Source organism: Streptomyces sp. NPDC012474 (assembly GCF_042955185.1).
Taxonomy (GTDB): domain Bacteria; phylum Actinomycetota; class Actinomycetes; order Streptomycetales; family Streptomycetaceae; genus Streptomyces; species Streptomyces cahuitamycinicus.
On sequence record NZ_JBIBEP010000004.1, the window covers coordinates 1 to 115,343 of the forward strand.

Here is a 115,343-nt window from a genome sequence, read left to right on the forward strand (position 1 = left end):
GCGGGAACCAGGCAACTACCTGGCCTTTCTCGGGCTGGCATCCGCCCTCTGCTGCTACAAGCGGTTCCTCAAACTGACCATGTAGGACACGGTCTTAGCACTGCCCCCTCGATTTCGATCACATATCGGCTCGGCCGACAGCGGCATACGCATGGAACCCGGAGATCTCGAGTGCGTCACGGAGGTCCCGAGGCCCGTGATGCCCAGCGACCCTTTCAGTGAAGAGCCAAGCTCTTTACCAAAAGCCGACGAGAAAGCGTTGACAGGCGACGCACCCGGCCCCATAGTCGACACAACTGAGATTCGCTTCGCACTTCAGAGTGAGCCGCTCGGTTCGAGCGCAAGCACTCCGAGCCTCGGACGCTGCTCTGCGGGCCGACGCATCTCGTAGGCCAGACGGGCCAACAAGGGCTGGCGCACACCTCAAGTGAAACCCCAATCGCAAGCCGTTCGGCAGTGTTCGTAGGGATGAGTCCCCGATGACGGGAAGCTCTCAACGACTCCGTGCGCGACACGCCGCTCGCAGATCAACCGGCAGGCTCCGCTAGGCGGACGGCCGACGGAAGGAGTTCCCATGGCTTCACGGTGGGCAAGGGAGGCTGGGGTCATGTTGGCCGTTGCCTCGCTCGTCACGCTCAGCGCCTGTAGCGGTTCCGCCGACTCGGGCGGTTCGAGTTCCGGCGGCAAGCCGGTGACGGTGGAGTTCTGGGGGGCGGCGGTCGGCCTCGACAAGTCCGTGACGCTGTTCAACAAGACGCACAAGGACATCAAGGTCAAGTACAGCCAGATCCCGGCGGGCAGCATCGGCGGCTACGCCAAGATGCAGAACGCGGTGAAGGCCGGCAACGCGCCCTGTCTCGGTCAGGTGGGCTACGACACCCTGTCGAACTTCATCGCCACCGGCGCGCTGGAGGACATCCACGAGTACGCCGATGCCAGCAAGGACAAGTTCGTGCCGTGGACCTGGCAGATGTCCAGCATCGGCGACCAGGTGTTCGGCATCCCGGTCGACACCGGGCCCATGGCGATGTACTACCGCACCGACCTGTTCAAGAAGTACAAGATCTCGCCACCGAAGACCTGGGACGATTTCGCCGCGGCCGCGCGGAAGGTGCACAGCGCCAACCCCTCGGCCTACCTGACGACCACGCCGCAGGACGCCTATGACCTGGGGGCGCTGACCTGGCAGGCCGGAGGCAAGTGGTTCGGTACCGCGAACGACCGGTGGCAGGTGACCATCGACAACCCGCAGACGAAGAAGGTGTCGCAGTACTGGCAGGGCCTGCTGGACAAGAAGCTGGTCACCAGTGACCCGATGCTGGACACGGCCTGGTTCAAGAAGGTGCAGGACGGGCAGTTGCTGTCGCTCGTCAGCGCCGTGTGGGCGGCTCCGCTGATCTCCAAGAACCTGCCCGAGCTGTCCGGCAAGTGGGCCGTGGCGCCCATGCCCCAGTGGTCCGCCGGGCAGAAGGCGGCCGGTAACCGCGGAGGCTCGGCGACCGTGGTGCTCAAGGGCTGCGAGCACCCGAAGGAAGCCACGGAGTTCGCGACCTGGATGAGCACCAACAGCGACAGTGTCACCAATCTGATCAAGAACACGGGCATCTACCCGGCCGCGACGAGCGGACAGCAGCTGCCTGCCGTGGACCAGCCGTCGAAGTACTTCGGCGGACAGAACATCTACGACGTGTTCAAGACGGCGGCCGCGAACACGAGCACGGGCTGGATGTGGGGCCCGACGATGAGCCAGGTTCAGTCCGACATGAAGGACGGGCTCAAGAAGGCCGGAGCCGGGCAGGGCACCATCCCGAAGACCGTGACCTCCGTCCAGGACAGCACCGTCGACGCCATGAAGAGCCAGGGGCTGAGCGTCGGGAAGTGACGCGCGCGGAGAAGGACGGCGGGCGCCCGGCGGCCTTCCTGACCTGCCGGGCGCCGGCGCCGCGGCTTCACGCCCTCGGTCTCGACATGCGGGTGACCGTCCTCGCCTGTGCCACCACCGCCCCCGCCCCCGCAGGGTGACGACCAGCCCGACCAGCATCAATGACCAGCCGGTCCCTCACTTCACGGGACCACTTCAGCAAGGAGCAGGCATGGCGACAAGAACGCCTGGCGACGCTCTCGCCCACCCCATCGCCGGCTCGGCAGCGAAGCGTATCCCCGGCCGTGGCCACACTCGTTCCGCGGTCCTCTTCCTGGCACCGTTCGGGCTGCTGTTCACGGCGATGATGCTCGCACCGATCGTCTACGCGGTGTACCAGAGCTTCTTCAAAACGAACCGCAGCGGCCTCGGACTGGGACCGTCGACGACTGTCTTCGCCGGGATCGACAACTACGTGACGGCTCTGCACGACAGCCGGTTCATGGCGTCGTTCCTGCGGGTGTTCACACTCGGCATCGTGCAGGTGCCGGTGATGCTGGGCCTGGCGCTCCTTCTGGCGCTGCTGCTGGACTCGCGTGGCGCCGTGTTCAAGAAGGTCTTCCGGCAGATCTACTTCCTGCCCTACGCGCTGCCGGGCGTGATCGCCGCGATCATGTGGTCGTTCCTGTACGCACCGAGCGTCAGCCCGTTCACCGCTGCCCTGCGGCACGTCGGGCTCGATGTGAACTTCCTGTCCGACGACCTCGTGCTCGCCTCGATCGGCAACATGATGACGTGGGCCTGGACCGGCTTCAACATGCTGATCATCTACTCGGCCTTGCAGGCGATCCCCGGTGAACTCACCGAAGCCGCTGTGATGGACGGCTGTTCCGGGTGGCGGGTCGCCTGGCACGTGAAGATTCCCGCGGTACGGCCGGCGCTGATCCTCACCACGGTGTTCTCCATCATCGGCACCGCCCAGCTGTTCAACGAGCCCGCAGTGCTGAGTCAGGTCGCCCCGACCGTCTCCCCGACCTACACGCCGATCCTGGCCACACAGCAGTCGGCGGACATCAACAACTACAACTACGCCGCCACCCAGTCGGTCATCCTCGCCCTGCTGACCTTCGTGCTGTCGTTCGGCTTCCTCAAGTTCACCCAGCGGAAGGGCACCTTCGCATGACGACCGTCACTCCCGCAGCAACACGTGCCGCCGGGCCTCCCGGGCGACTGCGTACGTCATCGCTGACCGGCCGGGCGGGCGTGTTCGCGGTCATGGCGCTCTTCGCCCTGTACACGCTCATCCCGGTCTGGTGGCTGCTCGTCACCGCGACGAAGAACAAGGGCTACCTGTTCACCACGAACGGGCTGTGGTTCTCCCACTTCGACCTGTGGACCAACATCCGTGACGTCTTCCAGGAACAGGACGGCATCTTCGCCCGGTGGCTGCTGAACAGCGCCCTCTACAGCATCGGCGGCGCGGCGGTGAGCACGACGCTGTCGGCCATGGCCGGGTACGCGCTGGCCAAGTACGCCTTCCGCGGTCGCGACCTGACCTTCAACGTCATCCTCGGTGCCGTCCTCATCCCGGACGTCATGTTCGCGCTGCCCCTGTACCTGATGTTCAGCCAGGTCCACCTCGTCAACACCTACTGGGCCGTCTTCCTGCCCAGCGTCGTCAGCCCGTTCGGGGTCTACCTGTCGCGCATCTACGCCGGAGCCTCGGTACCGGATGAACTGATCGAAGCCGCACGACTCGACGGTGCCGGCGAGGCCCGGATCTTCTGGCGGGTCGCCATGCCGATCATGTCCCCCGCGCTGGTCACCATTTTCCTGTTCCAGTTCGTCAGCATCTGGAACAACTACCTGCTGCCCCTGCTCATGCTCAACAGCGACGAACTCCAGCCGGTCACCGTCGGGCTGGCCAACTGGAGGGAAGGGGTGAACCAAGGCATCCCCTACAACATCACCATCACCGGCGCGTTCCTCTCGGTGATCCCGTTGATCGTCGCGTTTCTCGTCCTGCAGAGGTTCTGGCGGTCCGGACTGGCCGCCGGGAGCGTGAAGTAGGCCTGCCGCCCGGCATTCCGGCCGGCCACGCGGCTGACCGGACCTCCCCCGCCGCCTCCCGCCTGCGCGCGCTGCACCCGATTCCCCCGCACCCCTGGAGACCTGACCCTGATGGCCCTGCATCCCAGCATCTCCGCCCGGCTCAGCCTGATCGAGGACCTCCCGTCCTGGCGCGAGGCACTCAACGATCCGGCTGTGCAACTGCGCCTGCGGGAATACCGGACCTGGAAGGCGGCACCGGCACTGCCCTCCGTCGAAACCAGCGACGAGAGCATCCCCGGCCCGCACGGCCCGATAGCCGTCCGCGTCTACCGGCCGCCGTCAGCACCGCAGCGGCCTCGCCCCGGCCTGGTCTGGGTGCACGGCGGCGGATGGGTCTTCGGCGATCTCGACATGCACGAGGCCGACTGGACCGCCCGCGAGGTGTGCGTCAGGGCCGACGCCGTGGTCGTGAGCGTGGATTACCGGCTCGCGGTCGACGGCGTGACGTATCCGGTGCCGCACGACGATGTCGTGGCGGCCGTCCGATGGGTGCGCGAGAACGCCGCGGTGCTCGGCATCGAACCGGCGCGGATCACCGTTGGTGGCGCGAGCGCGGGGGCGAACCTCGCCGCAGGAGCCGTACTTCGCCTGCGGGACGACGACAACTGGCTGCCCGCCACACTGGTGCTGGCCTATGCGACCATGCACCCCGTCTCCCCGCCCCTCGCGCCGGCACTGGCCGAAGCATTCGCGCCGTTGCCGCGCATGGTCCGGATCCTGCCGGAGGACGTGGCCGAGATGACGGCCAACTACCTCGGCGGCACGCCGGACCCGCACGGCTACGCCTTCCCTGCGGGCGCCGTCCTGGACGGGCTCTGTCCCACCCTGGTGCTCGACGCCGAGTACGACGATCTGCGCGCCAGCAGCGAGGCATTCGCGGCCGCACTCGTGAAGTCGGGCGTACCCGTGCGGCATGTCACGGTGCCCGGCGTACTGCACGGCTTCCTCAACCTGCCCTCTTCGGTTGAACCGGTGGACCACGCGCTCGCTGTCCTGGCCGAGACGGTGACAACGGCTCATGCGGGAGAACTCGTGCCGGACCAGGGAGAAGGCGAATGACGGAGCGCCTGTACTCAGTGCAGCTCTATACGCTGCGCAACGCCATCGAGACCGATCTCCCGGGGACACTCGCGCGTGTTGCCGCGATGGGATTCGAGAACGTGGAGCTGTGGAGGTTCGAGCAGTACCGCGACGCGTACCGGCGTGCGCTGGCCGAGACACCGCTGCGCCCGCTCAGCGCACACGCGAGCCTTGTCGATGGAAACGCTTCCGCGGCCGTCCGCATGGCAGCAGAGCTCGGAGTCGGCACGCTCATCGAACCGCACATCATCGCTCAGCGCTGGACCACGCGGGCGGACATCGAAGCGGCGGCTGCGAGTCTGAACGGCGTCGCGAGGCTCGCCCGGGACGCAGGCGTCACCATCGGGTACCACAACCACGACCACGAGGTCCGTCAGGGCTTCGGCGGCAGGACCGGCCTCGAAGTCTTCGCGGAGGCGCTGGACGAGGACGTCGTCCTGGAACTCGACACCTTCTGGGCCGAGGTCGGTGGCGCTTCCGCCGTGGAGTTGATCTCCCGGCTCGGGGCGCGCGTCAGGTTCCTGCATCTCAAGGACGGCCCGTACACCACAACCCTCCTGGAGCAGCAGCCGGTCGGCCAGGGGGCGATGCCGGTGGCGAACATCCTGAAGGCCGCACCGGACGCGGTCCGCGTCGTGGAACTGGACGACTACGCGGGCGACCCGTTCGAAGCCGTGCAGCAGAGCCTGCGTCACCTGGTGGAGGTCGACCGGTGAACTCCAAGCGAGTGGGTGTCGGCGTCATCGGCGCCGGCGTCATCAGCAGCCACTACCTCGAGAACCTGACGCGGTTCCCTGATCTGAACGTGGTCGCGATAGCGGACCTCGACCAGGAGCGCGCCCGTGCTCGCGCGCGGGAGTTCGGGTTGCGGCACCTGCTCGTCCACGAGCTCCTGACCCACGACGACATCGAGATCGTGCTGAACCTCACCGTCCCCGCCGCCCACTTCGACGTGTCGGCCCGGATCCTCGCGAGCGGCAAGCACGTCTGGAGTGAGAAGCCCCTCGCCACCAGCCGCCGCGACGCACGACTGCTGCTGGACAAGGCCGGCCGGAGAGGACTTCGCATGGCCTGCGCGCCCGACACGTTCCTCGGTGGTGCCCTGCAGACGGCACAGCGAGCGGTCCTCGCGGGCCGCATCGGCGAACCGAGGAGCGCGCTGGCGATCATGCAGTCCCCGGGACCGGAAGGCACCCACCCGAATCCCGCCTTCTACTACGACCAGGGAGCCGGCCCGCTGCTGGACATGGGGCCGTACCACGTCACCGCGCTCGTGCAGACCTTGGGTGCCGTCCGGCGCGTGAGCTCGGTTTCCTCAACCGCACGGGCCGTCAGGCGCGTTCTCGTCGGCGCGGACGCCGGGACCGAGTTCGACGTGCGCGTACCGAGTCAGCACATGGCTCTGCTCGAGTTCGCCTCCGGCGCTCGGGCGACTCTTGTCACGAGCTTCGATTCGGGCATCCGCCGCGACCTCCTCGAACTGCACGGCACCGAAGCCTCACTAGAGGTTCCGAACCCCAACCGCTTCGCTGGAACAGGCAGGTTCGTCCCTCTCCACGCGGAACCGGAAGACGTACCCGCTGTCGGGTCCACGTTGGGCCGGGGAGTGGGGGTGCTGGAGCTCGCTCGCTCGATACGCGACGACGTACCGGAACGCGCCTCCGGCGCTCTCGCCTGCCACGTTCTCGACGTGCTCCTCGCCATCGAGGAGGCGGCACGGGCCGGGATACCGCTGACCCTCGAATCCACCGTGGCATCACCGGCCCCGCTGGACGAGGACTGGGACCCCACGGCCGCGACCCTCTAGAACGATCGAGCAAGGAAGTTCAATGATCCGCATCCCGTTCAACGACGCGTGGCGCGTCGGCCCTCTCGTGTCCGTTCACGAGGCGATCGTGGTCGCCGGTGCCGGCGATGAAGAAGTCACCCTGCCGCACGACGCCATGCTGGGGGGAGGGCGGTCGGCGGAGGACTCCGGTGGACCGCAGACGGGCTACTTCCGCGACGGAAAGTGGACCTACGAGAAGCAGTTCGACGTGTTGGAGGAATGGGCGACGAAGCGAGTCTGCTTCGAGTTCGAAGGTGTCTACCGCGACGCGATGGTCTACATCAACGGTGCTCTCGCCGGACAGTGGGCAGGCGGATACTCCCGCTTCCATGTCAGCGCGGACCCGTTCTTGAAGTACGGCCAGGCCAACACCGTCCGAGTGGACGCACAGGCACACCAGGACTCCCGCTGGTACTCGGGGGGCGGCCTCCACCGTCCCGTCAGCCTCCTCGTCGGCAACCTCGTCCACGTCACTCCGACCGGCCTGCGACTCACCACGCCGGACATCGACGCTGATCTCGCCACCGTGGTGGCGGCGACCAAGCTCGTCAACGAGGACATCTCCACTCGCGTCGTCGAAGTGCTTCTCGAGATCCTGGACGCCGGGGGTGAGGTGGTGGCGTCCGACCGGGCCCGGGTCACGCTCCTGGCGGGCGAAGGGATCACCACCCATCAGCGGACCTACGTCCAGCGGCCGTCGCTGTGGAGCATCGACTCGCCCCACCTCTACCACGCGTCCGTGCGCCTCTTTGACGACAGCGGCCCGCTCGACGAGGCTTCCACGCACTTCGGTATCCGCACCGTCACCGCCGACCCGATCCGCGGCCTGCGGGTCAACGGCGAGACCGTCAAGCTCCGCGGCGGTGCGATCCACCACGACAACGGCATCCTCGGCGCGGCCGACTTCGCCGACGCCGCCGAGCGGCGGGTGCGGATGCTGAAGGCCGCGGGCTTCAACGCCGTACGCTCCGCGCACAACCCGATGAGCGTCGCCCTGCTCGACGCGTGCGACCGTCTCGGCATGCTCGTCATGGACGAGTTGTTCGACGTGTGGACGGTCGCGAAGTCCGGTGACGACTACTCGCGCAGATTCCCGCAGTGGTGGGAACGCGACGTCGACTCACTCGTGGCGAAGGACTTCAACCACCCCAGCGTGATCATGTACTCGATCGGCAACGAGATCATCGAGTCCGGAACCCCGCACGGCACGCGCCTGGGACGCCGCATCGCCGACCGAGTACGCGCGCAGGACCCCACCCGTCTGATCACCCACGCCCTCCAGGGCATGTACATCGCCCGAGACAAGATCCCCGCGCTGAAGGCGGAACTGGGGCAGGACGCCGCACCTGTCCGCGGTCTGAACGACTACCTGGGCCAGGTGACGCATCTGATCGACGCCCTGATGGCCTCGCCGGTCGTCGGTGAGCGGCTCGCCGAACCCGCCTCCGTACTCGACGTCGTGGGGCTCAACTACGGCGAGAGCCGGTACGTACTGGACAAGGAGGCCCACCCCAACCGTGTGGTCGTGGGCTCGGAGACGTTCCCGACGAAGATCGACCGGCTGTGGCAGCTCGTCACCGAGAACCCCCACGTCATCGGCGACTTCACCTGGACCGCATGGGACTTCCTCGGTGAGGTGGGAACCGGCCGGCATGTCTATCCCGAGGACCAGCAGGTGCACCGCGCCCCCTACCCGTGGCTCACCGCCGAGTGCGGAGACATCGACATCATCGGACAGCGTCACCCCATCTCCTACTACCGCGAGATCGTCTACGGGCTCACACAGACGCCCTACCTCGCCGTGCGACGCCCCCGCGAGGACGGCTACGTCATCAAGCCCAGGGCATGGACCTGGACCGATGTCTTCCCCAGCTGGACCTTCGACGTTCCTGTCGGCTCGCCGCTCCACGTCGAGGCCTACGCGGCGGCCGAGGAGGTCGAGTTCCGGCTCAACGGCACCACCGTCGCGGTCGTTCCCGTCGGCACCGAGCGGAACTTCGTCGCCGGAGCCGACGTGCCCTACGAGCCCGGTCTCCTGGAGGTCGTGGCGTACCGCGACGGAGCGGAGGTGGGACGCTCGGCGCTGCGCACCGCCGGCGAACCCACGCACCTGAGCCTGGAGACGGACCGCACCGAACTCGGCGCCGATCCGCAGCGGTTGGCCCACATCGACCTCACCCTGATCGACGCCAACGGTGTGCTCAACCCGAACCGGGACACAAAGATCACGATCCAGATCGACGGTCCCGGTGTCCTCCAAGGATTCGGTACGGGAGCGCCGTCCACCGAGGAGAGCTTCCTCGACGATTCCGCCACTTCGTTCAAGGGACGTGCCCTGGCGATCGTCCGGGCCACCGGGGAAACGGGACGGATCACCGTCACAGCCCGGGCGCACGGACTCCCGGACGCCTCCATCGAGATCGACGTCGTCCAGGCACCCATTCATCACGTGACAGGGGAAGGACAGAAATGACCTACGCGCCGACATCGGCCGGCTCGCCCAACATCGAGGTCGGCCCGAAGTGGCAGCGTCCTGACGGGGAGTTGCTCGCACAGTTCCAGCGGCATTCGGTCGCGAACATCGGAGACGCGCTCGGGCGCCTCGGCATGCCCGACGGTGGCATCACACCCCTCTGGGACGGCTGCCGTGCCGTGGGCAGCGCCCTGACGGTCCTGACGGTCGCCGGAGACGATCTGGCCGTAATCGACGCCGTCGCCCACATCGAACCCGACGACTTCCTCGTCATCAACGGATTCGGTTACCCGGGCCGGGCCGTGATGGGCGACATCCTCACCCAGTACTTCTCCTCGCGGGGTGCCGTGGGAGCGATCGTCGACGGAGCGGTCAGGGACCGCGACGAGATCCGGCACCAGCAGTTCCCCGTATGGTCGCGTTCGGTCACGCCGGCAGGGCCGTGGAAACATGGCCCGGGAGCCGTCGGGACGCCCGTCGCCATCGGCGGTGTCGTCATCAATGCCGGTGACGTGGTCGTCGCCGACGCCGACGGCATCGTCGCAGTGCCCCTGAAGAAGGCGCACGACATCGCCGCCGAGCTGGCGCAGATCGCGGAGTCCGAGCAGGGCATGCGCACGCAGGCCAAGCAAGCGCCCACGAAATGAGCCGCGTACATGAAGAGGACGCGCATGCGGAGGGATCAGCGGTTGAACAACGCCAAGCTGATCCAGGCCGCCGCAGAGCTTTTCGAGCGGTGCGAGCAGCCGATCAGCCTCGCCGACATCGCTCGGCAGGCGGATGTGTCGGTCGCGACGGCTTACCGGCACTTCGAGTCCGCGGACGACGCCCTCAGTGCCTATCGACGGGACATCGTGAGCAAGTTCCGCGATCACAGTCTCGAGCAGCCGAGCAACGGTCTGGCCCTGCTCGAGAGTGTCTGCGGCTTCTGGGTGGACCTCATCCTCGCCGAAGGCGCGGCGCTGGTGCACCGCCGGTCGTCGGAAGGGTTTCTCGCGCGGTACAAAGCCGATGAGCCGTACCTGGGAGGCCAGGCGGAGGCCCTCGCCCGTCCCATCCGTGAACTCGTGGCGATTCTCGGGGTGGGCGAGCTCGTCGGCGTCGAGGACGAAGCCGCCTTCCTGTGGAACGTCCTCTTCGACCCCCGGGAGATCTTCGATCTCCGTGACACGCTCGCGCTGTCGCCCGCGCAGATCACGCACCGACTGGTGTCGGCGTTCCGCGGCGCGCTGCTCGGCTGGGCGACCGCGCGGCTGACCGAACCGGTGCCGCGGTGAGGAACTCCGTCGCGGATCCCAGCCCTGCCCTGCCCGGAGGCAGCCGGCGAAGTTCGCCGTCCAACGGCCATCCGAGGGGCAGCGGCCCCGAACCATTGTCAGGGAGAGGACGATGACCGCATCCATCACCGAGGCGCAGCAGCCGGGCGGCCGACGCTTCCGCCTGGAAGACCGCTACCTGCGTGAAGAAGGCGTCCTGCACCTCTCCGGGATCCAGGCTCTCGTCCGCGTCCTCCTGGATCGATCCAGGCGTGACCGTCTGAACGGACTGCACACCGCGACGTTCGTATCCGGGTACGAGGGATCACCACTCGCCGGGTACGACATCGAGTTGGCACGGCGCGAGGCGTTGCTGCACGAGCACGACGTCGTCCACCGACCGGGGCTCAACGAGGAACTCGCCGCGACCGCCGTCATGGGCAGCCAGTTGGCCGGCCAGATCGGAACCTCACGGTGCGACGGCGTGGTGGGCATCTGGTACGGCAAGTCCCCCGGCCTCGACCGCGCCTCCGATGCCCTGCGCCACGCGAACCTGGTGGGCACGGGCCCCTCAGGCGGCGCTGTCGCGCTGGTCGGCGACGATCCGGGAGCCAAGTCGTCCAGCGTGCCATGTGCCAGCGAGGCGACGCTCGCGGACCTGGCGATCCCGACGCTGTACCCGGCCGATGCGCAGGACGTCCTCGACTTCGGGATACACGCGCAGTTCCTCTCCCGATTCAGCGGCGTGTGGTCCGGCCTGAAGGTCACCACCGCGGTCGCGGACGCGGCGTCCACGGCCGTCGTGGCGCGCGATCGCATCTCGGTCGTGGAGGGCGACACGGGCGCCGGCCCGCACAAGCCGAGCTCGATGCTCCTCGGCGCACAGCTCATGGCGCTCGAGCGCAGCCTGCACGAAGTCCGGCTCCCCCGCGCGGTGGCGTACGCCCGGCTCAACGGCCTCAACCGCGTGGTGCAGCGCGGGCCGTCGGACAGGATCGGCATCCTGACGTCCGGCAAAACTTATCTCGACGTCCGCGAGGCCCTGCGCATCATCGGTCTCACCGACGAGGACCTCGCACGGTACGGGATCAGGATCCTCAAACTCGGCATGATCTTCCCCCTCGAACGTGACGCCGTCATCGAGTTCGCGGACGGTCTCGACCAGGTGGTGGTCGTCGAGGAGAAGCGGCCGTTCCTGGAAGCCGCCGTCAAGGCGACCCTCTTCGGCCGCCCCGATGCCCCGTTCGTCCACGGCAAGCAGGACCAGGACGGGCGGTCGCTGTTCAGCCGCTCAGGAGAGCTCGACGCGGACGGCATCGCCACCGGACTGTCCAGGGTGCTCGCGCGGCTCGGCATCGATGCCGCCCGCGCATGGCGTCAGCGGCCCAGGGCCCGTACCGCGTCGGCGCTGCCGCTCCTGGCCCGCAGCCCGTACTACTGCTCGGGGTGTCCGCACAACACCTCGACCACCGCCGGCGGGGACTCGCCGGTCGGCGCGGGCATCGGCTGCCACTCCATGGTCGTGTTCATGGATCCCGAACAGGTCGGCCCGGTCGTCGGCATGACCCAGATGGGCGGGGAAGGGGCTCAGTGGATCGGGATGGAGCCGTTCGTCGACGCCGACCACTTCGTGCAGAACATCGGGGACGGCACTTTCATGCATTCGGGCAGTCTGGCCGTCCGGGCGGCGATCGCCGCGGGGGTGAACGTCACGTTCAAGCTGCTCTACAACGGGACGGTCGCCATGACCGGCGGCCAGGACGCCGTCGGCGCCCTGCCGGTCGACCGGCTCGCAGCCACGCTCGTCGACGAAGGCGTCACCAAGGTGATCATCACGACCGAGGACAGGGCACGCATCCCGCGGGCCCGGCTTCCGAAGTCGGTGAAGGTCCTCGACCGGGCCGTGATCGAGGACGCACTGGCGGAGCTCAAGGCCACCGCCGGTGTCACGGTCCTCATCCACGACCAGGAATGCGCCGCCGAGAAACGGCGTGCCCGCCGGCGCGGCAAGGCCCAGGCACCGACGACGCGAGTCTGGATCAACGAGCGCATCTGCGAGGGCTGCGGTGACTGCGGCCGCAAGTCGAACTGCCTGTCGGTGCACCCGGTCCCGACCGAGTTCGGCCGCAAGACCAGGATCGACCAGTCCTCGTGCAACCTGGACTACTCGTGCCTCGACGGCGACTGCCCGGCGTTCATGACCATCGAGCCTGCCGGCAAGCCGCAGCGCGCGGAACTCCCCACCCTGGCGGCCACCGACGTCGCCGAGCCGGCCCGCACGGCCGGTGCGGGCTCCTTCGGCATGCGGATCACCGGGATCGGGGGCACGGGCATCGTCACCGTCTCCCAGGTGCTGGCAACCGCGGCCGTGATCGACGGCCGTCACGCGCGCAGCCTCGACCAGACCGGACTCGCCCAGAAGGGCGGCGCCGTCGTCTCCGACATCAAGATCACAGAGGGTGTCGTGGAACAAGGGGCCAAGATCGGCGAGGGGCAGTGCAACCTGTACCTCGCATGCGACCCGCTGGTTGCGACCGATCCGAAGTACCTGTCCGTCGCCTCCCCGGACCGCACTGTCGCCGTCATGACCACGACCGAGATACCCACCGGGGAGATGGTGGTCGACACGGCAGTCAGCTTTCCGGCTCCCGATGCCGTGCGCCACGCCGTCGGCGGTGCGACGCGCCAGCTCGTGGCTCTGGACTCCGGCTCACTGGCCACGCAGCTCTTCGACGACGAGCAGTACGCCAACATGCTGCTGGTGGGAGCCGCGTACCAGACCGGGCTGCTGCCGATGCCGGCTTCGACCATCGAAGAGGCCATCGCCCTGAACGGCGTCGCCGTCGACCGCAACGTGCAGGCCTTCCGGCGCGGCCGCCAGGCGGTCGCCGACCCGGAGGCGCTGCGTGCCGCGCTGACGGGCTCGGCATTCCCGGAGGCGGGGCCGCGGCTCGCCGCCGGAGCCACCGAGCTCGTGACCTCGGTCACCGATGGCGAGGAGTCGGAGCTGCATCGTCTCCTCACCGTGCGCGTGGCCGACCTCATCGACTACCAGGACAGGCGCTACGCCCGCACGTACGTCGACTTCGTCAAGGCGGTGGCGGTCGCGGAACACGCTGCCGTCGGTGGTTCCACCGAGTTGACAGAGGCGGTCGCCCGTCATCTCCACAAGCTCATGGCGTACAAGGACGAGTACGAGGTGGCACGGCTCGCCCTCGATCCCGTCGTGGACGACCACATCACCGCAACATTCGGAAGCGCGAGCCGACGCTCCTACCGGCTGCATCCGCCTGTTCTGCGCGCTGCGGGCATGAAGAGGAAAGTCGCTCTGGGGAGCTGGTTCCGTCCGATCCTCGGCCTGCTGCGAGCACTGCGGCGCGTTCGAGGGACCCGCCTCGATGTGTTCGGACTTCAGCACATGCGACGGATCGAGCGTCAGCTCGTCGACGAGTACCGCGAGTCGATCAACGCCGCGCTCGGGCTCTTGAACGAGGAGAACCTGGCCGAGGTCCGCCGGCTCGCGGAGCTGCCGGATGCCGTTCGCGGATACGAAGGCGTCAAACTCGCGAACGTCGAGCGCTACCGGGCCGACAAGGCCGGCATACTTCGTGAGCTGCAGGAGAGCGCGGACCCAGAGTCGACGGGCGCCGGACAGGGCCGTTGAACTCCGTCGCGTAGCGAGTGCGGTGCCAGGCGTATCTCCGACGCAAGGTCTCCCGCGCACGCCCTTGCGCGGGACGTCGGCGTGGGAGAGCGTCGGCATCTGCGCTGCGCCTGGCCGTCGCGGCAGGCACTCACTCCTTGAGGACACGGGATTACGGTCGTGAGGCGTGTGAGTGTCAGCTGTGCCGGGGCGGAGCGTGCTGGACGGGGGAATGGCCCCTGTGGACCAGATGGCACCGCCGGTGAACAACGATGCCCTCTGTTCGAGCGAGAGGGCGTCCAGGTCGACTCCAGCCATACGCTGCCCAGAGACCGCTTACGGCTTCAGCAGGGTTGGTTGTTCGGGCTGGAGTGGGCCGATGTTTCGTGGGCGGGCGGTGGGCTGCTCGCTGACGCCTACATCACGGAACAAACGGATATCCCCAGGTACCGAAGGACGGGCGAGCCGTTGCAGCGTGGAACGCAGGCGACGTCCCTGACAGTTGCTCCTCCAGGAAACGCCCGACCACGTTCGGGGTGACTGAGTTCCCGGCGGACCTCGGCAACGGACGAGGCCAGCTTCTTTTTCTCCGCGCAGATCTGCGTCAGGCGCTCGATCGCATCGTCCTGCGTGCCGAAACCAGCCTCCTCACGCTCTTTACCGGGAGCATCCCTGAACCGAATCGTGTACGGGTGCGGGCATACGTGGGCTTGGAACAACCGCACTCCTTGAAGAACGACCCCATCCCACGGGCAAGCTGTCGAGCCACGCAGCAAGGCTTCCGAGTGAAGCGCCGGGCGAGGCAGCAGGCTCTGTGCCTCGGTGCAGGTCAGCAGGCCGGACACCGTCCGACCCGATGCTGACCATTTGCTGACCCGAAGGCGGTGATCAGGTCTCTGACCTGCGGAAACACCAAACCATTAGATCTTGGACTTGAACAGCTGGGTGCGAATCGGCTTCAGTCCCGCCCTTGACCCGCAGCGCTTGGTGACGTCGCAGAGCCACCACCCGGAGCCGTTCCCTCAGCTCATCCTGGTCTGCGCCACGGAGTGTCCGTGGGAGTCCGGCCCGGTCGAGGATCCTCCAGGTAGCGATGCGTGAACGTGGCCGTCGGCGGGTGGCTCTGTGACAGCGCCCTGATGCTCACCGCCCCGCCGACTGAAGGACTGCTGGACAATCATCGGGAGGATTTCTAGACTTATTATCTAGACATGGAATGAGAATCTAGTTCAGGTTGAGGATGGGGGCCTTGTGGCACGCGTTGTCGATGGTGTGGAGAGGGACGAACGCGAGGACATCGTCACCTCGGCCTCGGCTGAGGCGGACGAGCACCTCATCCGTGAGGCCGAGACGATCGCTGTTGCGCTGGGCCGCATGTTCCCGGGCCTGTGCGAGGTCGTTCTGCACGACCTGCGGGATCCGCAGCACGCGATCCGAGTGATCGAGAACAACCTCTCGGGCCGCGAGGTCGGGGACTCCGTCACCGAGCTGGGCCTGGCCCGTATCGAGGACTCCGGCTACCCCAGCGTGATCCAGAACTACCCCAACCAGTTCCCCGACGGCCGTCCGGTGAAGAGCACGTCCATCGGGATCAAGAACTCCGCCGGCGAGTACATCGCGGCTCTCTGCCTGAACCTCGACGTGTCGGTGCTGTCGCCGGTGACGCTCGCGTTGTCGAACCTCGTGGCCACGGACACCGAGCACCGCGAGCAGCCGCTGGAGACCCTGCGGGACCGCAACGCGCGCGAGCTGCGCCAGGCGATGGAGGAACTGGCCGCGGAGCGCGGAGCGACTCCCCGGTCGCTGGGGCGGGAGGACAAGAAGGCACTGGTGCGGCAGCTGCACCAGGACGGCTATTTCGACTCGCGTGATGCCGCACAGGCCATCGCGGACCTGCTCGGCGTGTCCCGGGCGACCGTCTACAACTACGCCAAGTGAAGGGGCATTTCGTGAACGCCGCAGGATCGACCACTGGCCCCGTGCCCGCTTCCTCGACCGGCTCCGGCCCGTCACCGGCCGCGCACCTTCTGCTGCACATCACCGAGGAGCGGACCGCCGCGCTCGTGGACGAGGATCTGGCCTTGGAAGCAGCCCGCGCCGCCTTCGTCGCGACGGTGGACGGCCCGGTCTTTCCCAGTCTCGCCGTGCACGGGTCCGACCCACGCAACCAGTTCACCCTCAAGCCGTCCGCGTCCGCGACCCACGCCGGGGTGAAGAGCGGTACCTACTGGCCGGGCAACACGGAGCACGGGCTGCCGCGCCACCACTCCACCCTGCTGCTGTTGGACCAGACGATCGGCAGGATCGCGGCCGTCCTGGAGGTCGGCACCGCGAACGCCTACCGGACCGCCGCGGCCGACGCCCTCGCCGTCGACCTGCTGGCCCGCGCCGGCACCACCACACTGGCCGTCTTCGGCACCGGCCACCAGGCCGCCTACGAGGTGGCGGCCGTCAGCCGCGTCCGGCCCGTCGGTGAGGTCCTGGTTGTGGGACGCACCGCCGAGCGTGCCGAGCGGATGGCCGCGGCACTGGCAGCCCAGGGGCATACCGCCCGGAGCGTGGGCGCCGAGGAAGCCTGTGCCCGGGCCGATGTGATCGTCACCGCCACGACCGCCCGGGCCGACACTCCGCCGCTGTTCGAGGCTGCGTGGGTCCGCCCCGGTACGCACGTCTCCTGCATGGGCGCCGACGCCCCCGGCAAGCGGGAACTCCCGCCCGAACTGTTCGCCCGCGCCCGTGTCTTCTGTGACCTGCCCGAGCAGGCCCGCCGTATGGGCGAAAGCCAGCACGCCCCGGCCCAGACGGTCCTCATCCCGCTCGGCGAGGTCCTCACCCAACGCGCCACGGGACGCACCGACGACAGCGACATCACGGTCTTCGACAGCTCCGGAATCGGCGCGCAGGACCTGTATCTGGGCCTGGCCCTCCTGAAGAAGATGGACATCTCCCTGTGAACAACCCCGCACCCGCCACCAGCCCCAGCGCCGCCCGGACACTTGCCGATCCCGACACCCCGTTCGCCGTCGTCGACGTCCACAAGATGCGGCGCAACATCGAACGACTGGCAACCAGGGCCGACCGGCTCGGGGTCGCCCTGCGCCCTCACGTGAAGACGGCCAAGAGCCTCGACGTCGCCGCCCTCCTGCACCGCGGCACTCCCTGTCCCGTCACCGTCTCCACCCTCGCCGAGGCCGAGGCGTTCGCCGACGGCGGCTACACCGACATCACCTACGCCGTCGGCATCGACCCCCACAAACTCCCGCGCGTCCTCAAGCTGCTGCGCCGCGGCGTCACCCTGCGCATCCTGCTGGACAGCACCGAGCAGGCGGAGTTCGTCGCCCAAGCCTCCCGCGAGGCCGGCCTTCCCGTCCCCGCCCAGATCGAGATCGACTGCGACGGCCACCGCGGCGGCCTCAAGCCCGACGTACCCAAGCTCGTCGAGATCGGCCACATCCTGCATGACGCGGGCTGTCTGGACGGCGTGCTGACCCATGCGGGCGAGTCGTACTTCGCCTACACCGGCGAGGAACAGCGCCTGGCAGCGAAGAACGAACGCGACACCGCCGTCGTCGCGGCAGAGCGGCTGCGCGCTGCCGGTCTGCCCGTGACCACCGTCAGCGTCGGCTCCACCCCCACCGCCCACGCGGCCGAGGAGCTCACCGGCGTCACCGAACTGCGTGCCGGCAACTACGTCTTCTTCGACCTGGTGATGGCCGGCATCGGCGTCTGCCGCATCGAGGACATCGCCCTCGCGGTCGTCGTCACCGTCATCGGCCACCGCCCCGAATACGGCTGGATCGTCACCGACGGCGGCTGGATGGCCATGTCCCGCGACCGCGGCACCGCCGTCCAGGCGCAGGACCAGGGCTATGGCCTGGTCACCGACCTGGACGGCACTCTCATCCCGGACCTGGTCATGACAGCCGCAAGCCAGGAACACGGCACCCTCACCACCCGCGACGGCGCCCGCCTTCCCGACCTGCCCGTCGGCACCCGCCTGCGCATCCTGCCCAACCACGCCTGCGCCACCGCCGCCCAGCACCAGGGCTACCACGTCATCGACAGCACCCGAACCACGAACACCACACCGGCCATCCAGGACATCTGGCAGCGCGTCACCGGCTGGTGACCAGCAAGTACACCGGACCAGCCGCCCCGTCAGCGGATGTGGAGCAGGGCCTTGTCCGGATGTGCGGCGTGCACGTACTTCAGCACATCCAGCACTCCTACGAGGGCAAGCTCAAGGCGTGGGAGGCCGTCGGCCCGAACCTGCCCACCCGCCTGGCCGACCTCACCCCGCTGACCGGCGATCTCACCCTCCAAGGCCACCGCTTCGAGCTCAAGGGCGGCCCGGCGGGCCTGCCCGACCGCCACTACCTGTGGCAGGCCGAGCACCGCGCCCTCCTCGGCGGCGTCCTGCTCTTCCAGCAGGAGCACGTCTGGGTCGCGGACACCCCCACCCCGGAGATCCGTACTGCCTGGATCAAGCTGCTTGACGAGATGGCCGCCCTCAACCCGAAGCTGGTCGTGCCCGGTCACCGCCTGCCCAACACTCCCGCGGACTCCTCCGCCATCACCGCCACCCGCGAGTACCTGCTCACTTTCGGGGAGGAACTGGCCAAGGCCGCGGACGCCGCCGCGCTGAGGCCACCCGGCGTCTCGACTGTACGCTGCCCGGTGAAAGGGGCGCCTGACAGGCATCATCCCAGTTCAGGCGCCCGACTCGGGATGCCGGAACAACCCGGCTCCTATGCCTGCGTCGCTTCCGGCGCTTCCGTTGCCGCCGTCCTCGCGGCGAGCCGGCTCCTGCCCCCGCTCAACGCGAAGTAGAGCACACCGGCCACGGCGACGCCGATGAACCGGGAGTACGGACCCAGCTTCGCCCCGTACCCGGACGGGCCATAAACGGGAAGGATGCTGGAGAAGACGGAGCCCACCGCGATGGCCGCGAACGCCCGGATGTTCCAGCCGCCCTTGAATCGGAACTCCCCGTGCTCGTCGTACAGCGCGGACACGTTCAGCTGTGTCTTCCTGATGAGGTAGTAGTCGACGACGATCACGCCTACCGACGTCGCGCTGGCGCGTGGGGTCTGGTGATGGCACGTCGCACGTACTCGACTGATCTCACTGACGCCCTGCTCGTGGGTTGCCCTCGGTGAGCCATCCGGCGACGCTGCCGAGGGCGTAGTGGTAGTGGGACATACTGGCCCGGTCCTTACCGTCGTGGCCGTCACAGGTCTCCCACACGGTCGTCGCTCCGTGCTCGGCGCTGTCCTGCCCGACTCCTGATCCGACGAAGCGAGTCTCGTCGGCGCCGCGCGAGGGGCGGGCCGATGGGAATGGTTGGCGGACGTACCTGCTCGCGGTTGTTCCGCCGTCCTTCGCGCAGGCCGGTGTCCGGGTCCCTGTCGTCGTAGGAGAGGCGCAGGGTCATGTGGCCGTGCGTGCCGCCCTCGGCGACGCAGCGGTCCTGGTCGTCGTACTCGTACGTGTAGCCGCGGTTGTTCGTGTCCGTCCAGGAGGTGATGCGGCCGCACTCGTCGTAGGCGAAACGGATAGGTCGGCCTGAGGAGTTGATGACTCGGTGAGGTGACCGTCCGTGTAGGCGTAACCCTTCAGCTCCTCGCCCGTGGCCGCGAGCTGGAGGGCCGTCACGCGGCTCGCCTCCGTGGTGACACGGACGTGGTAGCCGCCGCTGGAGATCACGGCCAGCGGGGTGCCCTCGGCGTCGTACTCGAACGTGATCCAGTTGCCGTTGCGGTCGTCGATCTGTTCCAGGACCGCCAGGTCGTCGGTGCGGTCGGCGAAATGCCGGACGCGGTGGGTGGTGGGGTCGGTGACCGTGTAGCCGCCCTCCTCGCGCTCCAGGGGCCGGCGCGGGCCGTGCGTGGGGGGGTGGGCAAGCCCGGTGCCGGGTGCGGGTAGACGAGGAGTACGCCGTCCTCGGTGACGAGGACGACGCCCTCGGAGTCGATTTCCAGACGCTGGTCGAGCGTGGAAGACCAGGTTCAAGTCGTCGAGTCCGCCCAGGCCGCTGGCGCGCGATCACCGGCGCCCACCTGGTGCCCCTTGTCCGTGCGGAAGCCGAATTCGAAAGCGGTGTGCTGGTCGAACGTGGCACGGTGGCGGCATGAACCCGCCGCCCCTGTCTCGGACGTCCCCTCACCGCGGACAAGTAATTGTCCTGACCGGGCCCCCCGGAGCAGGAAAGAGCACCGTGGCGCGACTGCTGGCAGATCACCTGACTCCCAGCGTCCACCTGCACAGCGACGATTTTTGGCGCTATATCAAGCAGGGCTGGATCGCGCCCTACCTGCCCGAAGCACACGAGCAGAACCAAGTAGTCCTGCAGGTATTGGTCTCAGCAGCGTTCGGCTACACCGAGGGCGGATACCACGTGATCTGCGACGGCATCGTCGGGCCCTGGTTCATCGACCTCTTCCGCGTGACGGCACGGGAGCGGGCCCTGCCGCTGAGCTACGTCATCCTTCGGCCGGACCAACACACCACACTGGAACGGGCAACGAGCCGGGCCGACGACGCTCTGACCGACCCCGAGCCGATTCGCTCACTGCACGGCCAGTTCAGCAACCTGGGTCTCTATGAGGCCCACGTCCTGGATTCCACCGCCCTGACCGCTGAGGCAACCGCCGACAGCATCCTGCAAGGCGTCGAGAGGGGCTCCTACCTCCTCAACCCGAGCGACAGCACCACCGATGCGAACGACTCGATCCACAACTCTTGACAATGGCTCCGTTGATCGCCTGCCCATCGTTCCGGAAGCAACTCGACGTAGTCCTCACCGCTCAACGGAGAAGGAACGTGGCCGCACGACTCCAGCAGCATCGCGTACCTCTCATTCGGTGAGAAGGCCCGCTCCGGCGCGTCGGGATCTCGCGGGCGTCATGGGGCAGGATCGGCCGCTGCCGCCCGGTGCTGGACGAGTGCGATCCGCATCAGACCGTCCCCACGTCTTCCCCCACCGCCCGTGTGAAGTCCTCGTGCCCGGCCGGGGCCCCGGAGGGCACTCTCGCCTCGTCCGTGTGCGTGGAACCTTCCAGCGCCGTCCAGCGCACTGTCGCCCAGACGGATAGCCACTCGATGCCCGTGTGGGCGACCGGTCCTCCGCGTCCTCGACGAGTACGGCCGAGAATTCACGTCTGCTCTGCCCGCTGCCGCCCGGCGGACTCTCCTATGGCATCCGCCGCTGCCGGGCCCGCGAGCAGGCCCCCCGGCCGGTGCGACCACCCGCGAGGCGCGCAACACCCACGCTTCGACGATGTCACTGCGCCGCCGCAGCGGATTCCGCCGCCACCGCCACCACCGCACCCTTCCACTGTGACGCTCCCATCGACCGACACCCCAACCCCTGCGGACCGTTACCCACTTTCCGTGCCGCGGAGCGCCCGGCGCCGGACGATCCGGGAGATGTCGTCCGCAGTGATGATGCCCGCCAGGTTCTGCCCCTCGATGACGAGGATGGGCAGGGCGCGGCCCGGGGAAAGCTTTTCGAGCACGTCGTGCAGCAGGTCGTCCGGCGCACAGGTTGTACAGCGTGTCCAGGGAGTCGCCACGTCGCGCACACGGAGCGTCTCCCGTTGTGCCGCGGGAATCCTCGCGAGCCTCGGGAGGTGGACCAGACCGCTGGGGCGCCCTTCGAAGTCGATCAGGGCCAGTGCGGAGTGGCGGGTCCGCACGGCCACGTCATCGACGCAGCGTTGCACGGTCAGCCAGTCCTGGCACGTCTCGACGGGACTTGTCATGGCATCCGCCGCTCGCATGTCGCGCAGGGCAGGAGCGAGCCTCGCACGCTGGTGTTCCGCGCCGGCGACGATCACGATGAAGAAGCCGATGACCGTCAGCCACAGCCCACTCAGGGCGCCACGCAGGACGACGATCCACCCGAGGCCGATCAGCCCGACGCCGAGGACCTGACCGGCTCGTGCGGCCGCTCTCTCGGCCCGGTCCTGGTCCCCGGTACGCCACCACGTCAGCGCCTGCACCACCCGTCCTCCGTCGAGCGGGGCGGCGGGCAGCAGGTTGAACACGGCGAGGACGAGGTTCACCCAGCCGAGCCAGAGCAGGACGGCTGCGGGCACGGCTGTCCCGGACAAGGTCTCCAGACCGATGCCCGACCCGAGCGCCAGCGCACCGGCGAGCAGGCTGGTGAGCGGCCCGCTGACGGCTATCCAGAAAGTCGAGCCGGCCGAGTGGGGCCTGCCCATCTGGGTCATGCCGCCCAGGGCCCACAGGGTGATGCTCTGGACGGGGATGCCTTTCTTACGGGCCGTGATCGCGTGGGCGGCCTCATGGGCCAGCAGGCTCACAAGGAGCAGCAGGGCCCCGGCCAGGCCCGCGACGGTGTAGGTGGCGTTCGACTGGTCCGGAATCATGGCCGGGAGGGTCTGGCTGCCCAGGCTGTAACCGAAAAGCACCACGAGCAGGGGCACTGTCCAGTGGATGCGCAGTGGCACCCCGAGAACGCGGCCCATCCGTACCGAGTTGTTCATGACCTTCTCCTGCGGACCGGGGCAGGCGGCCCTACGCCGGAACCGATGCGCCGCGGTGTCCACGGGTCGGCACCTGCACGGTTTCCGTCTGCTGCCGGTGTCATTCGAGGGGGTGGATGCCGGTGGGAGTCGCTCTCCTGGTCATGGGCGGATCGCTTTCGCTGGGGAGGTGTCCTCGACCGGCCCCGTAGCCCTCTGCCATGCGTGTGAACGGCTACGGCCGAAGCACGGCTGTTCAGTGGTCCCTGATCGTCGTCGGTCGAGACTGACCGGTTGAAGACCGCCGTGAGGATCAGACCCGCCACCAGCACGACGGCGAACACCACGATGGCCTTCCAGCGCCAGTCGAGGCGTAGGTCGTCGACTTCATGGGCGTCTGCCTCGTCGTGGGCGTCTGCGTCCTCAAGGGCGTCCCTAGGGGTCTGGGCGTCGGGAAACTGATGGTTCAGCGCGTCCATCAGCCCGACCAGCTCGGGGTCGTCCTGGGAGAGGCGGCGCTCCATCTCTGCCAGGATGCGCCGGTCGTCCATCGAGGGGTTCATACCGATCACCTGTGTTCGGGGGACGTTGACCCGGTCGCGGAGTGGGTTGCCGCTCTGGCCCTGAGGTACGGGCACCGCTCGGCGCGGCCTCGGAGCTCCGGAGCATGTCGATCGCGGGCAGAATTTCCATGGGCAGGGAGTAGGTGAGGGCGGAATTTCGCTCGGTGGGGATTTCGGCCATGGTCGACAGGACCCGCAGGTGCGTGGCGGCGGCGTGGCCCTCGGTCCGTTCCGCGACGTCCGCCAGGGTCCGGGCAGCCTCGAACTCGCCCTTGGCTGGATGAGCTTGGCCCGTCGGTCATGCTCCGGTGCAGGGCAGCCCGACGCCGCCAGGAGGATCTGGGTGATCCTCCTGGCCGACGAGAGGAGGCTGCTTGGGTACACAGCGCGATACCCCCGGTCGCAGGGTTCTCCACCGGCGCGTCACTCACGGATTACCCGGGCGGATCGGCTGGACGCCTGCCGAGCAGGCACAAAGATGGCCGTCTCGACGCCTCACTCTTTGCCGGCCTTCGGCAAAATGGGAGCATGCCGACCGGAAAGCGTCTCCAAGCCCCGGGTCCGGTGGCACCGTCTGCCACGGTTCCCGTCCGGGGTGCCGCGGCCGTCGAGGGAAGGGAACTCGCGGCGGCGGCGATGGAACGCCACCTGAACCAGCTCGTGGGCGCCTCCCTCGACAGACGGCGACTGCCCCACGAGGACCTTGAGCAGCTACGGCAGCTCGCCGCCACGGCGGCCGGCCGCGGAACAGCCCTGCGCTTGCTGGTCGCTGAGTACCTCACCTCCACCCACCAGGTCTGGACGGACCTGTCAGGCACGGGGCGAGCTCTGGAGCTCGAAGAGCTGAGGGAGGTCGGTTCGGCTCTGATCAGGGCGATCGGCGAGGCGACCGTGGCACTGACCGAGGGCTACGAAACCGCGCATCGTGCGGCCATCCGAGGAGAGGAGGCGATGCGGCGGGAGTTCGTCGACGACCTCCTCGACGGCCGAACCGACCTGGGCCGCCTCGCCGAGCGGGCCGAGCGCTTCGGGCTTCGGCTGGTCGGGCCGCACAGCGTGGCCGTCGCCCGGGCGGGCAAGCCGTTCGGTGCGGGAGACGACACCACGCGCTACGTCGAGGGGGCCCTGGCTGCCCGGTTCACCATGCAGGACGTGCTGATCACCACCAAAGACAGTCTGCTCGTGTGCGTATCGCCCGGCGCGGTGCAGGAGGTTCCTGACTTCTTCGCCACCGCGGTGCGCAGTACTGTCGACGAGCCCTGCCGCATCGCCGTCAGCCGCCCGCGGCCCGGTCCCAGTGGCATCGTCCGCTCGTACCAGGAGGCGCGCAGCACCCTCGACCTCGCCGCCCAGCTCGGTCTGGCCGCCCCGCGTGTGGACGCCTCTGACCTGCTGGTTTTCCAGGTTCTCGGCAGGGACCGCGCTGCCATCACCGACCTGGTGGCCACCGTCCTCGGCGGCCTGGAGGAGGCACGAGGCGGGCCCCGGGCACTCCTGGAAACCCTGGACGCGTATTTCGCCAGTGGCTGCCTGAACACGACCACGGCACGCCGGCTGGGTGTGAGCGTGCGCACCGTCACCTACCGGCTCACCCGTATCCGGCAACTCACGGGCCACGACCCCACCGACCCCGGCCAGCGATACATCCTGCAGACCGCCGCGCTCGGCGCCCACCTCCTGGACTGGCCCTTCCGCCCACTGCAACCCTCGGAGTGATCCGGCCCGCCTTCGATGGGTACTGGGTAACGCATGAACGAGTGGTCGCCGGCACCGTCGGCGGACTACCTGCCGATCAAGGACCACGGCCTGATCGGCGACGGCCGCGCGTGCGCCTTGGTGGGCCGCGACGGCACCGTCAGTTTCATGTGCCTGCCCCGCTTCGACGCTCCGCCCCTGTTCTGCTCGCTGCTCGACCGCCGCCGTGGCGGGTCCTTCCTGCTGGCGCCGGACGGGCTACGGCTCAGCCGCCAGCACTACGTGGAGGACACCGGCGTCCTCGTGACAGAGCTGAGGGCGGACACCGGCATCGTCGAGGTCACCGACGCGTTCCTCCTCCAGCCAGGTGCCCGGCTCGAGGTAAGCACCCCGGTCGGCGCAGGGGAACTGCTCCGGCACGCGCGTGTCACGCAGGGCTCTGTCGATCTGAGGATGGCGTTGCGGCCACGCGGCGAAACCCGGGCCGAGCGCCAGGCAGCCGGTTGGCAACTGACCTGCCCCCAGCAGTCCGTGAAGCTCCACCTGACCACGTCCCGGCCCCTGCCCGGCCCCGAATGCACACTGCACCTCAGCCAGGGCGAAGACCTCTGGGTCCGCCTGCGTTGGAGCGAACCACAGGCTGCCGGCTCCGGACGATCAGTCTCCCAGTGTCTTGACGACACCGTACGAGCGTGGCGCCGCTGGTCGGCCTTCGTGGTGGCCGACACTCCCCGCCCGGACCTGGTGCGCCGCTCAGCCATCACCCTCAAGCTTCTGGACTACGCCGAGAACGGCGCCATCGTCGCCGCCGCGACCTCTTCACTGCCCGAGCACATCGGAGGGGACCGGAACTGGGACTACCGCTACGTGTGGATCCGCGACGCGGCCTACACCGTATTCGCCCTGCGCCGAATCGGCCTGCCCGACGAAGCCGGCGGATTTCTCCACTGGGCGCTGACCGCCGCCTGGCGCGACGGACGGCCGCACGTGCTGTACGACGTGGACGGCCGACCTCCGCATCCGGAGGTGATCGACGCGGAACTGGAGGGTTACCACCGCTCCGCACCCGTACGGTGGGGAAACGCCGCCGCTGAACAGATCCAGCACGACGTCTACGGAGAGCTCCTCGACTGCGCCTTCCAGTGGGCGGCCACCGGCCGGCCTTTGAGCGCCGACTTGTGGTACCGCCTGTCCGGCCTTGCCGAGCATGCCCGCACCGCATGGCGGACACCAGATCACGGCATTTGGGAAGTACGTACCCGGGCGCGCCCCTTCACGTATTCCGCTGCGATGTGCCAGGTCGCCCTGGACCGGGCCGCCCGCCTTGCCACCCGCCTGCACTTGCCGGGCAATGCCGCCACGTGGGCTGCGGAGGCCGATCGCCTCGCCGGGCGGATCATCCACGACGCCTGGGACGAGCGCGCGCAAGCCTTCACCGAGCACCTCGGTGCGACAGGTGCGCTGGACGCCTCGCTCCTCGCCCTCCCGCTCCGACGCGTCCTTCCCGCCGATCACCCCCGCATGATCGCCACAACGCAGGCGACCGCCCAACGCCTCGGTGCGGGTGACGGCCTGCTCTACCGCTACCTGCCGCAGGAGTCCCCCGACGGACTGGACCAGCCGGAGGGCGCTTTCCTGCTGTGCAGCTTCTGGCTCGTGGACAATCTCGCAGGCCAAGGCCGCACAGACGAAGCCGCGGAACTGTTCGAGAAGCTGTGCTCCTACGCCAGCCCGCTCGGCCTGCTCGCCGAGCAGATCGACCCCCGCGACCACTCCTTCCGCGGCAACTTCCCCCAAGCACTCAGCCACGTCGGGCTGCTGTCCAGCGCCGTCGTCCTCGCCCGCGCAGAGCGCGGTATGCGCCCGGAGCTCTCCACGCACGCATGGTTTCGGTGAACGCGGCACGAGCGGCCACCGCTGGTGGCCTCCTGAGCAGGCCCGTGGTGGTCAGCGCAGAGCCGTTCCACTCATCGCCCGTGCGCCCGCACCGGGGAGACAGCCCTCGTCGCATGGCCCAGACTCGTAAGAAGACTGCCGGTCAATGACGCTGGAGAGGTCGGAACCGTGCATGACGTGCCGCTGTGGATGTGGGTGGCGTTCGCCGTCACCGTGCTGGTGTCGTTGGCGGTCGATCTCCTCGCGCACCGGCGGGAACACGTCATCGGTTTCCGCGAGGCCGCCGCCTGGAGCGGTGTCTGGGTGGGCTTGGCGATCGTCTTCGGTGGTGTGGTGTTCGCGGTCGTCGGCACGAGCGCCGGAGTCGAGTACACGACCGCATGGCTCCTGGAGAAGAGCCTGTCGGTCGACAACCTCTTCGTCTTCGCCTTGATCTTCGGTTACTTCAAGGTGCCGCGCGCCTACCAGCACCGCGTGCTGTTTCTCGGTGTCCTGGGCGCGCTGGTCTTCCGAGGCATCTTCCTCGCCGCCGGTGTGGCGGTGGTCAGCCGCTTCACCGCCGTCCTGTTCCTCTTCGCCGCGATCCTCTTCTACAGCACATACAAGATCTACAAAGAGGAGGACGACAGCTTCGACCCCGGCAAGAGCATCGCCGTGAAGCTGCTTCGCAGGGTCATCCCGGTACGGGACGAGTACGCGGGGGCTCACTTCTTCGTCAAGGAGGCCGGGAAACGGGTCGCTACGCCGCTGCTCGCCGTCGTGGCCGCGATCGAAGCCGCCGACCTCGTCTTCGCCGTCGACAGCGTGCCCGCCGTCCTGGCCGTCAGCAGTGACGCCTTCATCGTCTACACCAGTAACGCCTTCGCCATCCTCGGACTGCGCGCACTGTACTTCATGCTCGCCGGGCTGCTCGACCGCTTCCACTACCTCAGCAAGGGCCTGGCGCTCATCCTCGCCTTCATCGGGATCAAGCTCATCCTCCAGGCGTCCCACGAAACGATCAGTACCGCCGTGCCGGAGATTCCCTCACTCGTCAGCCTCGCCGTCATCGTCGCCGTTCTCGCCGCTTCCGTCGGGCTGAGCATGGCTCGGCCCTTGCCGTCCAGCCCCACTGACGCCATGCCGGCCTCCGCTCCCGCCGAGGAGGCCTCTCGTGCAGCCGACCGGGATCCATCGGGCAATCACCACGGTGCTGCCGAGCCACCCGACAACTGAGAGCCAAAGCAACCACCAAGAGATGGCAAATATGACGTAAAGTTGGGTTATGGGTATAAGCGAGCAGAGGAAGACAACCGCGTCGTCCGGGTATGTCTGCCGGTCGTGCAAAGAGCCCGTAGTCGCCGTTGTCAAACGTCACAAGACCATGGGCGTCTTCGTTCCCGTGTGGACCGCAGGCCCGTGCCGCAACCCACTGTGTGTGGAGTACGTGCCCGAGCCGGAGTTGATCAACTCAGCACGCAGGGCACCCGGTTCCAGCTGACAGGCCGGGACGGGCGACAGCGTGCGTCCTGACGGGCGGGGAACATACGCGCAGCTGTCTCAGCACGTCAGCCGGACCCGGCGAGGACGGTGGCAACGTGGACAGGCCGGGGGTGCCTGAGCTGACGCCGAGCGCATACGGGCTGCGTGAAGGATCCGGCCACGCTCCACGGCGACCAACCTCGGCTTGAGTGCCGGCGAATCCGCTGTCCGGCCATAAGCGAGACCGGCCCGCTCACCGCCGGCGACCCTGCGGGTCTGTAATCGTTGAAATGCCTGATGGCGTTACATCAGTCTGGTCGGCATGAACGGTACGACGCTCAGCCCACGGATCTCTCAACCACCCTGCCCGACCAGCAATGAAGCAATGTCCCATCAGCAGCACCCCAGCGCCGGTCGTCCTGCGACGCCGACCGGTGCCACGGGAGACGTTCGGTCGGCCGAGCCGGAGCCGTCGTCGGCCCGGGCGCGTGCACGCAACTCGCCGCGAGCCGTCGGCCGGTCGTGGGTGAGGGGGCTGACCGTTGTCTAGTGCCCCCATCTCGCCTGCCGGTTCGCCGATCCTGGAAATGGCCCGCCGGGCAGCCGAATACCGTGCCACCGGCCGTCGCATCATCGAGCTCACGCTCGGTGAGCCTGACTTCGCCCCACCCGTGCACGCCGTTGGGGTGCCCTTGATCGTTCCCTGCTCGACCGAGTCAGGGTTCAGGCTCTCCCCTGGCGTGCCGGCAGCGGCCATGACCGATCGCACCCGCTGGGTCGTGCACAACGCTCCTGGAAATACGTCGGGCGCCACCTGCGGCCACGATCTCGAAGAGGGCTGCCGCATCATCGTCGCCACGCTGGACGGACTCTCAGCGTGATCGCACTGACGGTGAAAGCGCTCGTGCCGATCGTCCTGCTCATCGCCCTGGGGTACGCGCTCAGGCGATCAATGATCACAGACGAAGGTTTCTGGTCCGCGGCCGAGCGCCTCGGCTACCGCGTCCTGCTGCCGGCCCTGTTTCTGCACAGTCTCGCGACCGCTGACACCGACGATCTGCCGGCCGGGGCTCTGGCAGGAACTCTGATCGTCGCCACGGTGGCAGTGGCCGCGCTGGTCATCGCCTGCAAGCCACTGATGCGGCTGGACGGAGACGCCTTCACCTCGGTCTTTCAAGGCAGCATTCGGTTCAACAACTACATCGGCGTGACCATCGCCGCCGGCCTGTTCGGCGCGAAGGGCGTCGCCTTTGCCGCGGTCTGCAACGCAGTGATCGTGCCCACCGTCAATGTGCTGTGCGTACTGGTCTTCGCCCGGTTCGGGACCGCGCGCCTGCACTTCGCGGGCATCGTCAAACAGCTCGCGACCAACCCGCTCATCCTCGCCTGCGCGGGAGGCGTTCTGCTGCACACACTCGGTCTGAGGCTGCCGCCGGGCATCGAACCGGCACTCCAGGCATTGGGAGCCGCATCGATGCCTCTGGGGCTCCTCTGCATCGGCGCCGCTCTGCGCTTCGGTACGGCACGGTCGTGGGCGGCACCGATCCTCACCTCCTCGTCCGCCAAGTTCGCCCTCATGCCGGCCGCGACGTACCTGGCGGCGCAGCTCTTCGGCCTCGGCTCCCACGCGCTGATCGTCGCAGTACTCTTCCAGGCCCTCCCCACGGCGTCGTCGTCGTACATCATGGCCAGGCAACTCGGGGGCGACGCGCCTCTGATGGCCGGGATCACGGCAACGCAAACACTCCTGGGGACAGCCGCTGTCCCGGTGGCCGTGGCGCTCGTCCAGGCGTAGCGTCATGATCAAAAGTCCTGGCGCCGCTTGTTCCGGTGGCGACGGACCGCATCAGTGTTGGCACAGCGGGAAGAACAGTAGGCACGGCGGCCGTTGCGGCTGGTGTCGACGAATGCGGTCCGGCAAGTGCCCAGCGCGCATACGCCCAGTCGTGCCCCTTCGGCTTCCAGGGCGAAAATGGCCAGACCACCGGCAGTCACGGCCTTCACGCGGCTTGGAAGGTCCTGGGTATCCGGAGCAAAGTGCAAGTGTGGTCGCAGGTCGTCGTGCGTGGTGAGATACACGCTTCCGGCACCGCCTGCGAGCAGGGCGTTGATGTTCTGGCAGCGTTCGGCCTGTGAGGACGCCTCGAAGACCAGCCTCATCAGCTGCGACCAGGCTCTGATGTCCTCGGATGTGGAGCCAGTGACGTGCGGACGACGAATCTGGTGCGCCCGCAGCGTCTCTTCCAGTGTCTCAGGCACCCATGAACCACTCGAATCGAGGTTCACCAGCGCCACGGCCAAATGCACCCCGACCATATTGTCATGCTCAAACTGCACTTGACCATTGCATCACAGAGCCTCCGGAAAGAGCCAGGCGCGCCGGCGCCAGGCACCGTCATCTTCTTCGCGGCCCTGCGGGAGGACCGCCGGCCCCGGGCCTGGCATGGCATGGCATGGCTGTCAGTCATGCGTCCAGTTCGGTGGATGCCTGCCCCCCGTTCGAGGAAAGGGCGGTCCGCAACGAGCTCAGCGTCGCGGCGAACTGCGCCAGCGACTGTTCGGCGACCGCCGAACCGATCTGTCTGTCCGGCTCCGCTTCGAAGACCGTGGCGGCCCTGCTCACCAAGTCCTCTCCGTCGGGAGTCAGTTCGACGATCGCGGAACGCCGGTCGTGCGGGTGGGGACGACGTCGGCAGAACCCGCCCGCCTCGATGCGGTCGACCACCTTGCTGGTGCCGCCGACCGTGATGGCGAACTCCTGCGAGATGTCCTGGATCCGGCACCCAGGGTGGCGAGTGAGGAACCGCATGACCATGAACGAGGTGACGGGAAGGCCGCACTCCGCGCGCAGCCGGGCGTCCAGGATGTTCCAAAGTTCGGTCTCGACCCGCACCAGGTCCTGATGCAGCCGTCCGAGGTCAACCACGGGCACCTTCCGCGGGAGAGCCACTGGAGTGCTTGGACGGCGGCCACACGGTCGAGCCGCTCGTTCATGAGCGCGTTGAACATCTGGGCTTGTTCGATCTGGAGGTTCAGGTCCAGTCAGCCCACCCTTCGGCAAGGCCGGTCTCCATTCGTGTGGCGTGAGCTCAGGACTGTCGCGCGGTCGGCTGAGCCTGTGGTCCGTGGATGTTCTGCCCGGGTTCGGTGAAGTCGTCGTGGTGGACGACCTCGTCGAAACGCAGCCGCAGTCCGTGCTTGTCGAGCAGCGGCGCCACGATCGCGTCCAGCCGCTCGCGGTGGTCCTTGGTCCGAGCCTGGACGTAGGCCTCCTGCACCTCTTCCGGCTCGCGGGCCAGAACCTCGTCCATGCGCTCACGGATGTAGCTCTTGGTCAGGATGCGGACGGTGCCCGGGCAACCCGAACTGCCGGCCGGCGAAGCTCGCGTAGCAGCAGGCGCAGCCCAGCACACAGCCCGTGCAGGGGTTGATGACGTAACCGATCGACGGGATCTTCGACCGCTGGATCAGCGTCTTCGCCTCGATCTCCACTGGCTCCATGAGCTGGCGCTCCTCCCTCCGGCCACCCACTACGGATCGACACGGAACATTCATCCACGGAAGTTGCTTCCATGGAATGTATAGTCTGAGCGCGGCAACTCCGACAGGTGCCCGCCACCCCCCGGCCCGCCCTATACGGAAATTGCTGACATGTCCCGTTTGGCAGCAAAGGAGAGTTCCATGCCCGGTCCTGCATTCAACTCCGTCGCCTGGTTCGAGATCGGCACCGGCCAGCCCGAGGAGGTCAAGGAGTTCTACGGCCAGCTGTTCGACTGGAACTTCCAGCTCAACACCAACACCCCCGGCGTGAACTACCACGCCGTCGTCACGCCGGGCGCGCAGCAGCCCTCCGGTGGCGTGTGGGAGTCGGAGGGGAAGTTCCCCGATTACGCCGTCTTCTACGTCCTCGTCCAGGAGGTCGCCGCCACCGTCCAGCGCGCCGAGGAACTGGGCGGCAAGGTACTCATGCCGCCGGTCACCGACGCCGCGGGCCTCACCTTCGCCCGCCTGGAGGACAGCACGGGACACCACTTCGGTGTCTTCTCCGCACCCGCCCCGTGACACACCCCACGCGCAGCGGGCAACCCCGCCGTGCGTCCTCCCCCGGCGGACCGGCCGTGTGACGACTCCGGGCCGGTCCGCCCCGCGCTCCGGCCCCGGCCGGAAACCCACGCTCCAGCAACCGGAAGGTCCCCATGACCAGCACCAACGGCACAAGCGAGAAGGTCGACGTCCGCGTCTACGGCGGCCCCACCACCGTCATCGAGTACGGCGGCCTCCGGTTCGTCACCGACCCGACGTTCGACCCGCCCGGCGAGTACCCCATGCCCCTGCCCGGCGACCACAAGCTCGTCAAGACCAACCCGTCGCCCGTCACCGCCGCCGACCTCGGCCCCGTCGACGCCGTCCTGCTCTCCCACGACACACACGAGGACAACCTCGACAACGCCGGACGCGCCCTCCTTTCCGAGGTCCCCGTCGTCTTCACGACGGAAAGCGGTGCCGGCCGCCTGGGCGGCACCGCCCACGGCCTCGCCTTCTGGCAGACCGCCGAGCTCAAGCGCCCTGACGGAGGCACCGTCACCCTCACCGGCCTGCCCGCCCGGCACGGCCCCGAGGGATGCGAACCGATCTCCGGCGACGTCATCGGCTTCATGCTCACCTCCGACGACCTGCCCTCGGTCTACGTCAGCGGCGACAACGCCAATCTGGAACACGTCAAGGAGATCGCCGAGAGGTTCGCACCCGTCGACACCGCGATCCTCTTCCTCGGCGGCGCCCGCATGGACTTCGCCTTCGAAGGCGCCCTCCTCACCCTCGACAGCGCCCTGGGCGCCGAGGCCGCCAGGATCCTCGGCGCGCGCCGAGTCGTCCCCGCCCACTACGACAGCTGGGCCCACTTCCAGGAAGGCCGAAGCGAGATCGAGGCCGCCTTCACCAAGGCCGGCCTGACCGACCGCCTCGACTTCGCACGGTAGGCGAAGGACGCACTCATGCAGAAGATGACCGAGACCCAGTGGCGGGCCTTCGTCACGCACGGCACCCGCACCGGCAAGCTGTCGACCGTCCGGGCCAACGGCAGCCCGCACGTCACACCGGTCTGGTTCCTGCTCGACGGAGACGACGTGGTGTTCAACACCGAGAAGGACGGAGTCAAGGGCCGCAACCTGGCCCGAGACGGACGGTTCGGGCTCTGCGTGGACGAGGACCAGCCTCCCTATGCCTTCGTCCTGCTCCAGGGCCGCACCGAGATCTCCGAGGACCCCGACGAGATGCTGCAGTGGGCCGGACGCATCGGCGCCCGCTACATGGGCGAAGAGCGCGCCGAGGGCTACGGCGCCCGGAACGGCGGTCCCGGAAACCTCCTCGTTCGCGCCCGCATCGAGAAGGTCATCGCATTCTCGGGCATCGCGGACTGACCGTCACACCATTCGCCGACGTGACGCTGCCCCATCGGGCCGTAGCGCGATGGGGCAGCTGTGGCGCGGTGGTGAAACGCCACCGGCTACCGAGGTGCGCTCGCCGAACGCCCGGCCGCCCGGAGCACGCTCAGCGTTGCGGCGAACTTCTCCAGGTCCTGTTCAGGGACAACTGAGCCGATCCATCTCTCCAGTTCCACCTCGAAGACCGTCAGGGCCCTGTCCACCAGATGCCGGCCCGTCGGCGTGAGTTCGACGAGCGAAGAGCGCCGGTCCTGCGGATTGGCACGCCGTCGGCAGTAACCGGCAGCCTCGATGCGGTCGACCACCTTGCTCGTCCCACCGACGGTGATCCCGAACTCCGCGGCCATGTCCTGGACCCGGCACTCGGACCGCTGCGCGAGCAGCCTCATCACCTCGAACCACGTGAGTTGGAGGTCGCATTCGGTGCGCAGCCGTGCGTCAACCGCGTTCCACAGCTCGATCTGGAACCGGACCAGGTCCTGGAACACCAGCTTCAGGTCTGCCACAATTCATCTTCCATAGAACATTCTTCCATCGACTAGTTCATGATATCCGTACTCCGGAAGCGTGCGCTCAGGGCGACAGGTCAGTCGCCGCGCCGATCGTCCGTTCCTGCCCATCCTCATGATCTCGGTCTACGCCGGTCCGCCGGGCCCGAGGGCGACCGGATACAGTGCGCGAGACGGCAGCCTGGTCAGGGAGGGGAACCGTGACCGACACCAGCAACACCCGACCCGCCGACAGCGAAGCGCAAGTGCCGCGGCAGAGCCGACTGCACCGCCTGATGCGCTACCTCCCCCTGATCGCCCCCGTCCTGCTGTGGACCGTGCCCTGCTGGGTGCTCCTGCACACCGGCCAGCACTGGCCGCTGCCCGTCACCCTGGCCGGTACCGCCCTGTTCGCCCTCGGCCTCGTCGGTATGCCGCTCGCGATGGCGCGCGGCCACGGACGGCGCCAGCAGGACCGGGCGGCGATCGTCGGTGACACCCTGCTGGGCACCAGCTGGATCCTGTTCACCTGGTCCGTTCTGCTCGGCGTCCTCTTGCGGCTCGCCCTGACCGTGTCCGGCGTCGGCGAGAGCCAGGACCGGGCCCGGATCGTCACTTGGGCCGTCCTCGGCACAACGGCCGTACTGCTCGCCTGGGGATACGCCGAAGCCCGCCGCGTGCCGCGCGTGCGCCGACTGGACGTTCACCTCCCACGGCTGGGTGCCGGGTTGGACGGCACCCGCGTCGTCCTCATCACCGACACCCACTACGGCCCCGTCGACCGCGCCCGCTGGTCGGCACGGGTCTGCGAGACGGTGAACACTCTGGAAGCCGACCTGGTCTGCCACACCGGCGACATCGCGGACGGCACGGCCGAACGCCGCCGCGCCCAGGCCGCCCCCCTCGGTACGGTGCGGGCCACCCGGGCCCGTGTCTACGTCACCGGCAACCACGAGTACTACAGCGAGGCCCAGGGCTGGGTCGACCTGATGGGCGAGCTGGGCTGGGAGCCCCTGCGCAACCGCCACCTGCTGCTCGAACGCGGCGGCGACACCCTCGTGGTCGCCGGCGTGGATGACGTCACCGCCGAGTCCTCCGGCCTGGCAGGCCACCGCGCCCACCTCTCCGGAGCCTTGGAGGGCGCCGACCCCGACCTGCCCGTGCTGCTCCTGGCACACCAGCCCAAGTTCGTCGACCGTGCGGCAGCCGCCGGCATCGACCTCCAGCTCTCCGGCCACACCCACGGCGGCCAGATCTGGCCCTTCCACCACCTGGTCGGCATCGACCAGCCCGCCCTCGCCGGCCTCAGCCACCACGGCCCCCGCACCCTCCTCTACACCAGCCGTGGCACCGGCTTCTGGGGCCCGCCGTTCCGCGTCTTCGCCCCCAGCGAGATCACGCTGCTCGTGCTCCGCAGCCCGCGCCTGGCCGCATCGCCCTAGCACGGGACGGGCCAGTACATCCGCTTGCAGGTGTTCGAGACCGGCGCCCGCAGGTCCCGTCGTCGGCGCTCCTCGAATACTTCGCGGCCGACCGTCGCGTCGAGCGGCTCACCGGGTACCGACCTCCGCCGGGAAAGAGAGCCGACACCTGCTCACCCCGGACGAGGAGCTGTCCACGCATAGGCCACGGGGACCCGGTGCGCCACGGCGCTGGAAGCCGTGATGCGATCCCGCGACCTGTACCGGGAGGCGGCGGAGTCGGCGTCGGCTGCCCTCGCCGAGCGACCGGCGGTGACGGCACGCACCGTCCGCCCGTGCCGGGGCCGGCCGAGGGAGACGTCTCGCCGCTGGGAGCCTTCACGACGGCGTTCGGTCGCTTCCGGGAGCCAGGCATGCGCTGACGGGGCTCTCGTACCGGAAAATGTGCGGCTCAAGTTCGCTCTCGCAGACAATTTTGCGGTGATCCATTGACCGGGGCCAAGGCGCCCGGATAGAAAGATCACGACCAGGACCGCGATCCGAGTCCGGTCCAACAGCTCTGCCCCGGGGGATTTCGCTTTGCCGCACACAGATGCACTTCGTCCTGCCCGCGTCCTCGTGGTCGAACCCGCCTCCTCCGGAGGCGCCACCCTGATCGGGGTCGCGGCCGAGATGGGACTGCGGGTCGTCGTCGCCACCGCCGACTCCGGCGACCGCCGGCTCTCCGACGCCGTGCGCGCGGCGGCCGACTCGGTGCTGACGGTGGAGACCAACGACCAGGCCGCCCTCGAAACGGCCGCGCTCGAACTGCACCGGGCCGAGCCGTTCGAGGCGGTACTGCCGGGCTCCGACATCTATGTGACGGCGACCGCGCGCGTCGCCGCGGCACTCGACCTGCCCGGCCTGCCCGTGGCGACCGTCGAGCGGGTCCGGGACAAGAGCGTCATGCGCGCCGCCGTGGCGGAGGCCGGGCTGCGCACCCCGCGCTTCGCCCAGGCGACCACCGACGCCGAACTGCGCGCCGCGGCCGAACGGGTCGGCTTCCCCTGCGTGCTGAAGCCGGTCGCCTGCTCGGGCAGCATCCACGTCAGCCGCGCCGACGACCTCGTCCAGCTCACCGCCGCGTTCCAGCGTCTCGTGACCGACCCGGAGCCCGACATGGGCAAGCTGCACGAGCACCGGGTGCTCGTCGAAGAGTACGTGCAGGGCCCCGAGTTCAGCGCCGACGGCTATGTCCTGGAGAGCGGCGAGGTCACCGTCGTCGCCCTCAGCCGCACGCTGCTCGGCCCCGAGCCCGACTTCGTGGAGCTGGGCCACCTCACCCCGGCGCTCGTCGACGACGCCACCCGGAAGAACGTGGAGGCGTACGTCGGCGACGTCGTCCGCGCCGTCGGCATCACCAGCGGCCCCTTCCACTGCGAACTGCGTCTGACCGCCGACGGTCCGGTGCTCATCGAGATCGGCGCCCGGCTGCCGGGCGACCGGATCGTGGAGCTGCTGCGGCTCGTGACCGGCGTCAGCCTGCCCAGGGTGACCGTCGCCCTCGCGCTCGGCGTCGGCCTGGAGGCGGCCGGCGCCTTCGCGCGGCCGCAGGCCGAGAGCGCCGGCATCCGCTTCTTCTCCGCCGCGGGCCGCTCCTCGTACCGGGAACTCACCGGGTGGCCGGAGCTTCAGGCACTGCCGGAAGTCACCGAGACCGCCGTGTACTTCGCACCGGGCGAGACCGTCCCAGGCGTCGAGGACTGCCGCTCGCGCCTCGGCCACGCCCTGTTCACCGCGGACTCGCCGCAGGGCGCCCTGGACCGCTGGCAGGCGCTCGGCGACCTCGTCGTCCCGGCCTGACCCGGCGGTTGGCCACCATGAACGCACGCATACTCGACTACGCGGCCGTCGGCATCGGCCCCGCGAACATGAGCCTCGCCGCCCTCGCGCATCCCGTCGAAGGGCTGCGCGGCGCCCACCTGGAACGCCGCGAGAGTTTCTCCTGGCACCCCGGACTGCTGCTGCCCGAGGCCACCCTCCAGGTCTCGCTGCTCAAGGACCTGGTGACGCTGGTCGATCCGACCAGTCCCTTCTCCTTCCTGTCGTTCCTCGCGAGTGAGGGCCGGCTCTACCGGTTCCTGGCCGCGGACTTCCCGGCCGTCCTGCGCGCCGAGTTCAACCAGTACCTCCAGTGGGTCGCCGGGCGGCTGCCGAGCCTGACGTTCGGAGTGGACATTCACGGCGTGGACTTCCACGACGGGGCCTTCCACCTCCGCACGGCCGGCCGCGAAGTGCCGGCACGTCACCTCGTGCTCGGCACGGGGCTCACCCCGTCCGTTCCCGAGCCGTTCCGCCCCTTTCTCGGCCCCACCGTCTTCCACTCCGGGGAGTTCCTGCTGCGGGCCCCCGAGGTGGCCGGACGGCAGGTCGTCGTGATCGGCGGCGGCCAGAGCGGCGCGGAGATCGTGCGCCACCTGGCGGCCGGCGCGGCCCCCGAGAGCATCACCTGGGTCAGCCGGCGCTCGTCGTTCCTGCCGATGGACGACTCGCCGTTCGCCAACGACCTCTACACGCCCGACTACGCACGCCGCTTCCACGCGCTGCCCGCCGACCACAAGATCCGGCTCCTGGAGCGGCAGAAGTACACCAGCGACGGCATCGACCTCCAAGTCCTCCAGGACATCTACCGGTTGAGCTACCGCGACGAGTTCATCGAGAACAACCCCGGCAGGCTGCGCTTCCTGGCGGACTGCGCGGTCACCGCGATCGAGGGTGACCCCGACGGATGGAAGCTCGTCGTCGACTCCTCGGGCCCGGACGCACCCGCCGTGCTCGCCGCCGACATCGTGATCCTGAGCACCGGATACGCCTATGCGCTGCCGGACTTCATGGCTCCGCTGGACGCGCGGCTGCGGCGGGACAGCGGGATGCTCGTCGTCGGCGACGACTTCTCGGTCGCATGGGACGGGCCTGCGGAGAACCGGATCTACCTCCAGAACGGCGCCCGGCACTCCTGGGGCGTCGCCGATCCCAATCTCAGCCTGCTCGCCTGGCGCAGCGCGGTCATCCTCAACAGCATGCTCGGTGAGACGAGGTATCCGGTATGACCGCTCATCAGGTCCCGCAGTTCCAGGCCGAGGCGGTCGGCGTCCTGGTCCCCTTCGCTCCGACCGAGGTGGAACCCGACGGAGTGACCGTCGCCGAGGCGGACTTCGCCCGTTCGGTGTTCTCCCGCGTGCCGTTCGAGGCGGCCCGCTTCACCGTGCCTCCGGGCGGGACCAGCTCGCCCGACCAGCACGCGGTCCAGGAGATCTGGGTGGTCCACGCCGGATCCGGCACCCTGGAGGTGGACGGTGAACGGTCGCTCGTCGGGCCCGGGTCCCTGGTGGGCTTCGCATCGCACGCCGTCCACGAGATCTTCGCCGATCAGGGCGAGGAACTGGTCATCTACTCCTTCTGGTGGTCGGCGCCCGATGAGTGAGCGCACCACCGGGACCGGTGAGGCGCTCCACTACGACCTCGCCGTCGTCGGCGCGGGCGCGGTCGGCGCCCTCGCCGCGTACTACGCCGTGCGCCGGGACCCGGGCCGCCGCGTCGCCGTGATCACGCACGCCGGACGGGGGACGGGCGCGACCCGTTACTCGGCCGGGTTCGACACACCCACGGGGCACAGCCCGGCCCAGCGCGACCTGGCCGCCCGCAGCACCGCGCTCTTCGACGAGCTCGCCGCCGGACTCGGCGACGCCGGACGGGCGCCGGTCGACGTCCGCTGGCTGGTGGCGCGCGAGAACAGGGCCGCGCTCGACGCGACCATGGCCGACGGCGGCCGCACCCGCCTGCTCACCGGGGAGCAGCGGGCCCTGCTCGACCGGACGTTCCCCGGACTCGCCCACGACGACGAGCAAGTCCTGCTCGCTACCGCGCCCATGACGGCAGGTCAACCGCAGTGGCTCACCGACCGGCTTCTCGACGAGGTCCTCGGCCGCCAGGACAACACCCTCCTGGAGGGCTTCCGGGTCACCGAAGTACACCGTACGGGCAGGCACGTCGAACTGGTCGCCGCCGACGGCAGCCGGATCACCGCCGCCAAGGCGGTCCTCGCGCCCGGCCCCTGGGTCTTCGACGGCCCGGTGGCGTCGGCGGCCCGCGAGCGCGGCGCCCGGGTCAAGAAGGTGGTGGCGTTCCACATCATGACGCCGCCCCCGCCGGGCGCCCCGGCACTCGTCCTGGAGGACGCCGACGCCTTCCTGCTGCCCCACCGCCCCGGTGGCCACTGGATCTTCAGCATCACCTCGCCCGACTGGGACCGCGGCCCCGACGAACCGCTCGCCGTCGACGCCCGCGACCGGGAACTCGCCCGGGCCCTGCTCGGCGGGCACGTACCGGGATTCCTGCCGCACCTGCTCGGCGGCCGGGTCTTCAGCGACTGCTTCACCGCCGGCCATCTGCCGGTCGTGGACACGGTCGGCGGCGACGACGTGGTCATGGCCATCGGCGGCTCCGGCTCCGGCTACCGACTCGCCCCGGCCATGGCCGAGGACGCACTGAACCTGCTCGACGGGAGACCGCGGACATGAGCCTGCTGACCGGGGACACGCACACCCCCCGGCACTACCTCCTGGTGCCGCCCGAGGCCACGCCCAACGGGCCTCTGCACCTCGGCCACATCGGCGGCCCCTTCCTGTGGTCGGACATGATCGCGCGGCATCTGCGGGTTCGGGGCGACCTGCCGTTGGTGATCACCGGCAGCGATGTGTACGAGTCGTACGTGACGCTCAAGGCACACGCCGAGGACTCCACGCCCGGTGAGGTCGCCGCCCGCTACGGACAGCGCATCCAGGACGACCTGGCCGCGATGCGCATCGGCGTGGACGCGTTCATCGTCCCCGATCAGCAGCCCTGGCGAGGGCAGTTCGAACAGGAGGTCGCCGCCTCGATCGAGCGGCTGACGGCCCGGGGCGCGGTGCTGACGCGCACGGAGCGCGTGCCCCACTGCACGGCGTCGGACCGCTGGGTGGTGGGCGGCTGGCTCCAGGGCCGCTGCCCCGAGTGCGGTGCGGGCATCGCCAGTTACTTCTGCGAGGAGTGCAGTGCGCACTTCCTGCCCGAGTCGGTCGTGGAGCCGCGCCCCCTGCTCGACGAGGGGCCGCTGACCTGGCGGGAGATCTCCAGCCTGTTCCTGCGGCTGCCCGACCACGCCCTCCTGGACACCACGCTCGGGGACCTGGGCGTCGCCGACCGCTACCGGGCGACCGTGGCGCGCTTCCTGGAGCGCGACGGCCTGACCGTACGGCTGAGCGCCCCGCAGACGTGGGGGGTTCCGCTGCCCGGACCCGAGCCGGACGTGCCGCGCGTCCTCTTCCCGTACGCCGGGATCTTCATGTTCGCCCGCCTCGCCGGCGCCGTCCACGGCCGGCTCTCGGGCACCGGCGTGAACGCCTTCGACCCGGACTCCGGGGTCACCACCATCACCACCCTGGGGATCGACAACGTGATCCCCACCCTGGTCTCGATCGTCGGCACCAGCCTGCTGCACGGCGACATGAAGCCGTACGACCGGTGCCTGATCAACAACTTCTACCGGCTGGCCGGGCGGAAGTTCTCCACCAGCGCCCGGCACGCCGTCTGGGCGGCGGACATCGCCGCGTCGCCCGCCATCGGCGTGGACACCGTCCGGTACCACCTCGCCGGGGCCGATCTGGAGTCCGGGGCGGCGAGCTTCGAGACGGCGGACTTCCTTCGGACCGCGAACGCCACGCTCGCCGACGGCCTCGGCAAGCGGATCGACGCCGCCTGGAGCCGACTGCCCGGGGGGCCGCCGCAGGCCCCCGCCCCGGCCGCCGCGGACCTCCTGGAATCCCTGCTCGCCGAGCAGTCCGCGGCGCTCGACGGTGCCCGTGTCTCGACCCGTCGCGCGGTCGCGGCGCTCGACCGCTGGTGCGCCGACGACGCGGTCGCCCACGCGGCCGAGGACGGCGCCTACTGGTGGCTCAAGGGCCTGTCCCTGCTGGCGTTCCCGGTGATGCCGGACCTCGCCGAGCTCGTCTGGCAGCGCCTCGGCGGCGCCGGAGAGCCGCGCGCGGCGGCCTTCCTCGCCAGGACCCCGGCCCGGAGGGGCCGGGCCGCGCCCGGTTTCGGCCGGGTGAGCGCCGCCGATCTGGACGCCTGCCTGCCCGACACCCTGCGACCTGGAGCGGACGCGTGACCGACCGGACCACCCCGCTGTACGTCGTCCTCAACCGCTCCGGCGACGAGTTCGGCGAATACCACCGTTTCCTCGACGGCCATCCCTGCCGGACGGTGTACCTCACCACGCCCGGCGGGCTGCCCGCGCTCGACCAGGACGGGGCGACCGAGGTCCATGTGCGCGACAGCCTCGCCTTCGACGACCTGTTGCCCCTCGTACGGGAGATCGCGGACCGGCACGGCACGCCCGAGGCCGTCTTCGGCCAGTCCGAGTACGACATCCTGACGGCCGCCCGGCTCTCGGCCGCACTCGACGTCCCCGGCGGCTACGGTCTCGACCTCGCCGAGCGGTTCAAGGACAAGCCCGCCATGAAGAGCGCGGTGGGCGCGGCCGGACTGCGGGTTCCCCGGTTCCGGCGCCTCGACGACGAGCCCACCGCGGAGACGGTCGTAGAGGCCCTCGGTGGTCTGCCCCTGGTCCTCAAGCCGCGCGCCGCGGCGGGCTCCCAGGGAGTCACGGTCGTCCACAGCACCGACGAACTGCGCGACGCGCTCGCGGGCGTGGACCCCGGGGCGTACGAGTGCGAGGAGTACGTCGACGGGGACATTTTCCACGTCGACGGCATCCGTCGCTCCGGCCGCCTCCACTTCGTCACCGCTTCCCAGTACGTGCACACCTGCCTGGACTACGCGCACGGCCGCCCGCTCGGCTCGGTCCTGCTCGACCCGGGCCCCGAGCGCGACGAGCTCACCACCTTCGCCGACCGCTGTCTCGGGGCCCTCGGGCTGCGCGACGGCGCGTTCCACCTGGAGGCGATCCGACGTCCGGGGGGCGAGCTGGTGTTCCTGGAGGTCGGGCTGCGGCCGGGCGGCGCGCAGGTGCCGTTCCTGCACGTGGACCTCTACGGCATCGACCTGTTCGCCGAGGCGTTCCGAGCGGCCCTGGGTCTGCCCCCGCTGTGGCAGCCGTCCGAACCGGTCGGGCCCCGGGCCGGCGGCTGGCTCATCTACCCCGCTCCGCGCGAGCTGCCCGGACGGGTCGTCGCGCGCACCTCCCCCGGGTCGGCCGTCCCCGAGGTCTACCACGAGGAACTGCCCGCGATCGGCCAGGTCATGACCGGGCCCGGCAGTTACGACGAGGGCTGCGGGATCTTCCGGTTCCGGGGGCGGAGCGCCGCCACGGTGCGCGCCGCCGTGCACACCGCGATGGAGGTGTACGGGCTGCGGACCGAGCGGGCCGAAGGAACCGAGGAAGCCGGGGGAGCTGAGCCGCATGGCTGAGGCTCGCCGGTACGCCGCCGTGCTGCGCGCCTGGTTCCGCGAGACCGTTCCGGCCGCCGGGAACGCGCGCAGACTCGGCGTCCTCACGCTCATCCAGTCCCTGGGGCTCGGGGTGTTCCTCACCTCCAGCGCCGTGTTCTTCACCCGGACCCTCGGCATCCCCGCCCAGCGCGTGGGCCTCGCCCTGTCGGTCGCCGGGCTCTGCGGTCTGGTCTGCACCGTGCCCATCGGCCGACTCGCGGACCGGCTCGGCGCGGGCCGGGTACTCGCCGTCAACTTCCTGCTCGCGGCCGTCGGCTTCACCGCATATTGCCTGGTGGACGGCTTCGCCGCGTTCCTCGCGGTCGCCTGCGCCATCGCGGTCCTGGAGACCTCGGCGGGCGCGCTCCTCGCGTCACTCACCGACGCACTGGTGGGCGAGGCGGAGCGGGTCAGGGTGAGCGCGCAGATGCGCAGCCTGTTCAACCTGGGCTTCCTCGGCGGTGCCGCGCTGGCCGGAGCGGCCATCGCGGCCGGCACCTCCACCGCCCTGTACTCCGCGGTCCTGGCCAACGCCGCCCTCCAGTTGGTCTCCGTCGCCGTGCTGTTCGGGATGCGGCTGCCCGCGGGCGCCGGGCCCCGGGCCACCGCCGCCGAGGCGCCGGGCGGGGTGCTGCGCAGCGCCGCGCTGCGGGACGTGCGCTACGTGGCGGTCGCGCTGGTGTGCGGCGCCCTGGAGCTGTACCACCCGCTGCTGACGGTCGGTCTGCCGCTGTGGATCGTCACCGGCACCGACGCGCCCGCGCTGCTGGTGTCGGGACTGCTGATCCTGGACACCGTCCTGGTGCTGCTGTTCCAGGTCGCGGTCAGCAAGGGCGCGCGTACCCCGGCGGGAGCGGCACGTATGCTGCGCTGGGCCGGGTGGGCGCTGGGGGCGTCCTGCCTGGTCTTCGCGGTGAGCGGGGGGCACGGCGCGCTCCTGGACAGCGCGGCCCTGCTGGGCGGCGCGCTGGTGCTCGTCCTCGGCGAGCTGTACCAGGCGTCGGCGAGCTGGGGCCTGTCCTTCGGGCTCGCCCCGGAGGGCCGGCAGGGCGAGTACCAGGCGGTGTTCTCCCTGGGCCGCGGGCTCCAGCAGTTCGCCGGGCCGTGGCTGATGACCTCCCTGGTCGTCGGCGCGGCGGGAACCGGCTGGCTGGTCCTCGCCGCTCTCTTCGCCCTGCTCGGGCTCGCCGCGCCGACGTTGGTGCGCGGCCTGGAGAAGGCCCGTGCGCGGACGGAGCCGGCGCCGGCCTGAGCGGACCGGCCGGCGCCCCTCCGGACCACATCTGTCACACCCGTCCGACCGATACAAGTAGGCGAGCACCATGACCGTACAGCGACGACACGACCCGGACGAGCGAGGCTTCGCCAGCGACAACTACGCGGGTGTGCATCCCGAGATCCTTGCGGCGATCGCCCTGGCCAACGGCGGCCACCAGGTCAGCTACGGCGCCGACGTGTACACCGAGCGCCTCCAGGAAGTGGTGCGCGGCCACTTCGGCCCCACCGCGCAGACGTACCCGGTCTTCAACGGCACCGGCGCGAACGTGGTCGCGCTGCAGACCATGCTGGACCGCTGGGACGCGGTGGTCTGCGCCGAGTCGGCCCACATCAACGTCGACGAGGGCGGGGCCCCCGAGAAGGTCGCCGGGATCAAACTCCTGACGGTGCCCGCCTGGGACGGCAAACTCACCCCCGAGCTGATCGACCGTCAGGCATGGGGCTTCGAGGACGAGCACCGGGCCCGGCCCAAGGTCGTCTCGATCGCCCAGTCCACCGAGCTCGGCACCTGCTACACGCCGGACGAGATCCGTGCGATCTGCGACCACGCGCACGACCGCGGCATGCTCGTCTACCTGGACGGCGCCCGGCTCGCCAACGCCGCCGCCACCCTCGGCGTGTCCCTCCGGGAGATGACCACCGACGCAGGCGTGGACGTCCTCTCGCTCGGCGGCACCAAGAACGGGCTGCTCTTCGGCGAGACGGTGATCGTGCTCAACGAGGACGCCGTGCGCGGCATGGCCCATCTGCGCAAGACGAGCATGCAGCTGGGCTCCAAGATGCGTTTCCTGTCGGTGCAGTTCGAGGCGCTGCTCGGCGGCGACCTGTGGCTGCGCTCGGCGGCCCGCTCCAACGCGATGACCCAGCGGCTGTACGAGGCGGTGCGCGACCTGCCGGACCTGGAGATCGCCCGCCCGGTGCAGGCCAACCAGATCTTCGCCGTCCTGCCGCCGGCCGTCACCGAGCGTCTCCAGAAGCGCTTCCGCTTCTACACCTGGGACGAACAGGCCGGCGAGGTCCGCTGGATGACCTCCTTCGACACCACCGAGGGCGACGTGGACGCGTTCGCGGCGGCGATCGCGGAGGAACTGGCGGCGGAGCGAGGCCGGGGTCCGGCGGGCGCGCTGTCCGTGGCCGAGCGCGAGGAATTGGTGCAACTGCGCCGGAAGGTCCGCGAGATGGAGGAGACGATCGAAGCGCTGGGGACAGAGCCCGACTTCTCCGCGAACCGCAAGACGAGCCGTAGGTGAAGTCAGCGAGCCGGACACCGCCCGGCCTGCTGCTGGCCGCCGGAGAGCTCCACCGCGAGCATGGTTCCTTGCTCAGCCGGGAGCTTGATGTGGCGGGAAAGGCCTGAGTATGCCGAGGCGCTGCAGTTCGACGATGTGCTCTGCCGTGCGCCGCGGTGCTTCACCGCCTGTCACCAGCACACCCGCCTCGATGTTGCGCCGAGCAGCGGACTCGGTCAGATTGGCGCTGCCGAGCAGGAGAGTACGACGGTCGGCGACCGCCAGCTTGGCGTGCTGGCGTGAGCGGCCACTCTCGGCCGGATCCCGTGCCCAGACCCACAGCAGCAGGCCGGGCACGGACGCGAACGCTTCGGCCGGTTCCCTCCCCGAGAGCAGGCCACCTGCGCCGGCCAGGGTCTCGACCACGACGTGCGTCCGTACGCCCCTGCCCGCAGCCTCTGTCAGGGCACGCGTCAGGGCGGGATACGGACGAGCGGCGTACGTCATTGCCAGCAGTTCGTGCTGCGCCTCGTTGATGACCTCTACCAGCACCTGTGCGGTGGCGCGCACCGGTACCGCCGGTGTCGAAGGACCGCTCCACACGGTGCGAACCTGCACCGTGTCCCGGGCCTGCCGCCGGGCGGCGACATAGCCGCGCACATAGGCAGCCGCCTCGGAGGCAGACACCGACTCCGACTCCATGGCGTCGTAGAGCGTCGCGACAGCCGCGCTGACTCTCGGTGTCGCGAGCTCGGTGAGTATCCGTTCCCTGGTGCGTCCCTGGGCGAGCAGGCCGGCGAGGTCCTTGCTGCGCGAGAGTCCGAGGGCCGCGATAGCGGCCTCGGCAGCGCCCTCGAACGCGGGTCGGCTCACGGCAGCAGGCCCACCGGCGTCAGCACCGGGTCCTGGTCCCCGGTCAGCGGAACGATGAATCGACGGTCCAGGAACCGGTTGCCGCGTTCACACGTGGTTTCCGACACGAACAGGCAGACATGGCAAGCGGCTCCGTGGAGGAAGTCGGCCGGGTCCTGCGGCAGGCGCTCGGCGCACAGCGGGTCGGCCGAGCAGTGGCGGGCGTCGGACAGTGCCCGGCGCACGATCCGGTCGAACTCCCGCTCTTCAGCCAGGGACACCAGACCTCCCAGGGTGCCCTCGGAGTCCGGGACCGCGGTGTAGATGAGGATGCCCGTCCTCGGGTTCTGTTCGTCCCCCGCGTAGATCCGTTCGGCGAGCGAGGCGGAGTTGTAGCCGCACTCCAGGGCGATGGTGCGGATCAGCAGGTGGGAGAGGGTGTGCAGGGCGATGTACCGCGCTCCGGGCCAGCCGTAGTAGGGGTCGAAGTCACTGGTCTTGCGGTCCGACTTCCGGTTGGCGCGGAACCGTGCGTACGCCTTTCTGTGCGCCTCCATCTGCGGTGACTTCTCCATACGAGCGACCCACTCGGCCATCAGACCGTCCCGCACGCGCAGGAAGACGCCCTCGCCGCGCACCTCACTGGCCGGTACCCAGTTCCGGATCCCGCGGGACAGCTCGACGCGCGTGGCGATCTCCGGTGATTCGGGGTCGGGCGCGTCGAGCCGGGTGAACCCGATCAGCGCCCGCGCCTCACGCAGCCGCTCGACCTGTCTGATGTCGGCGAAGAACTCGCTCAGACGGGCCGGCACGGGCATCTGCCGGAGTGCGAAGTCGTCGCTGGGGGTGGGAACGGGGCCGGAGAGCGCGTCCCATTCAGGTCCGAAGAGGTCGGCCTGGACGTCGGGGGCGGAGGGGGCAGGCCCGGCGGATCCCTGTTTGCGGGCCGTGATCGCCGCGACCACCGCGTCGGCGTCGAACTCCTTGAGGAAGGTGAACTTGGGCATGCGCGCCATGAAGTCGAACTGCCCTCGGTCCTCGATCAGTTCGAGGTCGGGCCAGTGGTCGTCCAGGAGCTTGCCGATGTCTCCGCCCTGCGCCTTGGGAAGGGCCAGGGCGCTGAGGGTGAGCGGGAACCACTGGTTGGACGCGCCCGCCACCATCAGGACCGGCTCCTGGTCGCAGCCGTTCGTCTCATAGGTGCCGAGATGCGGATGCCTTCCACGGCACCGGGGCAGGTTGCGCCGGCCTCGTTCGCCCATGGCTTCCCGGATGTTGCGCTTCACACCGCAGGCGACGCATTCGATGGTGACGTTGGCGGCCTGGTTGCCGCCATGGTCCTTCATGCGCAGCTTCGGGCGCGGTGTCTTGCCGCAGGCCTGCCCACGGTGCACGTACGGGGTGTACGGGAACTCGTCGAGATGGCCGGCGGTGCACACGAGGGTGAAACGGGCCGCCACGGCAAGCGGCTTGCCCCGCTTGCAGTCGTGGACGAACTTCGCCTCGTGCGGTGTCCGTGGGTTGGTGTTGACGAAGGCGAACTCGCCCGAGTCGATCGCGGCCAGCACATTGCACGCGGTGCAGCGCAGCCACTGCGGGAACGGCGTGACGGGCACTCCGACCCCTTGTGCCGCCCAGCCTTTCGGGTCCGCGTCGGCGCCCTCCAGCCAGGGAGCGGCACGCAACTGTTCAACCTGGCCGCGTCCATAGCGCTGGAGCGACCGGTTGACGGCGGCGCGCAGCCGGGGTTCGTCGATGTCGTAGTCGGTGACACCGGAGTGACTCCAGGAGTCGATTCCCCGGATCAGGACGGAGAAGTTGGGCAGGTCGACGAGGGCCCCGACCCCGGCGGTGAACATGAGGTGGCTGGGCCGTACGGCGCCGACCCTGCGGTTGCTGCCCTGACTGCTCATCGCTGTGCCTTCCTGACCGTGTCGGCCGTGACGGGCCCGTACTCATCGCTGTCCACGGTGCTCGCCGTGTCCGGGTCGGTGCCGGAGTCGGTCCCTGAGGCGCCGAACGTCCAGTCGGGTCCGTCGCCCGAGGGTTCCTCCAGGAAGGCGCCGCCGCCGGGGAGAAGCAGGTTGATCTCGTTCTCCGTCTCGCGCATCGACATGCCGACGGTCAGTTCGGTCCACCGGGATCCGTCCGCCCGTCGCAGCAGGCCGTTCACGACGGTCGTCTTGTGCTTCTCCTTGCGGTAGGCGAGGGCCGAACTGCTCTCGTCGCGTTTGCGGCGCCATTCGTCCTTGAGCCGGTCCAGACGTTCGCTCAGGTACTGGCGGGGCCGGTCACCTCCCACCCGTTCGGCGCGTTCGAGGAGCCGCCGTTCGACGTCCTGGGCGAGCGGTCCGTCGAGGTCGACGTGATGGGCGTCGAGGTTGCGGGAGGAGTCGTAGGTCGCGTGGCGCAGCGCGGCGACATAGGTGGCGGCGACACCGCGGTCGAGCGCGCGGCGCGTGTACGGGGTGACGGACAGGGCTTCCACCTGGCGGTAGAACGTCGCGTGATAGTGCTCGAAGTCCTCGTAGTGGGCGAGGTCGCGAGGGCGTGACCAGTTGTAGAGGGTCACCACCAGGCCCGGACGGGCGGCGTCGCGGCCGACCCGCGAGGACGCCTGGATGTACTCGGCGGTGTTCTTGGGCTGGCCCACGACAAGCATGAGGCCGAAGCGGGAGACGTCGACGCCGACCTGCAGCATGGAGGTCGCGAGGACGACGTCGACGGCCTGTCGGACGAACGGCGTCATGGACGCTCGGGGTTCGCGCTTGTCTTTCATGGCGGCGGCGTACTCACGCAGGAATGCACGCCTGCGCACTGAAGTGTCCCGCTCGGGGTCGAACTCGATCTCCAGCCGCTTCAGGGCCGCGCCGATGTCCGAGGAAGAGATGCGTGAGGTCAGTTCCTGAATACTGAGCATCCCGGCTCGGCTCACAATGCGGTCCGACAGCGTGTCCTGACCCTTGCGGCTGCCGTTGGACCGCACCCGGGTGGTGATGTCGTCGTCCATGTACCGCCGCATGCCGGCGAGTTCACGGGTCGCGTTGAAGTAGCCGACGAGAGTCATGTACGGGTCCGCCGGACTGCCGTAGTCGTCGAAGAGCTGCTGCGCCGCGAGCAACAGGATCTCCGCGACGCGGATCTCGGCGGCCTTGAGGCGAGTTCCGTGCGCACATACGCCGAGGTAGCGGCGGCCGGGATTCTCCCGGCTCAGTTCCACCTGCCGGGAGAAGAACGTGTCGCCGACGTCCAGCACCTGGGGCGGGAAGACGGCGACCTTGCGGCCGAAGACCCCGAGCACCTGGTCGGCGGCCCGCTTGGTGGTCGCGGTGGAAGCGACGATCTTGGGGCCGACTTCGTGACGTCCTCCGTGAGCGTCGGTGAAGCTCCACGTGCACAACTGGTCGACGGCCGCCTCGAAGAGGCCCACAGTGGTGCCGAGGGCTCCGGAGATCAGGTGAAGCTCGTCCTGGATGATCAGGTCCGGAGGTCGCAGGCGGGTGACGGGCTGGGCCGTGACTCCGGGCAGGTCGCCCCTGGCGTTGTGGCGGCCACCGCAGCCGGTCTTGGAGTCCAGGTCGTCGTGGCGGTAGCCGTGGCGGGGGCACAGCTCGGTGACCCTGCCGAACAGCAGGCCGGAGTAGCCGTTCCAGGGGAGCTGGGCGAACTTGTCGACCGTGGCGATCAGCAGCGAGGGCGCCAGCCGGTAGATCTCTTCGTCGACGGTGAGCACGGGGATGCCTTCGCCGAGCGCTTCGCGACGGGAGAAGGGGCAGCGGTCCTCCCCCTCGCCGCGAGGGCAGTACAACAGGACTCTGCGGCGGCCTTCGTCGTACTCCATGTTCGAGCGGGCCGTCAGCCCGCTGCCGCACCAGGGGCAGGTGAGGACCTGCAGGACGCGGGCGTGCTTGTCGCTGGCGTTCTCCTTGGCTTCGGCGATCTGTTCCTTGGCCTCGTCGAACCAGTTCGGTGAGACGGAGGTGCCCACCCAGAGCCCGATCCGGAACGGGGTGGGTCCCCAGCGCCGGTCCCGCGTGAACTCCTCGCGGCGCAGGACTTCGCAGGCGCTCACCAGAGCGGCGGCACGCTGGAACTGCTGGGCGGTCAGCAGCCTCAGGGTGTAGCGCATGAGCACGCCTACGCCCGCCTCGCCGCTGCGGGCCTCCGCACCCGAGCCGATGGTGCCCTGGAGGCGCCTCAAGGCGAAGGTGTAGGCGGCGAGTCCGAGATATGCCTCGGTCTTGCCGCCACCGGTCGGGAAGAACAGCAGATCGACGAGGGCTTCACGGCCGGTACCACGGTGCGGGTGTCCGGGCTGGGTGAGCGAGTCGATGTTCAGCAGGACGAAGGCGAGCTGGAACGGACGCCAGCTGGCCGCCGCCTTGCCCTTGCCATGTACTTCGTCGTGGGCCTCCTGGTAGGACCGGGAATCGTTCTCGCGGCCGGCACGGGCGGCCGCGATGGCTGTGTTGCGGCGCTGCAGGGCCATGGCCCTGTTGGCGAACCGGAAGGCCAGCAGGGCCGTCTCGTCGGCCACGAGCCGGTCGATGCCGAGGGTGACGCGGTCGCAGACCTCAAGTGCCTGTTCGATCGCGGTCATGGCCGCTTCTCGCAGGTCCTCGGGGAGTGAGGCGGCACTGCTGCGCTGCTGCTCCAGCCACGTGCCGTACCCGTCGGCCAACGGGGCGAGAGCGGCGCTGAGTTCGGCCCGGCGGTCGGGCACGGCGAGTGCCGCCAGCTCGTCCATGCCCAGCTCCAGCCCCTGGAGGAGGTCCTGCTCCTCGAGTGCCGGCGCGGTGGTCGCCCTGACGTCGTACTCGGGAAGCCAGACGGTGGTCAGGCGGTGCGCGTTGCGCTCCCCCTCGCGGACGTGCGCGTGCACCGCGACGTTGCGGCCCTTGGCGTGGCTGAGGCTGTCCCGGTAGAGGAGGCGCAGTCGCCGTTCCTCGGCGTCCTCGGGCGCGTTGTCGTGGCTCGCCGGGTCGAGGGGGTCGTCGACCGGCAGGAAAACGGCCGCCTGGTCGTCGGGAAAGGCGGTGACGTCGATCTCGGTCTGGAAGAGCCAGTGCGCGTCGCGCGCGTCCGCGCTGTCCGGCTGCCGGTTCACCAGGGCCAGCTCGACTATGCGCAGATCCTCGGCGCCCGTTCGGCCGGTGTGCCGGCGTACCTGCACGTCGAGGACGACGGCATCGCCGTCGAGTTGAACGGTACGGTCGGCCCCGTCGGTCACGTCGATGTCCACCAGGCGCTCGACGGGCTCACGTGACCAGACCCTGCGCGTCGTCCCTCGCTCGGTGGCCTCGTCCGACTGGGTGTAGCGACCCCAGCGGACGGTGGCGCTGAGCGTGCCGACCGAAGCCGGCGCGGTGAAGGACAGCCCCATGGAGGATGCCCAGATGTGTCCGGCGGCCTGGGGACTCAACCGGTCCTGCAGGTCGCTGTCGTCACCTTCCTGCTCGTCACCCGACTCCCCGTCCGCGCCTTGGGCGGCCGCACGGGCGATGCGGTCGGCGGTGACGGCCTGGGGGCGCGGACCGAGCATGCCGACCAGGTACCGGTCACGGGGGCCGGAGGAGGCGCTCGGCAGCGTTTCCGTCTCACCGTCCCAGGGGCCCAGCAGATCCCGGCGGATGTAGTGCACGAGTGCGTCGCGCACCGCGTAGGAGTCTCCGGCACGGAACGTCTGGGGAACTTCGTCGAGCGGGTGCGGAACAGCGGCCTGGGCAGGCTGGGCCGGCATGCGGTGGGTCCCTTCGGACAGGGCCGTTGGAGCACGGATGTGCACCGGTGGTGTGACAGCACGAGAAATATAGACTCGTTGACTCAGTTCACACAACGAATACGGGGGGTTCGTCGCTCTGCGTTCCGTCAGTCTCTAGGCTGGTGCCCGCCACCGCCCGTCCGCGACCCGAGGACTCCCATGCCCCGTCTCGCCCTCTCCGACGACTTCGTCGCGGATCTGATCTCCCTGCAGAGACCTGTCCAGAAGGAGGTCAACGACGCAATCCAGATGTTCCGGAGCCTGACCGTGCCTCAGCTCCATGCCAGCAAGGGAATGCATCTGGAGAAGCTCGAGCGGGCGCGCGACCCCCGGATCCGTACGATCCGGGTCACCAGGTTCTACCGGGGCGTTCTCCTCGCCCCGGACGACGGCAGCGAGTTGTTCACCCTCCTCAGAGTGGCACCCCACGACGAGGCGATCAACTGGGCCTGCAAGCGCACCTATTCGGTCAACGGCGCCACCGGCGGGCTGGAGGTACGCAATGTCGAGGCACTCGAGCAGATGGAGACCTACTTCGAGACGAAGGCGGTCCAGACCCCGGCCCGGCTTTTCGCGCACCACTCCGACACCGTGCTGCGTGACCTCGGCATCGACGAGCAGGTCCTGCGACTGGCGCGCGTGTGCGTCACGGCCGACGACCTGACGGTCATGGCACCGCCCATGATGCCTGCCGATCAGTACGAGGTACTGGAATACCTGGCGGCCGACTACTCGCCCCAGGACGTCTGGGAGCAACTGATCGCCTCGCGCGGGCAAACGGTGCGCACGGCGGAGGACCGGCCGGCCGTCACGCTCAGCGAGGCGATCCTCAACACGCCCAACCGCATCGTGGAGGTCACCGGCCCCGGTGAGCTGGAGCGGATCCTCACCGAGGACTTCATCCGCTGGCGCGTCTTCCTGCACCCCGCCCAGCGCCGGCACGCCTACCACGCGGGCTTCAACGGGCCTGCCCAGGTGACGGGCGGCCCCGGCACCGGCAAGACGGTCGTCGCCCTGCACCGGGTACGGCACCTGCTGCGCACCGGACGCGAGGGCGACCGGATTCTGCTCACCACCTTCACCAACGCCATGGCGGCCGCTCTGCGGGACAGCCTGGCCCTCCTGCTCGGCGATGCAGACGCGCATCTGCTCGAGCGTGTCGACGTCACGACGGTGGACTCGCTGGCCGCCAGGGTCATCCGGGAAGCCAGGGGCAGCTCGCCGAAACCGCTGTCGGCGGCAGCGGAGAAGAGCGCGTGGGTCCGTGCCGCCGCGCGCGAGGACCTTCCCTGGTCGGAACGCTTCCTGTCCCAGGAGTTCCGGGGCGTCGTCCTGGCTCAGGGGCTCCGGACGCCTGAGGAGTACCTGAGATGTGTGCGCAGAGGGCGCGGCACACAGGTGGGGCGAGTGCAACGGGCCCGGCTGTGGCGGGTCATGGAGCGATTCACGGCAGACCTGAGCTCCCGCGACTCCGCGACGTACACCATGGTGTGCGACCAGGCCGCCCGGATTCTGGCCGAGCAGGGGCCGCGCTACCGTCACGTCGTGGTGGACGAGGCCCAGGATTTGCATCCGGCCCAGTGGCGGGTGCTGCGTGCCTGCGTGGCCGAGCAGGCGGATGACCTTTTCCTGGTCGGCGATCCGCACCAGCGCATCTACGACTCCCGGGTGTCGCTGCGATCCCTGGGCGTCAACGTGCGTGGACGGACGTCCCGGCTGCGCATCAACTACCGCAGCACGGAGGAGATCCTGCGCTGGTCCGCGTCCCTCCTGGACGGTCAGCCGGTGGGCCGACTCGGTGAGGACGACGAGGACGGCGGCGGCCGGGACTCGCTGCGCGGCTACCGTTCCGAGCTGCACGGCCGCGTCCCGGTGGCTCGTGGTCATGGCAACCAGGACGACGAGCTGCGCGCGCTGGTGGAGCAGATCCGCACATGGATCGACCAGGACGGTGTGAAGCCGTCCGAAGTGGCGGTGTGCGCCCGATTCAACACACTGGTCGACGCGGTCATCGCCCGCCTGCGCCGGGAGGGGGTCCCCGCCGTCGCGGTCAAGGACGACCCGGGTCCGACGGTGTCGGGTGTGCGCGTGGCGACCATGCACGCCATGAAGGGGCTGGAGTTCCGCTGTGTGGTCGTCGTCGGCGTGACGTCCAACGTGCTGCCCTTCGCGCCGCAGGTGACGCCGGCCGACGAGGACGCCGTGCAGCACCGTTCGGATCTTCTGGCCGAGCACTGTCTGCTCTTCGTTGCCTGTACGCGTGCGCGCGACGCCCTGGCGATCTCCTGGAGCGGTGAGCGGAGCCGCATGCTGGACCCCGTCAGCGGCTGAGCCGCATAGGGCCCTGTCCCGCAGCCCGAGGGGTGGGTCCGCGGGGCAGGGCCCGATCTGTCGCAGTGCCGTGGCCGCGATCAGACGCGGATCTCCCGCACGACGACCGTGCGCGGCCTGCCCTGGGATGCGTCGTACGCGATCTCGCGTCCTGTCGGCTGCCAGGTCAGCGCGTGGCCGAGGGGGGAGGACGGAGAGACGATGTCCGCCTCCTCGGTGGGCAGTTCGGCGATCGTGTACAGCGTGTCCTCATCCAGCTGACCGTCGAACTCCAGGCGGAGCAGCGCTCCCGGAATCACGATGCCCGGGACGGCTCCTTCCCGCCCGACGCCGACGGAGTCGAGGAAGGCCCGCAGGAAGGCGAGGCGCTTGGTTCGCCGGTCGCGCTGCTCGGCCTGGGTCTTCCTGAGGAAGACAAGCTGGGCCGCGTCCGCTCCTTCGGGGGTCTCGTGGGGAGCGTCGACCGCCGCCTGGAGTTGCTGCAGCTCACGCACCAGCCGCTGGAAGGCCGCAGCGGGGATCTCCCGGACGGGCAGAGGACTCGGCGCGGCCGGGGTGGGCACCGCCGACCGGGCCGGGCCGGTCGGTCGTACGGCAGACGCTGCCTGAGGAACCGTCGCCCCGGCCGCCCGTGTGGGAGCGGCCCCGTTGTCGGCGGTCCTGGCATGCGGCCTCGTCGGAGCAGACGTCGCCCGGCGGGCCTGGCCACGAAGGGACTCGCGTGGGTCCGTGGCCCTGGGCGCGGGCACCGCCCCGAGGGCGGCCGCCGTTCCCGTCGGCGCTTGTGCTCGCGCCGTGTCCCGACCCCCCGCTTCATGACTCGACGCGCCCCGCGGCTCGGACGGCCTGCCGTCACCGACCACGGCAGCATCACCGGCCCCTGCCCAGGCCACATCAGCAGTCTCGGCCACGTCACGGTCGGCCGCCGCCTCACCGCCGGTCGCCGTCTCCACGGTCGGCTCCGCCCTGTCGGTCGCGGCGGTATCTGCGGCGCCGGATTCTTCCGGCTCCGGCCCGACCGGTTCGATGCCCAGCCGTTCCAGCTCGGCCCACAGCGGGGCCAGCGCCTGCTCGCGGTCCAGGTGGAAACGACTGCCCCGGATCCGGACGAACGTCCAGTCGACGCGTTCCAGGTCGCGCTGTCTGGCGGCCGCGGTGGAGGCGTCCTCGCCCTCGGCGAAGGCGTCACCGTCGCAGGCGACCGCGAGGCGGCGCGTTCCGCCCTCCACGACCAGGTCGATCGTGTGGCGGCCCACCTTGTATCCCGGACGGACACGGTGGCCCCGTGCCGTCAGTTCCAGGTACACCTTCTGCTGGAACAGGCTGTCGAACGCTTCGTGCCGGACCTCGGGCAGGACCTCGCCCTCGACCGCGACGAGGTCCTCCTCCGCGGGACGGGTGAGGTGATCGAGCCACCGCCGGCGCAGGTCGTTCTCGTGGAACTGTTCGGCCCGCGCGCTGTGGAACACCCACACCTGGTCCTGGGCACGTGAGGCAGCCACGTTGATGCGCTGCTCGTAGGTCTTGCCGTTGAAGCCGCCCGGGACCGATCCGGCGGCCGTGGTCGCCGAGTTGACGAACGAGATGAACATGATGTGTCGCTCGTCGCCCTGGAAGTCCTCGGCATCACCGACCCGGATGCGCCGCTCCTCGCGCTGCTCGTAGTCGAGGCGCTCGGCGAGCAGGTTCTCCAGCTCCGTCAGGTGCCCTTTGCTCGCACGGAGGCTGACGACGCCCATGGTCTTCCCGTCGTAGGCGGGGTCGGCACAGCAACGCACGATCGCGTCGACGAGTGCCTCCGCCTCGGCGACGTTGGTCAGCCGGGTATTGGCGCCGACGGCTTCGCCGGTCTCGACGTACACCGTGCGGACCGGGGGCAGCCGGTCGGCGCCGTACTGCCGCAGGGGCAGCAGATCACGGTTGTAGCAGAGGTCGTTGGAGAAGGAGATGATCTCCGGCATGCACCGGAAGTGTTCCTTGAGCATGAGCGCGCCGCGGCCCGCCGACAGCGCTTCCGTGAGGTCGAAGAAGCTGGACTCGGGGCCGAACAGGCTGCGGACGTCCGGTTCCAGCGCGGTGAGCAGACGATCCCTGAGGTGGAAGTACTCGTCCTGCTTGAGGCCGACGTTGGACGGACTGACCTGCTTGCTGTCGCCGACGACGACCATCCGGTCGGCGAGCCAGCTCAGCAGCATGGCCTCGAGGCCGGACTGGCTGGCCTCGTCGACGATGACGACGTCGAACAGACCCGGCCGGTCCATGGGCACGGTCTCGGCGACCTGGTGCAGAGGCATGATCCAGGCCGGCACCGCCGTCTGCGCCTTGCGCAGAGCGGCCTGTGCGTCACGCCGGTAGCGGTGCTGGTACTTGCCCCTGATGCGCCGTGCGGCCTGCTGGTAGGCGCTGAGTGCCCGGGACTGATCTCCGGTGAGCAGTCCGAGGCAGCGGTGCCAGGCGCGGGCGGCGGCGAGCCGCGCGAGCATGATGCGGGCCTCGTCGTCGGCCTCCGTCAGCCGTCGGCGCAGGGTTCGCTCGGCCTCAGGGTCGGTCAGCCGCTCCATGCGGTCGCGCCACGCGGACCAGGCCCAGGCCTCCGCGAGCGAGGGCAGTCGAAGGTCCCAGACGCTGTACTCGTGCGTGCCGGTGATCGGGTCGGCGAGGGCGGGGAACGCCTCGCGGACACGAGCGAGGGCCGCGTCCTGTTCGGCCCGTAGCCGGGCGGCCTCACGCACCTCGGCCATCTCGTCGCTGAAGGCGCGGTAGCCATCGGGGTCACGTTCGCGGACCGTGCCGAGTGCGCGCACGACGGTGGGCGACACACCGGGCCGGTCGCCCCAGGCCCGCAGCATTTCCTCGGCGTCCGCGATGACCTTGCGTGACTGTTCTGCCGCACGCAGGGTGGTCGACGCGCGCAGCAGGGTGCGTACGGCGTTCTCGACGGACGGGTCGTGCCAGGTGGCGACCGCGAGTGCCGGGGAGGTGGCCGCGGCGGTCAGGACGTCGGTGCGGGCGGCGGCGACGGCGAGCAGCGCGTCCAGCACCTCCGCGTCCTGCCGCAGCCGCGCGAGGCGCGGTCCGTGTCCCTGCCAGGCGGCGACGGGCGTGCCCCACTCGGACTCCACCTGCGCCAGGCGCAGTTCCAGCTGGACACGAGCGAGGACGACGGCCGAGGTCGGGACGTCCTCCGGTGCCCGGCCGTCGACTCGCACGTTCTCCGCGAACGCGCCGGCCGTCTTCGCCAGTCTGGAGCGCATACCGAGGGGCCCGCGCAGCTTCTGTCCCTGCCCGAGGCCGTCGTGCAGTGCGGTGACCTGGGCGAGCGCCGTGGCCGGGTCGTACTGCTCCAGGCCGCTGACCATGGCCGTGCCCAGGACGGCGAGCGAGCCGTCGACGGCCGCCAGGGTTTCGGTGACGGCGGCCCGCCGGCTGCGTGCCTGCCAGTCCTGTCCTTCCGTCACCTGCCTGAGGAGCGTCGCGGCCCAGTCACCGGCGGAGGCGGCGAGAGCCGCGGCGCGGGCGCGGGTGGTGGAGAAGGCGTCGAGCGCCGAGGACAGCCGCTGCTGTTCACTCTCGCCGAGACTCCTCACGGCAGAGTCGTACTCCGCGCACAGGGCGTCCTCGCGCGCGGCCGCGTGTGCGTCCTCGGCCGACCGTACGATCCGTACGGCCTCCTCGAAGTCCCCGGGGCCGGGGAGCTCGGAGGGGCCGGGCACCTCGGCCGCGAGAGCCTGGTGGTGCGGGGTGTACGCACGGGTGGCGTGCAGCAGCCGCAAGGCGTCGTCGGCGCTCAGGGCGGGCTGTTCCTGCGGGACCGGGCCGAGCCAGCCGTACCGTCCCGCCTCCGTGGTGAGGCGCTCGGCGATCTCCTGCAGGCTGCCGCTGTAGTCGCCGATCTCCGCCTCGAAGCGGTGGGTCTCCTGTTCGCGCAGTACGGCGAGGTCGCGCAGCATGGCCTGCTGGGCGGCACGGGCCTGGGCGAGGCGCGTCTGAAGGGTCCGGATTCCCTTGCGGGAGGCCTTCTCGTCGTAGCCCGCGTACTCGCCGAGGATCCGCTGCACGGACGCCTCCAGCTCCCGCTGGGCGGCCGCGCCGTCCTCGGTACGGCTCACGCACAGGTCGCGGACGGACTCCGGCAGCTTGTCCCGCAGCACGCGCAGGGCGCGCGGGGTGTGGCTGGTGATGAGGACCCGCTTGCCCTGGGCGAGCAGGTCGGTGACCAGGTTGGCGATGGTGTGCGTCTTGCCGGTGCCGGGCGGTCCCTGGACGACGACGAGCCGGTTGGCGCGCAGGCGTTCGGCGATCGTGCGCTGCTCCTCGTTGGCGGGCAGTGCGAAGTACATCTCGTCGCCGTCCTGCGCTGTTCCGTCGTCTTCCGCCGCCGCGAGGTCCGCTGCGGTCAACGCGCCGTCGCGGCCCGCGATGTAGCCGAGCAGTGCGGTGGGCGGCGTGCCCGCGTCGATCTGCCGGGCGATGGCCTTGAGCGCGTCCATGGTGGAGCGGCGGCTGCGCTCACGCAGGACGAGTGCGGGGGTGAGCCCCACCTGCGGGACGTCGAGGCTGCGCGGCTTGGCCCGCTCGACGGTCGGCGCGTAACTTCCGGCGCTGTGCGCGGCGTTGACCCAGCTGCGCAGGGCGGTGTGTACGGCGTCGAGGTGTTCGGGGTCGGTCACGTCCAAGGCGCCTTCCAGCACCTCGACGATCGTCTCGCGCACGGCGCCCGGCACGTGCTGGGCGCCTTCGAGCATGCCCTCTTCGAGTTCCAGGCCCGAGCCGGTGGGGTCGGGAGCGGCGGTGAGCGTGCCGGTGGACGGGTCGAGCCGGAGGGTGGCGCGGTGCGTGATGAGGTGCCGTTCCACCCGCTGCCCGGCGGTCGTCTGCCAGGTGAGCCGGCCCAGCCCCAGCACGAGTTCGTACGCCTCACCGAGGCCCGCGGCGTCCTCGTGCATCTTGTGCAGCCTGTCGTACAGCCTGACCAGGGGATCGATCGCACGGCGCCGTTCCGCCCAGGCGAGCCATTCCTGTTCCCAGGCGGCGTACAGCTTCTCGATCTTCTCGCGCTGGGGGTGCTCGTCCAACTCGTGGTAGGTCTTGTCGAGCGGTATGCCCCGGGACCAGTCGGGAAACTCGGGTTCGATACGCCGGCACAGGTGCGGGGCGCGAGGCTCCTTGAAGTCACGGATACGCGTCTCGTCCACCCAGGGCGCGAGCAGAGTCTTCGGGTGTGGCGCGTCCACGCGTTCGGGGCGGGCGACGGTCAGCCAGGCCGGGTCGTCCCCTGCGAGAGCGCCGTCGATCATCACCTCGACGCCGTCGTCGTCCGGCAACTCGTCGAACCACACGGCGCCGGCCGCGCCGTCGAGGGTGCGCACGGGGCGCGTCTTCGACTCCTCGGCCTCGGCGAGGAACCGGAAGATCTGGCGGACGCGAGCGGCGTCCAGGCCGTCGGCGGAGAGCTCCGGGACCGGTGATCGGGCGGCCTGACGCCTGGAACCGGTCGGCTGGGCCGGGACGGCGTCGAGCGCGGCGGGTACGGTCGCTCGCTGCCCACCTGCGACCGAGTACGTGTCCCCGGTCGTGGTCCCGGGCTTCGGGGCGTCATCCGGGTCCGCGAACAACGGCTGCTGATGCTCGCCGAACAGCACGGACTGGTCGAACGTCACCGGTACGGGGCGCTCGCCGACCACCGTGGCGGCGGCCGACGCCGTGCTGAACGTGATGCTCCCCCGGTCGCGTGCCGGGAAGCGGACCTCGATGTCCAGGTCACCGGCGGTACCGGCCGGAATGCTGTAGGCCCAGGTGACGGAGACCCTGCGACCGGCGCGCAGAGTGCCCTCGAGCGCGTCGTCGATGACGTCACTGCTGTACTCGTGCACCTGACGACCCGTCTTGCCGTACGGCCCTCCCCGGACCAGCAGGGTGACGCCGTCGAGGTCGAACGGCCGTCCGGTGCCATTGCTCAGGTGCAGGGTGCAGCGCACCAGGTCGTCACCCTGCCGGTAGCCGTGACCGTCCTCAGGGTCTGCCAGCACGTGAGGCACGACGTCGTCCACCCGCACGTACAGACCGTCGTCGTACTGGTAAACGGAACCGACGGGCCGCAGACCGTCGCCCAGCCCGCGCTCATCCTGACTCACACGCCCACCCCATCACTGCGCCTGTGGGCCATCCGGTGGCCCGCCCGGTCATCCCGCCCCGACCACCACGAGCCCGGCCACAAGGCGCCCCCCGGCGCGCGGACTCGACTGTGAACTGAGCACACAGCTGGAGCGTATCAGCAAACCTGGACACTCATCCCCTTCCACAACGCTCACCCCGCACAAATCGCCACAGGTGAGTGACTACGAGAACTCGCATCAGTCTCGACAGCATCTTCGAGCCCGGCCCTCTTGCAATATTGGCGTTGACTTAGTTCACAATCCACGACAAGCTGTCGCGGACGTCACCCCAGAGAAAGGCAAAGGTCCGCAATGCACATGCAAGTGGTCGACGTGTCACCCCAGTTGGCAGCGCAGTGGCTCACCCGCAACACCAACAACCGGCCTCTCAGCAAGAGCACGGTGCAGCAGCTGGCCGGCCAGATCCAGCGCGGGGAATGGCAGCTGACGCATCAGGGGATCGCCTTCGACGAGGACGACGTTCTCATCGACGGACAGCACCGCCTGGCCGCCATCGTCAAGGCGGGCGTCACCGTGCCCCTGACCGTCACGCACGGCGTGCCACGCGCCGCGTTCACCGTGATGGACACGGGTCGAAAGCGCACTGGCCGGGACACGCTGGCCCTCGCGGGGGAGGCCAACGCGACCCACCTGGCGGCCGCCCTGCGAGGACTGCACCTTTACCGCAATGCCCCCAACTCCGCGTGGAGCGGCGGATCGTCGGTCACGAGCAACGACCAGCTCCTGAACCTGCTCGGCGAACACCCCGGTGTCCGCGACGCCTTGCACCACGGCATCGCACTGAACCGGGGGTGCCGTATCACCGTCACAGCCGCGACGATCGGCTGGTACGTCACCAGCGAGGCCCGGCCCGACATCGACCAGTCCGACTGGGAGGCAGGGGTCGTCACCGGCGCCCGTCTGGAGCCGGGCGATCCGCGTCTGACGTTGCGCAACACCATGCTCAACCTGGCCCTGGGCAACGCGCACCGGCGCCGCGACGACTCGCGCGAGCACCTGCTCTACTACCTCAAAGCCTGGAACGCGTGGGTCGAGGGCCGCACCATCAAACTGTTGCGCCGCTCCCCCAACGAGACGATGCCGCGCATCTCCAGCCGTTCGTCCTTGGTTCCGGCGGACAGCGACGCCGGAGAAGGATAGATTCAACGGACAACTGCCTCTGGGTCGTGAGACATCGGACATGAACGGCTCGACCCTGTACACCCGTCTGGGTGCCGTAGGAAAGGGAGGCGCATGCGCGCCCAGGAGATCACCTTCCTAAAGCTCGTCCAAGGGGACAAGCAGTTCCAGGTGCCGCTCTACCAGCGCACGTACAGCTGGGGCAGGGAGCAGCTTCAGCGGCTGTGGGAGGACGTCGGCGAACTCGTCGACCAGCACCTGGCCGGGGAGCCGGCCGCGCCGCACTTCCTCGGCTCGGTGGTGCTCGCACCCGGTCAGATCCAGGCGGGTGGGGTGCAGCGATGGCTGGTGGTGGACGGACAACAGCGGTTGACCACGCTGATGCTGGCCTTCACCGCGCTGCGCGACCATCTGAAGGAGACGGGTGACGCGCGCGGAGTCGACCGGGTACACCGCCAGATACTGGTCAACGAGTTCCACGAGGGCGCGGACCACTATCGGTTGCTGCCCACGCAGGCGGACCGGGAGGCGTACACCGCCTGTGTCCAGTCCCGGGCGGAAGCCGGCGGAGGCGACAACATCGGGGCTGCCTACCGGTTCTTCCGCGGTGCGCTCACCGAGGGCCACGAGGCGGGCGACGCGCAGTGGGCCGCCACGGTCGAGACGGCGCTCAAGGACCTGCTCTCCATCGTGGAGATCACCGCCGAGCCGGGCGACAACGTGTACCGGATCTTCGAGTCGATCAACAACACGGGTGTCGGGCTCAGTCAGAGCGACCTGTTGCGCAACTACGTGTTCATGCTGCTGCCCAAGCGTGGCGAGCGGATTTACCAGGAACTGTGGCTGCCCATGCAGCGGAGCCTCGGCCCGAAGAACCTCGAACTCCTGGTCTGGCTCGACCTGGTGGTGCGCGGCCACTACAAGACCAAGCAGAGTGAGATCTACCGCGAGCAGCAGAAACGACTCCAGCCGCTGACCGGCGATGAGGACGCGCTGCAGCGCGAGATCGAGCAACTTGCCCAGCGAGCCGGGCGATTCCTGCGGATCATCGATCCCTCGCGCGAGCGGTCTCCCGCCCTTCGGGCGGTCCTGGAGCGTCTGGCCGCCTGGGGTGGCCAGACCCACTACCCGCTCACGCTGCACCTGCTGGACCTTCTCGACGTCGGCAGGACGACCCCTGAAGACGCCGCCCAGGCGCTGGGCTACGTCGAGTCCTATCTGGTGCGACGCCTGATCTGTCAGACGCCGACCACCAACCTCAACCGAATCTTCATGGAAGCGCCGAAGGAGCTCGAGGCCGACCGACCGGCCGCCGAGGCGGTGAGGCGGTTCCTGTCCGGCCGGCGCCGTCGTTGGCCGAGCGACGAGGAACTGCGCGAGGCGGTCCGCACGAAACCGTTCTATTGGTCCGGGCGCCCTCCCCAGCGCAGCTACATTCTGCGCCGCCTGGAGGAGAGCTACCGCGCCTCCGAGCCCGTGGACTTCGCCAAGGCGGCCCTCAGTGTGGAGCACGTCCTGCCGCAGCGCCCCGCTCCCGCCTGGTTCGACCTGCTCGCCGAGGAAACGGAGCCGAACCAGACTCCGCAGGAGCTGCACGACCTGCTGGTGCACACGCTCGGCAACCTGACGCTGACCGGCGACAACGCCAAGCTCTCCAATCACCCCTTCGAACGCAAGCAGCAGATCCTCGACTCCAGTGCCCTGCGCATGAACCTCGAGATCTCCTCGGCAGAGCGCTGGGGCAAGACACAGATCCTGGAACGTGCCGACCGCCTGGCCGACCGTGCCGTGGAGCTATGGCCCGGTCCGATCGGCGGAGTCAAGCCGACCGGTGAGGAATCGCCGGGCTGGGTCGAGCTACGTGCCGCTCTGGTGGCGATGCCGAGCGGCACCTGGACGACGTACGGCGATGTCGCCGAGCTGATCGGCAGCCACCCGGTGCCCGTCGGGGCCTACCTGGGCGCCAACACGAGCGTGATCGGCGCCTACCGGGTGCTCACCGTAGAGGGCAGGATCTCCCAGCAGTTCCGCTGGGCGGACGGCAGTGACCGGCCGCCGCCGCAGGAACTGCTGGCGAGCGAAGGAGTGCGCTTCGACTCCCTCGGGCGGGCCCACCCTTCCCAGCGCCTGTCGGCCGCCGAGCTGGCCACCCTGCTGGGCAGGGACGTGGCACAGCCCGCCGCCCACGACCCACTCCCCGAGGGGGAGGATGCGGAGGCGGCCGAGCGGTTCCGCGCCCAGTTGCGGGAGAACTGGCCTGACGCGTACGCCGGAGTCGTGGCGGTCCTCGACTTCTGGCGCCGCCAGGGTGGCCATGTGACCTACGGCCGCTACGAGGAGACGAGCTGCTTCCCCATGCTGGATCTCGGGACCAGCCGTCGACCGCATCTGATGTGGCCGGTCGGGATCTACCCCGTCAGCGGAACGGTCGAGGTGGTCTTCCAGTACCTGAAGACCCGCAGCCCCTTCGACGACACGGAGCAGCGCCGGGAACTCCTGAACCGCCTGAACAAGATCGACGGCATCGACCTGCCCGAGGCGAAACTGGAGCTGCGTCCGTCCTTCCCGGTCAGCGTCTTCGCGGAGCACGGTGACGAGATCTGCGAGGTACTCGACTGGTTCGTGGGGGTGGCGGCGCTGGATCTGGCGCGGCGGCACTGACTGTCATCCCGTTGACGCGATCTGGAACGCCGTCGATACGAGCCTCGGTGGTGACGGACGGGGCGAGTTCGCGTAGGCGGCGTGCGCGCGTTCCTGCTCGTGGCGCCAGATCTTCAGCGGTGCCTGTCGGTCTGCGGGACAGCCAGGCCCACGGCTTTGAGAATGTCGCGGAAGGAGGGCACAGGACCGCCCGCCCTCCTTACGACGACGGCAGAGAGCATCGGCTCCTCGCTACCGGTTGCTCGCTCGACGTCACCCAGCATGTGACGGGCGCCCTGACTCTTCGCGTCGGTCTTCAGGTGTCCGTTCTCGATCGCGTACATGGCCGAGTTCGCGGGGTCGAAGACCGGGGACGTAAGCGGTGGCCGGCCACGGGGTTGCCGCGTCCGTGTCGGCAGCGAGCAACGAAATCATGTCCCGGGACAGCGGGCTCGGGGTGAGGGCCCCTGAACGAGAGCCGCCAGCAAGTTGGTTGGGTAACACGAACCCGACACGTTTGATCACCATTGGGCCTACCCGTGACAGACTTGACAGCTTAAACAGGCACATATGCTCAGGCGATGTCACAACCGAACGGGGGCGGTCAGAGTGTCATGGGAAGAAGAGTGGGCTCAGCTCAAGGCGGATGCCTTGGCACGGCAGCAGCATTCGACCCACACGCAGCTGAACCAGCTACCGGTTGACGGAGGGGGATCCTCCGGCGGTTCGGGCGCACTGCGAGACGGGTTTTCCGTGAACGCGGAGTCTGTTGACGGAAGTTCACATCTGCTCATCGAGGTCGCAGGAGTTCTCTACGAGGGGCGGATGGACGCGGAGAACGCTACGGTGTGCCGTGTTCCCCGGTCCCATCCCGATGTGGCCGCGAAAGTCGACACCTTCGCCCGGTACGCCAAGGACCAGTACGACGACGCGGTCGTGCTGCTCGCGGCGCTGGCCGGCCATCTGAAGTCAGCGAACAACGCGTACACCGAGTACGACCAGCACGTCCGCGATCGGTTGCGCTCCGTCCTCGCGGACGGCAGCTACGTCGAAGCCAAGGACCGGTGATCCGCTGTGGCCTATCGCAAGGACGTCGAGTTCCTGGAGGACTCGAACCCGGCACTCATCGAGCGCAACGCAGCGGAGTTCAACCGCCTGCACAAGCTGATCGACACCACCGACGACGCATTCCGCAAGGCGGGCAAGGTGGACTGGCAGAGCGAAGCCCGTGACCTGTACGTCAAACGCCTGGGCGAGGCAAGGAAGCTCACCGACGCCTTGTCGGAGGCATTCCGTAGGGCGGGTAAGGCGCTCTCGTCGTACGCGGAGGCGGTCACCACCGCCAAAAGCCACTTCAAGAGTGGACAGCAGACCGAGGGCAAGTTGGCCGAGGTGATGGGCCGGGAGGCCTCCGCGATCACCCCGACCGCGCGCGCTGCGGAGCCCCTGCGGCAGTGGGAGGACCTGCGGGACACCACGGGTGTGCTGGACTGGTTCGCCGAGCTGAGTGTCGACCTGGACGCCATCCGCGAGGACGCCGAGCGCTACTACAACCAGACCAAGGACCACTACGGCGACGCCCTGCGCGTGGAGTCCGAAGCACGCGAGACGTGCATGGCGGTGGTTCAGGCCGCTTACCGTTCCCTGCCCGACTTCCGCAGTCCCATCGGCGACCCGGGACAGTTCTTGCAGAACCTGGGCCCGCTGCGCGCCGAGGCACGGCAGGCCGGCGACAACCCCTACGCCCAGCTTCCGGGCTCCGGTCCGAAGGTGGACGCGTTCCCCACGATGGGGGACCACGTTGTGATCTCCGAGCCGCTGTACCGCATCAAGATGCGCGTTGACGGCCTGCCCGCCGCCCAGGGCAACAACTACTGGTTGTGGTCCAACTCGGACGAGGGCCGCCGCGAGTACGTCTCTGCCAACAAGGAGCTCATCAAAGCCGCCGCCCAGGACGCCGGACTGCCGGCCGAGATGGTCGCCGGTATCGCCTGGCAGGAGGTGGAGGGCGACCCCGGCTGGCTCGACGACGCGGCGTATGGAGCACGAAGGAACGTTCCCGGTCTCGAGGACGCCGACCAGACGTCCATGGGCCCGATCGCGATCCAGGTCCGCCGGGCCGCCGAAGTACTCGGGTACGACCCGCACAACCTCACCGACATGCAGCGGGACGCCATCGTGGAAGCGACCAAGGACCCGGCCCAGAACACCTTCATCGCGTCCGAGTACCTGGCCCAGCTCAAGGCGGAGAGCAGCTTCGCGGACGTACCGCCGAGCCAGATGACCCGCGCCCAGATGCAGGAACTGGCGGCCCGCTACAACGGCGGCCCCTACTACGAAAGCAGCGACGCCCAGGCATATGGTCGGGGCTTCGACCGGAAACTGGATGATGCGAAAGAGGCACTGAGGTGAGCTCCACCCCGACAGCCGGTGTGCGCGAGAGCCGACAGCCGAAGTCCTCCAGCCGGGTCGCCACCGCCGTGTGCGCGCTCGTGCTCGCTCTGGCGATGCTGGTGACGGGCTATGTCGTGCTCACCGCCTACATGGTCGAGCCAGACGGCCCCTGGGACAAGCAAGCCGTGACCAATTCCGGCGTCGCAGCCAGTGTCGGCCTGGCCTTCTCCGGCGTCATGGCCCTGCTGACGTGGCTGTTTGCAAAGGCCAGGTGGCTGGGCAAGTGGTGGTACGCCATCCCCGCAGTGCTGGCTGTCGCAGCGCTGCTGCGGCTGACCCTACTCGCCCCCGAACTCTGAGTATCTCCAAGTCGACGGGGGATCAGAGTCTGCCTGCCTATCGTCCGCCAGTCGGACACGTGGGGCGCGAACGCCCCTTCATCGACGACAACCTCACGAAGGAGGCCAGGCTCGGCACCCACGGAGCTCCCAGCCGAACAGTGATCTCGGTGGACATGGTTCCAGCAGGGAGCTCCGCCCCTGGGCAGGCGGCAGACAGACATACGAGGTCTTCGCGTGGGCCATGTCAGCAGGGTAGGCGCGGCCCGAGCGGCACTCGACGGGATTGCGGCACCGTGTGTCAGCAGGTCGACTCTCGCTTGATGCGCCCGGTTCGTTGATGTCCGTGGAGAGCGAGATCTCCAGGACCTCGCCTGTGTGCTCACTCAGGCCCCGTCCTCGGTCGCTCCGTCGGATTAGTACATGGCGGACGCCCAGGGCTCGGCGTCCTTACCCAGCTCGTCCGTCAGTCCCTTCATCGTCGCCGTACGCAAGTCGGAGTCCGACTCGGCCTCCGGCGCCGGATCCCCGGTCACGTCCCTCCGAAGCCGCCGAGGTACGCGGGGTGGAGCGTCGGGGGCCGCTCCCTCAGCCGCCCACGGTGAGCGCGGCGGCGACGATGAGTGCGGTGCCGGCGGCGCGGCGGTATCGGGATATGGGGCAACTCCGCATGTGGTTCGCTCACTCAGCCTTCCTCGTCGTGTCCCTCCCCGTCCCCGCGCAGACGACGCGCTCGCTCGGCGATGCCGCTGGAGAGCTTGCCCCTGACCGAGTTGGCCCGGTCGAGGGTCACCTTGCCGCGGCTTCTGGCGGCGTCGACGCCCTTCGCTCCGGTCTCGAGCGCCTTGTCCCTCACCTCGGCGGCCGCGTCCACCCATCGTCTCGCCTCCGACGACCGGCGACCGGACTCGATTCCGAGCCGCTCGTGGAAGTCATGGACGCCGACCGCGACTTGGTTACTCGACTGGACCGCAGCCGGGGACTTGGCCGGGTGCAGCAGCACCTTCGCGTTGGCCGTGCCGGCGACCGCATTCATCCGGCCCAACAGTCGCTCGGTGCTCCGCGAGATGAGTTGCTTCCGGTCCTGCCGGGCGGCCTTCAGTCCGAGGCGATGACCGTCCAGCTCCTCAGGGGACGCGTCCAGCACCCGGTCGAGTTCGAGCACGGCGACCGCGTCCTGCAGTTGGAAGCAGCGAGCCAGAACGGCGAGCCACTCCCGAACCGGGGACTCGGCTTCCCTGACCGTCGCGGCGAGATCACCGATCTTGGACTGCCGCTCCATCTTCTCCGCGATCGCGTCGAGTTGACGCAAGGCGTACACCTGGGTCTCCGCGATCGCCGTCGGCGCGTCCTGCACCTTCGACCACATGGTCTCGTCGACCCTGCCCCTCGCCTCGCGGATGGTCATGGTCTCGTCGATGACGATGCCCACTCCGATCATGCGGGACAGGACTGTGTCCTTCTGGGCGCGCAGCACGTCGTCGACCTTCGCGTCGATCGTGGCGAGATAGTCGGTGATCTCGTCCATGCTCTGTTGCATCGCGACCTGCGACATGAGCTTCGCGGCGTTGGCGAGAGCCGCCGGGTTGGTCAGAAACGATCGGGGTCCCTTCACGAACTCCACGAATCCCCTGATCTGGCCCTTCTGCCCCTTCACCACACCCGTGCTGAAACCGGTCTTCGAGCTTTCCCTCAGCCCATACTTCTTGACGAGCTGCGCCGACTTCGGAGTCAGCTTCACCCAGCGACCGGAGTCCGCGGCGAACTCCGAACCCGCCTGCGCGACTGCGGCCCCGGCACCGAAGACGGACTTGAGCCATCGCGGTCCGAGATCCTTCGACGACGACAGCCCCTCCGAGATGAGGAAGCGGTCGACCTCCGCCGCGTTCCCGATGACCATCAGCCCGTCATCGTCACTGATCAGCTGGATCTCGTTGTCCATCGCCCGCTCCTGAAGTCGCTTCTCGCAGTGGTGGGTGGTCGGGGTGCGCGCGCCGATCGCCGGGCAGGGCCGAGGTCTTCCGATGACGGGAGAGCGAGGCACCGGCCCGGGTAGAGCCAGGGGCGCTTCCCTTGCGCCGACGTGGCGTCGGCGTCCGGGCAGACACCAGTTCCTCATGGTTCGGGGCATGTTCGAGCCAGCACGTCGTCGGGCTGGCAGCAACTCGGGCACGACCCAGCCTTCCTGGTCTGCTGCGTCGTGGCGCCCGACCACCGGTGCCAACGCTGCGGAACTGGAAGCGCACACGCTGCCTGGCCGCGCCCACCTGTTCACGCATTCCCCCCGGCCATGCGCGCCTGCCCGCCGAGAGGGCGGGCGGCGGTTGATCGCCATCAGTATGGGACCCATGCACTCAGTTCACAAGGCCAAGCAAGTTAAAAGAGCGCTTTCGAACAGCGCTCCCACCACCGGTGGCATAGGTTCGACAGTCGTCGGAATCCGAGGCCGGGAGGGCACATGCAGAAGGGCACTCTTGAGTACGAGCAGGCGCTGGACGCCGTGATCGAGATCCTGCGTTCGCGGGCACGTCAGGGCGCGGCGCCTATTCCGTACGGTGATCTGAGCAGCGAACTGGCACGGCTCGGTCATCACGTCCCCGCCCACGAGGGGTCCATGCCTTACCTGTTGGAGGACGCCTCGGTCCGGGAAAGCCCGGACGGATCGCTGCCCCTGCTGTCGGCACTCGTGGTGCTGAAGGACAGCGGCTGGCCGTCCGGCGGCTTCTTCAAGCTGGCCCGGCGCGCACCGTACAAGCGGCCGGGCGACGACATGCTGCTGTGGACCAGGGAGATCGAGAAGCTGACGGAATACTACGCCGATCATTGAGGGTCTGCTTCGTCGGTGGTGCGGCGGCTTTCGCTGGGCCTGCCCCGGACGAGGGGTAGGCGTCATGAGGCCGTAGTGCGGAGCTGCACCTCCGCCCAGACCGTCTTCGTGTACGCGTCACGAACCGTGTATCCCCACCGGTCCGCGTACGCCTGGACGAGAAGCAGTCCGCGGCCTGAGGTCCCGTCGGCGGGCTGCGAGGGCACGCGCGGCGGGAGGCGCTCGGTGCGAGTGTCCGTCACCTCGATTCGGAAGCCGTGGGGCAGGAGGAGCAGTGTCAGGCGGAAGTCCCGGCCGGGGAGGCTGCCGTAGCGGACCGCGTTCGACGCCAGTTCGGCGGTGACGAGAGCGACGGCGGGGACCGGGTCGGAGTCGTACGGGAGGCCCGTCCACTCGGTCAGCTGCTGGACGGCGAGCCGGCGGGCGAGGCGGGCGCCGCGTCTGGTGCCGCTGAGGCGCAGGGTCAGTTGGCGGGTGGGAGCGTGAGGCGGCTTCGCCTCGTCGGTGAGCTGATGGTGAGTCACGGTGGCAGCGTGACGGGGTGAACGGCCCGCTGGCCAGGTACGACGGCCGTACGTCGTCCTCGTCGTACGGAGGGGGCGGGTGGCTGTGGGCTTGGTTGTACGGGGCTTGTACGGGCGTTGTACGGGTCCGGTGCGTGTCCCGGTTCCCGCGAGTCGCGTTGGACATGGACCGGTGGCGAGCGCGGTCGTGGGCGGGGCGCGGAGCGGGATGGGAAGGGCGTGGGACTGTGAGGACGGTACGGGGCGTACGGGACACGCGGACGGGGCGGGGCGCGAAGACCAAGGACGAGGGGCCCGATCTGCCGGGCGTGTGGTCGGCGTACGGGGTGCTGTTGCAGTACCTGCGCAAGCGGGCCGGGTTGAACCAGCAGCAACTCGGGGACACGATCGGCTACTCCCTGGAGCTGGTGGCCTCGGTCGAGCAGGGGCGGCGGCCGGCGAAGGCGGCGTTCACGGCGGCGGCGGAGCGGGTGCTGGACGCGGGCGGGGTTCTGGAGGCGCTACAGGGGGAGGTGGATCGGGCGAAGTTGCCTCGGTTCTTCCGCAACGTCGCGCTGCTGGAGGCGGAGGCGCTGAGCAGGTTCTCGTACGATCCCCTCCTCATCTCTGGGCTGCTGCAGACGGAGGCTTACGCGCAAGCGCTGCTCGAAGCTCACTTCCCGCCCTTGGACGACGAGACCATCGAGCAACGAGTCGCAGCCCGTCTGGCACGGCAGAGCCTGCTCACTCGCAAAAACCCGCCCGTGGTCTTCGTGTTCGTGGTTGAGGAAGCCGCACTTCGACGTGTGGTGGGCAACGAGGCTGTGATGCGCGAGCAGTTGGAAAGCCTGCTGGCATGCTCGCGGAGGCGTAACGTCGAACTTCAGATCATGCAACCGCCCGAGGTGCCCACAGCGGACTCAACGGGCCAATGGTGTTGCTGGAGTCGATGGATCGCACGCGGCAGGTCTACGTCGAGGCACAGGACGTGGTGACCGTCAGGACTGCTCAGAACGAGGTCAGCGAGTTCTGGCTGCGGTATGGGATGCTGCGCACACAGGCCCTCAACACCGAGGAGTCCTCTCGTCTCATCGAGCGCATGGCAGGGGAGCTATGAGCACCGACCAGCACACCGCTCAGGCCGCTGAACTGGACTGGTTCAAGAGCAGCTACAGCGGAACCAGCGGCGGCGACTGCGTGGAGGTAGCCGCGAGCCTGGACGCCGTGTACGTGCGGGACTCCAAGGCCGTGGTTGGCGGGCCGATGCTGCGGATCGGCCGGGGCGGGTGGGCGGCCTTCGTGGCACTCGCGGTGGAGTAGGGCCGAGTAGGGCTCCTGACCGGAACAACGGGCTCGCTCACGTCACTTGGGGTGACGTGAGCGAGCCCGTTGTCATGCCGACGGCTCAGAACAGGGCACCCTCGGCGCCCTCACCGAAATCCGACCCACCTCGCGCAGCAAGCTGCTCCTTACGCTTCCTGACAGCTTCGAAAGACGGCGGGGGCAGGTCGGGGTGCTTCTCCCTCGCCTTCTTCTCCGTTACGCCCTTATGCAGACCGAGGTGAACCTCGTCGGCGTATGCCTGGTGGTTCAGTTGGCGCAGACGGTCGATGATTTCGGTCCGGGCAAGGAGGCCGATGGTGTAGCGGATGCCCTGATCGGTCTCGTGGAAGCCGTGGTCGAGGGGAAACGTCTTGTGGCTCGGGTCGGAGGGCGGAGTTTTTCCGGAGCCATCCAAAAGGTCGTGCCAGCCGTATGCCTCAATCGTGGCCTGATCGACCTCCTCGTGGATGCGACGGAGCTCAGCGACCTCATGGTCTTGACACTCGGGGCTGTGAAGCAAGTTGTACACATCAGTGAGGCCCATATTCCGGGAAGCCATCAGGTTGCCGCGAAATCCAGCCAACCGCGCACCAGCAGCACGCAGCCTGCCCGAGAATTCAAGAAGGACCAGAGTCTCGAAAACATCAGTAGGGGTGTAACTGAGATCCGCCTTCATCGTGGCACCTTGAGTTATGGCCCACCAGTAGTGAGCAGAACTACTCAACAGTCCTAGGAGCGCCGCGTCGTCGGAGGCGAAGACCACAAGCTTTTGATCCAGAACCTGCTTCGTCGTTACGAAGACAGGCATGGCGACCTTGCTGACCTGGGCGATCACAATGCAGCGTTCCAACTCCGCCAGGGCGTTCAGCATCGCAGGCCGTCTCCGCGCGAACTGCCACCAGAATTCTCGGTGAGTTTTGACGCTGTCAGTCAACCGTTCCGGCTTGACTTCAGCCACTACTCGCGCGTATGGCTTCTCGTATTGCGCAGCCCTGTCATGCGGCCAATCGTGAAAGTTGATGATCCAGCGAGTGGCGCGGTGGCTGGGTTCCTGGTTGAGGTCTCTACCGTTCAGAAACGGGAGGAGGACATCAGCGTATCGCGCATCTTCGCGCAGCCACTCACGAGCCTCTTCGTCTGGCAATACGAAACCGATACCTTGAATCATCACCCCCTTGAACGATACTCCTTTACTCCTCGCCAGAGGTTCGACCCACCCTGGGGTCCTGGAGTTCAAGAGGAGGGATGCCGAGATTCCGTGGGGCGCGGTCACTCCGTCGAGGACCCTCCTGGCGTTCTTGCGCAAAGGCGCCACGCTGGTCCACACAGCGCAGTACTCGAGCACTGCGGATTTCGATGGCCACGGAGCACTCTTGACGGCTCTCCTGACTTCGGCTCCGGTCGATGCGACCGACTGCAGCCCGGCCGCCCGAGTGTCCCCTTGCGCCAGCGTGTTCGTTGCGATGATGCCGGACTGCCCGCCGCTGCCCAACAACTGATGGATACGAAGGTAGAAAAAGGCCACCAAGTCGACTTGGCCTGCGCGAAAACCGGCTGAGACATGTTCGATCAAGTTCTCCCGATAGGCGGACCCCATCGCGCCGGAGATCTTCGCCCCACCGAGGAACGGGGGATTCCCGACGATGGCATCGAATCCGCCCCTGCGCGAGGAAACCTCCGGGAAAACCAACGGCCAATGCACCGGCCGCCGCTCCAACGCCCCCTCCGGCAGCTCCGCCCCCAGCCACTCCTCCGCCGTAGCCCGTGCCTCCCGCACCACCTCGGAGTCGTCCTCGACCCCGTCCTCCATGACCCGCTGCACGATCCACGCAGCCCGAGGGAACAAATCCCGAACCCGCTCCCCACCCTCCTCCTCATACCAAGGCACCCGCCCCGAAGCACAAGTGGCAATCGCCGCCCCCGCGATCAGGTCGCCCACCAGCCGCAGTCGCTGCGAATGCCGGTTGACCTCCTCCAGTCGCTCCCGCTTCTCCTGGAGCGCCGGCAGGTCCACGCCCTTGATGGCCGTGATGGCCAACCGCTCCCGCGTCAGCTGGTCCACCAACTGCCGGGCCTGCTCGGCCAGGATGTCGGTCTGCCGGCCCGGCTTCATGTGGACGGACTGGATCTGCTCCATGTTGTGCACGCCGAGGAGCGAGTCGCCCGCCACCAACCGGTCGTCCAGGAACGTGAACGGCCGCCCCGGGTCCATCGACACCAGCCAGAGCGACAGCTTGGCCATCTCCACGGCCATCGGGTTGATGTCCACGCCGTACAGGCAGTGCTCGATGATCTGGCGCCGCGCCTCGACGACCACCGGGTCCTGCTCCGCGTCCGCCGCCGTCACCGCGTCCACGGCCCGGCCCGCCCGGTACGCCATCGCGTCCGCGCGGCCCTCGGACTCCCACGCCTCGATCAACCGGTCCGCCAGGTAGCGGCAGGCCGCGACCAGGAACGCCGCCGAGCCCATCGCGATGTCCGCGACCTTGAGGTCGAGGATCTGGTCCGCCGACTTCAGGCGCCACTCCCCCGTGTCCGCCGTCTGCAGCGGACCCGGCTCGTACACCAGCGGCTCCAGCGCGTGCAGCACGACCTCTTCCGCGAGGAACCGGGGCGTGTAGTGCGTGCCCGTGTTCTTCCTCAGGGAGGACTCCGTGACGTACAGCGCGCCGTTCGGGATTACCGTCGGCAGGCCGCGCAGGTCGTCGCGGAGGATGCCGACGAACGGCAGGAGCCGTTCCGTCAGTGCCGGGTCCTTCGTCACCGCGTTCAGGCGGCGACGGGCCTCCGCCGACTCCTCCACCCCGAGCGGCGCCAGCCTCTTCTCCAGCTGGCCCGCCGTCGCCGGGGGCTTGGGGTCCTTCCACTTCTCGTGGACGGACTTCGCCAGCGTCTTCACCGAACCGCCGGCCTTCGCCGCCAGCGCCTCCAACTCCCGTAGCAGGACCTCATGTTCCAGACCCTCAGGACCGATCAGCCCCACCATGTGCTCGGTGGCCCGGCGCCCGTCGAACGACAGCAGACCCTCGTACACGTAACCGATCTGCTCGACGTCCAGCGCGCGGAAGCTGAGCGTGCGGACCTCGCGGTCCTTGCCCTTGCCGACGCGGACCTCCTGGACCGCCTGGAGCATGTGGAGGACCGTGCGGTCGTCGATGGGGAGGAGCGGGGTGGTGCGCTCCAGCCACGGGTACTTGTCGGGGTCGAAGATCGAGCCGTCGTACGCCGGGAGGTGGAAGCCCGAACCGGGGTGGTCCACTCCCCCGTGCACGGCGTGGAAGAGGGCGATGAGGCGGTGCCACGCGGACGTCGTGTGCTCCAGCGACGTCTCGCCCTCCTCGTCCGCCCGCGCCTTCAGCTCGTCGCGCAGGAAGCGGGCGGAGTAGGAGCGGGCGTACACCTCGTTGTCCGCCGGGAGCAGGCCGCGCTCCTCCGCGAACAGCAGGAAGACGACGCGCATCATGACCGCCACCGCGCCGCGGTAGACCTCGCCCGCGCTGACGCCCGACGCGTGGAGGCCTGGTGCTCCGTGCTCTACCGCCCTCACATCCGCGCGCCCAATGGCGTCCACGAGGAGTTCGACGGCCTGGCGGACCTGGACGCCCAGCGCCTCGGTGACGTCCTCGCCCGCCGCGACGCTCGCCTTCAGCAGGCCGACCAGCGTCTCGGCGTCGTCGTACTCGAAGAATCGGCGGCGGCGCAGCAGGGACACGAACGCGCGGACGACGTTGCGCTCGGCCCGCTCGTTCCAGCCGATGGAGTCGAAGACGGCCGTCGTCGTGACGCCGCCGAGCGGGGCCCAGACCAGGCACCACCAGCGTCCGTCGGTGACCAGGCCGAGCGGTACGCCGTGGTGGCGCAGGAGGCGGGCCAGGCGGTCGGCGGGGGCCGCGGACCAGTCGCCGCCACCGCCGACGCGGGCCGTGGGCGCCGTACCCGCCGGGACCGTCATGCCGAGCAGGCGTACGCGCTTGGCGGCCGACTCCACGTCCGGTTCGACCGCGAAATCCGTGCCCGGTTCGACCAGCGCGAAGTCGGGCCGCACCTCGGTGTTGTGCTCCGCGACGCGAAGGGTGAGGCGGTCGAGGCCGTGGTGCTCGAAGTCGCCCTGGCGGAACGCCAACGCGTCGTCCCAGCCCAGCAGGCGGCCGAGCAGGTAGGAAACCCACTCGTCGCGGCCGCCCGTGGTGTCCGTCTGCCAGTCGGCGTGACGGGCGCGCAGGCGGGCGCGTTCGTCCTTCTCCAGGGCGTCGAGCTGGGGCCAGGCGCGCAGCAGGACGGGCATGGTCAGGAAGGGGCCGGAGACCTCGGTGAGGTCGAGCCACTCCTGGTGCTGCCGGCGGCCGTCGGCGGCCTGGGCCTTGGCTGCGGCTACTCCGGCGCTCATGGGGCGGCGGGGGCTCATCGGCGGGCTTCCTTTGCGGGGATCACGAAGACGACGGCGGCGGGGAAGAGGTGGGAGCGGGGCTCGCGGTAGCGGGCGGCGATGGCGGCGAGTTCGCGTTCGCGTTCGGCGGGGAGGCCTTCGAGGCGTTCCTGCCAGCGGCGGCGGTCGTCCTCGAACTGGCGGCGTTCGTGGCCGGTCAGCTCATGGGTGGACAGCAGCGCGAGCTGTTCGCCCTCGCCGTCGCCCTCCTCCTTGAGCTTGGCGCGCAGGGTGGCCTCGAAGCGGTCGAGGGTCGCGGTGATACGGCGTTCCTCCTCCGCCCGGCGGTCGGCGAGCCTGCTCTCCAGCTGGCGGCCGAGTTCGCCGGCGCGGGCCTCCAGGGACCGGTAGAGCGGGTCGCGGAGTTTCGGCCAGGCCTCGGTGAGTTCCTTGCGCAGGTGCGGGGCCGCCTCGATGCCCTCGGTGAGTGCGTGGGAGAGGACCCTGCCCTGTTCGTTCACCGACTCCCAGCGGCGGAAGCGTCCGGTGTCGCCGAACCAGCCGCCCGAGTACAGCACTTCCTCGTGCAGGCGAGTGCCGTCGGTGCCGACGAGGACGTACCGCGCGTAGGCGGAGACCAGGGTGGTGGTCACGGCGGGGTCGTCGGAGACGACGGCGGTGACGCGGTGGAGGTCGATCAGGTCCGCGTTCCAGACGGCGGCGGTCAGCAGGCGCGTGGAGAGGGCGACGAGCGGGTGCTTGAGGTGGGCGAGGACAACGTCGTCCCTGCCTTGGGCGGCCACCGCCGGGGAGAAGGTGAGCGGGCGCTGCTCGCCCTCGCGTAGCTTGTGGGCGAGGCCGCGGGTGGCCCGCTCCCAGCTGCCGGACAGGGGCTGCACGTCGAAGAGGTCGCCCGGCTCGAAGTCCTCCGCCCGGAGCGTGGACGGCAGCAGCGGCGGCTGGTTGTCCAGCGCCAGCGCGGTGTCCACGACGCGCTTGACGTTGCCCGGGGTGAGGCCGAGCGCGCTCACCGTTTCGTCGTACTGGTCGGCGAGCCGCTTCGTCTGCGCGGTGACGTTCTGCTCCGGGGCGACCTCGCCGCCCGTGCGGCGGCCCTTGATCGGCTTGGGCTTGGCGTTCTCGATGTCGACCGGTGCGGTGTCGCCGGTCATCCGGCGCTGGACGGCGTCGGCGAGGACGGCGTTGACGGAGCCGAGGTCGTGCTCCATACGCGCGACCTTCTTGGCGACCCGGGAGAGGAACTCCAGGTCGGCCTCGTACGAGCCGGCCTGGGCCTGCTGCCAGCCGGAGCCGATGAAGTGGGTGATCTCCGGGTCGTGCTTCTGGCCCCAGCGGTCGATACGGCCGATGCGCTGTTCGAGCTTGTTGGGATTGAAGGGGATGTCGTAGTTGATCAGGCGGTGGCAGTGGTTCTGGAGGTCGATGCCCTCGCCGGCGGCGTCGGTGGCCAGGAGGATGCGGACCCTGCCCTCCGCGCGGGACGGCTCGGTCTGGAAACCGAGGCGGATGCGCTCGCGCTCCTCGGCGGACAGGCCGCCGTGCAGGCGCTCGACGCGGCCCCCGTCGGTGAGTTCCTCCTGCTGGAGGAGGTCGTGGAGCCACTTCTGGGTGTCGCGGTACTCGGTGAAGACCACGACCCGTTCGTTGGTCCACTTCTTGCCGTCGGGCCGGCAGACGGCCTTGAGCTCGGCGATCAGCGCCTCGGCCTTGGAGTCGGGCGCGGCCTCGTGGGTGAGGGCCCAGCGCTCCATCTCCTGGAGCAGGTCCAGTTCCTGGCCGTCCTCCGCCGGGGTGAGCGAGGTGGAGCGGGTCAGGGCGTCGTCCTCGGCGTCGACCAGACCCGTGTCGTCGAGGTCGGCGACGAGGTCGGCGAACTCCTCCAGCCACTCCGGGACTTCGGCGGCGGCCGTACGGCCGCGCGCGGGGCCGGTGTCCTCCAGGTGGGAGAGGTAGACCTGGACGGTGTGGAGGAAGGCCGCCGGGGAGGAGAACAGCCGCTTCTTCAGCAGCAGGGTCACCAGGTCGGCGGCACGGCGGCCGCCCCGGGCCTTCGGCGTCAGCTTCCTGCGGCGCAACTCGGCGAAGGAACTGAGCAGTTGGTGGATCTCGCGTTCCTGCTGGGTGTAGTCGACGGAGAGGTCGTGCATCCGGCGGTTCCGGAAGCGGCGGGTCACGCCGTCCCGTTCCGTGATGGACGACTTCAGGCGTCGCACGACCGTGTCCCTGAGGGCTTCCTTGTCGGGGTCCACGCCGCGTGCGAAGCGCTGGTCGTCGATCAGCTCCAGGAGCGCCGTGTACGACTCGGGGTAGCCGTTGTGCGGGGTGGCGGAGAGGAAGAGCCGGTGCTCGAAGTGCGGGACGAGGCGCCGGATCAGCTTGGTCTGCTGGGAGTCGACCGCGTACACCTGCTTTGGCGCGGCGGGGGCGACGTGGTGGGCCTCGTCGAGGACGAGCAGGTCGAAGAAGCGCTTGTGCTCGCCGTCGGTGCTCTCCTCGGGGGCGCCGATGACCTCGTCGAGGAGGCGCTGGGCCTTCTGGCCGCGCAGCCAGGGCAGGGAGACGATGGTCAGCGGGTGCACCCGGAAGGGGTTGGCGGCGGTGCCGTGGGTGCGGCGCAGGCGGGCGCAGTGCTCGGAGTCGACGATGGTGAACTCCAGGCCGAACTTCTCGGCCATCTCGTCGCGCCACTTGAGGGTGAGGCCGGCGGGGCAGACGACCATGGTGCGGCGGGCCCGGCCGCGCAGCATGAGTTCCTGCACGACGAGGCCGGCCTCGATGGTCTTGCCGAGGCCGACGTCGTCGGCGAGGAGGAGGTTGACGCGGGGCGCGCCGACCGCCCGGGAGACCGGCTCCAGCTGGTACGGCTCGACGGCGACGCCGGAGCGGAACGGGGCCTGGAGGGTCCTGCCGTCGGCGGAGGCGACGGCGGACCAGCGGACGGCGTCGAGGAACGCGGCGAGCCGGTTCGGGGAGTCGTAGGAGCCCTTGGAGGCGTCGGGCAGGGAGCCGGCGGGCAGGACGCGGCGGCCGGGCTCGACCTCCCAGATCACGGAGAGGGTGTCGCCGAAGCGGCCGTCGGCGACGGACTGGAGGTGGACCAGGGTCGCGGGGCGCCGGTTCTCCTCGCCGTCGGACGCGGCCGGGGACGGCTCGACGCGGGCGACCACCCAGGACTGGCCGCGCACCTCGACCAGATTCCCCTCTTCGGGGAGCGGCTGCGCCCCCGTCCGCTCGGTCTCGCGCTGAGCTGCTGGCGTCATGGGCGCTGTTCCCCTCGGTGTTCACCTGCCGTCGTCCGTAGACAGTGTCCCGTGTCCTGTCTCCCCTCCGGAAACGACGTGACGGCAGGCTAACACGAGCCGTCATCTGTGAACAGAGATTACAAATTCTTGAGTCGGCGTTCGGATCACGGCGGTCCTCAGCCCATGCGGCGCAGCCGCTCCAGCAGCTTCCGGCTCCGTCCCTGCCCGGCGTCGGACTCGGGCAGGACCGTCTCCTCCTCGTCGGCCAGGCGGCGCAGCAACTCCTCGGCGGCGTGCCGTTCCCCGGCGCGGATCAGCAGGACGGCGATCTCATAGCGCGTGTCCAGCACGGCGGGGTGGCCCGGTCCGAGCAGACTGCGCTGTTCGGCGAGGACGGACTTCAGTTCGTCCAGGGCCTCGCGGGTGCGGCCGAGCGCCCCCGCGCACAGGGCGGCTCCGACCCGGGCGGCGAGCGTGCCCGCGCGGTCCAGGCCGGGGGCGGCCATCAGCTCGTGGTACTCCTCCAGAGCGCGGGCGGGATGTCCCGCCCGGCGCAGGGCGGCCAGCTCGGCCAGCCGCGGGTGAACGGGCGTGGTCCCGGCGGCGGGAGCCGGTCGGGGCGCCCAGGCGGCGAGCAGGGCGGCCACCTCCTCGGCGGAGGCGGGCCGGTCCTCGGGCTTCTTCTCCAGCAGCCGCTCGACCAGGATGCGCAGGCCGTCCGGTACGCCGGGGCGACGGTCGGCGAGCGGCGGGACGGGGTCGTTGGCGTGCCGGTGGTACAGCATGAAGGGGCTGCCGTCGGTGAAGGGGGGCTTACCGGTGAGCAGTTCGTACAGGACGCAGCCCAGCGAGTACAGGTCGCTCGCGGGGACGGTCCGGCCCACAGCCTGCTCGGGCGCCATGTAGACGACCGTGCCGGGAGTGGCGTTGGCGGCGGTGAAACGGGTCTCGCCGGGCTCGGGCTCCAGAGCCGCCGCGACCCCGAAGTCCAGGACCTTGATCTCCCCGTCGGGGGTCAGCATCAGGTTCGACGGCTTCAGGTCGCGATGCACGACCCCCTGGCCGTGGGCGTAGGACAGCACCTCGGACGCGCGACGGGCCACGTCCGCGGCATCCTCGACGCGCAGGGGGCCGTCGTTCTTGAGGACGGCGTCCAGGGCCCGGCCCGGGACGAGATCCATGACCAGATACAGCTCGCCCTCATGGTTACCGTGGTCGTGGACGGCGGGGACGCCCGGGTGCCGCAGGCGACCGGTCAGGCGAATCTCGCGCAGGAAGCGGCGCTCCAGCGTGCTCGGTTCGGCACCGTGGCCGCGGGCCGCGAGGAGTTTGACGGCGACCTCGCGGTCATGGTCGCGGTCGTGGGCCGCCCAGACGACGCCCATCCCGCCCCTGCCCAGCTCGTGCGTCAGCTCGTACCGTCCAAGCCTCCGCCGCATCGCGCCCCGCCCCCAGTTCCGGCGCCTGCCGCGCCCGCCGCCTCCCGCGGCCGGGAGCCTCGCGGCACCCCTGCCGACCGGGCCATTGTGTCACCGGTCACGTGACTCCTGTGCCGCACGTGGCCAAAAAGTGCGGGCTACAACGATCGGAGCGCCCTCGCCGGAAACTGGTGACACTGTCGTTACAGGGGCATCGGGCCCTGGGGGACGAGGAAGGGGCGGCGCGGGTCCTCGGGCGGAGTCCGCCTGACCGCCAGCCCGGGATCCGGGCCCGGTAGGTGGGGAGCCAGGGCGGCGTAGACCTCGGCCGCCGACGCGGGACGGTCGTCCGGCCTCTTGGCCAGCAGGGCCGTGATCAGGTTCTGGAGATCCCCGGGCACGCGCACGCCCGCGTCCGCGACGAGGGGCGGAGGTGAGGCGAGATGGTGGGAGGCCAGAAGCGCCGGCTGATCCGTGGGGAAGGGCGTCTCCCCGGTGAGCATGTGGTGCAGCAGGCAGCCCACGGCGTACAGGTCGCTGCGGCCGTCGATCCGGTCCCGGCCTGCCAGCAGTTCGGGAGAGGCGCAGATGAGGTTGCCGACGCCCTCGCCGGTCATGGTGAGCCGCGGGTCCGTGTCGCTGAGCAGCTTGACCAGCCCGAAGTCGAGGATCTTCACGACGCCGTCGCGGCGGACCATGACGTTCTGCGTCTTGAGGTCGCGATGCACCAGGTCGGCCGCGTGGACCGCGGACAGGCCCGCGCACAGTTGGGCGGCGACGGAGGCCGCCGAGGGGACGTCGAGCCGACCGTCCTCCTGCTGGTCGAAGAGGTGCTCGAGCGTGGCGCCGTCGATCAGTTCCATCACCAGGCAGCACGTGTCGTCGGTGATCGACGCGTCGAAGACCGTGGCGATGTTCGCGTGGTCGAGGCGCGCGGCCGCCCGCGTCTCCCTGCCGAACCGTGTCAGTGCGGCGTCGCGGCTGCTCGCCACGGCCAGCAGTTCCGTTGCGACGGTCTTCACCGCGACGGGACGGTCAAGAGGCAGATCGCGTCCCTGCCAGACGTGCCCCATCACTCCGCGGCCCAGCACGGACTCCAGCCGATAGCGGTCATGGATCACCACTCCCGGCGCGAGACTCCACATATCTGCCGACCTCCACATTCCCTGCACAACAAGATGGAACGTACACGCTGTGAACAAAGTCAATGAGGGTAGTAGCCTTCCCCGCATGAACGGCCGCTGGGAACGCCGACCAGCCCAGCCGCCAAGTACCTCGGAGACTGAACCATGAGTGCCCATGACGCCGTCCCCGTCAGCCTGGCCGAGATCGCCCGGATCGCCGGCGTCGGGCGAGCCGCCGTGAGCAACTGGCGCCGCCGCCACGACTCCTTCCCCACCCGCATCGGGGGCACCGACGTCAGTCCGCAGTTCTCGCTGGCAGAGGTCGAGCAGTGGCTGCGGGACAACGGCAAGCTCGCAGACATCGGCGGCCGGGAACTCCTCTGGCCGCGCTTCGAGGCACTGGGCAGCCGGAACGAGTCGGGGCTGGCCATCGCCGAGGCGGCTCGTCGGATGCGTTCCTCCAGGGCACGGATCGCCCATCCCGAGCTCTCCGCGCAAGCCCGTGATCTGGTGGCTGAAACGGCGAGGGTGGGACGGGATGAGGGACCGCGCGAGACCTTCGAGTTCCTGCTGCAACGGTGGCTGGAAACCCATGTCCGACAGCTCAGTACCACACCGCCGCAGCTCGCCGCCCTGATGGCTCGGATCGCCCTGGCCGTCCGCCTCGGCCCGGCCCAGGGCGGACTGACCCTCCTCGATCCGGCGTGCGGTACAGGACACCTGGCCGCCGCCGCTGTACATGAGTACGACAGCCCCGGGCTGGAGGTACTCGCATGCGAAAGGGACCCGGCGCTGGCCGCGTTGACGGCCGGCCGTCTCGATTTCCTCGCGGAGGACCGCGGCATCCGGAGTCGGATCGCCACCGCCGACACACTTCGAGACGACCCCTTCGCCGGAGCGAAAGTCGACATCGCACTGTGCAATCCCCCCTTCAACGAACGCGACTGGGGCTACGAGGATCTCGCCACCGACCAGCGCTGGACGCACGGCCTGCCCCCTCGCACCGAGCCCGAACTGGCCTGGGTGCAGCACCTGCTCTCCCACCTCAAGCCGGGCGGTGCCGCCGTGGTCGTCCTTCCGCCGGCCGTCGCGTCACGCAAGGCGGGCCGCCGTATCCGCGGCTCGCTGCTGCGCACCGGAGCGCTCCGCGCGGTAGTGTCCCTCCCCCCTGGCAGCGCACAACCACACAGCGTGTCACTGCAGTTGTGGATCCTCCGCACGGCGCCGGACGGCCCCGCGTCCGCTCCCCCGAGCCAGGACGCCCTCCTGGTGGACGCCACACGTTTCGCGAGGTCGGGAACGCGCGAGCCGAGCCCCGACTGGGACGGCCTCGGTTCGTTCGTACTGACCGCGATGGCGACCCTCGACCAAGTGGACCAGGAGCCTCCGCAGGGCGCCGTGCGTGTTCCCCTGCTCGACCTCCTCGACGACGAGGTGGACGTCACTCCGGGGCGCTACACAGCGGCGGCGGCCGAGCCGTCCCGTAAGGAACTCGCTGGCAAGTGGGACGAGTTCGGGTCGCTGCTGACCGATCTGGCCGATCATGCGCAGCGTCTGTCCGCGCTCGACTTCGAGGCCGGGACTTCGCAAACCACAACGACGGTGGGGGACCTCGTCAAAGCCGGGGCACTGACACTGCGCGCCGGCCAGCAGCCGCTGGAGCCGGCCGCAACGGCTCGCGGGGCCGCCGTTCCGCTCCTCACCATCGCCGACCTTCTCCACGACGGCACTCCCAGCGGGGTGGTCCCCACCGGCTCGACCCCAGCAGTCGCCGAGGAGGGCGACGTCGTGGTCGCCGGAGTGGCTCGAGCCTTCAAGGCGTGGGTCCACGAAGGACCGCCGACGGCCTTGGGCCCTCAGCTCTACATCCTGCGGGTGGATACGGAGAAGCTGGACGCCCACTTCCTCGCCGGCTGCCTGCGCGCGCCGGCCAACGGGCGCCAGGCAGGCACCCATGCCTCCAGTTCGTCCAGGGTCGACATCCGGCGACTCCAGGTGCTCCAGCTTCCCCTGGAGAAGCAGACGGTGTACGCCGAGACGTTCCGAGGTCTCCGGGCCTTCGAGGAGCTGCTCACCGGCGCTGACAGTTCGGGCAAGGGGTTGGTGAGCGACATGAGTGACCGGCTTGCGGCAGGCGGGCTGACCACCTGATCGCCGCCGGCCCGGTCGGCGACCCACACCACCGTTCCGGCTTCTCCGGGGCTGTCCGCAGGACGACAGCTGCTTTCAGCATCAGGGCGGAGCAACGGTCTCACGTCGCCTGGGAATGTGCGGGGACTGATGCTGACCAGGTGCCGGCGTACCTAATGGCCCCTCAGGTGGACCAATTGCCAAACGGTCGACGCATGGCAGTGAACCACAGCCCGAGGTTGCAGCTGCGGCGCTTTGGAGCGGGACCGGAGCTCGCACACCACCTACCCCGTCGCATTTAGGTTAGCCTAAGCTAAATCGAGTCCCCTGGTCCGGGCCTGCTCGGCCCCCGCCACGAAACGGAGTGCCCGCGTGACCGTGGCAGCCGCCCGAGAAGAGGATTCATCCGTCCGGACACTCCCCTGGCCCGAGGAACTGCGCGGCAGCGTGGTCGTCGTCAAGTTCGGTGGCAACGCCATGGTCGACGCGGAGCTTCAACTGACCTTCGCCCAGGACGTCGTGGAGTTGTGGCACGCGGGCCTGCGCCCGGTCGTCGTGCACGGCGGTGGGCCGCAGATCAGCGCGATGCTGGAACGGCTCGGCCTGGAGACCCGGTTCGAGGCGGGGCTGCGGGTGACCACGCCCGAGACCATGGATGTGGTGCGCATGGTGCTGACGGGACGTGTCCAGCGGGAACTGGTCGGTCACATCAACGCACATGGGCCCTTCGCGGTGGGTCTGACCGGGGAGGACGCGCACACCATGACCGCCGTGCGGCGCCCGGCCCGGGTGGACGGCCGGGCTGTGGACATCGGCCTCGTCGGCGACGTCGTGGACGTCAACCCGGCCATGGTGCGCGCCCTGTTGGAGCAGGACCACATCCCCGTGGTCTCTCCCGTGGCCCGCGGCGCGGACGGGCAGGTCTACAACGTGAACGCCGATCTCGCGGCGGCGGCCCTCGCCGTCGCTCTCGACGCGGAGCGGCTGGTGATGCTCACCGACGTCGAGGGGCTGTACGCCAACTGGCCGCACAGCACCGAGGTGATCGCGAATCTGACGGCCGGTGCGCTGGACCGGCTGCTGCCCGGGCTGGCGAGCGGGATGCTGCCGAAGATGGAAGGCTGTCTGCGGGCCGTCCGCGGCGGGGTGCGCAAGGCACACGTGGTGGACGGGCGCGTGCCGCACACGGTGCTGCGCAGCGTCCTCGCCGGGACCAGCCCGGGCACCACCGTGGTGCCCGACGCCGTCACCAGGTCCTGATCAGGACGCGTGCGTCGCGCCGCGGGTCCAGGGACTGCGCCCAGGTCCGCGGCGCACGGTGCGCGGTCGTGGGCGTGAAGCCGTGGCGGAGGAACAGTCCGGCGCTCCCGGTGGTCGCCGTGAACAGGGCGCCGAGCGACCGGGCGCGCGCCGTGACGAGCACCGCGCGTAACAGCCCGGCTCCCGCTCCGCTCCCCTGCCGGTGTGCCGCCACGCAGAAGTTGTAGACGACGCCCGCGGGTTCGCCGTCCTCCGACGGGTCCACGGGGTAGGCGCGCAGGCCCACACAGCCGTCGAGTGTGCCGTCAGGGGCCTCCAGGACCAGGAAGTCGGCCGCGTGCGCGGCGTAGAGGGAGAGGGGGCGTTCGCGCAGCGCGCCCGAGCGCACGAAGGGCCGGGACAGGGCGGCGAGGGCGGTGGCCTCGTCCGGGCGGGCGGTGCGCAGGGCGGGCGTCGGTGCGTCAAGGGCGCGTCGCGGCGCGACAGGGCGCGGCATGGCCGTGGTCAAGGGGTTCCTTCCTCGGTTTTGGACCGGGGATCAGTCGCGCGGACGGCTCGGACGGCCGCCCACGTACGTCTCCACCACCTCGATGTCGCCGATGCGCGAGGTGTCGACGCTCCGGGGGTCGTCGCCGAGGACGACCAGGTCGGCGTGTTTGCCGGGGGTGAGGCTGCCCAGGCGGTCGTCCCAGTGGCAGGCGCGGGCGCCAGCGACGGTGTGGGCGTGCAGGGCCTCATCGACCGTGATGGCTTCGTCCGGGCCGACGATCCGCCCGGAGGTCGAGGCGCGCTCGACCATGAACTGGACGGCGCGCAGGGGCGAACCGTCGGCGACCGGCCGGTCGGAGCTGCCGACCAGGGGAATGCCGTGGTCCAGGAAGGCCCTGCCCCGGTACATCCAGGGGGCTCGTTCCTCTCCCATGATGGAGGCGTAGTCGTCGCCGAAGTAGTGCAGGAAGTTGGGCTGGACGACCGCGCTGAGGCCGAGTCGGGCGAGGCGCGCGAGCTGGTCGGGCCGGATCAGCCCGGCGTGTTCGATGCGGTGGCGTGCCTCGGGCCGGGGCCGGATCCGCTGGGCGCGCTCGATCGCGTCCAGGGCGATGTCCGCCGCGCGGTCGCCGATGGCGTGCACGGCGAGCTGCCAGCCGGCGAGATGGCCGTCCACGATGAGGCCGCTGAGCACATCCGGGTCGTCCTGCAACTGCCCGGCGTGGTCGAGCCCTTCGTACGGGCTGGTCAGCGCGGCCGTACGGGCCATCATGCCGCCGTCGGTGTAGACCTTCAGCGCGCCGACGGAGAGCCGGTCGTCGCCGAACCCGGTGCGCAGGCCGAGGTCGAGGGCCCTCGGGATGCCGTCGGTCTCGTGCGCGGTGACCGGGCTCAGCAGGTCCGCCGACACCATGAGCTGGACGCGCAGCGGCAGCAGGCCCTCGTCCCGGGCGCGTTGGTAGGCGCCGAGTTCGACGGGGCTGTGGCCGAACAGGGTGCCGCCGATGCCCGCTTCGGCGCAGGCGGTGACGCCCTCGGTGAGGCAGGTGCGGGCCGCGCGGCCGATCGCCTCGGACAGCTCCTCCTGGGAGTGCGGCAGACGCAGGGCGCGGGCGGCGCCCATGGCCTGCTCGGCGAGGAAGCCGTTCTCGTGCGGGATGCCGGCGGGGAGCAGGTCCAGGACTGCGGTGTTGACCACGCAGCCGTGCCCGGAGTCGTGCAGCAGGTAGAGCTTGCGTCCGTCACTGACCCGGTCCAGGTCGGCGGCGGTCAGATGGCGGCCCAGAGCCCGCTGGTCGTAGCCGGCGATGCTCACCCAGTCGCCGGGTGCGCGGGTGCGGGCGACGGCCTCGGCCACGACCGCGAGCACGTCGTCGACGCGGGTGCGGCCCGCGATGCTCGGGGTGTTCTGCTTGAACCCGGTCCAGGCGAGGTGGACATGGGCGTCGATGAACCCCGGCAGCACCGTGGCGCCCTGGAGGTCGACGACGTCCCGGGCGGGCAGGGAGGTCACGGCCTCGTCGAGGCCCACGATCCGGCCCTGCCAGATGCCCAGGTCATGAGCGACCGGATGGTCCGGATCCATGGTGAGGAAACGGGCGTTGGTCAGCCTGGTGCACAGCATCGGCGGTGTCAGGCGTCCTGGGACGCGGCGAGGGACCGGGGGCGCAGGTCCGTCCAGTGGGTCTCGACGTACTCCAGGCATGCCTCGCGGGTGTTCTCGGCGAAGGCGACCGTCCATCCTCCGGGCACTTCGGCGAAGGACGGCCAGAGGGAGTGCTGGCCCTCGCCGTTCACCAGGACCAGGAAACGGCCGTCGTTGTCGTCGAAGGGGTTGGTGCTCATGTGCTGTGCCTCCTCGGAAGGCCAAGATTAGGTTAGGCTCGCCTAATTGACGGAGCTTAGCCTTTGGTCCTTCCCTCTCACAAGGAGACGTTCATGCACGTGGCCGCGGCCGACAGGGAGGGCGCGTTCGCCGGGTTCGGGCTGCCGGGCGCGCCCGGCAGTTCCGCGTTCTGGGCTGCTGTGAGGGCGCCCTCGTCGGTGCCCGCCGAGGGCGGCGGTTGGGTGACCCTGTTCCTGTGGCGCGGGTCGTCGCCGGTGACCGTCGAGTTCGAGAGCTGGTCGGAACCGGTCGCGCTGAGCCGCTGGCAGGACACCGACTGCTGGTACGCCGAGGTGGCCATGCCCGAACGGCTGCGGGTGACGTACCGGTTCGTGGCGGGTGACGTCTTCCATGCCGACCCGTTCAACCCGGCCGGGGCGGGTGGTGAGCGGTCCATCGCCGCGACCCCGGACGCCCCGGAGCAGCCGCACTGGCCCGTCCTCGGAACGGACGCGGTGCTGCCTCTGCCGCTGGCGCGGATCCGGTGGGCCAGTGAGCGCCTGGGCGGGCGGCGGACCGTGCGGGTTCATCCGGCGGGGGGCGGTGGGCCGGTGGTACTGCTGCTCGACGGCGACGACTGGCTCCATCTGCATCCGGCTGTGACCGCGTTCGACTCGGCGGTGGCGGCGGGTGAGGTGCCGCCGGTCACTCTGGTCTTCCTGCCCGCCAAGGACCGGGTCGCCGAGTTCACGTGCCGGCCCGAGCTGTGGGAGGCGGTGCGGGACGAACTGCTGCCGCTGGTGGCGGAGTCGGGCGTCCCTGCCGATCCGGAGCGGCTGGTGGTCGCCGGACAGAGCCTCGGGGGGCTGAGTGCGGTGTACGCGGCACTGGAGTATCCCGGGCTGGTGTCGCGGGTGGCGTGTCAGTCGGGGTCGTTCTGGTGGACGCCGGATGCCCTGCGGGCAGCTGATCCGTTGGGGGGTTCGGTCGGGGGTGCTATCGCCGAGCGGTTGCGGGCGGGTGTTGATCTGTCGGGGCTGCGGGTCGCGTTCGACGTCGGGGAGCACGAGGACCGGATGCTGCCCCACTGTGAGGTGACCGAGGGTTTGGTGGAGCGGGCCGGGGCGACCGTGCGGGTGTCCCGGTCCGCGTCGGGGCATGACCGGGCGGGGTGGCGTCATGCGCTGCTCAGGGATGTCGGCTGGGCGCTCGGTTCGTAGTCGTGTTCGGGGCGGTGTTCATAGTCGTGTTCGGGGCGGTGGGGGCTGGTCGCGCAGTTCCCCGCGCCCCTGAGGGCATGTCCCCCTGGCCCCCTTGCAGCACTACCGTGTGACCGCTCGGCAGTACGCCTCGTCGTTGGCCAGCAGGTTGCGGTGGGTGTCCTCCGCGGCGATGACTCCGTCGTCCAGGACCAGGACCCGGTCCGCCGCGTCCAGGAACGCCGGGCTGCTGGTGATGACGATCGTCGTGCGGCCCCGGCGCAGTTTCGCCACGTTGCGGGCGATGAGCTGTTCGGTGACCGCGTCCACCGCCGTCGTCGGGTCGTGCAGGACGAGGACGTCGGTGTCGGCGGCCAGGGCACGGGCCAGGGACAGGCGCTGGCGCTGGCCTCCGGAGAGGTTGGCGCCCCGGTCGCGGACGCCGTAGTCGAGGCCCTCGCGGTGCAGGGCCACGACATCGGTCAGCATGGACGCCTCGACGGCGTCGGGGACCGTCCGGCTGGTGCCCGCCGGGTCGATGTTCGTGCGGAGGGTGCCCGCGAAGATCTCCCCGTCGTACGGGTTGACCAGCAGGTGCTCACGGACCGCCTCCACCGAGAGGTCGGCCAGCTCCCGGCCGCCGACCCGCACCGTCCCCCCGTACGCGGCGGGCGGGACGCGCACGGCCAGGACGGCGGCGAGGTCGGCCGCCGCGCGGGGCTGGTAGGGGGCGATGGCGACAAACTCCCCCGCCTTCACCCGGAACGTCAGGTCGGTGAGGGTGCCGTGGCGGACGCAGTCGATCTCCAGGTCGCCACCGGGTGAGGGGTGTCCGGTGCCCGGGGTCATGACCGGCGGGGCCGACAGCACCAACGCCATCCGCTCGGCCGAGGCACGCGCGATCATCACGTACTTGGGCATCTCCGAGAACAGCTTGAGCGGCTCCATGATGAACTGCGCCAGACCCACGGCCATGACCAGTTCCCCGATGGTGATCCGGCCCTCGAACGCCAGCCAGCCCGCCGTCAGGGTCACGGCGCCGGCGAGGACGGCGTTGAGGGCCAGCGCGGTACCCGCGTAGGCGCCGTTCACCTTGGCCACGGTGATCGACTGGTGCTTCGCCTCCGTGCTGACCTTCCTGTAGGAGCGGAACGCCGCGTGGTTGCCGCCGAAGCCGTGGAGCGGGCGCAGGCCGGTGATCAGGTCGGCGACCTTCGCACCCGCCCGCGCCACCCGGGCCTGCTGCTCCTGGGTGCTGCTGCCGATCCGCTTCGACATCACGCTGAGGATCGACAGGATCGCGACGGTGCCCACGATCACCAGCAGACCGAGCCGGATGTCGGCCAGGCCGAGCGCGACCGCCGCGACCAGCACCGCGACGAGTGAGCTGATCAGCAGCGGCACCACCTCGATGATGTCGGCGGTCTGGTCCGCGTCCTCGGTGGCGATGGTCAGGACCTCGCCGGACTTCAGGTCGACGTCCCGGGCCACGGGCTGCAGACCGCAGGCCGCGACCTTCACCCGCCAGCGGTGCGCCTCGGTCGTGTTGGCCTTCTGCAGGATCCGCATGCCGAACCGCCACGACAGCGACACGGTCGTGATGATCACGGCCAGCGCGCCGATCGACAGGGCGAGCGCCTGGAGGCTGCGGCCGTCCCGCATCGTGTGCTCGACGATCAGGCCGAGGGCGATGGGGAAGGCCGTCTCACCGGCCTGGTAAAGGCCCATGAGGAGGGTGCCCCAGACCATGGCGCCGATGTTGCGGCGCAGGGCGGTGCGGAGGATGGCGGCCCCTTCTCGGGGCCGCTGCGTGTCAGTTGTCATCGAGGTGGCGGGCAATCGCTTCCGGGGTTCGCAGGGTGAACAGATCGCGGATCGTGATCACGGGACCGTACTCGCGGCGGAGCAGCCCGACGAGCCGTACCGCCAGCATGGAGTGTCCTCCGAGGGACACGAAGTCGCTCACCGCGCTCACCTCGTCGTCGTCCAGGTCCAGTGCCTCGGCGAAGTACTCGCACACCACGGTCTCGGTCTCGGTCTCGGGCCCCCGCTCCCCCGCCGTGGTCAGCGCGCCCAGCGGCTTGGCCTCGGGCAGCGCCTTGGTGTCAGCCTTCCCGTTCACCGTCAGCGGGATGCCGTCGACCTGGGCGTAGTGCGTGGGCCGCAGGAAGTCCGGCAGTGCGGCGCCCACTTCGACGGCGACGGTCGCCAGATCGGCCCCGTCCAGGACCAGGTAGGCGGCCAGCCGGTAGGCGCCGTCGACCTGCGGGTCGGGCTGGGCGACCGCGGCGGCGAACCGTACCGCCGGGTGCGCGGCGAACACGGCCTCGACCTCGCCGAGTTCGACCCGGTGGCCGCGGATCTTGACCTGCTGGTCGGTGCGGCCCAGGTACATCAGATTGCCGTCCGGCCGGCGGACCACCAGGTCCCCGGTGCGGTACATGCGCTCGCCGGGCTCGCCGAACGGGCAGGCGACGAAGCGGTGCGCGCTCTGGGCGGGCTGCCCGAGGTAGCCGCGCGCGATGCCGATGCCCGACACGTACAGCTCACCGGGAACACCGTCCGGCAGGGGCCGCAGCCACGGGTCCAGGACGTACACGTCCGTGTTGTCGATGGGCACGCCCACCACCGGGTCCGCGCACTCGAACGTGCCGACGCCGAGGGTGTTGATGGTGTACTCGGTGGGACCGTACAGGTTGTAGCCGACCGTGCCACGGGTGTCGGCGAGCCGCTGCCACAGCGTCGGTGTGACGGCCTCACCGCCGAGCAGCACCAGCGCCGGACGCCGTGCCGGGTTGTCGAGCAGGCCCTCGGCCACCAGCTGCTGCGCGTAGGTCGGCGTCACGTTGATCACGTCGATGCCGTGCTCCAGGCAGTAGTCGACCAGCCGGGGTGCGTCGCGGCGCAACTCCTCGTCGCAGATGTGCACTTCGTGGCCGTCGGCGAGCCACAGCAGCTCCTCCCACGACATGTCGAACGCGAACGACACGGTGTGTGCGATCCGGAAGACCCGGTTGCCGTGCTCGGCCAGCACCGGCTCGAAGATGCGGCGCTGATGGTTGATCAGCATGTTGGTGAGCCCGGCGTACTCGGTCACGACGCCCTTGGGCTTGCCGGTGGAACCGGAGGTGTAGATCGTGTACGCGGGGTGCCGCAACCGGTCGGGGTCGTCCGGCGCGAACGTGACGAACGGCTCGGCCTCGGGAAGCGGCCGGTCGAGTTCGATCAGCTCACCGGTCAGCCGGGGCGACACACTGCTCACGGTGAGGGTCACCTCCGGCCCGGCGTCCTCGACGATGGCGGCGATCCGCTCGTCCGGGTGGTCCAGTTCCAGCGGCACGTACGCGGCGCCGACCCGCAGGACGGCGAACAGGGCCACGATCCAGTCGGGGGAGCGCGGGATCGCGAGCCCGACGGTCGTCTCGGGGCCGATGCCGCGCGCGGCGAGCACACCGGCCACCGTGCGGCTGCGGTCCCGGAGTTCGGCGAACGTCATCGTCGAGCCGTGGGCGACGAGCGCCACCCGCTGCGGGTCGCGGTCCGCCGCCCGGTCGAACCGGTCGACGACGGTGTCCGTGCCGACCTCGGTGCGTTCGCCCGGCTCGGGCACCGGTCCGAGGCCCCGCAGCGCGCCGACCGGGCCGGTTGCCCGGGCCACGTCCTCCAGCACGCTCAGGTAGTCGTCGAGGAGACGGCGGGCGTTGCCCGTGTCCCCGTCGCGGTACTCCAGTTTGACGGTGAGCCGGTCGCCGGGGGTGACGACCCAGGTGAAGGGGTAGTGCGTGGAGTCGTCGGCCTTGACCGAGGTGATGCCGTGCCGGGCGTTCATCTCGGCGAACGCGTCCATGTCCAGGAAGTTCTGGAGCACGAACAGGTTGTCGAACAGGGTGTCATGCCCGCTGGCCCGCTGGATCTCGCCGAGTCCGAGGTGCTCGTGCTCCATCGCCTCGGCCCGGGCCGCCTGGACGGCCGACAGGTAGGCGCGGACCGTGTCGTGCGGGCGGGACCGGGTCCACATCGGCACGGTGTTGAGGAGCACGCCGACGATGCCGTCCAGCCCCTCGCCGTCGCGCCCGGAGACGGTCACACCGAACACGGCGTCGCTACGGCCGGTGTGTGCGCCGAGCAGCAGGCCGAACGCGCCGGTCAGCACCGAGTTCAGGGTGACGCCGTGCGTCCGGGCCGCTTCCCGGACGAGCGCGGACTGCTCGGCGGACAGGGTGTGCACGAGGGCCTTCGGCAGGTCGTCCGAGAACGACGGAGCCGGTCCGGCGAGCAGGGTGGGTCCGGGGAGACCGGCCAGGTGGTCCGCCCAGAAGCGCTCCGACACCGCCGGGGCCTTGGCGGCGAGCGCTCGGGCGTGCTCTTCGAAGCTCGGCGCGGCCGGTGCCGGATCGAGGGGCTCACCCGCCAGGACGGCACGGTAGGCGTCGAAGAGGTCCCGCAGCACGATCTCCCGGGACCAGCCGTCCCACAGGAGCAGGTGGTAGCTGAGCAGGAGGCCGTCACGGTCGCCGGGCAGGTGCACGACGGTCAGCCGGATCAGCGGCGGCTCGCCCGGGTCGAAGCCCGTGTCGCGGTCCCGGGCGCGCAGGGCGTCGACCTCCGCGTCCGTCGCCACCGCGACGGTACGGACGTCCACCGTGCGGCCGGCCTTGAGGAGCTGCACCGGGTTTCCGTCGCCGTCGGTGCCGAAGCCGGCGCCGACGACCGGGTGCCGTGCGATCACGTGGGCCATGGCCTCGGCCAGCGCGCCGGTGTCCAGGCGCCGGTCGAAGGTGAACCAGTTCTGCGCGACGTAGTGTCCGGCCGAACCCGCCATCTGGGCCTGGAAGTACAGGCCGCGCTGGAGCGGGGTGACGGGTGCCGTGCGTTCGGCCGTCGCGGCGGCGTCGGCGATGTGCTGGAGGGCGGCGCGCCAGTGCTCGGTGAGCTCGTCGGGCACGCCCTCGGCCAGGATGAACTCGGCGAGCAGGCTCCCGGTGACCTCGTCGGTCCACGCGTTGACCTCGACGGCGTACGGGCTGCCCTGGTCTCCGCCGGTGAGGTGCAGCGCCTGTGACTCGCTGCCCCGGCCGAGGTAGTTGAAGAGCACCTGCGGACGGGCGGTCAGCAGCGGGGCCGTCTGCGGGTTGAGGTACCTGAGCCGGCCGTAGGCGACGTGCCCGTCCTCGTCCGGCTGACGCTCGACGACCTCGCGCGCGGCCGTGACGGGGTCGGTGTGCGGGGTGAGCCGTACGGGTGCGATGGAGGTGAACCAGCCGACCGTACGGGTGTAGTCGTGCTGTTCGAGGACCGGGACCCGGCCGTGGCGCTCCAGGTCGATCGCGAGGTCGGTGGGTGACGGCTGGATCCGGGTCAGCGCGGTGCGCAGGGCACCGCACAGCAGCTCGGTGAGGCCGACGCCGAGTGCGGCGGACGCGGTGCGGGTGACGCTGTCGCTCACGTCCGGGGCGAGTACCACCGTCGTCTCGCGCAACGTTCCCGTGTACGGCAGCAGTTCGGGAGCCTGGAGGGTGGTGACCCAGCGGCCGAGGTCGTCGAGGTCGTGGGTCGCCCGGAGCGTCATGCCTTCGGCGTACTCGGCGTACGAGGTGGTCGGCGGGGCGAGGGGCTCGCCACGCAGGGCCGTTGCCAGGTCGTCGAGCAGGATCAGCCAGGAGACCGCGTCGACGGCGAGGTGGTGCACGGTGACGACGAGGGTGTGCCTCGCCTCCAGCCATGCGAAGGAGATCATCTCGCCGGATTCGGGGTCGAGTTGCCCCGCGGCCTCGTCGGCTACGGCTGTCGCGTCGGTCGTGTCCTGGCGTACGACGGTGATATCGCGGGCGGGGTCGGTGCGGAGGGTCCATACGCCGTGTGCGGTGTCGAGGCGCATCCGGAGGGACGGGTGTGCGGCGACCACGGCGTTCGCGGCGCGTACGGCGTCGGCGTATGCCGTGCCTTCGGGAGCCTGAAGTGTCCGGGCCTGGGCGAAGCGGGTGAGGGAGCCGCCGAGTTCGCGTTGGCGGAGGATGATGGGGGTGGGGGGCAGTGGGCCGTCCTCCCGGCGGGCTGCCGCCGGTGCGGGGCGGTGTGTGGTCGCACCCAGGTGTTCCGCCAGGGCGCGGGGCGTCTTGAGCAGGAAGACGTCCCGGGGGGCTATGGGCAGGCCCAGTGCCCGCGCCCGGTTCACGACCGTGATGGCGACGATGCTGTCGCCTCCGGCGCGGAAGAAGTCGGTGTCGGCGGTCACGTCGGAGCCGGGCAGTGTCCGACGGAAGATGTCCACGAGGGCGCTGACAGGTGCGTTGTCGTCCGCGGGTGGGTTGTGGCTTGTCGCGCCCCGCGGCGGAGCCGCACAGTGATACAGCCCCGTGCCCCTGAAGGGGCGCTCCACCAGAGCCTTTCGATCGAGCTTGCCGTTGATCGTCAGCGGCAGGGCGTCGATCGGGAGCACTCGGCCCGGGACCATGTGCACGGGCAGTTTCTTCGACAACCGGCCCTCGAAATCACCTGGCACGCTGCCCACGACATGCGCGACCAGATGATCCCCGGTGTCCGCCACCGTCACGGCCACGTCGGTCACCCCGTCGAGTTCCCTGATCGCCGACTCCACCTCACCCAGCTCGATCCGGAAACCCTTGAGCTGGACCTGGTCGTCGGCTCGGCCGGTGAAGCGGAGTTCGCCGTCGAGGGTGCGGATCGCGAGGTCGCCCGTGTGGTACATGCGGGAGCCGTCGGCCGTGAACGGGTTCGCGACGAAGCGGCCCGCCGTGAGCCCGGGCCTGTCCAGGTACCCGAGGGAGACCTGGTCGCCGGCGACGTAGATGGCGCCCTCCCGGCCCGGCGGGACCGGGCGGAGCCGGTCGTCGAGCAGGTAGGTGACCAGGCCGGGGAGCGGGCCGCCGATGGGGCTGACGTCGTCGCCGGGGCCGAAGTCGTCGTCGGTCAGCACCCGGTGGGTGACGTGCACGGTGGTCTCGGTGATGCCGTACATGTTGACCAGCTCGGGGGCGGTCGTGCCGTGCCGCTCGACCCAGCCACGCAGCCGCCCGAGGTCCAGTGCCTCGCCGCCGAAGATGATCCGGCGCAGTGCGGGCAGCGGTTCACCGGCGAGCCGGTCGGCCTCGATGAACTGGTAGAAGGCCGACGGCGTCTGGTTGAGCACGGTCACGCCGCGTTCCCGGACCAGCCGGTGGAAGTCGACCGGGGAGCGCGTCAGCCCGTACTCGGGCACCAGCAGCTCACCGCCGTGCGCCAGCGCTCCCCACAGCTCCCAGACGGCGAAGTCGAAGGAGAAGGAGTGGAACTGGACCCAGACGTCCCGCGGGCCGAAGTCCATGTCCGGCCGGGTGTTCGCGAGCAGTGACACCACGCTGGAGTGCGGGACGACGACACCCTTGGGGCGGCCGGTCGATCCGGACGTGTAGATCACATAGGCGGGCGTGTGCCAGTCCGGCTCGGGTGCGGGCTCCGTGGCGGCGGCCGGGGGTTCTTCGCCCTGGACCAGCACCCGGGCGGGCACCCCCGCCCGGGCCAGGAGTTCCGCGCAGCGGTCGCGCTGGTCACGGTCCACGAGGACCACCTGCGGGGCGGCGTCGGCAAGGATGTACTCCAGCCGCTCGTCCGGGTAGGCCAGGTCCAGCGGGACGTACGCGCCGCCCGCGCCGACGATCGCCACCAGGGCGACGACCTGCTCCAGGGAGCGCGGGACGGCCACGGCGACCCGCTTGCCCGGGCCGACCCCGGCCGCGCGCAGGGCACAGGCCAGGTCGTCCTTCGCGGCGGACAGTTCGCCGTAGGTGAGGGAGCGGGTGGTGCCGTCGAGGCCGCACTGGGTGACGGCGGTGGCCGCCGGGTCGCGGCGGGCGGCGGTGTCGAACAGTGCGTTCAGGGTGGCCGGGGTGATGGGTGCGGGACTCCGCTCGCTGTCGGACGCCAGGTCGTCGACCGGGGTGTCCGGCCGGGTGAGCAGGCCGGTCAGGGTCCGGGTGAACGTGTGCAGGATCGCCCGGGCGGTCGCCTCGCCCAGCAGTTCGCCGTCGTAGATGAGGTTGAAGCGCGGGCGGCCGTCGAGTGCGCGCTCGACCACCAGGGTCAGCGGGTAGTGCGGGGCGCCCTCGTTGACGAGGTCGGTGATGGTCAAGGTGTCGCCGGCGCGACGCAGTGATGCCACGTCGGTGGCCACGTCGAAGACCACGAGCGTGTCGAAGAGGGAACCGGCGCCGGCCAGGCGGCCGATGCGGGCCAGGGAGACGTGCTGGTGCGGCAGGACGGCGCTCTGGTGGTCCCGTACGGAGGAGAGCAGGTCGCCCGCCGTAGCGCCCGAGGCCCAACGGGCGCGTACCGGGATGGTGTTGATGAACAGGCCCACCATGTCCCCGATGCCGGGCACGTCGGCGTCGCGGCCGGAGACCGTGGAGCCGAACACCACGTCCCTGCCCTGGAGGATGCCGCCCAGGGTGACGGCCCAGGCGCTGTGCACGGCGACGCTCAGCGGCACACCGGCCTCGCGGACGGCCGCGTCGATGTCGCCCTCGGGTTCCACGGCGGTGTCGGCGAACCGGTCGGAGGGGGTGTGCCCCTCGGCGATCAGCGAGGGGCCGGGCAGTCCGGCGAGTTCCTCGCGCCAGACGCGGTCGCTCTCGTCGGCGTCGCGTCCGGCGAGCCAGTGGACGTAGTCGGCGAAACCGCCGGTCGGGTAGACGGTGCCCGGGGCGTGGTACTCGGCGAACAGTGCGCGCAGCATGGGCGGCACGGACCAGCCGTCGGCGATGATGTGGTGCACGGTTTGCACCAGGACGTTCCGTCCGGAACCGGTGCGGATGAGCGTGTACCGCATGAGGGGGCCGGTGGCCAGGTCGAAGCCGCTGCGGCGGTCCCGTTCGGCGAGGTCGCGTATCTCCTCGTCGGTGATGCCGGGGCGGTCCAGCGTGGTGAAGGGGGCCTCGGCGCCGTTCTCCAGGACGGAGACCACGCGGCCGTCGGTCAGGGCCGTGAAGCGCGCGGCCAGGTTCGGGAAGAGGGTGAGCAGCCGGGTGGCCGCCGCCGCGAGCCGGTCGGCGTCCACCTCGCCGTCCAGCGTGAGCAGCTGCTGTTCGACGTAGGCGCCCGCGGAGTCGTCGTCGAAGACCGAATGGAAGTAGAGGCCTTCCTGGAGCGGGGTCAGCGGCAGGACGTCCCGCAGCGACGGGCCGTCCAGGGCGTCGACGTCGGCCTGGGTGAGGGGTACCAGGGGGAAGTCGCTGGGCGTGTGGCCGCCCTGGTCGAGAGCGGCGAGTCCGGCCAGGGCCGTGCGGAAGTAGTCGCCCAGCGCCGTGATGTCGGCTTCGGTGAACAGGCCGTCGGGCCAGGAGATGGTGGTGACCAGCTCGTATGCGCCGGAGGCATCGGGTTCGGCGATCGCGTTGAACTCCAGGGCGCGCGGCAGGCGCATCCGCGGGTCGCGCTTCTCGCCCAGCTGGCCGGTGGTGCCGGCGAGTTGCCAGTCGCCGGGGGCGCCCGCGGCGAAACGGCCGAGGTAGTTGAAGAGCACCTGGGGTGCGGGTGCGTCGAACTCGGTGTGGGTGAGGTAGCGCAGGGCGCCGTAGGAGACGCCGTTGTCCGGTACCCGGGCGAGGTCCTCCTTGACTGCTTTGAGCGCGGCGGTCAGGTACCCGGGGGTGGTGAGGTCGGGCGCCGTGCCGGGGTCCACGGTCACCGGGAAGAGGGTGGTGAACCAGCCCACGGTGCGCGAGAGTTCCGGTTCGAAGCCGGCCGATCCGGCGACGAACTGCCCTTCGCGGCCGTGGCCTTCGAGTTCGATGTGGGCGAAGGTCTGGTCCTGTCCGAGGTCGCGGCGCCGTCGGGCGAGGGCGACGGCGAGCGCGGTGAGCAGCACGTCGTTGACACCGGCGTGGAACTTCGCGGGGATCTCGTTCAGCAGCGCGGCCGTGACCTCGGGGCCGACCGAGACGGTCCGCAGGTGTTCGTTCGCCACGGTGTCGGTGCCGGACAGGGCCCGGTGGGCCAGCGGCTGGTCGTCGCCGGGCAGGGGGCGCCGGTAGTAGGAGCTGCCGGCGTCGAACGCGGCGCGTTCCAGCAGCTGGGTCCAGCGCCGGAACGACGTGCCCACCGGGGGCAGTTCGACGGGGGCGCCCGAGGAGTACCGGCGCCAGGCGGTGGCCAGGTCCTCCATCAGGACGCGCCAGGAGATGCCGTCGACGACCACGTGGTGGGCGACGAGGACGAGGTGGTGTGCCGCGGGGCGCCAGACGGCCCGGAGCATCACGCCGTTCGTGGGGTCCAGGCCGGCGGTGGCGAGGGCGAGGCACTCGTCGAGCGGCAGGTCGCTCTGCTGCCAGCCGGGCGCGGCCCGGTCCGCCTCGGGGATGTCGAAGCTCCAGCGCTCGCCGCGCACCAGCCGGGCGCGGAGCATGTCGTGCCGGGCGAGGAGAGCGGTGAGGATCGCGTCGAGGGCGTCGGCGGTCAGGTTCGCCGGGGTGTTCAGGACGACCGACTGGACGAAGCCGTCGACGGCGTCCGTGGTCTCGCCGAGCCACTGCACGATGGGCGAGCCGACGACGGTGCCGGTGGCGACATCGGCGTGGTCCACGGCGGAGACGTCCTCACGGCTCGCGACCGCCGCCAGCGCGCCCACGGTGCTGTGGGTGAAGATCTGCCGTGCCGTGACGTGCAGGCCCTGTTCGCGCAATGCGCTCAGCAGGGAGATCGCCAGGATGCTGTCGCCGCCGAGCTGGAAGAAGTCCTGGTCGACTCCGACCTCTTCGAGGCGCAGCACCTCCGCGACCGCGGCGCACACCGCCCGCTCGTCGTCGGTGACGGGGCGGACGAATGTGCCCGTCTCGATCGTGGGCTCGGGCAGTGCGTTGCGGTCGAGCTTGCCGTTGGCGGTGAGCGGGAACTCCTCCAGCACGACGATGTGGGCGGGCACCATGTACTCGACCATGTGTGCCGCGGCCCACGCCTTGACGTCCTCCGCCCGCAGCTCCTCGCCGCCGGCGGCGGGTATGACGTAGCCGATGAGGTAGGTGCCGCCGGCCGCGTTCTTCTGCGCGACGACGCAGGTGTGCCGTACCCGCGGGTGTTCGGCGAGGCCGACCTCGACGTCCTCGATCTCCAGCCGCATGCCGCGGATCTTGATCTGGTTGTCGGCGCGGCCGAGGAAGTCCAGCGATCCGTCGGGGGCGAAGCGGGCGAGGTCGCCGGTGCGGTAGAGGCGGGAGCCGTCGTTCGCGAAGGGGTTGGCGACGAAGCGGGAGGCGGTCAGGCCGGGCGCGCCCACGTAGCCGCGGCCCAGGAGGAAGCCGCCCACGTACAGTTCGCCGCCGACACCGACCGGGACGGGGCGCAGTTCGTCGTCCAGGACGTAGAGCTGGGTGTTGGGGTTGGCCTTGCCGATGGACGTCGACAGGCGCTCCGCCGCGCCCCGGTAGATGACGTGCGAGACGCCGATGGTCGTCTCGGCGGGGCCGTAGCCGTGGTACATGGGGATGTCGTCGAGCTTGGTGCGGAACCGCTCGTACAGCTCGGGGGTGAGCACTTCGCCGCCGCACCACACGTGGCGCAGGCTGTCCAGGCGGCCGGAGTCGCCGGCCATCTCCAGCAGCACGTCGAGCATGGACGACACCAGGTACGTGAAGGTGACGCGCTGTTCGGCGATGACGCTCAGCAGGTGGTGCGGGTCGCGTTCGCCGCCGGGCCGCAGGACGACGAGCCGGCCGCCGCAGACCAGCGGCAGGAAGATCTCGTTGATGGAGATGTCGAAGGACAGCGGTGCCTTGAACAGAGAGGCGTCGTCGTGTCCGAAGCCGAGGATCTCGTTCACCTGCCACAGCAGGCGCTCGCTGATCGCCTCGTGCCGGATCATCGCGCCCTTGGGGCGGCCGGTGGAGCCGGAGGTGAAGATCACGTAGGCCAGTGCGTCGCCGCGGACGGTGATGCCGGGCCCCTGCGCCGGGTACGAGCCGTACCGCCAGTCGCCGAGGTCGACGGGCACGGCGGCCGGTTCGGCCGGGTCGGCCTCGCCCGAGGCGTTGAGCTGGACGACGACCCGGGCGTCCTCGATGACGACGGCGCGGCGCGCGGCGGGCCACTGCGGATCGAGCGGCACGAAGGCGCACCCGGCCTGGAGTACGGCGAGCAGCCCGATGACCATGTCGGCGGAGCGGGCCAGGGAGACGCCCACGACCTGCTCGGGGCCGAGTCCGCGGGCGAGGAGGTGGTGGGCCAACTGGCCGGACCGCTCGGCCGCTTCACGGTAGGTCAGCGTGCGGTGCTCGTCGACGACGGCCACGGCGTCCGGTCTGGCTCGCGCCTGTTCGTGGAACATCTCCACGATGGTGGGGCGGACCCGGTCGGCCCGGTTGTCGTTCCACTCGGCCAGGGTCCGGAGCCTGGCCGCGACGCTGGAGGGGCCGATGGTGCCGAGCGGCCGGTCCGGGAAGTCGGCCAGGTCGTCCAGCGCGAGCTGTGCGTCTGCGGGTTCGACACCGTCGGGGACGGTGATGCCGCGGCCGTCGGGGGCGACCTGCCAACCACCGGGCGCGCGACCGCCGTTGTCGACCCAGCCGAGGACGTCGGCGAAGAGCGTGCCCGGGGTGAGGTCGATGCCCTCGGGGCTGCGGCCGGTCGCCCAGTACGACAGGCCGATGGCGCAGGCCTCGGTGATGGTCCTGTCCGAGTAGTCGCCGATCCGCCGGCGCACATCGGCCAGGCGCGTGGGAGAAAGCAGTGCGAGACGAGCGCGCGGTTCCATCATCGAAGACTCAGCGTCCCTTCCAGAATGTGGAGTTAGGCTAACCTAAATTAGGGTTACCTAACTACCCTCTCGCCAGGCCCGCCACAGTCGTGCGTACCGGCCGCCCAGAGCCACCAGTTCCTCGTGCGTCCCCTGCTCCACGACGCGCCCCGCGTCGAGCACGGCGATCCGGTCCGCGGCCATCGCCTGGGTCAGCCGGTGCGCCACGAACAGCGTGGTCCGGCCCGCGCACGCGGCCAGTACGGCCCGCTCCAGCTCGGCGGCGCCCTCGCTGCCGGCCTCGGCGGTCGACTCGTCGAGCACCACCACCGGCGCCCGGCCCAGCACCAGCCGCGCCAGGGCGATCTGGGCGACCTTGGTGCCGTCCAGGCGTTCACCGCCCTCGCCGACCGGAGTGTCCAGCCCGTCGGGCAGCGCGCCGACCCAGCCTTCCGCACCGACCGTGCGCAACGCGTCCAGCAGCTCGGCGTCGCTCGCCCCCGGCGCGGACAGCCGCAGGTCGTCGGCGAGCGGGCCGGAGAACACGTGCGTCTCCTGCGTCAGGATGCTCACCAGGGCACGGGCCCCGGCCTCGTCCAGGCCGGAGAGATCCGTCGTCCCGATGCGCACCGAACCGGCCTCCGGGGTGCCGATACCGGCGATCAGCGCGGCCAGGGTCGTCTTGCCCGCACCGGTGGCGCCCACCAGGGCGAGCGACCCGCCCGCCGGGATGGTCAGGTCCACGTCCCGCAGCACCGGCTCCTCGGAGCCGGGGTAACGGAACGTCAGCCCCTCGACCGTCACCGGGTACGCCCCCGCTCGGGCCGCGGTGACGGATTCGTCGCCGACCAGCCGCTCCTCGGCCGACTCCCCCAGCACCCCGACCAGGCGGGTCAGGCTCGCACCCGACTTCTGCGCCTCGTCGAAGGTGAACATGATGGCGCCCAGCGGGGTGAACAGCCGGTGGAACAGCAGCGGGGCCGCCGACACCTCGCCCAGGGTGGCCGCGTCGGCCTCCAGCAGGGCGTATCCCACCACGAGGATCAGGACCAGACCGATGAACTCGGCGCGGTTCTCCCGGCCGACGAACCGGCCGAAGAACCGGAACACCTCGATACCCAGCTCGCGCACCCGCCACGACTCGGTGGTGACCTTCTCGCGGAAGGCACCCTCCAGACGGTAGGCGCGGACCGTGTCGATGCCGTTCAGGCCGCTGATGAACGCCTGGGCCCGGTCGGCCTGGGCCACGCGCTGCTTGCGGTACAGCGGGGCGGAGCGGGGCAGGTACCAGCGCAGCGCCAGCGCGTAGGCGGGCAGCGCACCGGCGCCGGCCAGGCCGAGCCGCCAGTCGAGCCCGAACATGCCGAGGGTCGCGATGACGACCAGCACGCCCGCCGAGAACACGGTGGGGACGGCCGTGCGGATGCCCTTGGAGATGACGGCCACGTCGTCACCGACCCGGGAGAGCACGTCTCCCCGGCCGACCTGCTCGATCCGCGCGCTCGGCATGCCGAGCACCGCGCGGACGGCGCCTTCGCGCAGCCGCGCGAGCAGATCCGCGCCCAGCCGTCCGATCAGGTAGGTGGAGACCGCGGTGGCCGCCGCGCCGAGCAGCGCGGCGGCACCGATCAGCACCCCGATCGTGACCAGGACCGAACGGTCCTCGCCCTCGACGACCCCGTCGACCACCCGGCCGAGCAGGAGCACCGGGAGCACCTGGAGCGCCGCCCCCGCGACCGTGGTGAGCACGGTCACGGCCGAGAGCCCGGGCATGGCGCGGCAGTGTCCCGCGACCCAGCGGGCGGCCTCGCGGCCGGTCGTCGTGCGCAGGGCCGCCGGGGCGACGCGCGTATCGGTGGTGCTCACTTCCCTACTCGACCGACTTGACGAGCTCGTCGATCGCGTACGGCATGGACAGCAAGGTGCCCTGGGAGATGGCCGCGCCGACGGCCGGTCCCTCGCTGTCGAGCAGGTAGGACACGTTGCCCTTCTTCACCGCGTCGAGGTTGGTGAACAGCTTGAACTTCTTCAGGGCCTCGGTGTCGGCCTTGTCGTTGATGACGAAGATGTGGTCGACGTCGACGAGGTCGATGCGCTCGGGCGAGAGCTTGGTGTAGAAGCTGCCCCCGGCGACCTTGTCGATGCCGGTCTGGTACTTGAAGCCGATGCCCGAGACCAGCCGGCCGCGCACGTCGGTGGAGGTGAACGGCGCCACCGAGTTCTCGTACCAGGACAGCGCGACAGCGGTCTGCTTGCCGAGCTCCGGGTGCTCCTTCTTGGCCGTGTCCAGCTGGCCCTGGATGTCGTCGACCATCTTCTGGCCCTCGTCGGCCTTGCCGAGGGCCTTGGCGATGTGCAGGGCGTTGTCCTGCCAGGGGGCGCTGAAGGGCTCCTTCTCGGCCTTGGTGCGGGCCACCGTAGGAGCGATCTTGGAGAGCTTGTCGTAGCCGGCCTGGTCGATCTCGGAGTAGACCGCGACGATCAGGTCCGGCCGCAGGGCCGCGATCTTCTCGTAGTTGGGGCCGGAGTCGCCGTTCTTCATGACGACCTCGGGCTTGCTGTCACCCCACTTGTCCTTCACCCAGGGCCACTGGGTGTTGATGTCGGGGGACTTGCCCGGCGGGTTGGGGTACTGGTCGACCATGCCGACCGGCTTGATGCCGAAGGCCAGGACGGTCTGGTCGTCGGTGTAGCCGACGGAGACGACCCGCTGGGGTGCCTTCTCGACCTTCGTGGATCCGAACGCGTGCTCCACGGTGACCGGGAACGCGCCGGCTGCCGCGGCCTGGGTGCCCTCGTTCTTGTTGTCCGCCGTGTCCGCCGAGTCGGAACCGCATCCCGCGAGGAGACCGACGCCGAGGGTGGCCGCGGACACGATCGCCGCCAGCCGCCGCCATGGCTTCCCGGACGTCGTTCGTTGGAGGAGCATCCAAAACCCCTTGCTTTCGTGCTAGTTCGCTGCACCCTTGCCTAAGGGCAGGCAAACCTTATCGCGACGGAGTGAGGTTAGCCTAGCCTTACCTCTACTCCTTTATCGGGATGTGTCCCGGGCGCACATGCGTACGCCCGATCGGCACGATCAACGGCCGGTCCCCGACCGGGTCGTCGATCACCTGGGCGTGCAATCCGAAGGCCGTGCGCAGCAGTTCGGCGGTGACGACGTCGCGCGGGTGGCCCTGCGCCAGGATCGCCCCCTCCCGCATCACGACGAGGTGGTCGCTGTAGCGCACGGCCAGGTTGAGGTCGTGGAGCACCATGACGACGGTGCAGCCCGACTCGTGCAGATCGTCGACCAGGTCGAGGACGTCGACCGCGTGCGCCAGGTCCAGATAGGTCGTCGGCTCGTCCAGGAGCAGCAGATCGGTGCCCTGAGCCAGCGTCATGGAGATCCACACGCGCTGCCGTTGCCCGCCGGAGAGCGAGTCGACCGGGCGGTCGGCCAGGTCGGCCACGCCGGTCATGGCGAGCGCGCGCTCCACGACCTCGGCGTCGTCCGAGGACCACTGCCGCAGCCAGCTCTGGTGCGGGTGCCGGCCCCGGGCGACCAGGTCGGCCACCGTCAGCCCCTCCGGCGCGACCGGCGCCTGCGGGAGCAGGCCGAGTTTCTTCGCCACGTCCCGGGTCCGGAGCCCGCCGATGTCCTCGCCGTCCAGGACGACCGTCCCCCGGGCGGGCTTGAGCAGCCGCGACAGGGTCCGCAACAGGGTGGACTTCCCGCAGCCGTTGGGGCCGATGATCGTGGTGACCACCCCGGGCGGTATCGCCACGTCGAGGCCGTCGATGACGACCCGGCCCCCGTAGCCGACCGTGATTCCTCGGGCTGCCAGCCGCGAGGCGTCGCCGACCGCGGCCTCGGTGACGGACTGTGCGACCACGGGTCCCCCCTTGCTTAGGTTCACCTGACTCTTGTACATCTACCGGAGGTTCGCCCGCACCAGCAGGTAGACGAGGAAGGGCCCGCCGATCGCGGCGGTGACCACGCCGACCGGGAGCGAGACCGGCAGGACCGCCCGCGCGACCAGGTCCGAGCCGATCAGCAGCAGCGCGCCCACCAGGCCCGAGGCGAGCATCGGCGGTGTGGGGCAGCGCGCCAGCCGCATCGCCACCTGTGGAGCGACCAGCGCGACGAACGGGACCGGGCCCGCCGCGCTCACCGCCACACCGGCCAGCAGGACAGCGCACAGCAGCAGGACCGCCCGCACGGCCGCGTACCGCACCCCGAGTCCGGCGGCGACCTCGTCGCCGAAGTGCATCGGCTTGAACTGGAACGCGACGGCGGCCACGACGACCAGCAGCACGAGCGTGCCCCACAGGGCCACCTGGACCTCGCTCCACGAGCGGTCGTCGAGGGAGCCGACCAGCCAGGCCTGCGCCTGGGCCACGTCCCTGATGTCGGCCGAGACGAGCAGCCAGGTGGTGACGGCCTCCATCACCGCGCTCACCGAGATGCCGATGAGGATGAGCCGGAAACCGTCGATCCCGCGCCGCCAGGCCAGGAAGTACACCAGAAGCCCCGTGCCGAGGCCGCCGGCGAGCGCCGCCGCCGACAGGCCCAGGGTGTCCGTCACGGCCGCGGCGGCCCCGCCCGACACCGTCACCAGGAACACCGCGACCGCGCCGGCGCCCGAGGTGATGCCCAGGACGTCCGGGCTGGCGAGGGGATTGCGGGCGATGGACTGGGTGATCGCCCCGGATACCCCGAGCGCGATCCCCACGACGAGCCCGGCCAGGGCGCGCGGCATCCGCAGGTCCATGATGACGAACTGGTCGACCTGTTCGCCCCGCCCGAGGAGCGTGCGGATCACCTGCGGGAGGCCGATGGGGAAGTCCCCGACGCCGATGGACACGCAGAAGACCAGGAAGGCCGCAGCCGCCAGCAGCAGCGAGACGCCCACCAGCCAGGGCCGCCAGAAGAACGACACCCGGCCCAGCCGCACGCCCGGCGGCAGCGACGGCTTCACGTCGGTCACGTCGGTCACGTTCATGCGCTCCTGAACTTTCCGCGCCAGACGAGCACCGCGAAGAAGGGGGCCCCGAGGAGCGCCACGACGACGCCCGCGTCCAGCTCGCCCGGCCTGACCACCAGTCGGCCGATGATGTCGCAGACCAGCAGGACGACGGCGCCGAGCAGTCCGGCGCAGGGCACCAGCCAGCGGTAGTCCGGGCCGGTCAGGTAGCGGGCCACGTGGGCCACCATGAGGCCCAGGAAGGCGATGGGGCCGCAGGCGGCCGTCGCCGCCCCCGCCAGCAGGGTGATGGCGGTGATGCCGACGGTCCGGCTCAGCGCGATGTTCACGCCGAGCCCCCGCGCCACGTCGTCACCCAGGTTGAGCAGGTTGAGCGAGGGCAACGTGGTCAGGGCCAGCACCAGCCCGACGGCGACGAACGCGGTCACCGGCCGGATGACGTCGAATCCGACGCCGGCCACGGAGCCCGCGTTCCAGAACCGCAGGGCGTTCAGCGAGGCCTGGTTCGACAGCGCGACGGCCGTGGTCATCGCCATCAGGAACACCGTGATCCCCTGCCCGGCCAGGGCCAGCGTCAGCGGGTTGCCGGCGCCCCGCCCGATGCTCGCGAGACCGAACACCACGACACCGGCGACCGCCGCCCCGAGGAAGGCGAACCAGACGTACTGGAGCGGGTCCGAGAACCCGAAGACGGCGATCGACGACACCACGGCGAACGACGCGCCGGTGTTCACACCGAGCAGGCCGGTGTCGGCGATCGGATTGCGGGTGTACCCCTGGATCAGCGCCCCGCCGGTCCCCAGGGCGATGCCCGCCACGATCGCGAGAACCGTACGGGGCACCCGTACGGTCTCCACGATGAGCCGGATCTCCGTGAGCCGCTGGTCGGGCGTCGGGTCCCCGAAGAGCCCGTGCCAGACCTCCGCGGGGCTCAGTGCCCGGGCGCCGACGGCGAGCGACAGCGCAGCGGCGACCACGAGGACCGCCAGAAGATTGCCCAGAACCATGACCCGTCGCCGACGGGTCTTCGCCATGCCCCCGGGCGCGGGGCGCTCCATCACAGCAGTCGTGCCCATGTGGACGTACGTTATCCCTTGCGCCGGCGGTGAGTTGATCGAGCGCGGTGTCTACTGACGGGCCGTGCTGCCCGTGCCGTCGGCGAGCGTGCGGGTCTCGCCGGCGGTGGGAGCGGAGCCGCGTCCGAGGAGCGAGTCCAGGATCTCGCCCACCCTGATGGCGGTGTTGGACAGCAGGGACGAGGTGATGCCGTGCGTGTGCTCCGTGCCGCCCTGCAGGTAGATGCCGCAGCGCAGGGCGGGGTCGGTCGCGATGCGCCAGTCGCGCTCGACGCGGACGCGGCCCTCGTCGTCGCGGACGCAGCGGTCGGCGACCTCGCCGAGCAGACCGGTGGGCTCGGCGGGGCTGTAGCCGGTGGCGAAGACCACGACGTCGGCGTCGAGGTCGGTCTCCTCGCCGGTGACGAGGGATTTCACGGTGGCCAGTGCGCTGGTGGGCGTCTCCTTGACGGCGGTGAGGCGGGAGACGTTGATGAAGCGCAGGCGTTCGGTGCCGAGTACCTTCTCCCGGTACGACTGCCGGTAGAGGTCGTCGATCAGGTCGATGTCCACCACGGAGTAGTTGGTGTTGCCGTGGTAGTCCATCAGGCGGCGCTTGACGTCCTCGGGCGCCTCGAAGTACTCGTCGACGGCCTGGGGGTCGAAGATCCGGTTGGCGAAGCTGCTGTCGTCGGCGGGGCTGTAGCCGTAGCGGGAGAAGACGGCGCAGATCTCGGCTTCGGGGAAGCGGCGGTGCAGGTAGGCGACATTCTCGGCGGCGCTCTGGCCGGCTCCCACGACGACGAACCGGGACGGCGAGGTGCCCTCCAACTCGTCGACCCGTGCGAGGAGTTCCGAGTTGTGCCAGACGCGTTCGCCGCGCTCCACACCCTCGGGCATGAGCGGGCGCAGGCCGGTGCCGATGACGAGGTTGCGGGCCCGGTGGACTTCCAGGCCGCCGCCCGAGCGGACGGTCACCTCCAGGTACTCCACGACGCCGTCCCGGGTCACGGGCGCGACCCCGACGACCTCGTGGCCGTAGGAGACCATGTCGTCGACCTGGGACGCGGCCCACTCGAAGTAGTCGTGGAACTCCACGCGCAGCGGGAACAGGTTCTTGCCGTTGATGAAGTCGATCAGTCGGCCCTTGCTCTGCAGGTAGCAGAGGAAGCTGTACTCGCTGGCCGGGTTCCGCAGCGTCACCAGGTCCTTCAGGAAGGAGACCTGCATGGTGGCGTCGTCGATGAGCATGCCGCGGTGCCAGCCGAACCGGGGCTGCTGCTCGAAGAAGTGAGCGGTGATCGCCTCCTGCCTGCCGACGCGGTTGTTGTGCTCGCGGAGCGCGATCGCCATGGCCACATTGGACGGCCCGAAGCCGATACCGATCAGGTCATGGACCGGTGATGCGTCATCAGGAAGAACCTGCGACATGTCACTCCCATCGTGCGGGGCAGCCGCGTGTCAGGTGTGGAGGGAACGAAAGGTGGGCATGCAGACGGAGCAGCACCCCTGTGGAACTTAGGTGAGCCTAAGCTAAACCCGCGAGGGTGTCGACAGGGCAAAACGGACAGCCGGACCGGCAGGGCCTCTCAACTGCGGCGGATCACCCACCCGTTGCAGACTAAGGTAAGGCTTGCTTTACTTACGTCGGCCAAAACCTTGCTCTGAGGAGGAACCCCATGCGGGTCGTCATGTTCGGTTACCAGACCTGGGGGCATCGCACCCTGCAAGCCCTCCTGGAGTCCGAGCACGACGTGGTGCTGGTCGTGACCCACCCCAAGAGCGAGCACGCCTACGAGAAGATCTGGAGCGACTCCGTCGCCGACCTCGCCGAGGAGCACGGCGTCCCGGTGCTGATCCGCAACCGCCCGGACGACGACGAGCTGTTCGAGCGCCTCAAGGAGGCCGACCCGGACATCATCGTGGCCAACAACTGGCGTACGTGGATCCCCCCGCGCATCTTCGGGCTGCCGCGCCGGGGCACGCTGAACGTGCACGACTCGCTGCTGCCGAAGTACGCCGGGTTCTCCCCGCTGATCTGGGCGCTCATCAACGGCGAGTCCGAGGTGGGCGTCACCGCGCACATGATGGACGACGAACTCGACGCCGGCGACATCGTCCGGCAGGAGGCCGTGCCGGTCGGCCCGACGGACACCGCGACCGACCTCTTCCACAAGACCGTCGACCTCATCGCCCCGGTCACCATCGGCGCGCTCGGCCTGATCGCCTCCGGCCGGACCGAGTTCACCAAGCAGGACCGCTCCCAGGCGTCCTTCTTCCACAAGCGGGCCGACGAGGACAGCCGCATCGACTGGTCCTGGGCCGCGCAGGACCTGGAGCGGCTGGTGCGCGCCCAGTCCGAGCCGTACCCCAGCGCCTACACCTTCCACAAGGGCAAGCGGCTCGACGTCCTGGCCTCGTTCGTGTCCGAGGGCCGCTACGGCGGCACGCCCGGCCGCATCTTCTACCGCGAGGGCGACGGCGTGGTGATCGTCGCCGGCGCCGACGCCCGGACGGGCCGCAACCACGGCCTGGCCATCACGCGTGTCCGCACCGAGGACGGCCGGGAGCTGCCCGCCACCGAGTACTTCACCTCCATGGGCGGCTACCTCACCAACCGCCCCTGACGTGCCGGCCCCGGTACGGTCCCGGGGCCGGCCCGCACCGTCGCCGCACGGCACCGGGCCGCGCGGCGGCGGTCCGCGCGGGGCTGCTCACCCGATGCCCGTGACGGCTTCAAGTGGCCCGATTCCGGACGGCGTTCACAGGAAGGGCACAGCCGGGCTAACGTTCACGCATGACCCCGCCCAGCGTGCTGAACCTCAGCGCGTACCTGATGTACGCGACGGGAAAGGCCGCCCGCCGCACCCTGTCGGAGAAGCTCACCGCCCGAGGGCTGCGGTTGTGGCATCTGACCGTCCTGACCCTGGTCGCCGACCTCGGTCCGCAGCCCAAGGGCGTGCTGGCCGCCCGGCTGGACATGAACGCCAGTGACCTCGCGAAGATCGTGAAGGACCTGGCCGACGCCGGGCAGGTGACGTGCGTCCGCAGCCTCACCGACCGCCGCCGCGTCGACGTCCTCATCACCCCGGAGGGCAGGCTTGCCCTCGACCACCTCAGTGCCGACATCGCCTCCGCGGACGACGACCTCCTGACGCCGCTGAGCGAGGCCGAACGGGAGCAACTCGCCTCCCTGCTGCGGCGCGTGCACGCCCATCACGAGGACACGGGTCCCGCGGCCGGCGTCCGGCCGGCGGCTCAGGCCCGCCAGCCGTAGCGCCGCTCGGGCCGGCCGGCGGCGCCGTAGCGCAGGGACACCTCCGCACTGCCCGTGCCGTGGAAGTACTCCAGATAGCGGCGGGCGCTCACCCGCGACACTCCGGTGAGGGCGGCGCACTCGGTGGCGGACAGGGTGCCGTCCGCCGCGCGCAGGGCCCGCTCGACGAGGCCGGCGGTCTCCACGCTCATGCCCTTGGGCAGGGTGGACGCCGGTGCGGGGGCGAAGGCCCCGGCGAGGACCCGGTCCACGTCCGCCTGGCCCCGGACCACCGTCGTGAGCAGCCGGCCCCGCTGGGCGGCATAGCGCTCCAGACGCAGGCGCAGATCCTCGAAGTCGAAGGGCTTGAGGAGGTAGTCGACCACACCGCGCCGGACCGCGCCGCGTACGGTGTCGGCCTCCGTCGCCGCGGTGATGACCATGACGTCGCAGTCGTGGCCGGCGGTGCGCAGGCGGGGGATGACGTCGAGCCCGAAGAGATCGGGCAGGTAGAGGTCGAGCAGGATGAGGTCGGGTCGCAGTTCGTCGGCCGCCTCGATGGCCTGTGCGCCCGTGTGGGCCGTGCCGACGACGCGGAACGGCTCGACGCGTTCGACGAAGGCGCGGTGGACCCTGGCCACCATGAAGTCGTCGTCGACCACGAGGACGTCGATCGCGCCCGTCTTGTCGCTCGCCGCGGTCATCGGGCCGCTCCTTCCGCCACCGCGCCGGTGAGGTGGCTGACGGTCATGCGTGCGGTGAACACGGCCCCTTCGGGGGTGTTGGCCACCGAGATCTCTCCCCCGTGCCGTTCGCAGACCAGCTTGGTCAGGGCCAGTCCGATGCCGCGCTCGCCCTCGCGCGCGGCCTTGGTGGTGAAGCCGTGGGAGAAGACCTCGCGGGCCAGTTCGGGAGCCACGCCCGGCCCGGAGTCGCGGACCGCGATCTCCACGCTGGAGGCGTCCTGGCGCAGTGCCACCTCCACCCAGGCGTCGTCGCGGGCGGCGGCGGCGTCCACGGCGTTGTCCACCAGGTTGCCCACCACGGTCGCCACATCGGCGGCGTCCTCCGGGGCCAGCCGCTCCAGCGCGGTGTCGTCCGAGATCCGCAGGCTGACCTTCCGTTCCGCGGCCAGGGACGCCTTCGCCATCAGCAGCGCGGCCACCGCGGTGTCCCGGACCCGGCGGCTGAGGGTGACGTCCAGGGACTGGCGGTGCCGGCTCAACGCGCGGATGTAGCTGACCACTTCGTCCTGCTCGCCGATCTGGATCAGCCCGGAGATGGTGTGCAGCTGGTTGGCGAACTCGTGCGCCTGCGCGCGCAGCAGCTCCGAGGAGCTGCGGAAGGAGCCGATCTCCCGCTCCAGCCGGGCCAGTTCGGTGCGGTCGCGCAGGGTGGTGACCGAGCCGAGCGACCGGCCGTCCTTGGTGACGGTCATCCGGTTCATCACCAGGACCCGGCCGTGGCGGACGACGACCTCGTCACGCTCGCCGGCGGCGGTGCCGGACAACACATCGCGCAGCCTCCCCTCGATGCCGAGGCCCGTAAGGCTCTGACCGACGCAGTCCTCGGGCAGGTCGAGCAGGCGGCGGCCCATGTCGTTGACGAGGGTGAGCCGGTGCTGCGGGTCCAGGGCGATCACGCCCTCGGCGATCCCGTACAGCATCGCCTCCCGGTGCTCGGCGAGACCGGCGATCTCGCCCGGCTCCAGCCCGAGGGTCTGCCGTTTCACCCGCCGCGCCAGCAGCCAGGAGCCGGCGACGCCGAGTCCGCTGGCGATGCCCAGATAGGCGAGCAGGTAGGAGGAGGCACCGTTGAGCCGCTGCCACACCGTCGGATCGGCCTCGCCGATCATCACGGTGCCGAGGATCCGGCCCAGGTTCTCCTCGGTCGCTCCGAGGACGGGCACCTGGGCGGCCAGCTCGCGGTTGCCGTCCAGCGTGAGCTGCCCGGACCAGCCGCGCCCCCGGCCGGTGCCCGGGCCGAGCCGCATGCGCTCGCCGACGACCGTGGGGTTCGTGGAGCTGACGATCCGCCCGGCCCCGTCGGCCACCGTCACGGACGTCACCCCCGACTGCGCCTGTGTGGCGAGCACCAGCGGGGCGAGCGCCTCCCCCGGCGCGGGACGCACCAGCTGGCTGCGCACCAGGGGGTTGGCGGCCAGCTGCTCGGCGAGTGCGCTCACCCGGCGCCCCTCGACGCGGTTGAAGGTGGCCTGGGACTGGGCGAGGGAGACCGCGGCGACAGCCAGCAGCACCACCACGACGATGGCAAGCTGGAGCACCAGCATCTCGCCCGCGAGCGAGTGGCGACGAAAGGTGGCGACCACGACGAACTCAATCTCCGATGCCGCCGCGAAGCTGGGCGGCTCCTGTGCCGAGCCGCACCATCATGACGCCCACCAGCGGAATTCGAAAGGGAGCCGTCGCTACTCGCCCGGCTTGGGCCCGATGCCCCGCAGCTCCCTGATCGTGCCGCCGAGCTTCGCGCGGAAGGACTCCAGCAGCGCCGGCTTCACGCTGACCACCCAGCGCGTGCCGACGAGGTACTTGCCCCCGTAGACCCGCGCCTCCTCCAGCCAGGTCTCCTTGAACCTCTCCTCGGGGAAGGTGGTGATGAGGTAGTCGGCCTTCTTGGTGCGGCACAGGCCCTGGCGCAGTTCGTCGGCGTCGATGCGGATCTTCGCCTTGCAGCCGGTCAGCCCGGCGATCACCTCCACCTTGGCCGGGGCGACGACTCCGGCGGCGGGGGCGGCGGTCACACTCGGCGCCGCCCTGCCGTCCGGGCCCTTGGCGCCGGCGTCGTGGCCGTCGCCGCCACAGGCGGTGAGAAGGGGCAGCACGGCCAGGGCACCGGCCGCCGCGAGGGCGCGCGGCCGGTGGACGCGGGACGGGCTGCGGCGGGGGGATCGTACGGGCGGTTGCGGCTGGGACACGTCGCCTCTCCGGGTCCGGGCTGTCTGCGGGAGTACCGGAGAGGAGTACGCACAGGTCCGGGCAGGTGTTCACGCGGCTACGCGGCCTCCTCCACGGCGGCGCCCCGTGTGCCGCGGGCCGGCTCCGCGAACTGGGTGCGGTACAGCTCCGCGTACCGCTGTCCCGCCGCCAGGAGTTCCTCGTGCGTGCCCCGCTCCACGATCCGGCCGGCCTCGACGACCAGGATCTGGTCGGCCGCGCGGACGGTGGAGAGGCGGTGGGCGATCACGACGGCCGTGCGGCCTTCGAGGGCTTCGGCGAGGGCTTCCTGGACGGCGGCCTCGGAGGTGTTGTCGAGATGGGCGGTGGCCTCGTCGAGGATGACGACGCGCTGGCGGGCCAGCAGCAGCCGGGCGATGGTCATGCGCTGGCGCTCGCCTCCCGAGAGGCGGTAGCCGCGCTCGCCGACCACGGTGTCGAGGCCGTCGGGCAGGGACCGTACGAGGTCGTCGAGACGGGCCCGGCGCAGCGCGTCCCACAGGTCCTCCTCCGTGGCCTCCGGGCGGGCGAGCAGGAGGTTGGCGCGGACGGTGTCGTGGAAGAGGTGGCCGTCCTGGGTGACCATGCCGAGGGTCTGCCGCAGCGACCGCGCCGTGAGGTCGCGGACGTCGACGCCGCCGATGCGCACGGCCCCCGCGTCGGTGTCGTACAGGCGCGGCATCAGCTGCGCGATGGTCGACTTGCCCGCGCCGGAGGAGCCGACGAGCGCCACGGTCTGACCGGGTTCGGCGCGGAAGGACAGGCCGTGCAGGACCTCGTCGCCGCCTCGCCCGTCCAGGGACGCGACCTCCTCCAGGGAGGCCAGGGAGACCTTGTCCGCGGCCGGGTAGCCGAAGCGCACCTGGTCGAACTCGACCGCCACGGGCCCGTCGGGGACCGGCCGGGCGTCCGGCTTCTCCTCGATGAGCGGCCTGAGGTCGAGCACCTCGAAGACCCGCTCGAAGCTGACCAGCGCGCTCATCACCTCGACGCGCGCTCCCGCGAGCGCGGTCAGCGGCGCGTAGAGCCGGGTCAGGAGCAGCGCGAGCGAGACGACCGCGCCCGGTTCCAGGGCGCCGCGCAGCGCGAACCAGCCGCCGAGGCCGTAGACCAGGGCCAGGGCGAGGGCCGAGACCAGGGTGAGGGCGGTGATGAAGGCCGCCTGGGCGGTCGCCGTGCGGATGCCGATGTCCGCGACCCGGCGGGCCCGCTCGGCGAACTCCTCCGACTCCTCCTCCGGCCGCCCGAAGAGCTTGACCAGCGTGGCTCCGGGGGCGGAGAACCGCTCGGTCATGCGGGTGCCCATCGCCGCGTTCAGTGTCGCCGCCTCCCGTTGCATCCGGGCCATCCGGCTGCCCATGCGCC

The 115,343-nt window shown here is 70.0% G+C and carries 79 protein-coding genes and 4 pseudogenes (1 of these 83 running past the window's edge); 47 read left to right on the forward strand and 36 right to left on the reverse strand.

Features of this window, described 5'->3' with window-relative positions; all coding sequences use genetic code 11:
* The first annotated feature begins 607 nt into the window (after positions 1 to 607).
* The 15 genes and pseudogenes from ACFY9S_RS10775 to ACFY9S_RS10845 form a co-directional block, all read left to right on the forward strand.
* Entirely contained in the window at positions 608 to 1,882 is a 1,275-nt protein-coding gene (locus tag ACFY9S_RS10775; protein WP_391125544.1) for an extracellular solute-binding protein, read from the forward strand.
* Positions 1,879 to 2,022, forward strand: coding sequence for a hypothetical protein (locus tag ACFY9S_RS10780; RefSeq protein ID WP_391125547.1), 144 nt, complete (start codon positions 1,879 to 1,881; stop codon positions 2,020 to 2,022). Before ACFY9S_RS10775 ends, ACFY9S_RS10780 begins: the two co-directional genes overlap by 4 nt.
* Before the next feature lie 71 nt (positions 2,023 to 2,093).
* Entirely contained in the window at positions 2,094 to 3,044 is a 951-nt protein-coding gene (locus ACFY9S_RS10785) for an ABC transporter permease subunit (protein ID WP_391125550.1), read from the forward strand.
* Positions 3,041 to 3,931: an ABC transporter permease subunit gene (locus ACFY9S_RS10790; RefSeq protein ID WP_391125553.1), complete on the forward strand. Its 891-nt coding sequence runs from the start codon at positions 3,041 to 3,043 to the stop codon at positions 3,929 to 3,931. The genes ACFY9S_RS10785 and ACFY9S_RS10790 overlap by 4 nt, the downstream gene beginning before the upstream one ends.
* Before the next feature lie 111 nt (positions 3,932 to 4,042).
* Positions 4,043 to 5,032, forward strand: a complete 990-nt coding sequence (locus tag ACFY9S_RS10795) for an alpha/beta hydrolase fold domain-containing protein (RefSeq protein ID WP_391125555.1) — start codon at positions 4,043 to 4,045, stop codon at positions 5,030 to 5,032.
* Positions 5,029 to 5,769, forward strand: coding sequence for a TIM barrel protein (locus ACFY9S_RS10800; RefSeq protein WP_391125558.1), 741 nt, complete (start codon positions 5,029 to 5,031; stop codon positions 5,767 to 5,769). The genes ACFY9S_RS10795 and ACFY9S_RS10800 overlap by 4 nt, the downstream gene beginning before the upstream one ends.
* A complete protein-coding gene (locus tag ACFY9S_RS10805) occupies positions 5,766 to 6,860 on the forward strand; it encodes a Gfo/Idh/MocA family oxidoreductase (RefSeq protein WP_391125560.1) in 1,095 nt (364 codons plus the stop codon). Before ACFY9S_RS10800 ends, ACFY9S_RS10805 begins: the two co-directional genes overlap by 4 nt.
* 22 nt (positions 6,861 to 6,882) lie before the next feature.
* Positions 6,883 to 9,354 carry a glycoside hydrolase family 2 TIM barrel-domain containing protein gene (locus tag ACFY9S_RS10810; protein WP_391125563.1) on the forward strand — a complete coding sequence of 824 codons (2,472 nt, stop codon included), beginning with the start codon at positions 6,883 to 6,885 and terminating at the stop codon, positions 9,352 to 9,354.
* Entirely contained in the window at positions 9,351 to 10,001 is a 651-nt protein-coding gene (locus ACFY9S_RS10815; protein ID WP_391125565.1) for an RraA family protein, read from the forward strand. The genes ACFY9S_RS10810 and ACFY9S_RS10815 overlap by 4 nt, the downstream gene beginning before the upstream one ends.
* 42 nt (positions 10,002 to 10,043) lie before the next feature.
* The gene (locus tag ACFY9S_RS10820; protein WP_391125568.1) at positions 10,044 to 10,631 is read left to right on the forward strand and encodes a TetR family transcriptional regulator; all 588 of its coding nucleotides are present in this window, start codon (positions 10,044 to 10,046) and stop codon (positions 10,629 to 10,631) included.
* 112 nt (positions 10,632 to 10,743) lie between these two features.
* On the forward strand, positions 10,744 to 14,274 hold the full coding sequence (locus tag ACFY9S_RS10825) for an indolepyruvate ferredoxin oxidoreductase family protein (RefSeq protein ID WP_391125571.1): 3,531 nt from the start codon (positions 10,744 to 10,746) through the stop codon (positions 14,272 to 14,274).
* Positions 14,275 to 15,549: 1,275 nt separating this feature from the next.
* Positions 15,550 to 16,191 carry a PAS domain-containing protein gene (locus ACFY9S_RS10830; RefSeq protein ID WP_391126580.1) on the forward strand — a complete coding sequence of 214 codons (642 nt, stop codon included), beginning with the start codon at positions 15,550 to 15,552 and terminating at the stop codon, positions 16,189 to 16,191.
* Positions 16,192 to 16,232: 41 nt separating this feature from the next.
* Positions 16,233 to 17,207, forward strand: a complete 975-nt coding sequence (locus ACFY9S_RS10835) for an ornithine cyclodeaminase family protein (protein ID WP_391125574.1) — start codon at positions 16,233 to 16,235, stop codon at positions 17,205 to 17,207.
* Complete coding sequence (locus tag ACFY9S_RS10840; RefSeq protein WP_391125577.1) at positions 17,204 to 18,382, forward strand: alanine racemase; 1,179 nt, start codon at positions 17,204 to 17,206, stop codon at positions 18,380 to 18,382. Before ACFY9S_RS10835 ends, ACFY9S_RS10840 begins: the two co-directional genes overlap by 4 nt.
* 74 nt (positions 18,383 to 18,456) lie before the next feature.
* Positions 18,457 to 19,083, forward strand: a pseudogene (locus tag ACFY9S_RS10845) (MBL fold metallo-hydrolase); the annotation flags it as partial.
* Here ACFY9S_RS10845 and ACFY9S_RS10850 read toward each other — a convergent pair.
* The 3 genes and pseudogenes from ACFY9S_RS10850 to ACFY9S_RS10860 form a co-directional block, all read right to left on the reverse strand.
* Complete coding sequence (locus ACFY9S_RS10850; protein ID WP_391125580.1) at positions 19,002 to 19,313, reverse strand: cytosine permease; 312 nt, start codon at positions 19,311 to 19,313, stop codon at positions 19,002 to 19,004. The pseudogene ACFY9S_RS10845 and the gene ACFY9S_RS10850 sit on opposite strands and share 82 nt — an antisense overlap.
* Positions 19,314 to 19,377: 64 nt before the next feature.
* Positions 19,378 to 19,509, reverse strand: a pseudogene (locus ACFY9S_RS10855) (hypothetical protein); the annotation flags it as partial.
* A 25-nt stretch (positions 19,510 to 19,534) separates the two neighbouring features.
* Positions 19,535 to 20,261: pseudogene (locus ACFY9S_RS10860) on the reverse strand (type IV secretion protein Rhs); the annotation flags it as partial.
* A 122-nt stretch (positions 20,262 to 20,383) separates the two neighbouring features.
* Between ACFY9S_RS10860 and ACFY9S_RS10865 the strand changes: the two are divergent.
* Entirely contained in the window at positions 20,384 to 20,998 is a 615-nt protein-coding gene (locus ACFY9S_RS10865; protein WP_391125583.1) for an AAA family ATPase, read from the forward strand.
* 634 nt (positions 20,999 to 21,632) lie between these two features.
* Here ACFY9S_RS10865 and ACFY9S_RS10870 read toward each other — a convergent pair.
* Together ACFY9S_RS10870 and ACFY9S_RS10875 are read right to left on the reverse strand one after the other, a co-directional pair.
* A complete protein-coding gene (locus ACFY9S_RS10870) occupies positions 21,633 to 22,763 on the reverse strand; it encodes a site-2 protease family protein (protein ID WP_391125586.1) in 1,131 nt (376 codons plus the stop codon).
* Positions 22,760 to 23,293, reverse strand: coding sequence for a hypothetical protein (locus ACFY9S_RS10875; RefSeq protein ID WP_391125589.1), 534 nt, complete (start codon positions 23,291 to 23,293; stop codon positions 22,760 to 22,762). The genes ACFY9S_RS10870 and ACFY9S_RS10875 overlap by 4 nt, the downstream gene beginning before the upstream one ends.
* Positions 23,294 to 23,833: 540 nt before the next feature.
* Between ACFY9S_RS10875 and ACFY9S_RS10880 the strand changes: the two genes are divergently transcribed.
* From ACFY9S_RS10880 to ACFY9S_RS10900, 5 genes are all read left to right on the forward strand, one after another.
* Positions 23,834 to 25,021, forward strand: a complete 1,188-nt coding sequence (locus ACFY9S_RS10880) for a helix-turn-helix domain-containing protein (protein ID WP_391125592.1) — start codon at positions 23,834 to 23,836, stop codon at positions 25,019 to 25,021.
* A gap of 33 nt (positions 25,022 to 25,054) precedes the next feature.
* Positions 25,055 to 26,896, forward strand: coding sequence for a glycoside hydrolase family 15 protein (locus tag ACFY9S_RS10885; RefSeq protein WP_391125595.1), 1,842 nt, complete (start codon positions 25,055 to 25,057; stop codon positions 26,894 to 26,896).
* Between the two features lie 168 nt (positions 26,897 to 27,064).
* On the forward strand, positions 27,065 to 28,111 hold the full coding sequence (locus ACFY9S_RS10890) for a TerC/Alx family metal homeostasis membrane protein (RefSeq protein ID WP_391125598.1): 1,047 nt from the start codon (positions 27,065 to 27,067) through the stop codon (positions 28,109 to 28,111).
* Positions 28,112 to 28,899: 788 nt separating this feature from the next.
* Positions 28,900 to 29,238, forward strand: coding sequence for a hypothetical protein (locus ACFY9S_RS10895; RefSeq protein ID WP_391125601.1), 339 nt, complete (start codon positions 28,900 to 28,902; stop codon positions 29,236 to 29,238).
* Positions 29,235 to 30,152, forward strand: a complete 918-nt coding sequence (locus ACFY9S_RS10900; RefSeq protein WP_391125604.1) for an AEC family transporter — start codon at positions 29,235 to 29,237, stop codon at positions 30,150 to 30,152. The genes ACFY9S_RS10895 and ACFY9S_RS10900 overlap by 4 nt, the downstream gene beginning before the upstream one ends.
* Positions 30,153 to 30,160: 8 nt before the next feature.
* Here ACFY9S_RS10900 and ACFY9S_RS10905 read toward each other — a convergent pair whose 3' ends face one another.
* The 4 genes from ACFY9S_RS10905 to ACFY9S_RS10920 form a co-directional block, all read right to left on the reverse strand.
* On the reverse strand, positions 30,161 to 30,694 hold the full coding sequence (locus ACFY9S_RS10905) for a CGNR zinc finger domain-containing protein (RefSeq protein ID WP_391125607.1): 534 nt from the start codon (positions 30,692 to 30,694) through the stop codon (positions 30,161 to 30,163).
* Between the two features lie 127 nt (positions 30,695 to 30,821).
* Positions 30,822 to 31,283, reverse strand: a complete 462-nt coding sequence (locus ACFY9S_RS10910) for a MarR family transcriptional regulator (protein WP_391125610.1) — start codon at positions 31,281 to 31,283, stop codon at positions 30,822 to 30,824.
* Between the two features lie 163 nt (positions 31,284 to 31,446).
* On the reverse strand, positions 31,447 to 31,668 hold the full coding sequence (locus ACFY9S_RS10915) for a hypothetical protein (protein ID WP_391125613.1): 222 nt from the start codon (positions 31,666 to 31,668) through the stop codon (positions 31,447 to 31,449).
* A gap of 4 nt (positions 31,669 to 31,672) precedes the next feature.
* Entirely contained in the window at positions 31,673 to 31,858 is a 186-nt protein-coding gene (locus ACFY9S_RS10920) for a hypothetical protein (protein WP_391125616.1), read from the reverse strand.
* 180 nt (positions 31,859 to 32,038) lie between these two features.
* Here ACFY9S_RS10920 and ACFY9S_RS10925 point away from each other — a divergent pair, with 180 nt between their 5' ends.
* From ACFY9S_RS10925 to ACFY9S_RS10935, 3 genes are all read left to right on the forward strand, one after another.
* The gene (locus tag ACFY9S_RS10925; protein ID WP_391125619.1) at positions 32,039 to 32,419 is read left to right on the forward strand and encodes a VOC family protein; all 381 of its coding nucleotides are present in this window, start codon (positions 32,039 to 32,041) and stop codon (positions 32,417 to 32,419) included.
* Between the two features lie 134 nt (positions 32,420 to 32,553).
* The gene (locus tag ACFY9S_RS10930; RefSeq protein WP_391125621.1) at positions 32,554 to 33,336 is read left to right on the forward strand and encodes an MBL fold metallo-hydrolase; all 783 of its coding nucleotides are present in this window, start codon (positions 32,554 to 32,556) and stop codon (positions 33,334 to 33,336) included.
* A 15-nt stretch (positions 33,337 to 33,351) separates the two neighbouring features.
* Positions 33,352 to 33,777: a TIGR03618 family F420-dependent PPOX class oxidoreductase gene (locus tag ACFY9S_RS10935; protein WP_391125624.1), complete on the forward strand. Its 426-nt coding sequence runs from the start codon at positions 33,352 to 33,354 to the stop codon at positions 33,775 to 33,777.
* An 86-nt stretch (positions 33,778 to 33,863) separates the two neighbouring features.
* Here ACFY9S_RS10935 and ACFY9S_RS10940 read toward each other — a convergent pair whose 3' ends face one another.
* Positions 33,864 to 34,307: a MarR family transcriptional regulator gene (locus ACFY9S_RS10940; RefSeq protein ID WP_391125628.1), complete on the reverse strand. Its 444-nt coding sequence runs from the start codon at positions 34,305 to 34,307 to the stop codon at positions 33,864 to 33,866.
* Between the two features lie 203 nt (positions 34,308 to 34,510).
* Between ACFY9S_RS10940 and ACFY9S_RS10945 the strand changes: the two genes are divergently transcribed.
* From ACFY9S_RS10945 to ACFY9S_RS10985, 9 genes are all read left to right on the forward strand, one after another.
* Positions 34,511 to 35,731, forward strand: coding sequence for a metallophosphoesterase (locus ACFY9S_RS10945; RefSeq protein WP_391125631.1), 1,221 nt, complete (start codon positions 34,511 to 34,513; stop codon positions 35,729 to 35,731).
* A gap of 558 nt (positions 35,732 to 36,289) precedes the next feature.
* A complete protein-coding gene (locus tag ACFY9S_RS10950; RefSeq protein WP_391125634.1) occupies positions 36,290 to 37,552 on the forward strand; it encodes an ATP-grasp domain-containing protein in 1,263 nt (420 codons plus the stop codon).
* A gap of 17 nt (positions 37,553 to 37,569) precedes the next feature.
* A complete protein-coding gene (locus ACFY9S_RS10955) occupies positions 37,570 to 38,799 on the forward strand; it encodes a SidA/IucD/PvdA family monooxygenase (RefSeq protein WP_391125637.1) in 1,230 nt (409 codons plus the stop codon).
* On the forward strand, positions 38,796 to 39,173 hold the full coding sequence (locus ACFY9S_RS10960) for a cupin domain-containing protein (protein ID WP_391125639.1): 378 nt from the start codon (positions 38,796 to 38,798) through the stop codon (positions 39,171 to 39,173). Before ACFY9S_RS10955 ends, ACFY9S_RS10960 begins: the two co-directional genes overlap by 4 nt.
* A complete protein-coding gene (locus ACFY9S_RS10965; protein WP_391125641.1) occupies positions 39,166 to 40,269 on the forward strand; it encodes an FAD-dependent oxidoreductase in 1,104 nt (367 codons plus the stop codon). Before ACFY9S_RS10960 ends, ACFY9S_RS10965 begins: the two co-directional genes overlap by 8 nt.
* Positions 40,266 to 41,897, forward strand: coding sequence for a class I tRNA ligase family protein (locus tag ACFY9S_RS10970; RefSeq protein WP_391125644.1), 1,632 nt, complete (start codon positions 40,266 to 40,268; stop codon positions 41,895 to 41,897). Before ACFY9S_RS10965 ends, ACFY9S_RS10970 begins: the two co-directional genes overlap by 4 nt.
* Positions 41,894 to 43,159, forward strand: coding sequence for an acetyl-CoA carboxylase biotin carboxylase subunit family protein (locus tag ACFY9S_RS10975; RefSeq protein ID WP_391125647.1), 1,266 nt, complete (start codon positions 41,894 to 41,896; stop codon positions 43,157 to 43,159). Before ACFY9S_RS10970 ends, ACFY9S_RS10975 begins: the two co-directional genes overlap by 4 nt.
* On the forward strand, positions 43,152 to 44,432 hold the full coding sequence (locus ACFY9S_RS10980; protein WP_391125650.1) for an MFS transporter: 1,281 nt from the start codon (positions 43,152 to 43,154) through the stop codon (positions 44,430 to 44,432). The genes ACFY9S_RS10975 and ACFY9S_RS10980 overlap by 8 nt, the downstream gene beginning before the upstream one ends.
* A gap of 70 nt (positions 44,433 to 44,502) precedes the next feature.
* Positions 44,503 to 45,708, forward strand: coding sequence for a beta-eliminating lyase-related protein (locus ACFY9S_RS10985; protein ID WP_391125653.1), 1,206 nt, complete (start codon positions 44,503 to 44,505; stop codon positions 45,706 to 45,708).
* 72 nt (positions 45,709 to 45,780) lie between these two features.
* Here the strand turns inward: ACFY9S_RS10985 and drmC are convergent, their stop codons facing one another.
* From drmC to drmA, 3 genes are read right to left on the reverse strand one after another with little or no spacing between them, the layout of a single operon-like run.
* Positions 45,781 to 46,560: a DISARM system phospholipase D-like protein DrmC gene (drmC, locus tag ACFY9S_RS10990; RefSeq protein ID WP_391125656.1), complete on the reverse strand. Its 780-nt coding sequence runs from the start codon at positions 46,558 to 46,560 to the stop codon at positions 45,781 to 45,783.
* Positions 46,557 to 48,452 (reverse strand): DrmB family protein, encoded by a 1,896-nt coding sequence (gene drmB / locus ACFY9S_RS10995; protein ID WP_391125659.1) that lies wholly within the window; start codon positions 48,450 to 48,452, stop codon positions 46,557 to 46,559. The genes drmC and drmB overlap by 4 nt, the downstream gene beginning before the upstream one ends.
* A complete protein-coding gene (gene drmA / locus ACFY9S_RS11000) occupies positions 48,449 to 52,279 on the reverse strand; it encodes a DISARM system helicase DrmA (RefSeq protein ID WP_391125662.1) in 3,831 nt (1,276 codons plus the stop codon). The genes drmB and drmA overlap by 4 nt, the downstream gene beginning before the upstream one ends.
* A 180-nt stretch (positions 52,280 to 52,459) precedes the next feature.
* Here drmA and ACFY9S_RS11005 point away from each other — a divergent pair, with 180 nt between their 5' ends.
* Positions 52,460 to 54,631, forward strand: coding sequence for a UvrD-helicase domain-containing protein (locus ACFY9S_RS11005; RefSeq protein ID WP_391125665.1), 2,172 nt, complete (start codon positions 52,460 to 52,462; stop codon positions 54,629 to 54,631).
* An 80-nt stretch (positions 54,632 to 54,711) separates the two neighbouring features.
* Here ACFY9S_RS11005 and ACFY9S_RS11010 read toward each other — a convergent pair whose 3' ends face one another.
* The gene (locus ACFY9S_RS11010; protein WP_391125668.1) at positions 54,712 to 60,765 is read right to left on the reverse strand and encodes an AAA domain-containing protein; all 6,054 of its coding nucleotides are present in this window, start codon (positions 60,763 to 60,765) and stop codon (positions 54,712 to 54,714) included.
* A gap of 333 nt (positions 60,766 to 61,098) precedes the next feature.
* On the opposite strand from ACFY9S_RS11010, the gene ACFY9S_RS11015 reads away from it, so the two are divergent.
* Positions 61,099 to 61,947, forward strand: coding sequence for a hypothetical protein (locus ACFY9S_RS11015; protein WP_391125670.1), 849 nt, complete (start codon positions 61,099 to 61,101; stop codon positions 61,945 to 61,947).
* A 93-nt stretch (positions 61,948 to 62,040) separates the two neighbouring features.
* The gene (locus ACFY9S_RS11020) at positions 62,041 to 64,587 is read left to right on the forward strand and encodes a DUF262 domain-containing protein (RefSeq protein WP_391125672.1); all 2,547 of its coding nucleotides are present in this window, start codon (positions 62,041 to 62,043) and stop codon (positions 64,585 to 64,587) included.
* A gap of 113 nt (positions 64,588 to 64,700) precedes the next feature.
* Here the strand turns inward: ACFY9S_RS11020 and ACFY9S_RS11025 are convergent, their stop codons facing one another.
* On the reverse strand, positions 64,701 to 64,910 hold the full coding sequence (locus tag ACFY9S_RS11025; RefSeq protein ID WP_391125674.1) for a hypothetical protein: 210 nt from the start codon (positions 64,908 to 64,910) through the stop codon (positions 64,701 to 64,703).
* A gap of 532 nt (positions 64,911 to 65,442) precedes the next feature.
* On the opposite strand from ACFY9S_RS11025, the gene ACFY9S_RS11030 reads away from it, so the two are divergent.
* Genes ACFY9S_RS11030 through ACFY9S_RS11040 form a run of 3 tightly spaced genes read left to right on the forward strand, consistent with a single transcriptional unit; the run spans position 65,443 to position 67,319 of the window.
* On the forward strand, positions 65,443 to 65,634 hold the full coding sequence (locus ACFY9S_RS11030; RefSeq protein WP_391125676.1) for a hypothetical protein: 192 nt from the start codon (positions 65,443 to 65,445) through the stop codon (positions 65,632 to 65,634).
* Between the two features lie 6 nt (positions 65,635 to 65,640).
* A complete protein-coding gene (locus ACFY9S_RS11035) occupies positions 65,641 to 66,978 on the forward strand; it encodes a hypothetical protein (protein ID WP_391125678.1) in 1,338 nt (445 codons plus the stop codon).
* Positions 66,975 to 67,319 (forward strand): hypothetical protein, encoded by a 345-nt coding sequence (locus tag ACFY9S_RS11040; protein ID WP_391125680.1) that lies wholly within the window; start codon positions 66,975 to 66,977, stop codon positions 67,317 to 67,319. Before ACFY9S_RS11035 ends, ACFY9S_RS11040 begins: the two co-directional genes overlap by 4 nt.
* 664 nt (positions 67,320 to 67,983) lie before the next feature.
* Here ACFY9S_RS11040 and ACFY9S_RS11045 read toward each other — a convergent pair.
* Complete coding sequence (locus tag ACFY9S_RS11045) at positions 67,984 to 69,240, reverse strand: hypothetical protein (RefSeq protein WP_391125683.1); 1,257 nt, start codon at positions 69,238 to 69,240, stop codon at positions 67,984 to 67,986.
* A 516-nt stretch (positions 69,241 to 69,756) separates the two neighbouring features.
* Here ACFY9S_RS11045 and ACFY9S_RS11050 point away from each other — a divergent pair.
* Positions 69,757 to 70,125: a hypothetical protein gene (locus tag ACFY9S_RS11050; protein WP_391125686.1), complete on the forward strand. Its 369-nt coding sequence runs from the start codon at positions 69,757 to 69,759 to the stop codon at positions 70,123 to 70,125.
* 62 nt (positions 70,126 to 70,187) lie between these two features.
* Here ACFY9S_RS11050 and ACFY9S_RS11055 read toward each other — a convergent pair whose 3' ends face one another.
* Complete coding sequence (locus tag ACFY9S_RS11055) at positions 70,188 to 70,649, reverse strand: ATP-binding protein (RefSeq protein ID WP_391125689.1); 462 nt, start codon at positions 70,647 to 70,649, stop codon at positions 70,188 to 70,190.
* A gap of 308 nt (positions 70,650 to 70,957) precedes the next feature.
* Between ACFY9S_RS11055 and ACFY9S_RS11060 the strand changes: the two are divergent.
* Together ACFY9S_RS11060 and ACFY9S_RS11065 are read left to right on the forward strand one after the other, a co-directional pair.
* Positions 70,958 to 71,745: pseudogene (locus ACFY9S_RS11060) on the forward strand (Scr1 family TA system antitoxin-like transcriptional regulator).
* The gene (locus ACFY9S_RS11065; protein WP_391125692.1) at positions 71,742 to 71,948 is read left to right on the forward strand and encodes a DUF397 domain-containing protein; all 207 of its coding nucleotides are present in this window, start codon (positions 71,742 to 71,744) and stop codon (positions 71,946 to 71,948) included. The pseudogene ACFY9S_RS11060 and the gene ACFY9S_RS11065 overlap by 4 nt, the downstream one beginning before the upstream one ends.
* Positions 71,949 to 72,033: 85 nt before the next feature.
* On the opposite strand, the gene ACFY9S_RS11070 is transcribed toward ACFY9S_RS11065, so the two are convergent.
* The 4 genes from ACFY9S_RS11070 to ACFY9S_RS11085 all read right to left on the reverse strand — a co-directional run bounded on the left by ACFY9S_RS11070 (position 72,034) and on the right by ACFY9S_RS11085 (position 82,143).
* On the reverse strand, positions 72,034 to 76,356 hold the full coding sequence (locus ACFY9S_RS11070) for an Eco57I restriction-modification methylase domain-containing protein (RefSeq protein ID WP_391125695.1): 4,323 nt from the start codon (positions 76,354 to 76,356) through the stop codon (positions 72,034 to 72,036).
* Positions 76,353 to 79,598 (reverse strand): DISARM system SNF2-like helicase DrmD, encoded by a 3,246-nt coding sequence (drmD, locus tag ACFY9S_RS11075; RefSeq protein ID WP_391125698.1) that lies wholly within the window; start codon positions 79,596 to 79,598, stop codon positions 76,353 to 76,355. Before drmD ends, ACFY9S_RS11070 begins: the two co-directional genes overlap by 4 nt.
* Positions 79,599 to 79,756: 158 nt before the next feature.
* Positions 79,757 to 81,019, reverse strand: coding sequence for a protein kinase (locus ACFY9S_RS11080; RefSeq protein WP_391125701.1), 1,263 nt, complete (start codon positions 81,017 to 81,019; stop codon positions 79,757 to 79,759).
* A 182-nt stretch (positions 81,020 to 81,201) separates the two neighbouring features.
* Complete coding sequence (locus ACFY9S_RS11085) at positions 81,202 to 82,143, reverse strand: protein kinase (RefSeq protein ID WP_391125703.1); 942 nt, start codon at positions 82,141 to 82,143, stop codon at positions 81,202 to 81,204.
* A gap of 144 nt (positions 82,144 to 82,287) precedes the next feature.
* Here ACFY9S_RS11085 and ACFY9S_RS11090 point away from each other — a divergent pair, with 144 nt between their 5' ends.
* On the forward strand, positions 82,288 to 84,273 hold the full coding sequence (locus ACFY9S_RS11090) for an N-6 DNA methylase (RefSeq protein ID WP_391125706.1): 1,986 nt from the start codon (positions 82,288 to 82,290) through the stop codon (positions 84,271 to 84,273).
* Positions 84,274 to 84,630: 357 nt separating this feature from the next.
* Positions 84,631 to 85,512, forward strand: coding sequence for an acetylglutamate kinase (argB, locus tag ACFY9S_RS11095; RefSeq protein ID WP_391126583.1), 882 nt, complete (start codon positions 84,631 to 84,633; stop codon positions 85,510 to 85,512).
* Here the strand turns inward: argB and ACFY9S_RS11100 are convergent.
* Genes ACFY9S_RS11100 through ACFY9S_RS11110 form a run of 3 tightly spaced genes read right to left on the reverse strand, consistent with a single transcriptional unit; the run spans position 85,499 to position 87,846 of the window.
* Positions 85,499 to 86,020 (reverse strand): GNAT family N-acetyltransferase, encoded by a 522-nt coding sequence (locus ACFY9S_RS11100; protein ID WP_391125709.1) that lies wholly within the window; start codon positions 86,018 to 86,020, stop codon positions 85,499 to 85,501. The genes argB and ACFY9S_RS11100 overlap by 14 nt on opposite strands.
* A 30-nt stretch (positions 86,021 to 86,050) precedes the next feature.
* Positions 86,051 to 87,625 carry an amidohydrolase family protein gene (locus ACFY9S_RS11105; RefSeq protein ID WP_391125712.1) on the reverse strand — a complete coding sequence of 525 codons (1,575 nt, stop codon included), beginning with the start codon at positions 87,623 to 87,625 and terminating at the stop codon, positions 86,051 to 86,053.
* A gap of 8 nt (positions 87,626 to 87,633) precedes the next feature.
* On the reverse strand, positions 87,634 to 87,846 hold the full coding sequence (locus ACFY9S_RS11110) for an MbtH family NRPS accessory protein (RefSeq protein ID WP_391125714.1): 213 nt from the start codon (positions 87,844 to 87,846) through the stop codon (positions 87,634 to 87,636).
* A 93-nt stretch (positions 87,847 to 87,939) separates the two neighbouring features.
* Here ACFY9S_RS11110 and ACFY9S_RS11115 point away from each other — a divergent pair, with 93 nt between their 5' ends.
* Positions 87,940 to 89,046 (forward strand): alpha/beta hydrolase-fold protein, encoded by a 1,107-nt coding sequence (locus ACFY9S_RS11115; RefSeq protein WP_391125717.1) that lies wholly within the window; start codon positions 87,940 to 87,942, stop codon positions 89,044 to 89,046.
* Between the two features lie 102 nt (positions 89,047 to 89,148).
* Here the strand turns inward: ACFY9S_RS11115 and ACFY9S_RS11120 are convergent, their stop codons facing one another.
* The 8 genes from ACFY9S_RS11120 to ACFY9S_RS11155 form a co-directional block, all read right to left on the reverse strand.
* Positions 89,149 to 90,849 carry an ABC transporter transmembrane domain-containing protein gene (locus tag ACFY9S_RS11120; RefSeq protein WP_391125720.1) on the reverse strand — a complete coding sequence of 567 codons (1,701 nt, stop codon included), beginning with the start codon at positions 90,847 to 90,849 and terminating at the stop codon, positions 89,149 to 89,151.
* Positions 90,839 to 101,767: an amino acid adenylation domain-containing protein gene (locus tag ACFY9S_RS11125; protein ID WP_391125723.1), complete on the reverse strand. Its 10,929-nt coding sequence runs from the start codon at positions 101,765 to 101,767 to the stop codon at positions 90,839 to 90,841. The genes ACFY9S_RS11120 and ACFY9S_RS11125 overlap by 11 nt, the downstream gene beginning before the upstream one ends.
* A gap of 57 nt (positions 101,768 to 101,824) precedes the next feature.
* The gene (locus tag ACFY9S_RS11130; protein ID WP_391125726.1) at positions 101,825 to 103,612 is read right to left on the reverse strand and encodes an ABC transporter transmembrane domain-containing protein; all 1,788 of its coding nucleotides are present in this window, start codon (positions 103,610 to 103,612) and stop codon (positions 101,825 to 101,827) included.
* A gap of 4 nt (positions 103,613 to 103,616) precedes the next feature.
* Positions 103,617 to 104,675: an ABC transporter substrate-binding protein gene (locus tag ACFY9S_RS11135; RefSeq protein ID WP_391125729.1), complete on the reverse strand. Its 1,059-nt coding sequence runs from the start codon at positions 104,673 to 104,675 to the stop codon at positions 103,617 to 103,619.
* 94 nt (positions 104,676 to 104,769) lie between these two features.
* Positions 104,770 to 105,621, reverse strand: a complete 852-nt coding sequence (locus ACFY9S_RS11140; protein ID WP_391125732.1) for an ATP-binding cassette domain-containing protein — start codon at positions 105,619 to 105,621, stop codon at positions 104,770 to 104,772.
* Between the two features lie 39 nt (positions 105,622 to 105,660).
* Positions 105,661 to 106,731: an iron chelate uptake ABC transporter family permease subunit gene (locus tag ACFY9S_RS11145; RefSeq protein ID WP_391125735.1), complete on the reverse strand. Its 1,071-nt coding sequence runs from the start codon at positions 106,729 to 106,731 to the stop codon at positions 105,661 to 105,663.
* Positions 106,728 to 107,789, reverse strand: coding sequence for an iron chelate uptake ABC transporter family permease subunit (locus ACFY9S_RS11150; protein ID WP_391125738.1), 1,062 nt, complete (start codon positions 107,787 to 107,789; stop codon positions 106,728 to 106,730). The genes ACFY9S_RS11145 and ACFY9S_RS11150 overlap by 4 nt, the downstream gene beginning before the upstream one ends.
* 51 nt (positions 107,790 to 107,840) lie before the next feature.
* The gene (locus ACFY9S_RS11155) at positions 107,841 to 109,199 is read right to left on the reverse strand and encodes a SidA/IucD/PvdA family monooxygenase (RefSeq protein WP_391125740.1); all 1,359 of its coding nucleotides are present in this window, start codon (positions 109,197 to 109,199) and stop codon (positions 107,841 to 107,843) included.
* Between the two features lie 248 nt (positions 109,200 to 109,447).
* Here ACFY9S_RS11155 and ACFY9S_RS11160 point away from each other — a divergent pair, with 248 nt between their 5' ends.
* Both ACFY9S_RS11160 and ACFY9S_RS11165 read left to right on the forward strand, forming a co-directional pair.
* Entirely contained in the window at positions 109,448 to 110,395 is a 948-nt protein-coding gene (locus ACFY9S_RS11160; RefSeq protein WP_391125743.1) for a formyltransferase family protein, read from the forward strand.
* A gap of 170 nt (positions 110,396 to 110,565) precedes the next feature.
* On the forward strand, positions 110,566 to 111,045 hold the full coding sequence (locus ACFY9S_RS11165) for a MarR family winged helix-turn-helix transcriptional regulator (RefSeq protein ID WP_391125746.1): 480 nt from the start codon (positions 110,566 to 110,568) through the stop codon (positions 111,043 to 111,045).
* Here ACFY9S_RS11165 and ACFY9S_RS11170 read toward each other — a convergent pair.
* The 4 genes from ACFY9S_RS11170 to ACFY9S_RS11185 form a co-directional block, all read right to left on the reverse strand.
* Positions 111,027 to 111,728 (reverse strand): response regulator, encoded by a 702-nt coding sequence (locus tag ACFY9S_RS11170; protein ID WP_391125749.1) that lies wholly within the window; start codon positions 111,726 to 111,728, stop codon positions 111,027 to 111,029. The two genes, ACFY9S_RS11165 and ACFY9S_RS11170, sit on opposite strands and share 19 nt — an antisense overlap.
* Entirely contained in the window at positions 111,725 to 113,353 is a 1,629-nt protein-coding gene (locus ACFY9S_RS11175) for an ATP-binding protein (protein WP_102909927.1), read from the reverse strand. The genes ACFY9S_RS11170 and ACFY9S_RS11175 overlap by 4 nt, the downstream gene beginning before the upstream one ends.
* Positions 113,354 to 113,452: 99 nt before the next feature.
* The gene (locus tag ACFY9S_RS11180) at positions 113,453 to 113,959 is read right to left on the reverse strand and encodes a hypothetical protein (protein ID WP_391125752.1); all 507 of its coding nucleotides are present in this window, start codon (positions 113,957 to 113,959) and stop codon (positions 113,453 to 113,455) included.
* A gap of 77 nt (positions 113,960 to 114,036) precedes the next feature.
* On the reverse strand, positions 114,037 to 115,343 hold the 3' portion of the coding sequence (locus ACFY9S_RS11185; RefSeq protein WP_391126586.1) for an ABC transporter transmembrane domain-containing protein. Its footprint extends 589 nt past the window's final position; only the last 1,307 of its 1,896 coding nucleotides appear in the window; its start codon lies beyond the right edge, outside the window; the stop codon is at positions 114,037 to 114,039.

Bases quoted from the DNA above. Each gene is read 5' to 3' on its own strand.
- ACFY9S_RS10955 (WP_391125637.1), top strand. From the start codon at position 37,570: ATGAACGCACGCATACTCGACTACGCGGCCGTCGGCATCGGCCCCGCG.
- ACFY9S_RS10930 (WP_391125621.1), top strand. From the start codon at position 32,554: ATGACCAGCACCAACGGCACAAGCGAGAAGGTCGACGTCCGCGTCTAC.
- ACFY9S_RS11045 (WP_391125683.1), bottom strand. From the start codon at position 69,240: ATGGACAACGAGATCCAGCTGATCAGTGACGATGACGGGCTGATGGTC.
- ACFY9S_RS11145 (WP_391125735.1), bottom strand. From the start codon at position 106,731: ATGAACGTGACCGACGTGACCGACGTGAAGCCGTCGCTGCCGCCGGGC.
- ACFY9S_RS11020 (WP_391125672.1), top strand. From the start codon at position 62,041: ATGCGCGCCCAGGAGATCACCTTCCTAAAGCTCGTCCAAGGGGACAAG.
- ACFY9S_RS10885 (WP_391125595.1), top strand. From the start codon at position 25,055: ATGAACGAGTGGTCGCCGGCACCGTCGGCGGACTACCTGCCGATCAAG.
- ACFY9S_RS11105 (WP_391125712.1), bottom strand. From the start codon at position 87,625: ATGCTGTGCACCAGGCTGACCAACGCCCGTTTCCTCACCATGGATCCG.
- ACFY9S_RS11080 (WP_391125701.1), bottom strand. From the start codon at position 81,019: ATGCGGCGGAGGCTTGGACGGTACGAGCTGACGCACGAGCTGGGCAGG.
- ACFY9S_RS11015 (WP_391125670.1), top strand. From the start codon at position 61,099: ATGCACATGCAAGTGGTCGACGTGTCACCCCAGTTGGCAGCGCAGTGG.
- ACFY9S_RS11135 (WP_391125729.1), bottom strand. From the start codon at position 104,675: ATGCTCCTCCAACGAACGACGTCCGGGAAGCCATGGCGGCGGCTGGCG.
- ACFY9S_RS11150 (WP_391125738.1), bottom strand. From the start codon at position 107,789: ATGGGCACGACTGCTGTGATGGAGCGCCCCGCGCCCGGGGGCATGGCG.
- ACFY9S_RS10965 (WP_391125641.1), top strand. From the start codon at position 39,166: ATGAGTGAGCGCACCACCGGGACCGGTGAGGCGCTCCACTACGACCTC.
- ACFY9S_RS10920 (WP_391125616.1), bottom strand. From the start codon at position 31,858: ATGGAGCCAGTGGAGATCGAGGCGAAGACGCTGATCCAGCGGTCGAAG.
- ACFY9S_RS10875 (WP_391125589.1), bottom strand. From the start codon at position 23,293: ATGGACGACCGGCGCATCCTGGCAGAGATGGAGCGCCGCCTCTCCCAG.
- ACFY9S_RS11125 (WP_391125723.1), bottom strand. From the start codon at position 101,767: ATGATGGAACCGCGCGCTCGTCTCGCACTGCTTTCTCCCACGCGCCTG.
- ACFY9S_RS11085 (WP_391125703.1), bottom strand. From the start codon at position 82,143: ATGTGGAGTCTCGCGCCGGGAGTGGTGATCCATGACCGCTATCGGCTG.
- ACFY9S_RS11005 (WP_391125665.1), top strand. From the start codon at position 52,460: ATGCCCCGTCTCGCCCTCTCCGACGACTTCGTCGCGGATCTGATCTCC.
- ACFY9S_RS10800 (WP_391125558.1), top strand. From the start codon at position 5,029: ATGACGGAGCGCCTGTACTCAGTGCAGCTCTATACGCTGCGCAACGCC.
- ACFY9S_RS10935 (WP_391125624.1), top strand. From the start codon at position 33,352: ATGCAGAAGATGACCGAGACCCAGTGGCGGGCCTTCGTCACGCACGGC.
- ACFY9S_RS10985 (WP_391125653.1), top strand. From the start codon at position 44,503: ATGACCGTACAGCGACGACACGACCCGGACGAGCGAGGCTTCGCCAGC.
- ACFY9S_RS10870 (WP_391125586.1), bottom strand. From the start codon at position 22,763: ATGAACAACTCGGTACGGATGGGCCGCGTTCTCGGGGTGCCACTGCGC.
- ACFY9S_RS10970 (WP_391125644.1), top strand. From the start codon at position 40,266: ATGAGCCTGCTGACCGGGGACACGCACACCCCCCGGCACTACCTCCTG.
- ACFY9S_RS11070 (WP_391125695.1), bottom strand. From the start codon at position 76,356: ATGAGCCCCCGCCGCCCCATGAGCGCCGGAGTAGCCGCAGCCAAGGCC.
- ACFY9S_RS10785 (WP_391125550.1), top strand. From the start codon at position 2,094: ATGGCGACAAGAACGCCTGGCGACGCTCTCGCCCACCCCATCGCCGGC.
- drmD (WP_391125698.1), bottom strand. From the start codon at position 79,598: ATGACGCCAGCAGCTCAGCGCGAGACCGAGCGGACGGGGGCGCAGCCG.
- ACFY9S_RS10865 (WP_391125583.1), top strand. From the start codon at position 20,384: ATGAACCCGCCGCCCCTGTCTCGGACGTCCCCTCACCGCGGACAAGTA.
- ACFY9S_RS10880 (WP_391125592.1), top strand. From the start codon at position 23,834: ATGCCGACCGGAAAGCGTCTCCAAGCCCCGGGTCCGGTGGCACCGTCT.
- ACFY9S_RS11025 (WP_391125674.1), bottom strand. From the start codon at position 64,910: ATGTACGCGATCGAGAACGGACACCTGAAGACCGACGCGAAGAGTCAG.
- ACFY9S_RS10960 (WP_391125639.1), top strand. From the start codon at position 38,796: ATGACCGCTCATCAGGTCCCGCAGTTCCAGGCCGAGGCGGTCGGCGTC.
- ACFY9S_RS11120 (WP_391125720.1), bottom strand. From the start codon at position 90,849: ATGACAACTGACACGCAGCGGCCCCGAGAAGGGGCCGCCATCCTCCGC.
- ACFY9S_RS10925 (WP_391125619.1), top strand. From the start codon at position 32,039: ATGCCCGGTCCTGCATTCAACTCCGTCGCCTGGTTCGAGATCGGCACC.
- ACFY9S_RS11050 (WP_391125686.1), top strand. From the start codon at position 69,757: ATGCAGAAGGGCACTCTTGAGTACGAGCAGGCGCTGGACGCCGTGATC.
- ACFY9S_RS11065 (WP_391125692.1), top strand. From the start codon at position 71,742: ATGAGCACCGACCAGCACACCGCTCAGGCCGCTGAACTGGACTGGTTC.
- ACFY9S_RS10795 (WP_391125555.1), top strand. From the start codon at position 4,043: ATGGCCCTGCATCCCAGCATCTCCGCCCGGCTCAGCCTGATCGAGGAC.
- ACFY9S_RS10815 (WP_391125565.1), top strand. From the start codon at position 9,351: ATGACCTACGCGCCGACATCGGCCGGCTCGCCCAACATCGAGGTCGGC.
- ACFY9S_RS11155 (WP_391125740.1), bottom strand. From the start codon at position 109,199: ATGTCGCAGGTTCTTCCTGATGACGCATCACCGGTCCATGACCTGATC.
- ACFY9S_RS11165 (WP_391125746.1), top strand. From the start codon at position 110,566: ATGACCCCGCCCAGCGTGCTGAACCTCAGCGCGTACCTGATGTACGCG.
- ACFY9S_RS10790 (WP_391125553.1), top strand. From the start codon at position 3,041: ATGACGACCGTCACTCCCGCAGCAACACGTGCCGCCGGGCCTCCCGGG.
- ACFY9S_RS11090 (WP_391125706.1), top strand. From the start codon at position 82,288: ATGAGTGCCCATGACGCCGTCCCCGTCAGCCTGGCCGAGATCGCCCGG.
- ACFY9S_RS11110 (WP_391125714.1), bottom strand. From the start codon at position 87,846: ATGAGCACCAACCCCTTCGACGACAACGACGGCCGTTTCCTGGTCCTG.
- ACFY9S_RS11160 (WP_391125743.1), top strand. From the start codon at position 109,448: ATGCGGGTCGTCATGTTCGGTTACCAGACCTGGGGGCATCGCACCCTG.
- ACFY9S_RS10915 (WP_391125613.1), bottom strand. From the start codon at position 31,668: ATGGACGAGGTTCTGGCCCGCGAGCCGGAAGAGGTGCAGGAGGCCTAC.
- ACFY9S_RS10980 (WP_391125650.1), top strand. From the start codon at position 43,152: ATGGCTGAGGCTCGCCGGTACGCCGCCGTGCTGCGCGCCTGGTTCCGC.
- ACFY9S_RS11170 (WP_391125749.1), bottom strand. From the start codon at position 111,728: ATGACCGCGGCGAGCGACAAGACGGGCGCGATCGACGTCCTCGTGGTC.
- drmA (WP_391125662.1), bottom strand. From the start codon at position 52,279: ATGCCGGCCCAGCCTGCCCAGGCCGCTGTTCCGCACCCGCTCGACGAA.
- ACFY9S_RS10810 (WP_391125563.1), top strand. From the start codon at position 6,883: ATGATCCGCATCCCGTTCAACGACGCGTGGCGCGTCGGCCCTCTCGTG.
- drmB (WP_391125659.1), bottom strand. From the start codon at position 48,452: ATGAGCAGTCAGGGCAGCAACCGCAGGGTCGGCGCCGTACGGCCCAGC.
- ACFY9S_RS10775 (WP_391125544.1), top strand. From the start codon at position 608: ATGTTGGCCGTTGCCTCGCTCGTCACGCTCAGCGCCTGTAGCGGTTCC.
- ACFY9S_RS10825 (WP_391125571.1), top strand. From the start codon at position 10,744: ATGACCGCATCCATCACCGAGGCGCAGCAGCCGGGCGGCCGACGCTTC.
- ACFY9S_RS11115 (WP_391125717.1), top strand. From the start codon at position 87,940: ATGCACGTGGCCGCGGCCGACAGGGAGGGCGCGTTCGCCGGGTTCGGG.